The organism is Streptomyces sp. NBC_00016 (assembly GCF_045040885.1).
Classification (GTDB): Bacteria; Actinomycetota; Actinomycetes; order Streptomycetales; family Streptomycetaceae; genus Streptomyces; species Streptomyces coriariae.
Map to the genome: position 1 here is coordinate 5,773,400 of NZ_CP108304.1, position 114,772 is coordinate 5,888,171.

A 114,772-nucleotide genomic window follows, 5' to 3' on the forward strand; every position below is an offset into this window, starting at 1 on the left:
GGGCGGGGTGTTCGTGTCGGGGCCGACGGAGGCGGGGGGTTTCCGGGTGTCGGCGGTGATACCGGCGTCGTAGCCGGTCGTAGCCCTCCGGTGCTCGCGCCGGCCGGTCAGCCGGCGGTGAGGCGGACGGGTTCGATGCCGGCGGCGAGGGCGCCGAGGGCCTGGTCGATGTCGGGGCCGAGGTACCAGTCGCCGGTGTGGTCGAGGGCGTAGACACGGCCGCCGGCGTCGATGGCGAGGATGCCCTGGGTGTCGGTCTCGGTGCCGAGGGGCGCGACGTCGGTGTCGAGGGCGCGGCCCAGGTCGGCGAGGGTGCGGGCGAGGTGGAGGCCGTGCAGGGGGTCGAGGTGGACGGTGGTGGGCGCGACCTGGCGGCCGGGGCCGGTGGGGGCGATGGTCAGGCCGCCGAACTCGGCCCAGGCCTCGACGGCGGCGGGGAAGACGGCGTGCCGGTGCCCGGCGGGTGAGGTGTGTTCGCGCAGGGTGTCGGCCCAGATCTCGGCCTGCTTGATGTCCCAGCGTCCGGGTTGCCAGCCGGCGGCACGCAGCGCGGCGTCGACGGGGACGGGGAAGCGTGTGGTGGAAGTGCGGTCGGGGTGCATCGGCCCTTCGTTCGTCGAGCTGGTGGTGCGTGGCCCGGTGGGGCCGTCGTGTCGTCCTGCACGGGGGGTGGCGGTAGGGGGCGGTTCAGTCGCCCGCGGTCGACGGGTCGACGATGCGGACGCCGAAGTGGGCGCTGAGCGCGGTGCAGGCGCGGCAGGGAGCGGCGAAGCTGCCGTGCAGGGGGTCGCCGTCCTCGCGGATGCGGCGGGTGGTGAGCTTGGCCTGTCTGAGGGTCTTGCGCGCTTCGCCGTTGGTCATGGGACGACGCGCGGCGCGTCTGCTGCGGGCGGCGTCGGCGGCGGTGAGATGGCGCGAGATGAGGAGCGCCTCGGCACAGCGTCCGGTGAAGCGGTCGCGTTGGGTGCTGGTGAGGGTGTCGAGGAAGTCCTGGACGAGCGGGTGCAGGGGCGGCGGCTGGTCGGCGCGGGCGGCGGTGCTGGTGAGGGTGGCGCCGCGGACGGAGAGGGCGGCGGCGACGGTGGGGAGTATGCCGTCCCTGCGGTGGCGCAGGACGGGCGCGTACGGGGCCTCGGTGGCGGACCAGCCGATGCGGGGATCGCCGGACCGACCGGCCTGCGGATCGCCGGTCCGGCCGCTGTCGTGGGCGGCCGTGTTGCCGGTGTACAGGTCGTCCGACCTGCCGGTGTGAGACCCCGTCTGAGTCGCGTTCATGATCGTCTTCCCCTCCCGTGCATCCCCCCGGACGTCACAGAGTGCCAAATGGCGTGGCGGGTGCGGAAGCTGGGGCGGTTCGACACGCCCGGGTTTGGGCGGGCTGTCACGGCGGGGTGACGGCTGGTCACGGAAGCGGAGGGCCGGTGACCGCTGTCGTCGTACCGCATAGGCTGTCGGCACCGTCGGCGCGCGGTTGACGCGCGTTGGAGATTGTTGGAGACAGTCGATACGGGGCGTGGTGGGTGGATCCGGAAGCGGAACCGGCCGCTGCGGGCCGTACAGAGTGCCGCAGGGGGCAACCGCCATGACGACAGGTCGGCTCGGGCAGCAAGCCGCGCCGCCGAACGCGGCCTATGCCGGGCAGGTCGTGCATTTCCCGGATCCGGTCCGGGCGGCACGGCACCCGAGAGGCGTGCGGATGGACGAGCGGGGCTACCCCGACTTCTCGCCGTATGCGCGGGCGGCAGCGGAGATCGCGGATCCGCCGGAGGGCTTCGGCGTGGACGAGCTGCGGCTGACGGACTACGTGTCGGCGAACGCGGTGCTGGCGGCGTCGGGCCACGAGCTGTGGGACACGGTGTCGAGCGTGGCGACACCGCACGGCTGGACGTGGCACCACGTCGTGGGTTCGCGGCGGCTGGAGTTGGTCCCGGTCGAGGTGAAGGCACTGCTGCGGCATCACGGCGGGGTGTCGTCGGCGGTCGTGGACCAGGCGAAGCGCGGGACGCGGCCCCTTCAGGAGACCCGTCCGGTGCACTTCGGGCTCCCGAAGTCGGGCGTGGCGGTGACGGAACAGCAGGTCCAGGGCGTCGAGGAGGACCTGGGGTACCGGCTGCCGGGGGCGTACCGCTCGTTCGTGAAGGCGGCCGGTGGTTGCGCGCCGGTGGGCGCGGCCCTGGACGCGGAGCTGGGGCTCCTGATCGACCAGCCGTTCTTCACCGTGCGCGACGAGGCGGCCGTCAACGACCTCGTGTACGTGAACAAGTGCCTGCGTGACCATCTGACGAAGGACTACCTGGGCGTCGCGTTCGTGCAGGGCGGGCTGCTCGCCGTGAAGGTGCGGGGCGAGCGGGCCGGTTCGGTGTGGTTCTGCGCGTACGACGACATCCGGGACGTCGATCCGGCGTGGTCGCCCGCGGAGCGCATGGAGCGGCTGTTGCTGCCGTGCGGTGAGGACTTCGACGTCTTCCTGTCGAGGCTGGCCGGTAATCCGCCGGAGTTGGAGACGGTGGCCAATCTGATGGTGGACGGCGGGTTCGCGCGTGCGGTGCCCGCGGCGGCCGCGTCTTCGGTGGGGGAGTGAGCTGGACGATGGTGACGTTCGCGCAGGCGCAGGAGCGCGCCGAAGAGTGGATCAACGGGGATGTGCCGGCGTACCAGCACCGTGAGGTGCGGGTGCGCGAGTTCGAGCTCGGGTTCGTGGTGTGGGCCGAGGACCGCGCGGAGGGACCGCGTTCGGACGGCGGCGCGCAGCGGCTCGTGATCGCCCGGGACAGCGGGGAGGCCACGCTGTGGCCCTCGGTACCGGTGGGCGAGGTGATCCGCCGGTACGAGGAGGAGTACGGCCGTACGGACGCCCCTGCCGACGCGGTGCCGGCACCCGCGGCACGGGTGGATCTGAACCAGACGTCGTTCTTGTTGTCGCCGCCGGAGTGGCTGCAGGAGGCGGCCGACAAGCTGGGGATCGCGGATCGGCGGGAGGCCGGTTCGGGAGCTGGATCGGGAGCTGGATCGGGAGCTGGATCGGGAGGGTCGGGAGCTGGAACCGGGAACGGTTCCGCGGGTTCCGGAAGTGGCGAGGCTGCTTCGCCGCCCGGGTCCGGCTCACATGCGGGTGCGGGTGCGGGTGCGGGTGCGGGTTCCGGTTCGGCCGGTGTTGTGCCGGGCGGTGATCCCTCGCTTCCCCGGACCCGGGGCGGGGTGTCGGGGAGCGGGCTGCCCGAGACACAGGCAGGGGTGCCCGCGGGTCCGGGTTCCGGTGGGTCGTCCGCGCCTGCCGCTCCCGTCGGGGCCACGCCGTGGGCCGGCACGGACACCAACGCCGACGCCGGTGACGACCGTTCCGTGTCGCTGCCCGCGACCGTGTTCGCGCCGCCGCTGAGCGGCTCCGACGACGAGCCGACGCCGCCGACGTCCGCGCCGGACGCCAAGACGGCGCTGATGTCGGGCGGCAGCCGGCTTCCGCGGACCGCGGTCGCCCCCGCGCTCGACGCTCCGCGGGCGGGTGGCACAGGGCAGGGTGGCACAGGGCAGGGTGGCGCGGGTACGGCCGGGAACACGCCGGCCTCTCAGGCCTCCCCGGCCTCCCCGGCCTCTCAGGCTTCCCCGACTGCTCCGACCCCGCCGACTGCTCCGGCTCCGCCGTCCGGTCCGGCCGGTTCGTCGTACGGCTACCCGCAGGGGCCGGGTGCGGGCGCACCGGGTGGCCCCGGGGTTCCGTCCTCGTCCCCCGGTTCATCGCCGGGCTCGTCCCCGTCTTCGTCTTCGGCGGCCGGTCCCGGTACGCCGCCGCCTCCGGCCGGTCCGGGTACGCCCGCGCGGCCGCTCGCCCCGAACGCCGGTGACATCGCGGACGCCGCGACCAGCAAGGCGGCGCCGCCTCCGCGTCGTCAGCGCGGTGGAGGGGCGCAGCCGCCGCCTCCGCCGAGTGCTCCGGGAACGCCGGGCGCGCGACCGGGGAACACGCCTCCGCCTTCCGGCCCGGGTGCGCCCGGTACCCCCGCGGGCGGCTATGTGCCCACCCAGCTCGTGTCGTCCCTGGGCCCGGACGGATCTGCGGGCCCGGGTGGTCCGGCTGGACCGGGGGGTCCTCCGGGTACTGGTCAGGGTGCGGGGGGCGCGCCCCAGCCTCCCGGCGCGCCTGGTGTGCCTGGTGTGCCTGGTGCGCCGAGCGCACCCGCCGGGCCGAATCCGCCCGGGGGCACGCCTCCCGGTGGCGTTCACCACGCCGCGACGATGCTTGCCGACCCCTCGCGGATGGGACCGGGCGCACCGCAGCCGCCTGGTGCCCCGGGTGCGCCGCATGCGCCTGGCGTGCCCGGTGCTCCGGGTGCCCCAGGTGTTCCGGGCATGCCCGGCGCGCAGGCCGCTCCGGGTGCCCCCGGTGCACCGCAGGCTCCCGGAGCACCGGGCTTCCCGGGCGCCCCTGGTATCCCCGGCGCGCCCGGCGTTGCTCACCATGCGCAGACCATGCTGGCCGGGCCCCAGGCAGGTGGCCCCGGCGCGCCGCCGCAGGCTCCCGGTGGCCCCGGGTTCCCGGGCGCTCCCGGCGCACCCGCGGCGCCCGGTTTCCCGGGTGCCCCGGGCATGGCTCCCGCTCCCGGTATGGCTCCCGGCGCCCCTCAGCCCCCGATGCCGCCGGGCGGGCCGGCGCCGGGGCAGCCGCCCGCGTACGGGTATCCGCAGCAGCAGGGCCTGCCGACGGTCGGCCCGGGTTACCAGGCCGTGCTGCGCTTCCGCGCGCAGGACGGCTCGGAGCAGCAGCTGATCCGGCGTTCGGCGCCGGGGACCCCGCACCCGGAGTGGCAGATCTTCCACGAACTGCGGGCGATGAACGTGCCGCCGGACCAGGTGCTGGAGCTGCACACGGAGCTGGAGTCGTGCGAGCTTCCGGGCGCCTACTGCGCGCGGATGATGCGCGAGCAGTGGCCGCAGGCCCGGATCACGAGCATCGCGCCGTACGGCACGGATCACGCGAGCCGGCAGCAGGGCATGCAGCAGCTGCTGGCGCACCAGGGCGAGTTGCACCAGGTGGCGGACGGACCGGCGCGTCCGGCCCCCGTTCGTGCGCCGTTGCCGCCGGTGCAGGCCGCGCCGCCGTTGCCGCCGGAGGCGATCGGGCAGGAGCTGGCGGCGGTGTTCGGGCCGGCGGTGTTCCGCTTCGAGCAGGCCGCGGTGTCCCGGCAGGGCGTGCCGCCGGTCGTGGCGCACACCCTGGTGGTGGCGGGTCTGCCGGCCGACATGGGGCCGTTCTTCTGGGCGCAGGCCCAGCCGGGCCGGCCGGTGCCGACGCTGGCCGAGCTGGCGGCCGAACGGGGCGTGCAGCCGGCGTCGGACGCGGGCTCGTACCTCGTCATGGGCAGTGACTTCGGCAAGGCGATCTGTGTGCAGTACGGCACGGCGAACATCGTCGCCGTGCCGGTGGAGGCGGGGCCGGGCGGTGCGCCCGTACCGCCGCAGTTCGTGAACACCGGGCTGCCGGAGTTCGCGCGCTGTCTGGCGCTGCTGGGGCGGATGTGGCGGCTGCGGTTCGGTCTGAACCAGGAGCAGGCGGGCCGCTGGACCGTCGACTTCCAGGCCCAGCTGGCCTCGCTCGACCCGGCGGCGCTCGGTTCGCCCGAGAGCTGGTGGTCGGTGCTGCTGGAGCAGATGTGGGACGGACTGCTGTGACGAGCGGTCGCCGCGCCTCGTAAGGGCGCGCGGAACCTCGTACGCCTATGAGGGCGAGGGCGAGGGCGAGGGCGAGGGCGAGCAGGACGGAAAGGGGCCGGGCCCGGTCGGATGATCGGGTCCGGCCCCTTTGCGTTCAGGGTTGGCCGTGACCTTGCGCGGAGTGTCGCGTTATGAACACTTGCGCCCGATCCATCAAGATATGCGCGAAATCATCATGTCGTGTCTGTCGGGTGGCGAGGGGTTACAGGATGAGCAGCGCATCGATGTCACCGCCGGGGTTCGTGACCGTTCGCGGCCGCGGCTACCGCCCGGAGCAGGTCGAGGCGTACACCGCCGCCCTCTGCGCCGACCGGGACGCCGCGTGGGAACGGGCCGCCCGGCTCACGGTGCTCGCCAGGGAGATGGACGAGGAGGCCGAGCGGTTGCGCGAGGTGGTGACCCGGCTCGCGCCGCAGACGTACGACTCCCTCGGGGAGCGCGCACGGCGCATTCTCCAGCTCGGCCTGGAAGAGGCGGCCGCGGTCCGCGACAACGCGCGCAGTGAAGCGCGTGAGCACCTCGCATACGTCGAGACGTGCGCCCTCGATGTGCGCCGCGCGGCGAAGGAGGAGGCGGACGCGCTGCGCGCGGAGGCCGAGGAACGCGCCCGCCAGCGGTTGCTCGCGGCCCGCGCCGAGGCCGACGAGCTCCGCATCGGCACCCGGCGCGAGGTCAAGGAGTATCGCGGCGAGGCGCTGGCCGCCCTGCGCGAGGTGCGGCAGCGCACCGCCGGCATGCTCGCCGAACAGGAGAAGGAGCAGGCCGAGCGATGGGCCGCGGCGGAGCGCGAGGAGGCCGAGCGGGCCGCCGCCCTCGACGCGCGGCACGATCGGGCGGTGGCCCGCGCCGAGGCGGCGCTGTCCGAGGCCGAGCAGGCGTACGCGCAGGCCGAGGAGTCCGACCGCCTCCGTCAGGAGGAGGCACACGCGCGTGCCGCCGAGCTTCTCGCCGAGGCACGCGCCCGGGAGGAGCGCGTCGTCCACGAGACGGAGCGGCTGCTGCGGGAGCACGGCGAACGGCGGGACGACGTGCAGGCGCACATGGACCACGTACGCAACAGCCTGAGCGCCCTCACCGGCCGCACGGTCGACTAGGACCTGCAGGGATCAGGACCTGAGGCGACCTGTACCTGCTGGGATCTGGACCTGACGGGATCAGGACCTGGAGGGACCCGACCGCGTTTGTCGGCGTTCGCGCGGACGGCCGGCGTCTACGACGACGGGATGACGATCTCGTCGGCGACCCACCGTGCGGCGTCGGCGGGGTAGGGCGTCGGCAGCCCGAGGACGATGTGCCGGAAGCCGGCGCCGATCGCGTCGCCGACCGCGTCCCGGGTGGCGTTGGGCCGGTCGTAGGAGACGGGCAGATGGATCGAGCGGGTGATCGAGGCGGGGTCGCGGCCGATCTCGGCGCAGTAGCGGTCCAGGAGGGCGCTGCGGCGTACGACGTCGTCGAGGTCGCCGCCCGGGATGTTCCACAGGTCGGCGTGCTCGGCGGCCACGCGCAGGGTCGCGGCCGAGCGGCCACCGACGAGGATCGGCGGGTGGGGGCGCTGGACGGGTTTGGGGTTGCCGAACGCGCCGGTGAGCCGGTGGTAGGTGCCGTCGAAGTCGAACGGCTTCTCCTCGGTCCACAACCGTCGGATCACCGTGCAGGCTTCGGCGAGGCTCCCCACGGCGTGCGCCGTGTCGTGGAAGGGCAGGCCGTGCGCCGCGTACTCGCGCCGGGCCAGCGGGTGGTCGGGGCGTGAGCCGACGCCGATGCCGAAGTCGAGCCGTCCGCCGGAGACGATGTCGACGGTCGTGGCGATCTTGGCCAGCATCGAGGGCGGCCGGAAGCGGTTGCTGGTCACCATGACGCCGAGCCGCAGCCGTCGGGTCTGGGCGGCGAGCGCCGAGAGCAGGGTCCAGCCTTCGAAGGTGGGGCCGTCGGGGTCGCCGCCGATCGGCATGAGGTGGTCGAACAGCCAGGCGTGCTCGATCTCCGGGATGGCGTCCGCCTCGCGCCAGACATGTAGGACGTCGTGGTAGTCGACCTGCATGGGGGCGGTCATGATCCCGAAGCGGGGCCGGGGTGTGGGTGACATGGGGTGGTCGCTTCCTTCGGTGAGGGGAGGCCGTCCCGCGTGGTCAGCGGCGCCGCAGTGACGGATCGAGGAGCGCGGGCGGGGTGTCGAACTTCTCGTGCGCGGCGAGGTCGGTGCCCGGGGTCACGATCGCGTCGATCGCGTCGAGCACATCGGCGGAGAGCACGGTGTCCGCGGCGGCGAGCTGCGCGCGCAGATGGTCCGGTGTGCGGGGGCCGATGAGCGCGCTCGTCACGGCGGGGTGCGCGGTGACGAAGCCGAGCGCGAGCTGGATCATGGTCAGCCCGGCCTCGTCGGCGACCGCGGCCAACTGCTCGACGGCGTCGAGCCGGGCCCGGTTGGCGGGGACTGCGGTGTCGAAGCGTTGCGGCATGAACGTGGAGCGGCTGGTGGTGACGGGCCGGCCCTCGCGGATCGCGCCCGTGAGCCAGCCCGAGGCCAGCGGGCTCCACACCAGGACGCCGAGTCCGTACTCCTCGGTCACGGGCAGGACGTGGGTCTCGATGCCGCGCTGGAGGATCGAGTAGCTGGGCTGCTCGGTGACGTAGCGGCTCAGGTGGTGCTCGCGGGCGGCCCACTGGGCCTGCACGATGCGATAGGCCGGGAAGGTCGAGGAGCCGAAGTGGCGGATCTTTCCGGCGCGCTGGAGGTCGGTCAGCGCCGAGAGCGTCTCCTCGTCGCTGGTGCTCGGGTCCCATCGGTGGATCTGGTAGAGGTCCACGTGGTCGACGCCGAGACGGCGCAGGCTGTTGTCCAGCTCGGTGACGAGCCAGCGGCGGGAGCTGCCCCGCCGGTTGCGCTCGTCGCCCATGGGCATGCCGGCCTTCGTGGCCAGCACGATGTCGTCGCGCCGGCCGGCGATGGCCTTGCCGACCATCTCCTCCGACTCGCCGTCGCTGTACATGTCGGCGGTGTCGATGAGGTTGATCCCGGCCTCGAGGGCGGCGTCGACGAGGGCGGTGGCCTCGTCCTGGCCGGTGCGCCCGATCCTGCCGAAGTTCATGGCGCCGAGCGCGAGGGAGCTGACCTGCACACCGGTGCGGCCCAAAGTGCGGTACTGCATGACCGTTGTCTCCTCTTCGAGGATGAGGCGTCGTGTCGCCACGCGTGCGTGGCTTGGTCACGAGCCCGCCGCTCTGGCATGATGAGCAAACGGAACCGTGTCCCGTTTGAACATACGGAACGTCGTTCCGTTTAGCAACCGGGTGGAGGACGGCAGGCCGTTCCGCGGAGAGCGAGCCGGGCAGTGAGCAGGCAGGAATGAGCAGCGGGCAGTGAGCAGGCAGGAAATGAGCAAGCGGGCAGTGGGCAAGCAGGCGGAGGAGAGGGCGGCGCGGTGAACGACGGCGACCTGGGCGCGGGGCACACGGCCCGGCCCCAGCGGGCGGACGCCCGGCGCAACAAGGAGACCCTGCTCGACGCGGCCGCCGCGATCTTCGTGACGGCTGGCGTGGAGGCGCCGGTGCGCGACATCGCGGCCCGGGCCGGCGTCGGGACGGCCACGATCTACCGCCACTTCCCGACGCGGGCGGACCTCATCATCGCCGTCTACCGGCACCAGGTCGACGCCTGCGCCGAGGCCGGTCCGGCCCTGCTGGCGGAGGGTCCGACCCCGTACGCAGCGCTGGGGCGATGGATCGACCTCTTCGTCGACTTCCTGGTCACCAAGCACGGACTCGCCGCCGTGCTCCAGTCCGACAACGCGGGCTTCGAGACGCTGCACGCGTACTTCCTCGACCGCCTCGTGCCCGTGTGCGGCCGGCTGCTCGACGCCGCGGCCGCCTCCGGTGAGATCCGGCCCGGCCTCCAGGCCTACGAGGTCATGCGCGGCGTCGGCAACCTGTGCGTCGGCGCGGACAACGATCCCCGCTACGACCCGCCCCGACTGGTGGAACTCCTCGTCGCGGGACTACGTCGTCCGCATTGACTGCATTGACTGCATTGACTGCATTGACTGCATTGACTGGGCTGACGGCGCTGACCGTACTGACGGCACTGACCGCACTGACTGCCGTCAGGCGGTCGGCATTGGCATGGGGCAGTCGGGGTGGGGCGGTCGGCGGGTGAGTGTCCGCACCGCCCGTGCTCATGCCTCCCTGCGCCCCGTGCCCGCCAGGATCCAGCCCTCCACCGCCTCGTACTGGCGGCGCTGCTCCTCCGCCTTGCGGTGCCCCGAGACCACCGTGCCCAGCCAGCCGAAGGCGAAGCCCAGGGGGACGGTGACGATGCCCGTGGTGGTGAAGGGGAACCAGTTGAAGTCGGCCTCGGGGAAGGCGGAGACGGGCGAGCCCGAGACCAGGTTGGTGCCCGGCATGAGGATCAGGACGGACAGGGTGCCGCCGATGAGGGTGGCGAGGAGGCCCGTCCGGGTGTAGCGGCGCCAGAAGAGGCTGTAGACCAGGGCGGGGGCGAGCGCCGAGGCGCCGAGGCAGAAGGAGAGGGTGACCAGCGGCTGGAGGCTGCGGTGCTGGACCTGGGCGGCGAGCAGGATCGTCGGGACACCGACGGCCAGCGCGGACAGCCGGGCCAGGAGCATCTCGCGGCGCGCCGACATGTGCGGGTCACGTGCCGCGAAGACGTCGTGGGCGAGGGAGTTGGCGCAGGCGAGGATCATGCCGGCGACCGAGGCGAGCACGGTGAGGAAGATCGCCGTCGTGACCGTCGTGAAGAGAAGGGTCTCGGCCGTGGACACCTCGCTGCCGAAGGCGCCCCGGGAGCCCAGCAGGTAGGCGGTGTTGCCCTGCGGGTCCGCCTGTGCGATCACCGCGCGGCCGACGATCGCCGTCGCGCCGAAGCCGACGACCGTCATGATCAGCACGAACAGTGCGACGCCGGAGACCGCCCAGGACATCGACCGGCGCACCTGACGGGCGCTGGAGGCGGTGTACATGCGCATGGTGATGTGCGGCAGACAGGCGCCGCCCAGGACGACCGACAGCTGGGCGGTGATCATGTCGACGCGGGGGAAGGGGCCGCCGGCGAACTCCAGCCCCGAGTGCAGGAAGGCGTCGCCGACCCCGCTGCCCTCGGCCGCCGCGTCGAAGAGGGTGCCCGGGTTCCAGTCGAAGCGGTACAGGATGAGCACGGCGATGACCGTCCCGGAGCCGAGCAGCATCACGATCTTCAGCATCTGGATGAGGGCGGTGCCCTTCATGCCGCCGATCGCCGCGTAGCTGATCATCAGCACGCCCATGCAGACGACGCAGCCCGTCTTCACCGAGGCGCCGGAGAACCCCAGGATGAAGGCGAGCAGCTGACCGGTGCCGGCGAGCTGCACGAGCATCATCGGCAGCAGGGCGGCGAGTGTGACCGCGCACGCCGTGATGCGCACCGCCCGCCCCGGCATACGGCGGGCCAGCGCGTCGCCCATGGTGAACCGGCCCGCGTTGCGCAGCGGTTCGGCCAGCAGGAACATCATCAGCATCAGGGAGAGCGCCGTACTGAGGGCGAGGACGACACCGTCGTAGCCGCACAGCGCGATCACCCCGCCGGTGCCCAGGACGGTGGCCGCCGAGATGTAGTCCCCCGCGATGGCCAGGCCGTTGCGCAGCGGGGAGAGGGAGCGGTAGCCGGTGTAGAACTCGGCGAGGTCGTCGCGGTCGGGGCCGGTCATCACGCACAGCAGCAGCGTGATCGTGGCGATCGCGGTGAACGCGACGAGGGACATCGTCTGTGCGTCGTCGCTGAACTCCGTCATCGTCCGGCCTCCTTGGTACGTGTTCCGCGCGCGTCCCGCTTCGCGTCGATCTCGGAGAGTTTGCGGATGCGGTCCGCGAGCGGGTCCACATGGCGGCGGGCGGTCCGCTCGTACAGGACGATCGCCAGGCAGGTGACCGGGAGTTGCAGCAGGGCGAGCAGCAGGCCCGCGGGGAGGCCGGTGGCGACCCTGCCGGTCATCAGGGACGGCGCGAACGCCGACAGGACCAGGAAGACGACGAAGTAGCCGAGGGCGGTGAGTGTGGCGACCCGCCGCTGGCGGCGGTAGGCGCCGCGCAGGACCCGCAGGTCGCTGTGGCGCCCCAGCGGGGCGTGGTCGGCCGGCCGGCGCCGAGGTGGCTCGGGCGGCTGGGGTGGCGGCTGCCATGGGTAGGTCGGGCCGGGGTGTGACGGGTCGTGTGACATCCCGTGCTCCTTGCGTGGCTCGGGTCCGTGGCGGCGGACCGCAGGGAGTGGGGGGTGGTGCGAGGGACGCACGTTACTCGGGAGTACGGCGGCTGCGAAGGGTTTTCACCAAACTGAGTGGTCGGTATGCGCTTACTGCGCGAAATGCCGCCTGACCTGGGGTGTTACCCGCGTTAACCCCACACATGTGTGGCTCCGGTGGCCTTTGTGGCGATCATCTTCACAGAAGCGTGGTGGGGTCATCGGTCGGCCGCTCGGTCGGCCCGCCAGCCCGTCGGTCGGTCGCTCGGTCGGCCCGCCAGCGGTAGGTCGGTCCGTCAGCCCCGTCAGCCCCGTCAGCCCCGTCAGCCCCGTCAGCCCCGTCAGTCCCGTCAGTCCCGTCAGTCCGTCAGTACGGGGAACCGTCGTGGGGCCACGCACAGCAGCACCAGGAAGGCGAGTGCGGCCGCGCAGGCCGCGCCCAGGTAGACGGCGTGCACGGCGCTCGCGACGGCGTCGCGGACGGCCTCGGGTGCCGTTTCGGCGGCGAGGGCGCGGGTGACGGAGTCCAGATCGCCCGCGCCGCCCAGCCGGGCCGCCAGCACCCCGTTGGCGACCGCGCCGAACACCGACGCGCCGATCGTCTGCCCGGTCTGACGGCAGAACAGCACGGACGCGGTCGTGGTGCCGCGTTCCGACCAGCCCACCGTCGACTGCACGCCGACCAGGAGCGGGAGCTGGAAGAGGCCCAGCGCGGCGCCGAGCAACAGCATCAGCAGGGCCGGCTGCCAGGCCTGGCCGGGATACGGCAGGAGCGGGAACGCGAGCAGGATCAGCGTCGCCGCGCCGATGCCCAGCAGTGCCGTGTCACGGAAACCGATGCGCCGGTAGACGTGCTGGCTGAGGGCGGCGGACAGCGGCCAGCTCAGGGTCCAGACGGAGAGGACAAACCCGGCGGTCACCGGCCCCAGGCCCAGCACCGACTGGGCGTACGTCGGCAGGAACACCGTAGGGGCCACCATCAGCAGACCCAGCGCGCCGAGCGCGAGGTTGACCGCCGCGATCGTGCGCCGGCGCCACACCCAGCCCGGGATGATCGGCTCCGCCGCCCGGCGTTCGATGACGACGACGAGCCCGGCCAGCGCGAGCCCGGCGCCGAACAGGGCGAGTGACGGCCCCGACAGCCACGGCCACGCCACCCCGCCCTGCACCAGCGCGGTCAGCAGCACCCCGCCGCACGCGAACACCGCCAGCGCACCCGCCCAGTCGACACGCGCGCGTGCGCGTGCACGCGTGGCGCCACGCGTCGCGCGTAGCCGCGACCCGACACGCGCGCGTAAAGGTGTCTTCTGTGCGGGCGGCGACGACTGCCGCTGCGGCTCGTGCAGATGACGGACGATCAGCCACAACGCCACCGCCCCGATGGGCAGGTTGATGAGGAAGATCCAGCGCCAGTCCGCGTAGGCGGCGAGGAGCCCGCCCAGGCCGGGGCCCGCGATCGCCGAGACCGCCCACACCGTGGACAGCTTCGACTGGATCTTCGGCCGCTCCTTCAGCGGATACAGGTCGGCGGCGAGCGTCTGCACCGTGCCCTGCAACGCCCCGCCGCCCAGGCCCTGCACGATGCGGAACGCGATCAGCGCCCCCATGTTCCACGCCAGCGCGCACAGCAGCGAGCCGAGCAGGAAGAGGGCCGCCCCGGCGACCAGCACCGGCTTGCGGCCGAAGGTGTCGGACAGCTTGCCGTAGACCGGCAGGGTGACCGTCACGGCGAGCAGATAACCGGAGAACAGCCAGGAGAAGACCGAGAACCCGCCCAGGTCGCCGACGATCTGCGGGACGGCCGTGGAGACCACGGTGGAGTCGAGGGCGGCCAGTGCCATGGAGAGCATGAGGGCGGCGACGACCGCTCCCCGTCTGCCCGGTGCGGTCGGCCGCGCGGCCTCGCGTGTCGCCGGTTGGATGTCCCCCACCTGATGCCCCCGTATCTCCCGTGCCCCTTGCATCTAACTGCCGTGGGTCAGCTTCCCACTTGACCCTCGCGTCGCGGGAGGGTGGAGCCTGACTGGACCGGAGGGTGGAGACAACCCCGAAGGACCCTCCACCCCGCGGTGGACGGCCCCTAGGGGTACCTCCGTACTACGGCTCGGGGAGGGTTCGTACCGCCGGAGGAGGAGAGGGGCGGGGTCCCGTCCTTAACCTGGCTTTACGCCGCTGGGGGGCGGCCGGCACCACTTCCGGGGGGTGGGGTTAACCCCCCGGAAAGAGGGGCCCGAGCACCAGCGCGAGGGACCCCCTTCCGCCGACAGACTCTTCGACGTAGCGCCTCGCACCATCCCTTGCACATCCGATGCGCTGCTCATCGGCTTCTGACATACGACATAGGAGACTTACCGTGACTTCGGCTGTGACCATTCCCAGGCACGGGGGCACTGGAGGGCGTACGGCCGTAGCCGCGCGGGCGCGGCAGGTCGTCAAGGCGTACGGGTCCGGTGAGACCCGCGTCGTCGCCCTGGACCACGTCGACGTGGACATCGCCCGCGGGCAGTTCACCGCGATCATGGGCCCCTCGGGGTCCGGCAAGTCCACGCTGATGCACTGCCTCGCCGGTCTCGACACCGTCTCGTCCGGGCAGATCTACCTGGACGAGACCGAGATCACCGGGCTCAAGGACAAGAAGCTCACCAAGCTGCGCCGGGACCGGATCGGGTTCATCTTCCAGGCGTTCAACCTGCTGCCCACGCTCAACGCGATAGAGAACATCACGCTGCCGATGGACATCGCCGGCCGCAAGCCGGACAAGGCGTGGCTGAGTCAGGTCGTGGAGACCGTCGGGCTCGCCGACCGCCTCAGGCACCGGCCCACCCAGCTCTCCGGCGGTCAGCAGCAGCGCGTCGCCGTGGCGCGCGCCCTCGCCGCCCGCCCGGAGATCATCTTCGGGGACGAGCCGACCGGAAACCTCGACTCGCGCGCGGGCGCCGAGGTCCTGGGCTTCCTGCGCCGCTCGGTGGACGACCTGGGCCAGACCATCGTGATGGTCACGCACGACCCGGTGGCGGCCTCCTACGCGGACCGGGTGCTGTACCTCGCGGACGGCCGGATCGTCGACGAGATGTTCAAGCCGACCGCCGAGACCGTCCTGGACCGGATGAAGGACTTCGACGCGCGGGGGCGTACGTCATGACCGTCATGAAGACCTCGATGCGCAACTTCTACGCGCACAAGGGGCGCATGGCCCTGTCGGCCGTGGCGGTCCTGCTGTCGGTGGCGTTCGTCTGCGGGACGCTCGTCTTCACCGACACGATGAACACCACCTTCGACAAGCTCTTCGCCAGTACCTCATCCGATGTGACGGTGAGCGCCAAGGGCGCCTCGGACACCGGCGAGACGACGTCCGACAACGGGAAGCCGCCGGTCATGCCGGCCTCCGTGCTCGGTGCGGTCCGCAAGGCGGACGGGGTGAAGTCGGCGGAGGGGACCGTCTTCTCGACCTCCGCGACCGTCGTCGACGCCGACAAGGACAGCCTGTCGCCCACCAGCGGCGCGCCCACCATCGTCGGCAACTGGAACGGCAACGACGCCCGCACCATGGAGATCACCGAGGGTGCGGCGCCCAAGGGCTCCGACCAGGTGATGGTGGACGCGGACACCGCCGACAAGCACCATCTGAAGCTCGGCGACGAGATCGGCGTGATCACCGCGGTCGGCACGCACACCGCGAAGATCTCCGGCATCGCCGCCTTCCAGGTCACCAACCCCGGTGCGGCGATCTTCTACCTGGACACGAAGACCGCCCAGGAGGCCCTGGTCGGCGAGTCGAACGTCTACACGAACGTCAATGTGACGGCCGCGTCCGGCGTGAGCGACGCGCAGCTGAAGAAGAACGTGGCGGCCGAGATCGGCGGCGGCTACAAGGTGCAGACCGCCAAGGAGACCGCGGACGCCAACCGCGACAGCGTCGGGGGCTTCCTGGACGTGATGAAGTACGCGATGCTCGGCTTCGCCGGGATCGCCTTCCTCGTCGGCATCTTCCTGATCATCAACACCTTCTCCATGCTGGTCGCGCAGCGCACCCGTGAGATCGGCCTGATGCGGGCCATCGGCTCCAGCCGCAAGCAGGTCAACCGGTCTGTTCTCGCGGAGGCCCTGCTGCTGGGTGTGGTCGGCTCGCTCCTCGGCGTCGGCGCGGGCGTCGGCATCGCGGTCGGGCTGATGAAGCTCATGGGCATGACCGGCATGAACCTGTCCACGGACGATCTGACGGTCGCCTGGACGACCCCGGTGGTCGGCATGGTCCTCGGCATCGTCGTCACGGTGCTCGCGGCGTACCTCCCGGCCCGCCGGGCCGGCAAGGTCTCCCCGATGGCCGCGCTGCGCGACGCCGGCGCCCCCGCCGACGCCAAGGCGGGCGCCGTACGGGCCGTCATCGGCCTGCTCCTCACCGGCGCAGGCGGCCTGGGCCTCTACCTCGCCTCCGCCGCCGACAAGGCCGCCGAGGGCTCGCTCTGGCTGGGCCTGGGCGTGGTGCTGAGCCTGATCGGCTTCGTGGTGATCGGTCCGCTGCTGGCGGGCGCGGTGGTCCGGGTGCTGGGCGCGATCGTGCTGCGGGCCTTCGGCCCGGTCGGACGGATGGCGGAGCGCAACGCGCTGCGCAACCCGCGCCGCACCGGCGCCACGGGCGCGGCCCTGATGATCGGCCTCGCGCTCGTCGCCTGTCTGTCGGTGGTCGGCTCCTCCATGGTCGCCTCCGCCACGGAGGAGCTCGACAAGAGCGTCGGCACGGACTTCATCATCCAGAGCGACGGCGGTCAGCTGATGACCCCGCAGGCGGTGCAGGCCATCAAGTCGACGCCGGGCCTGGAGCGGGTCACCGAGTACAAGTGGACCGAGGCCGACTTCACCACGCCCGACGGCAAGACACTCGACAAGACGGCGATCACGGCGGCCGACCCGACCTACGCGACCGACCTGCGCGTCGAGACCGTCGCCGGCAACCTCGCCGACGCCTATCGGCCCGACTCGATGTCCGTCCACGAGAAGTTCGCCGAGGACCACAGGGTCACCCTGGGTTCCAAGATCGCGGTGGCCTTCAAGAACGGCTCCACGGCCCGGCTGACGGTCCGCGCGATCACCAGTAGTGACGCCGTCATCGACCAGGGCGCGATGTACACCTCCATCGACACCCTCAAGAAGTACGTCCCGGCCGACAAGCTGCCGCTCGACGACCTGGTCTTCGCCACGGCGAAGGACGGGCAGCAGGACGCCGCGTACACGTCCCTGAAGTCGGCGCTGCACGACTACCCGCAGTACACCGTCCGCGACCAGACCGACTACAAGCAGGAGCTCAAGGACCAGATCGGGCAGCTGCTCAACCTGATCTACGGCCTGCTCGCCCTCGCGATCATCGTCGCCGTCCTGGGTGTGGTGAACACCCTCGCGCTGTCGGTGGTGGAGCGCACGAGGGAGATCGGCCTGATGCGGGCGATCGGTCTCTCCCGCCGCCAGCTGCGCCGCATGATCCGCATGGAGTCGGTCGTCATCGCCCTCTTCGGCGCCCTCCTGGGCCTCGGTCTGGGCATGGGCTGGGGCGCCACCGCCCAGCAGCTCCTCGCCCTCCAGGGCCTGAACGTCCTCGAGATCCCGTGGCCGACGATCATCGGCGTGTTCATCGGCTCCGCCTTCGTGGGTCTGTTCGCCGCCCTGATCCCGGCGTTCCGCGCGGGCCGCATGAACGTCCTGAACGCGATCGCGACGGACTAGCCCCACCCGAACCAGCCCGGCACCGAGAAGAACGGGGGTCTTCTCGGTGCCGGGCTCCTTCGCGTCTTTCGGCCGGCCTGGGGGTGCCCCCTCCGGGGGAGCTCGGACGAGGCCGGTCGGCCGGAGGCGGGGGTCCGGGGGCGCGGCACCAGGGTCGGGAAGGGAAGGGGCGGCGGGGGCGAGGAACGTCGTGCACGGTCCCCACCGTCCCCATGGTTGTCCACAGCCCCCGGCGAACAACCCCGCCCCGACGTACGCTGGACACCCCCGGCCCGTGACACGCGTCGGGCCCTTCGCGTTGCCCACCCCGGACCCCGGTACGCCCGCCCCCGGACGCACCCCGGCCCCTCGGACGGAAAGCCCAGCCCTCCATGAGCCTGCACGGTCTGCTCGACGCCGTCGTCAAGGACACCGCCCTCGCGGAAGCGATCCCCGCGGCCGCCGACGGCAACCGCATGCACGTCGACCTGGTCGGCCCCCCGGCGGCCCGCCCCTTCGCCATCGCCGCCCTCGCCCGCGAGACCGGCCGTACGGTCCTCGCGGTGACGGCCACCGGGCGCGAGGCCGAGGACCTGGCCGCCGCCCTGCGCTCGCTGCTCCCACCGGACGGCGTGGTGGAGTACCCCTCCTGGGAGACGCTCCCGCACGAGCGCCTCAGCCCGCGCAGCGACACCGTCGGCCGTCGCCTCGCCATCCTGCGCCGACTGGCCCACCCGCGCCCCGACGACCCGGAGACCGGCCGGGTCTCGGTCGTCGTGGCGCCGGTCCGCTCGGTACTCCAGCCGCAGGTCAAGGGCCTCGGCGACCTGGAACCGGTGGCTCTGCGCACGGGCCAGACCGCCGACCTGAACGACATCGTCGAAGCCCTCGCCGCGGCCGCCTACGCGCGCGTGGAACTCGTCGAGAAGCGCGGCGAGTTCGCCGTACGGGGCGGCATCCTGGACGTGTTCCCGCCCACCGAGGAACACCCCCTGCGCGTCGAGTTCTGGGGCGACGACGTGGAGGAGATCCGCTACTTCAAGGTCGCCGACCAGCGCTCCCTGGAAGTCGCCGAACACGGCGTGTGGGCCCCGCCGTGCCGTGAACTCCTGTTGACGGAAGAGGTGCGCACGCGTGCGGGTGCCCTCGCCGAGGAGCACCCCGAGCTGGGCGAGCTGCTCGGCAGGATCGCCGAGGGCATCGCCGTCGAGGGCATGGAGTCCCTGGCCCCGGTGCTGGTCGACGACATGGAGCTGCTGATCGACGTCCTGCCCGAGGGCGCGATGGCCGTCGTCTGCGACCCGGAGCGGGTACGCACGCGTGCCACCGACCTCGTGGCGACGTCCCAGGAGTTCCTCCAGGCGTCCTGGGCGGCCACCGCCGGCGGCGGCGAGGCACCCATCGACGTCGGCGCGGCCTCCCTGTGGTCCATCGCGGACGTCCGTGACCACGCGCGCGAGCTGGACATGATGTGGTGGTCGGTGTCGCCGTTCGCGGCCGACGAGTCGTTCACAGATGCCGCTGACGCGGCGGGGTCCGCCGACACCCTCAAGCTCGGCATGCACGCCCCCGAGACCTACCGGGGCGACACCGCGAAGGCGCTGGCCGACACCAAGGGCTGGCTGGCCGACGGCTGGCGCGTCGCCTTCGTCACCGAGGCGCACGGCCCGGCGGCCCGCACGGTCGAGGTGCTCGGCGGCGAAGGCGTCGCGGCCCGCCTCGACGCGGACCTGACCGAGCTGAGCCCCTCCGTCGTACACGTCTCCTGCGGCTCGATCGACTACGGCTTCGTCGACCCGGCGCTCCGCCTCGCCGTGCTCACGGAGACCGACCTGACCGGCCAGAAGGCGGCCGGCAAGGACGGCGCGCGCATGCCCGCGCGCCGCAGGAAGACGATCGATCCGCTCACCCTGGAGGCGGGCGACTACATCGTCCACGAGCAGCACGGCGTGGGCCGCTACATCGAGATGGTGCAGCGCACGGTCCAGAGCGCCACCCGCGAGTACCTGGTCGTGGAGTACGCGCCCGCCAAGCGCGGCCAGCCCGGCGACCGTCTCTACATCCCGACCGACCAGCTGGAGCAGATCACCAAGTACGTCGGCGGCGAGGCGCCCACGCTGCACCGGCTCGGCGGCGCCGACTGGACGAAGACCAAGGCGCGCGCGAAGAAGGCGGTCAAGGAGATCGCCGCCGACCTCATCAAGCTGTACAGCGCGCGGATGGCGGCCCCCGGTCACGCCTTCGGCACGGACACCCCCTGGCAGCGGGAACTGGAGGACGCCTTCCCCTACGCGGAGACGCCCGACCAGCTCACGACCATCGCCGAGGTCAAGGACGACATGGAGAAGACGGTCCCGATGGACCGCCTGATCTGCGGTGACGTCGGCTACGGCAAGACGGAGATCGCCGTCCGGGCCGCCTTCAAGGCCGTCCAGGACGGCAAGCAGGTCGCCGTCCTGGTGCCCACCACCCTCCTGGTGCAGCAGCACTTCGGCACGTTCAGCGAGCGGTACGCGCAGTTCCCGGTGAACGTCAGGGCGCTCTCCCGCTTCCAGACGGACACGGAGGCGAAGGCCACCCTGGAGGGGCTGCACGAGGGCGCGGTGGACATTGTCATCGGCACCCACCGGCTGTTCTCCTCCGAGACGAAGTTCAAGGACCTCGGCCTGGTCATCGTCGACGAGGAACAGCGCTTCGGCGTCGAGCACAAGGAGCAGCTGAAGAAGCTGCGCGCGAACGTGGACGTCCTGACGATGTCGGCGACCCCGATCCCCAGGACGCTGGAGATGGCGGTGACGGGCATCCGCGAGATGTCGACGATCACCACGCCCCCGGAGGAGCGCCATCCGGTGCTCACCTTCGTCGGCCCCTACGAGCAGAAGCAGATCGGCGCCGCCATCCGTCGCGAACTGCTGCGTGAGGGGCAGGTGTTCTACATCCACAACCGGGTCGAGTCGATCGACCGCGCGGCGGCGAAACTGCGCGAGATCGTGCCCGAGGCGCGCATCGCCACCGCCCACGGCCAGATGTCGGAGACGGCGCTGGAGCAGGTGGTCGTCGACTTCTGGGAGAAGAAGTTCGATGTGCTCGTCTCGACGACGATCGTCGAGTCCGGCATCGACATCTCCAATGCGAACACGCTGATCGTGGAGCGTGGCGACACCTTCGGCCTGTCCCAGCTGCACCAGCTGCGCGGCCGGGTCGGACGAGGGCGCGAGCGCGGCTACGCCTACTTCCTCTACCCCCCGGAGAAGCCCCTCACGGAGACCGCCCACGAGCGTCTCGCCACGATCGCCCAGCACACCGAGATGGGCGCGGGCATGTACGTGGCGATGAAGGACCTGGAGATCCGGGGCGCCGGAAACCTGCTCGGCGGCGAACAGTCCGGTCACATCGCGGGGGTCGGCTTCGACCTGTACGTCCGCATGGTCGGCGAGGCCGTGGCGGACTACCGGCGCCAGCTGGAGTCCGGCGGGGTCGAGGAGGAGCCGCCGCTCGAGGTCAAGATCGAGCTGCCCGTCGACGCGCATGTCCCGCACGACTACGCGCCCGGCGAGCGGCTGCGCCTCCAGGCCTACCGGGCCATCGCCTCGGCCAACTCGGAGGAGGACGTCAAGGCGGTCCGCGAGGAACTCGTCGACCGCTACGGCAAGTTGCCGGAACCGGTGGAGAACCTGCTGCTGGTGGCGGGGCTGCGGATGCTGGCACGCGCGTGTGGCGTCGGCGAGATCGTGCTCCAGGGCGCCAACATCCGCTTCGCGCCGGTGGAGTTGCGCGAGTCCCAGGAGCTGCGCCTCAAGCGGCTCTACCCCGGGACCGTCCTCAAGCCGGCCGCGCACCAGATCCTGGTGCCCCGTCCGAAGACCGCGAAGGTCGGCGGCAAGCCGCTGGTCGGACGCGAACTGCTGGGCTGGGTGGGCGAGCTGCTGGCGACGGTGCTGGGGTCGTAGGGCGCGGCGGTGGTAGGGCGCGGTCGTCCTCAGGCCACCGGTCGGATCCGTCCGCCGGTGGCTTCGGCCAGTGCCGCCGCGAGCCGGTCGCGGACCGCGACCTGGGCCGCGATCCGCTCGTCCATGACCGCGAGACGCCGCAGCGCGACCGCCAGATTGCGGCCGCGCGGCGGTGACGCCGTCACGGCCCGGTCCAGGCAGGGGAGGAAGACGCGTGCGTCGTCCAAGGTGAGCCCCGCGTCCACCAGATGACGAATGTTGCGGACGCGGACCACGACGGCGGGGTCGTAGAGCCGGTAGCCGTTGGCGGCCCGCTCGGAGACGATGAGCCCCGCCTGTTCGTAGTGCCGCAGCGCCCGCGGCGAGACACCGGTCGCCCTGCCGACCTCACCGATGCGCAGCGCGCGCCCGGGCGGACGGGAGCGATCCTCGCCGGGGCGGAATCGGTCGTCGTCGTCCGGGCCGGTCTGCTGCATGCGCGCCAGTCTCATGCGACCACCGCTCCGCCGTCTACCGGGAGGATCACTCCCGTGATGAACGAGGCCCGAGGTGAGGCCAGTCGGGTGATCGCCCAGGCGACCTCCGCCGGCTGCCCGACCCGGCCGAGGGGGGTGTGCTCGAGCTGCCACGCCCGGATCGCGACACGCTGCTCGGGGGTGAGGCCGCTGTGGTCGGCGATCGGCGTCTCGATCGCGCCGGGCGCCACCGCGGCGACGCGGATCCCGAGCGGCGCGAGCTCGACCGCCCAGCTGCGCGTGAGCACTTCGAGGGCCGCCTTCCCGGCCGCGTACAGGGAGTTGCCGGGCCAGCCGCGCTGTCCGACGGCCGTCGTCACGTTCACGACGACGCCCCGGGTGTCCGTCAGGGCCGGCAGGGCGGCCTGGGTGAGCAGGACGGGGGCGATCAGGTTCGTCGCGAGCTGGGGCCCGACGGAGTCGCGGGTGTAGGTGCGCAGGGACGCGGCGTCGACGATCGCCGCGTTGTTGACCAGGACGTCGACCCGGCCGGCACCCCGTTCGAGTGCCGTACGGACGACCGTGGCCGGTCCGTCCTCGGCGGTGATGTCCACGGCGAGCGGGACGATCCGGTCCCGGTCGTGGGCGGCGGTCTCGGCGAGGGGTGCCGGGCGCCGGCCCACGGCGATCACGCACGCTCCCTGCGCGGCGAAGGCGTGGGCGGTGGCGCGGCCGATCCCGGTGCCCGCGCCGGTGACGACGACGGTACGGCTGCTGTGCTGCTGACTCGGGCTCATGGGGCGATGGTCGGACCCTGACGCCGGTGTCAAGGTCAAGCGCCCGCCCGGGCCCGCCGGGTTCAGGCCGAGGGGAACAGCACCATGGGCAGCGCGCGGAGTACCTCCTCGGGGTCCTCGTCGCCCAGGAGGCCGTCGAGGTTGCGGCCGAGCAGGAGGGTGGCGAAGCCGTGGGCCAGGGACCAGACGGCGATACGGGCCAGCCGGGCGTCCGTGCCGTCCCCGGCGGGTGCGGTGGTGGCGATGGCGTCGGTCAGGGCGGCGGCCGACAGGGCGCGGGCCGTGGTCAGCTCCAGGTCGTCGGCGCGCAGCAGCTCGGGCGAGAACATCACCTGGAAGTGCGCCGGGTGTTCGCGCGCGAACCGGACGTAGCGCACGCCCGCGTCCCGTAGATCCGCCGCCTCCGCCAGCGCGGTGGCCAGCAGCCCGTGCCCCTCCGCCGCGATCGCCGTCAGCAGACCCGTGCGGTCCCGGAAGTGGTGGGCCGGCGCCGCGTGCGAGACACCGGCGCGGCGGGCCAGGTCGCGCAGGCTCAGCCCGGTGGGGCCGTCGGTGGCGATGACGTCGAGGGCGGCGGCCAGGATGGCGCGCCGCAGGTCACCGTGGTGGTAGGGCCGGTCGCTCATGGACAGCAGCGTACGCGGAATCTAGGCATTGACAAGTTCGCGGGGTTCGGGCAATCTTGTCAGTGTCAAGTTGTGGCAATGTCCGAACGCGACGAGGGGGAGACGTCATGTCCGAGAATCACGAGCACCAGGCAACCGAACAGGCCGAGCGGGACGAGCGGTTCGGGCCGGGTGCGCGGGGCGAACAGGTCGCGCCGGCGCAGGCGCGCAGGCTCTGGCATCTGCTGGAGCCGCTGCACGCGGTGGTGTACTACGCGCCCGAGGTCTTCGAGGAGGCCGGCGCGCTCGGCTACCCGACCGAGGACCGCTGGGGGAGCTACTTCCCGTTCCGTGCCGCCCCGTTGGGCCCGGTGGGCGCCGAGGCGGTGGCCTCCGCCTTCTACAGTTTCCAGCCCGGCATGGTCCGCCGGTACGTCGAGGACGCCTGGAAGGTCGCCACCCCCGAAGCGGCCCTCGCGGCGCGCCGGAGAGGCATCGACCGGCTGTACCGCAAGCTGTTCGGCGACCTGGTGGACAGTCCCGAGCTGGCCGAGGCCGCCGCTCTCGCCCGCCGCGCCGCCGAGGCGGCGGTTACGGCAGGGCGCCCGCTCGCCGCGGCCAACGCCGCGCTGGAGTGGCCGACGGAGCCCCACCTCCAGCTCTGGCAGGCGGCGACGGTCCTGCGGGAGCACCGCGGCGACGGTCATCTCGCCGCCCTGCTTCTCGCCGGCCTCGACCCGGCCGAGGCGCTGGTGTCCTTCGCCGCGATAGGCGCCGCGTCCGTCGAGCGCTTCGAAAGCCGCGGCTGGACCCGCGAGGAATGGGCGGCGGCGAGTGAGCGGCTGACGGCCAGGGGCCTGCTCGAGGCGGACGGTACGGCGACGGAAGCGGGCCGTGACCTGCGGCGCCGTGTCGAGGAGGACACCGACCGGCTGGCACTCGGCCCCTGGCGGGCGCTCGGCCCGCACTTCACGGAACGCCTGGCCGCACTGCTCGGCGATTACTGGGTCGCGGTGCTGGGGTCCGGACTGCTGCCTTCGGAGTCGACGCTCGGCATCGGCAGGGTGTGAGCGTCGCCGCCGCTCCGCCCCGGGGGTAGGGCGAAGCCGCCCGCAGCGGGCTTGCTCTGCGCGGACGGCCTCGTGTGCCGGGTGATGTCGGTGGCTCGGCCCCATGAGTCTTCGGGCCGGGCTGCGGCCGGGCGTTGCGGCCGGGTTCGGGTCGAGACTGCGGGCTAGGGCTGGTCGGGCCGTTCCTCGTCCATGCCGAGCCGCTCGTGCAGCTTCTGCTGCCCGGAGTCGACCTGGGACTCGTACTTGGTGCCCGTCTTCTCGTTCGCCTTCTGCTCCGCGGTGTCGGACATGTTCCTGGCCTTGTCCTGTGCCGCCTTGTTGCTCTTGAACCTGTCGAGGATGCCCATCCAGAGCTCCCTTCCGGAGGTGACTCTCCACCGACGATATTCCCGACAAGTACCAGATGCCCACTTGAGTCGGTGGTGGTCTGGACCGCCCGACTGCCCCCGAGTGCTTCCTCGCTAACGTGTGTGCCAGTCCCCGCCAGGGGAAAGCGCCCTGTGCGGGGTGGCATCGGGCAGGCAAGGGGAGGGGCGCGTGAAGCGTCTGAGGGGTGGGGCGGCGATCGCCGCCGTGCTGATGTGTGCCGTTTCGGTGGCCGGATGCAAGGAGCAGGTCTCCGGCTCGGACTCCGGTTCCGGCGCGGGTGCGGGTTCCGGTGGTGCGGGAGCGACGGCGGGCGGTGGAGCGGGGAGCGGCGGAGCGGCTCTCGCGGCGGCCGAGTCGCTGGCCGTGAAGGGGCGGGCACCCAAGACCGGCTACGACCGGGAGAAGTTCGGCTCCGCCTGGGCGGACACGGACTCCAACTCCTGCGACACCCGTGACGACATCCTCAAGCGCGACCTGGAGCAGGTGAAGTTCACCGGCGGCGCGTGCAAGGTGTCCTACGGCGTGCTGGAGTCGGACCCGTACTCCGGGAAGGACGTGACGTACCGGCGTGGCAGCAGCAAGGTCGACATCGACCACGTGGTCGCCCTGTCCGACGCCTGGCAGAAGGGCGCCAAGTACTGGGACGCCGGCAAGCGCATCGCTCTCGCCAACGACCCGCTCAACCTCCTGGCCGTCGACGCGAGCACCAACCGTTCCAAGGGCGACGGTGACACGGCGACCTGGCTGCCGCCCAACAAGGCCTACCGGTGCACGTACGTAGCGGCGCAGGTCGCCGTGAAGAAGAAGTACGAACTGTGGGTCACCGCGGCGGAGAAGTCCGCGATGGAGAAGGTCCTGGAGACCTGCCCCGCCCAGAAACTCCCCACCGGGGGCAACCCCACGAAGGCGCCGGAGCGTTTCCACGCCGGGTGAGCCGGGGTCGGCAGAGCGGCGGCGGCCCCAGGGCGGCCCCGCGGTGGCCTCTCGGAGGCCGCTGAAGTCCCCGGAGAGCCTGAGGCCGCCGAGGCCGCCGAAATCCAGTCCCGTCCGCTCGGCTCCTCGCCTACCGTGACCGTATGGAATGGAAGGTGTCCAGCCTCGCCGACCGCCCCGACATGCTCGGTCCGGTCCAGGACATGCCCGACACCTGGCCGGAGTTCGCGACCCAGGACCCGGTGGGCAACGCGCACTACGGCCGGATCCCCGTCGAGTTCCCGGAGTACGTGCTGTTCGCGCAGGACGAGCGGGGGCAGGTCGTCGCCCATGCCTACAGCGTGCCGTTCGCCCTGCACGCCGACGGCCGGGGCGGGCTGCCCGCCCGGGGCTGGGACCAGGTGCTCGTCTGGGCCTTCGCCGATCAGCGGAGCGGGGCGCGGCCCGACACGGTGAGCGCGATCTCGATCGTCATCGCCCCGCACGCGCAGGGCCTCGGCCTGTCCGGGCGGATGCTCGCGGCGATGCGGGACAGTGCCCGGGCGAAGGGCTTCACCGAGGTCGTGGCCCCGGTCCGGCCGAACGCCAAGCACCTCGAGCCGCGCACTGCGATCGAGGAGTACGCGCACCGGGTGCGGGAGGACGGGCTGCCGTACGACCCGTGGCTGCGGGTGCACGCCCGGGCGGGCGCGAGCATCGAGCGGGTCGCGCCGGCGTCGATGACGGTGGCGGGCTCGCTGGCCGAGTGGCGTCGCTGGACCGGGCTGCCCTTCGACACGCAGGGCGACGTCGAGGTGCCCGGCGCGCTGGTCCCCGTGCGGTGTGAGCCGGAGCGGGACTACGCGGTGTACGTCGAGCCCAACGTGTGGATGCGGCACCCGCTTTGAGGTGGTGCCGCACCCGAGGAGGCCCCCGGCGCGCGGCGGCTACCGCCCGTACGGATACCCCTGCTGATACGGCTGGCCCTGAGGGGCCATGGCCGCTCCGTACGCAGGCTGGGCGGCCGGGATCTTCTTGTCGAACACCGCGGACAGCAGCAGCACCGTCGCCGTCAGCAGGGTCACCAGTATGGCGATGCCGAAGAGGGCGTCCCCGTCGCCGTCGGGCGTGATCACCGCCCACGGCAGGATCGCGCACTCGTAGAGCGCGAAGGAGCCGAAGGCCACCCAGTCCGAGGAGAGGCCCCGGCGGGTCGCCACGTACAGGAAGGGCACCCACACCAGGAAGCCCAGCGAGCCCCAGACCAGGGCCACCCAGGCAAGCCGCTGGAACCAGCCGGCCGTCAGCTGTCTCTCCGCGCCCGCCCCGGTCGGCATCGTCGGCATCGTCATGTCGCCCCCCAAGTCACCAGGGGCCAAGGGTAGGACACGGACAGGCCGCCGCAGGGCATCGCTTCTTTACTGTGACATGAGTGAATCTTGTGCCTATGGGGGCCCTGCGTTTCCCGACCGGTGACAGGCCGCGGGTTACCGTGCGTTCCGTTCAGGTGCTGGACGTCGAGCCGAGGCCGTATCGTCGCACCGAATCAGGGGACTTCAGCAGGAACACGACCGTACGCGGCGACAGCGCCGTACGCGGAAGACGAACGATGGGGTGGGGATGGCCGAGCACCGGCAGTCCAGAAAGCGCAGATACATCACGTGGGGTGTGGCCGGCGCGGCCGTCCTCGCGGGGGCCGGGATAGCGGCGCAGACCTCGATGGCGGCCACCACCTGGCCCGCCCAGAAGACGTACACCGGCCGTGCCTTCGACGCCTGCACCGCGCCCTCGCTGGCCGCGATGAAGGCCTGGAAGACCGACGGCTACTACGGGGGCGCCGCGGTCTACGTCGGCGGCAAGAACCGCGGCTGCGCGCAGCCCAACCTGACCGCCTCCTGGGTGAAGTCGGTCAACACGGCCGGCTGGAAGCTGATCCCGATCTACGTGGGCGCCCAGCCGTCCTGCCAGACCGGCTCCAGCCCCGAGAAGCTCACCGCCGCCACGGCGGCCTCCCTCGGCGCGACCGACGGCGCGGACGCGGTCGCCAAGGCCTCGGCGCTCGGTATGAAGGCCGGCAGCCCGGTCTACCTCGACATGGAGCCCTACGACATCACCGACAAGGCGTGCAACGACGCCGTGCTGACGTATGTGCGCTCCTTCACCAAGACGCTGCGCGCCAAGACGTACCGGGCCGGCTACTACGGCTTCAGCAGTTCCAGCGCCAAGGCCGTCGCCACCGCGACGAACAAGACGGACCTGCCGGGCAACCTCTGGTACGCCCTGTGGGACAAGAAGGACACCACGATCACCGACTGGCCGTGGGGTGCCACCCAGTACACCGGCCACAGCCGTGGCCACCAGTACATGGTGAACAGCAAGGAGACCCGCGGCGGCTACACGATCACCGTGGACCGCGACGCGTGGGACGCCCCGGTCGCCATCGTCGGCTGAACCGGATCGTCCTCGTGAGGGGTGCCCCGCGCGCGGGGGGCTGAGCCCTCGCACCGAAGAGCGGGCGACGAGCGGGCGCGGCGGTGCCCGAAGTCCTGGTGAATCGTTGGTCGAATGGGTTGGCCCCAGCCGTCCCACTGCCTAACATCGATCACCGCAAGACTTTGTGCACCGTCGCACAATCTCCTCGGGAGGTTTCCCTTGCACCGCCGTCGTCGCACCGCGCTCCTGCTGTCCGCCGCGATCGTGGCGGCCCCTCTCCTCGCCGCCTGCGGGAACGACGCGCATCCCGGCGCGGCGGCCGTCGTCGGTGACCAGCGGATCACCGTCGCGCAACTGGAGAGCCGGGTGAACGAGGTGCGCACGGCCCAGCGGGCCGCGGTCACCGACGACGCCCAGTACGCGCAGGCCGTCGCCCAGACCGGCTCCCTCGCCCGCGACACTCTGCACGGCATGGTCCTCGACAAGGTGCTGCACCGCGCCGCCGAGGACGCGGGCATCACCGTCAGCCGCCGGGAGGTCCAGGAGATGCGGGCCGGCCTGGAGCAGCAGGCGGGCGGCGCGAAGGGCCTGGAGACGGCGTGGCTCCAGCAGTACGGCATTCCGCCGCAGCGTCTCGACGAGAACCTCCGCCTCCAGCTGGAGGCCCAGAAACTCGCCACCGAACTCGGCACGAACACCAGCCAGCCCGCCTTCTGGAACGCGCTGTCCAAGGCGTCCAAGGCACTCGACGTGGATCTCAACCCGCGCTACGGGAACTGGGACGCGCAGAAGGTCGCCCGCGTCGACGCGAAGACGCCCTGGGTACGGGAGATCTCGGCGGCCGGGACGCAGCAGACGACGTGACCATGTGATCGTACGATCGGGCGGTCCTTCCTGTGGATAACTCGCGGGGCCGCTGACGGGCGTGGGTTACGTTCGGGGTGTGAACGCCATCAGCTCCGCCGCTGCCCACACCACGGCCGACGCCGCCGGCCGCGTCGTCCTGCTCACCACCAGCCACCGCGTCGCCCCCGGCCTGCTGTCCTGGCCCGCCTGGCAGGCCCTGCGCACGGCGGACCGGGTGCTGTGCGCGGACGGCGCGCATCCGCAGCTGCCCTATCTGCGGGACGCGGGCGTCACCGTCGAGGAGACCTCGCCGACCGCCGAGGAGCTGCTCGCCGCCTGCGCCGACGGCCGCACGGTCGTGGTCGTGGCCACCGGCGAGGGCGAACCGGCCCTCACCGACGGCCTGGCCCGCCTGGCCGGCTCCGGCCGCGTGTCCATGCCCGACCTGGAACTGCTCCCCGCCTCCTACGACCTCCCCGGCGCCCGGCTCCTCGACCTCGTCCAGGTCATGGACCGGATCCGCGCCGAATGCCCGTGGTCCTCCCAGCAGACCCACAAGGGCCTGGCGAAGTACGCGGTCGAGGAGTCGTACGAACTGGTCGAGGCGATCGAGGACGGCGACCACGACGAACTCCGCGAGGAACTGGGCGATGTCCTGCTCCAGGTCGTCTTCCACGCCCGCATCGCCGAGGAGGACGAGGAGTCCCCGTTCTCCGTCGACGATGTCGCGGGCACGATCGTCGCCAAGCTCATCCACCGCCACCCCCATGTCTTCGGCGACGCCACGGCCACCACCCCGGAGGAAGTGAAGGAGCACTGGCTGCGCACGAAGGCGGCGGAGAAGCGGCGGGAGTCGGTGACGGACGGCGTCCCCCTCCACCAGCCCGGCCTGGCCCTCGCGGCGAAGCTGGTGTCCCGGGTCCGCACGGCACGGCTGGAGGTACCGCTGCCGACGGCCGAGGGCATCGGCTACGAACTGCTGGCCCTGGCGGCACGAGCCGAATCGGAGGGCGTCGACCCGGAGGCGGCCCTGCGCGCGGCGGCCCGGGCGTACCGGGACGCGATCCGGGGTGTCGAGGGGGTCGATGGTTAGTACGGTGAGCTCCTGATCCGGTTCGTGGGGTGCGGGGGCTTGTATGGAACGGGAGTCGGAGGAGCTGGCGGCCTGGGCCGCGGGGGTGCTCAACCGGGGGCTGCTGTCGGAGAACCGGGAGGAGATCCGGCAGGCGTTCGTCGAGTGGTTCGTGCGACACGGGGGAGCCGGCTCGGTTCCGGCACAGATCACCTCTCCGCTCGACGGCTCCGACGGCTCCGACGGCTCCGACGGCTCCGAGGCGACGCTCGTCGAGGTCGAGGGCCGGTACATCGAGGCCTGGCTCCTGTCCGGGAGGGAAGGAGCGCTCACCGAGCTGTTCGAGCTGATCGACCGCTTCGAGCAGACTCCCCGGCTGCCCGATCCCACTCCCCAGCACGCCGATCCCACTGCCCAGCCCTCCGAGCCCGCTGCCCCGGCCTCGTCCGGTGACACCGTCGGCTACTACGGGGGCAACTACCACGGCCCTGTCGTGGGCGTTCTGAACCAGCACACCTATGCCGCGCCGCCCGGCGTCTTCGTGGTGCCCGACCCCGTCGGCTGGCCCACGGTGGAGGATGCCGACCTGGTGACGATGGGCGTTCGGCCCGCCGGGCGGCGCTGGGCGGATCCGGGCCTGCCGCCGTACGTGCCCCGTGACATCGACGAGACGCTGCGGGACTGGACCGCGCGGGACAGTCTGCTGGTGATCACGGGCGGGCCGCTCACCGGCAAGTCGAGGACGGCCTGGGCGGCCGTGGTCCGCGAGACGGACCCGGGGACCCGGGTGTACGCGCCGGCTCCCGGCACGGACCTGCGCGGACTGCCCGCCCTGCTGCGCGGCCGGGGCGGCGCGTACGTGCTCTGGCTGGACGAGTTGGAGGGCCACCTCGGCGAGCACGGCCTGACGGTGCCCCTGCTGGCCGAGCTGAGGACGCTCGGGGTCCCGGTGGTGGCCACCATGGGCGACGACGCCTACGACACGCACCGCTTCGAAGGCGGACCCGCGTTCCGCCTGACGGCGCTGGCACGGTCGGAGCGGGTGGGCGCGGGGTGGAGCGAGCAGGAGGTCGAGCGGCTGACCGGCCTGCGCGACGACCGGCTCGGCGAGGCCCTCGACCGGCGCGGCGCCACCAGCGTCACCCAGTACCTGGCCATCGGCGTGGAACTCCGGGCCCAGTGGCAGCGGGCCGCGCGCTCCAACAGCCGCTATCCGTACGGGTACCTGCTGATCCGGGCCGCGACGGATCTCGCCCGCTGCGGCGTCACCGGGGACATCCCCCGTCGGCTGCTGGAGGATGCGTGCCGGAGCTACCGGGCGGGTCGGCCGGCGGGGCGTCCGGACACGGAGTCGTTCCAGGAAGCCGTCGACTGGGCCGTCCGGCCGCTGCACGGGGTCACCGGGATGCTGGTACCGGGAGCGCCGCTCCGGGTGGGGGAGAGCGAGGAGACCTGGCGGCCGTACGGCTCGCTGGTCGCCGACGCGGAGCGGGAGGGCGCGAGGGCGGTCCCGGAGGCCGTCTGGCGCTGCGCGCTGGAGGGGACGAAGTACGACACCGGGGTGCACCTGAACGTCCGGGCGACCGCCCACGTCGTCTTCTCGGCCGGGGCGCGGGACGGTGACGCCGGGGCGATGCACATGCTGAGCCTGCTCTCCGAGAACGAGGCGACGGCGCTGGACTGGCTGCGCAGGGCCGTGGACGCGGGGAAGACGGAGCTGGCGGGGCAGGTCGGCGAGCGGCTGCTCGGGCAGGGGGAGGCGGAGGAGGCGCTGCCGTATCTGCGGGCGGCGGCCGAGGCGAAGCCCGATGGTCCGCAGGCGCGACTGGTCGGGGAGGCACACCTGGCGCTGGCCGAGCAGTGGCTGCGCAAGGCGGTGGCCGACGCCGACATGGCGGCGACACACCGACTGGGGGACCTGCTGCTGGGGCGTGGCGACCTCGGCGAGGCGATGGACCACTACATCAATGCCGAGATGGCGGGATACGCCCCCGTCGCCCGGAGCGCGGCCGTGTCCTTCCTGCTGAGTCACGAGGAGGAAGCCGCCGAGGTACTGCTGGCCCGCGCCGCCGCCGACGGTGACGAGGGGGCCGCGGAGTTGCTGGCCGACCTCCGCAAGCCGCGGCAGAGCCTGGACGACGCCGCGGACTACTTCGCCGGCGACGGCAGGCTGGACGCCACGCACAGGGCCGCCGTGGTGGAGAAGACGGGGGTCCCGGACGAGGCCCGCCAGGGATACGAGCAGGGCCACGCCCAGGGCGACGCCTACGCCGCCTACCGGCTCGCCCTGCTCCTCGAGAAGCAGGACAACCCCGCCGAAGCCCTCCTCTGGTACCGCAAGGCCGCCGACATGGGGCACCCCGCCGCGCGGAAGGCCCTCGCGGAGCGCGGCGAGGACACCGCTACGGTCAGGGAGTGACCGAGCAGCCCGACACAGACAACCCGGACCGCACCGCTCCCGAACTCTTCACCTGGGAGTTCGCGACCGACCCCTACCCCGCCTACGCCTGGCTGCGCGAGCACGCGCCCGTGCACCGCACCGTCCTGCCCAGTGGGGTCGAGGCCTGGCTGGTCACCCGGTACGCCGACGCGAAACAGGCCCTCGCCGACCAGCGGCTCTCCAAGAACCCGGCGCACCACGACGAACCGGCGCACGCCAAGGGCAAGACCGGCATCCCCGGTGAGCGCAAGGCCGAGCTGATGACGCATCTGCTCAACATCGACCCGCCGGACCACACCCGGCTGCGACGGCTCGTCAGCAAGGCCTTCACCCCGCGCCGGGTCGCCGAGTTCGCGCCCCGGGTCCAGGAGCTGACGGATCAGCTCATCGACCGGTTCGCCGCCGAGGGGAAGGCCGACCTCATCCACGATTTCGCCTTCCCTCTCCCCATCTACGCGATCTGCGACCTCCTGGGCGTCCCCCGTGAGGACCAGGACGACTTCCGCGACTGGGCGGGGATGATGATCCGGCACGGCGGGGGCCCGCGGGGCGGTGTCGCGCGGTCGGTGAAGAAGATGCGCGGTTATCTGCTGGAGCTCATCCACCGCAAGCGCGCGGAGCTTCCCGCCGACCCGGCTCCCGGCGAGGACCTCATCTCGGGTCTGATCCGTGCCTCGGACCACGGCGAGCACCTCACCGAGAACGAGGCCGCCGCCATGGCCTTCATCCTGCTGTTCGCGGGCTTCGAGACGACCGTCAATCTCATCGGCAACGGCACCTACGCCCTCCTCACCCACCCCGAGCAGCGCGCACGCCTCCAGCGGTCGCTCACCGAGGACGAAGGCGACCGCGGTCTGCTCGAGACGGGCGTCGAGGAACTCCTGCGCTACGACGGCCCCGTGGAACTCGCCACCTGGCGGTTCGCGACCGAGCCGCTGCGCATCGGCGGCCAGGACATCGCGCCGGGCGACCCCGTGCTCGTGGTGCTGGCGGCCGCCGACCGTGATCCGGCGCGCTTCTCGGACCCCGACACCCTCGATCTGTCCCGCCGTGACAACCAGCACCTCGGCTACGGCCACGGCATCCACTACTGCCTGGGAGCCCCGCTGGCCCGGCTGGAGGGCCAGGCCGCGCTGGCCACCCTGCTCACCCGGCTGCCCGATCTCCGACTGGCCGTGGATCCGGACGAGTTGAGATGGCGTGGCGGGCTCATCATGCGCGGGCTGCGGACTTTGCCGGTCGAGTTCACTCCGGTGCATTCCGGCCCATAAGCGATCCGCGTCTGATCGGATGTCAGCCGGAGTGTGACCGTTCGGCGGAGTAAAGGTGACCAACACTCAAGTCTGTGATCTTCACGTGATCTGCGCGGCATTAACTTGTGACAAGTGATCGTCTGCCGATACGTTCTCTCGTCAGCGCGACGCATCGATTTCACCCGCCGCGCCGGTCAGTGCTGTCCAGAGAAAGGCCCCTCGCATGCTCTCCGGGAACGGTCGTCACCGTCGCCCCCGCCAGGCCCCGGCCCTCCTTGTCGCGGCCGGAGTGACGGGCTCCGCCATCGCCATCCCGCTGCTCGCCGCCTCCGGCGCGAGTGCGGCGGACGGCACGGTGTGGGACAAGGTGGCGCAGTGCGAGACCGGCGGCTCGTGGAGCGCCGACGAGGGTGGTGGCGAGTACGGCGGCCTGAGCCTCACCCAGAAGGACTGGGTGGCGCACGGCGGCCTCGACTACGCGACCAGTCCCGACCTGGCCAGCCGCAGCCAGCAGATCGCCGTCGCGCAGAAGGTGCTCGCGGCCGAGGGGATCGGCGCGTGGGGCACCTGCGGGCTGACCTCCGGGCTCACCCAGGAGAACGGCGCGCTGAACGTGGACACCGGCGTGGCGGACGATTCTTCCGGCTCGTCCGACTCATCTGGTTCTTCCGGATTGTCCGACCTGTCCCGGGGGTTGTCCGGATCCTCGGGCTCCTCGGGTTCCACGGCCGACGAGGACTCCTCGACCGGATCGTCCGACTCGTCCACCGATTCCTCCAGTTCGCCTTCCGCGTCCGCTTCCTCCCCTTCGTCCTCTTCCTCCGCCGCCACGGACGACTCCGGTACGTCCGGTGGTTCCGGCGGCCGGAGCGACGGCTCGACGGGCGACGGCTCGACCACGGCGACCCCGGGTACGGACGAGTCGGACAAATATGTACAGGATGAAGGTTCTTGGAGCCTGGTCGACACCGGCTCCCTCGGCTCGGGCAAGCACCGCGGTGCCACCGCCGACGAGGCCGCGACCAAGAGTGCGACCGACGCCGGCGTGGACGGCACCACCGCCGCCTCCGCCGGGCGGCATGCCGCGGCCACCTATGTCGTCCAGGAGGGCGACTCCCTCGCGTCCATCGCCGACTCCCTTGGCCTCGACGGCGGATGGCGCGCCCTCTACGCCGAGAACAGGGACCTCATCGGTGTCGACCCGAGCAACATCGCCGCCGGTCAGACCCTCGACACAGGGGTGGAATAGGGCGCAAAGCCCAAGAAAAACAGCGGGAGTTCGCGTCACGCTTCGCGCCGAATGTCCGGTTTGGTGAAAGTGTGGGATGAGTCTCAGAAGCCCTGATCGTCTTTGAAATTCCGCCGATCGCGTGTCTACGGTCGAGGCCGCTCGGCAACCCGGGCCCCGGCCGTCGCAACGCCGAATCCTGCCAGCGACGACCCGGGAACAGTCGTCGCGTCAAGCGCCGTAGGCAGGAGCGGGGGACCCAAGGTAAGTGCCGGACCGGTCGGTTGACCGGAACGGCTTGGGGTGAAGCCACACCTCCCACGGAGCAGTGCTCCGACGGGCGAGGAAGTGGCCGGGCAACTCACACGGCCCGAACCCGACAGCTCACCTCGCAGGCGTCGGTGAGGGGATCCACCATGCTGTTTTCCGCCAAGGGCAAGCACCGCCGTCCCTCCAAGGCGACCCGCGTCGCCACGCTCGCCGGCGTCACCGGCGTCGCCATCGCCGCCCCGCTGATGGCGGCCGGCAACGCCTCCGCCGCCACCGCCTCCGAGTGGGACGCGGTCGCCCAGTGCGAGGCCGGCGGCAACTGGTCCATCAACACCGGCAACGGCTACTACGGCGGTCTGCAGTTCTCGGCGTCCACCTGGGCCGCGTACGGCGGCACCGCCTACGCCTCCACCGCCGACCAGGCCTCCAAGTCCCAGCAGATAGCCATCGGCGAGAAGGTCCTCGCCGGTCAGGGCAAGGGTGCCTGGCCGGTCTGCGGCACCGGCCTGTCCGGCGCCGCCTACAACGGCTCGAGCGCCGACTCCTCGAGCTCCGGCTCGTCCAGCTCCTCCGGTTCCTCCGGCTCGTCGAACAGCGGCAGCACCAGCAGCCGCTCGACCGAGGAGCAGAGCGCCTCCCGCTCGACCGACCGCCCGGCCGCCTCCAAGACGGTCACCACCCCGACCGGCAAGAAGGTCAAGAAGGGTGACGGCGAGTACAAGGTCGTCAAGGGCGACACCCTCAGCTCCATCGCCGAGAAGCACAAGGTCAAGGGCGGCTGGGCGAAGCTGTTCGAGCTGAACAAGGACATCGTCACCGACGCCGACCTGATCTACCCGGGCCAGCAGCTCCACCTGAAGTGACACCGCGCCCGATGTGTCACTTCGCCTGAAGTGACACCTGGCCCCCAGAGAAGCCACAGCGCCCTCATATGCGAGGTCGGCACACTGAAGACCTCGTGAGGGTCACCCCCCGTCCCCACGGGCCCCCCGCTCCGGTGCGTGTTCCCCCGTACGCACCGGAGCGGGGTTTCTCTTTGCCCGTTCGTCACTTCCTGTCGGCTTTTCTCGGCCACCCCCTTTGTTCCGGGCGGAAACAATAGGTACCGTCTGTCTGTCCACGGGACGGTCGGTCGGCTGCCGACGGTCCCGGGGCGGTTAGGCTCTAGTCGCAAGGCTCAGCAAGGGCTCATCAAGGCCCCTGGGCCCCGCACAACCAGCGTCACATCCCAAGAAGGAGATGCTCGTGCCGTCCATCGACGTCGTCGTAGCCCGGGAAATCCTGGACTCCCGAGGCAACCCCACGGTCGAGGTCGAGGTCGGCCTCGACGACGGCAGCACGGGTCGTGCCGCCGTTCCGTCCGGCGCCTCCACCGGTGCCTTCGAGGCCATCGAGCTCCGCGACGGTGACCCCAACCGCTACCTCGGCAAGGGTGTCGAGAAGGCCGTCCTCGCCGTCATCGAGCAGATCGGCCCGGAGCTCGTCGGCTACGACGCCACCGAGCAGCGCCTGATCGACCAGGCCATGTTCGACCTGGACGCCACCGACAACAAGGGCTCGCTCGGCGCCAACGCCATCCTCGGCGTCTCGCTCGCCGTCGCGCACGCCGCCTCCGAGGCCAGCGACCTGCCGCTGTTCCGCTACCTGGGCGGCCCCAACGCGCACCTGCTGCCGGTGCCGATGATGAACATCCTGAACGGCGGCTCGCACGCCGACTCCAACGTGGACATCCAGGAGTTCATGATCGCCCCGATCGGCGCGGAGTCCTTCTCCGAGGCCCTGCGCTGGGGTGCCGAGGTCTACCACACCCTCAAGAAGGTGCTGAAGACCAAGGGCCTGTCCACCGGCCTCGGCGACGAGGGCGGCTTCGCCCCGAACCTGGAGTCCAACCGCGCCGCGCTCGACCTCATCATCGAGGCCATCAAGCAGGCCGGTTACGTCCCCGGCGAGCAGATCGCGCTCGCGCTCGACGTCGCCGCGTCCGAGTTCTACAAGGACGGCAAGTACGAGTTCGAGGGCAAGTCCCGCTCGGCCGCCGAGATGACCGAGTACTACGAGGAGCTCGTCTCCGCGTACCCGCTCGTCTCCATCGAGGACCCGCTGTACGAGGACGACTGGGCCGGCTGGAAGGTCATCACCGACAAGCTGGGCGACAAGGTCCAGATCGTCGGCGACGACCTCTTCGTCACCAACCCCGAGCGTCTGGCCCGCGGCATCGAGGAGGGCTCCGCCAACGCCCTGCTCGTCAAGGTCAACCAGATCGGTTCGCTGACCGAGACCCTGGACGCCGTCGAGATGGCCCAGCGCAACGGCTTCAAGTGCATGATGTCCCACCGCTCCGGCGAGACCGAGGACGTCACCATCGCCGACCTCGCGGTCGCGGTGAACTGCGGTCAGATCAAGACCGGCGCCCCGGCCCGCTCGGACCGCGTCGCCAAGTACAACCAGCTGCTGCGCATCGAGGAGATCCTCGACGACGCCGCGGTGTACGCCGGCCGCTCCGCCTTCCCGCGCTTCAAGGGCTGAACCTTCCCGCACGTCCGCTCCGCGGACCTCGCGCACAGCAAGGGCTGACGCCGCGCCCGACCTAACCGGGTCAAGGCTCCGCCAGTCGTACGTACGTCCCCGTACCGGTCCCGTACCGTGTGCGGGGACGTACGTACGTGTGAGACGGGAGGCGGGAAGCAGTGGCCGTGAAGGACCGGGACCGTTTCTCCACCGCGACCAGGATCAAGCTGCTCGGCGAGCAGACCGCGGCCCGGGTCTACCGCTCCCAGACCAAGCGCCAGGCCCGCCGCTCCCGGCTCACCGGCCGCGCCGCGCTCCTCGCGCTCGTCCTGTGCACGCTGATCGTGGCCCTGGCCTACCCGATGCGCCAGTACGTCTCGCAGCGCGCCGAGATCGCCGATCTGGAGCGCGAGAAGCAGCAGGCCAGCGAACGCGTCGAGCAGCTGCGCGACCTCAAGGCGCGCTGGCAGGACGACGCCTACGCCGAGCAGCAGATCCGGCAGCGGCTGCACTACGTGCTGCCGGGGGAGACCGGGTTCGTCGTGATCGATCCGGACGCGGCCAGGCAGTCCCGTGCCGACCTCGGGGCGACCGACCGCCCCTGGTACGCGAACGTCTGGGACGGCGTCGACAAGTCCGACGCCTCCGACCAGTGAACCGACCGGCAGCCAACAGGCAGCCGGAGCCGGCAGCCGGAGCCGGTACCCGGAACCAGTACCCGGAGCCGGTACTCAGAGCCGGTGGCCGGAGCCGCCGGCCAGAACCGATAGAAAGACAGGCATGGAAACGCCCCCGCCGACCACCCCGCGCACCGAGCCCACCGACGCGGACGTCGAGGCCTTCAAGCAGCAGCTCGGACGGCCGCCGCGCGGTCTGCGCGCGATCGCGCACCGCTGCCCGTGCGGTGAGCCGGACGTCGTGGAGACGGCCCCCCGCCTGCCCGACGGCACGCCCTTCCCGACGCTGTACTACCTGACGTGCCCGAAGGCCAACTCGGCCATCGGCACGCTCGAGGCGAACGGCGTGATGAAGGAGATGACGGAGCGGCTCCAGGCCGACCCGGAGCTGGCCGCCGCCTACCGTGCCGCGCACGAGGACTACATCCGGCGCCGGGACGAGATCGAGGAACTGAAGAACTTCCCCAGCGCGGGCGGCATGCCGGACCGGGTGAAGTGCCTGCATGTGCTCGTCGCGCACTCCCTGGCGGCCGGCCCGGGCGTGAACCCCCTCGGCGACGAGGCTCTGGAGATGCTCCCGCAGTGGTGGCGCAAGGGCACGTGTGTGGCGCCGGTCGAGCGGGACGACGCGAAGGCGGCCGCCCGGTGACCCGGGTCGCCGCCGTCGACTGCGGTACGAACTCGATCCGCCTCCTCGTCGCCGACGCCGACCCGGAGACCGGCGAGCTGGTCGACCTGGACCGCCGGATGACGATCGTCCGTCTCGGCCAGGGCGTCGACCGCACCGGACGGCTCGCCCCCGAGGCGCTGGAGCGGACCTTCGCGGCCTGCCGGGAGTACGCGGCCGCCATCAAGGAGTACGGCGCGCAGCGGCTGCGCTTCGTCGCCACCTCCGCCTCCCGGGACGCGGAGAACCGGGACGAGTTCGTGCGCGGGGTGCTGGACATCCTCGGCGTCGAGCCCGAGGTCATCACCGGCGACCAGGAGGCCGAGTTCTCCTTCACCGGCGCCACGAGGGAACTCGACGGGCGTGCCGACCTGGCCGAGCCGTTCCTGGTGGTGGACATCGGCGGCGGCTCGACCGAGTTCGTGGTCGGCGACAACCGGGTGCGTGCCGCGCGCTCCGTCGACGTGGGCTGCGTACGGATGACGGAGCGGCACCTGGTCGTGGACGGGAAGGTCACCGACCCGCCCACCGCCGGGCAGATCGCCGCGATGCGCGCCGACATCGAGGCCGCCCTCGACCTCGCCGAGCGGACGGTCCCGCTGCGCGAGGCGCACACCCTGGTCGGCCTGGCCGGCTCGGTGACGACGGTCGCGGCGATCGCTCTGGGGCTGGACGCGTACGACTCCACGAAGATCCACCATGCGCGGATCGGTATCGACCGGGTCAGAAGCATCAGCGACGACCTTCTCCGGGCCACCCACGAACAGCGCGCGGCGCACCGGGCGATGCACCCGGGCCGGGTGGACGTGATCGCGGCGGGCGCGCTCGTCCTGCTGGCGATCATGGAGCGGATCGGCGCTCAGGAGGTCGTCGTGAGCGAGCACGACATCCTCGACGGCATCGCCTGGTCGATCGCGTGAGCCCGGCGGACCCGCTACTTGCACTCTGCTGAGCAGGCAGGATGCGCGTATGAGCAGACCCGAGGGGCCCTTCGTGGCCCCTCGGACGCGTTCCGGAGGCACCCCTTCGGGAAAGTTCGTGAAGTTCTTCACAAGGAATTCGGCCCAGTCGGAGGACGGAGGCGTCTCCGTTGACCCTTCCGGGGGCCCAACACCCCTGTGAACGTGTTCAAAAGAGGCGTGCGCGGACGTATCGCGGAGGTCCGGAAAGGGTGTCTCCGGCGGCCCTCACGGAGCCCTTCCGAGCCCGGAGAGGCAGCTCACGCGGCATTGACAACGCCATGCCCTACACGCTGGTTCCCGCTCCGCGCCATGACGTGGATCACGCGGGCCGCGGAGGATAGCACACACCCCCAGGAAGCTTGTGAAGGGGCGCACGAGCGACCCCCCTCGAGCGGGTGGATACTCGATGGCATGAGCACCACGGAGCGTCCCAGGATCCTCGTAGTAGGCGGTGGGTACGTAGGCCTGTACGCAGCTCGGCGCATCATGAAGAAGATGCGCTACGGCGAGGCGACCGTCACGGTCGTCGACCCCCGGTCGTACATGACCTACCAGCCCTTCCTCCCCGAAACCGCCGCCGGCAACATCTCCCCGCGCCACGTCGTCGTCCCGCTGCGACGCGTGCTGCCCAAGGCGGAGGTCCTCACCGGCCGGGTCACCACCATCGACCAGGACCGCAAGGTCGCCACGATCGCGCCGCTGGTAGGCGAGGCGTACGAGCTGCCCTTCGACTACCTGGTGATCGCGCTCGGCGCGGTCTCCCGCACCTTCCCGATCCCCGGCCTCGCCGAACAGGGCATCGGTATGAAGGGTGTCGAGGAGGCCATCGGCCTGCGCAACCACGTCCTCGAGCAGCTCGACAAGGCCGACTCCACGACCGACGAGGAGATCCGCCGCAAGGCGCTCACCTTCGTCTTCATCGGCGGCGGTTTCGCCGGTGCGGAGACCATCGGTGAGGTCGAGGACCTGGCCCGGGACGCGGCCAAGTACTACAAGACGGTGTCCCGCGAGGACATGCGCTTCATCCTCGTCGACGCCGCCGACAAGATCCTTCCCGAGGTCGGCCCCAAGCTGGGCCAGTACGGCAAGGAGCACCTCGAGGGCCGCGGTGTGGAGATCTACCTCTCCACCTCCATGGACTCCTGCGTCGACGGCCACGTGGTGCTGAAGAACGGCCTCGAGGTCGACTCCAACACCATCGTGTGGACGGCCGGCGTCAAGCCCAACCCGGTGCTGGCCCGTTACGGCCTGCCGCTGGGCCCCCGCGGTCACGTCGACACGGCCCCGACCCTCCAGGTCCAGGGCACCGACTACATCTGGGCCGCCGGCGACAACGCCCAGGTCCCGGACGTCGCCGCCCGCAAGGCCGGCGTCGAGAACGCCTGGTGCCCGCCGAACGCGCAGCACGCGCTGCGGCAGGCCAAGGTCCTCGGCGACAACGTGATCTCCGGTATGCGGGGCTTCCCGCAGAAGGAGTACTCGCACTCCAACAAGGGTGCGGTGGCGGGCCTCGGCCTCCACAAGGGCGTCGCGATGATCGTCATGGGCAAGATGAAGATCAAGGTCAAGGGCCGTCTCGCCTGGTACATGCACCGCGGCTACCACGGCATGGCGATGCCGACGTGGAACCGTAAGATCCGTGTCTTCGCCGACTGGACGCTCGGCATGTTCCTCAAGCGCGAGGTCGTGGCGCTGGGTGCGCTGGAGTCCCCGCGCGAGGAGTTCTACGAGGCCGCGAAGCCGGCGCCGGTCGCCGCGAAGCCGGCCGCCGAGAAGACCGAGAACGAGAAGGCCAAGGCCTCCTGACCCTCGGTCACCCGACCTCCGGTCATCCGACTTCGGTCACCTGACCTCAGATCACCCGACCTCCGGCCTCCGGGCCGACGGTCACCGAAACACCCCCGAAGGGGCCGTCCGCCATCCGTGGTGCGGACGGCCCCTTCGGCGTGTGTCCGTCCCACCGCCGGGCGGCACGTGTTACATACATGTATTTTGCCGAGCCGTGACGGCCGCGCGGGACTGGACGGCGCGCTCTTCCGTGTTTACGTGGTGTCAGGACATTGCGGGATCACCCGTCACGGAGGTGTGCATCATGGCTGACGCCGCGCCGCGGCTCCATGCCCTCGTCGAACAGTTGCTGGGAGCCCCCTTCCCGGTGCGCGTCCGCGCCTGGGACGGTTCGCAGGCGGGCCCGCCTGACGCGCCGACCCTGGTGGTACGCAATCGCCGGGCCCTGCGCCGGCTCCTCTTCAAGCCCGGTGAACTCGGCCTCGCCCGCGCCTGGGTGTCCGGCGACCTGGCCGTCGAGGGCGACCTGTACACCGCTCTCGATCTGCTCTCCGGCCTGATCTGGCAGCGCGGCGAGGACGCCCGTACGCTCGGCCGGGCCCTGCGCGACCCGGACTTCCGTGCGGCGGTGCGCGGCTTGCTGCAACTCGCCGGACCGCCGCTGCCGCCCGCCCCGCCGCGTGAAGAGGTCCGCCGGACGGGACACCTCCACACCCGGCGCACCGACCGACGCGCCATCAGCCACCACTACGACGTCGGCAACGACTTCTACGCGCTCGTCCTCGGCCCGTCCATGGTCTACTCGTGCGCCTACTGGGAGTCCGGGGACAGCACCCTCGAACTCGCCCAGCGCGACAAGCTCGAACTCGTCTGCCGCAAGCTGGACCTGAGAGCGGGGTCGCGGCTGCTGGATGTCGGCTGCGGCTGGGGCTCCCTCGCCATCCACGCGGCCCGCGAGCACGGCGCGACGGTCGTCGGGATCACCCTCTCCCAGGAGCAGGCGGCGTTCGCCCGCAAGCGCGTCGCCGACGCCGGGCTCACCGACAAGGTCGAGATCCGCGTCCAGGACTATCGGGACGTCACCGACGGGCCGTTCGACGCGGTCTCCTCCATCGGTATGGCGGAACACGTCGGCTCCGAGAAGTACCTGGAGTACGCGCAGGTCCTGTTCGCGCTGCTCCGGCCCGGCGGCCGGCTGCTCAACCACCAGATCGCCCGCCGTCCGCAGCGCGACGAGTCGGCGTACGGCGTGGACTCGTTCATCGACGCCTATGTCTTCCCGGACGGCGAGCTCGCCCCCGTCGGCACCACGGTCGGCCAGCTCGAACGCGCGGGCTTCGAGGTCCGTGACGTCGAGTCGATCCGCGAGCACTACGCCCTCACCCTGCGCCGCTGGGTCGCCCGGCTGGAGGCCGGCTGGGACCGGGCCGTCCACCTGACCAGCCCCGGTCGGGCCCGGGTCTGGCGGCTCTACATGGCCGCCTCCGCCGTCGCCTTCGAACGCAACCAGATCGGCGTCAACCAGGTCCTGGCCGTGCGGACCCCCGGGTCGGGCGACTCCGGGATGCCGCTGCGCGCCCGCACCTGGAACTGAGGGCCGCCCGACGCACGAGGGGCCCCGCCGCAGCGCGCGACGGGGCCCCGAACCGGTCCTGTCCTACTCGGACTTGATCGCGGCCAGCATGTTCAGGCGCGACGCCCGCCGGGCCGGCCACAGCGCGGCCAGGATGCCCACCCCGGCGGCCAGCAGCAGGAACACGGCCATCCGGGCCCACGGCACGACCAGTTCGTACGTCGGCATGCTGGTGCCGAGCAGCTCACCGGCGGCCCAGCCGAAGAACACGCCCAGGCCGATGCCGAGCACCCCGCCGAAGAGCGAGATCACCAGGGACTCCAGCCGGACCATCCGCTTGACCGAGCGCCGGTCCAGGCCGATGGCCCGCAGCATGCCGATCTCCTGGGACCGCTCGAAGACCGACATCGCGAGGGTGTTGATGACACCGAGGACCGCGACGATCACGGCCATCGCGAGCAGCCCGTAGAGCATGTTCAGCATCAGCGTGAACATCTTCGCGACCTCGTCGGAGAGGTCCTGCTTGCTCTGGACCTTGATGGCCGGGTTGGCGCCGAGGGCCTTCTCCAGCCGGTCCTTCGTGGCGTCCGAGGTGCCGCCGGACGTCTTGACCATGACCCGCATGTCGGCCGGCTCGGCCAGGTGCGGGGTGAGGGCGGCGTTGTCCAGCAGGATGCCCTCGATCAGCTCGTTGCCCTCGTAGACCCCGGAGACCGTCAGCTGCTGCTTCTTGCCGTCCTCGTAGTTCACCGTGAAGGACGAGCCGGCCTTCCAGCCGTGGGACTCGGCGGTGGCGTCGTCGACGACGACCTGCCCGCCGCCCACCTTGAAGGAGCCGTCCTCGACCTTGAGGTCGGTCAGCCCGCCGATGGTGGAGCCGGTGACGCCGGTGAGGTACTCGGTCGTGCCGTCGATCCGGCCGGGCGCGTTGCGCATCGGGCTGGTGGCGGTGACCCCGTCGGTGGCCTTCAGCTTCTCGTCGATGTCGGCCGAGAGTTCGTTGCCGTTCGCCATCGACACGACGTAGTCGGCCCGGATCGCGGAGGACGCCATCTTGTCGATGGACTTCTGCAGGCTGCCCGCCATCACCGTCATACCGGTGATCAGGGTCAGACCGATCATCAGCGCGGAGGCCGTGGCCGCCGTACGGCGCGGGTTGCGCACCGAGTTCTGCCGGGCCAGCTTGCCGGACACCCCGAAGATCCGCAGGACGGGCGCGGCGGCCCCTATCAGCGGACGGGACAGCAGCGGGGTCAGGATGAAGACGCCGATGATGAGCAGGACCGCGCCGAGACCCATCGGGGCCTGGCCGTCCGAGCCGCTCATCGTCGTCGCGGCCAGGACCACGGCGACGCCCGCCGCCGAGAACAGCGCGCCCAGCGTGTTGCGCAGCACCAGCGACTTGGTGCTCGCGGTGGCGTGCACACTGCTCATCGCGGCGACCGGCGGGATCTTCGCGGCCCGGCGGCCGGGCAGCCAGGCCGCCAGCATGGTGATGACGACGCCGACGACGAGGGCGGCGGCGACCGTGCCGCCCGAGACGACGAGCGGTCCGTCGGGGACGGTCGCCCCGAGCGTCCCCAGCAGCGAGCGCAGCCCGGCCCCGATGCCGACACCGGCGATCAGACCGGTCACCCCGGCGACCGTGCCGACGACGAACGCCTCGATCAGCACCGACCGCGTGACCTGCCGGCGGGAGGCGCCTACGGCCCGCATCAGGGCGAGTTCCTTGGTGCGCTGGGCGACCAGCATGGTGAAGGTGTTGGCGATGATGAAGGTGCCGACGAACAGCGCGATCCCGGCGAAGACCAGCAGTCCCTGCTTCATCCCGCTCATCGAGGCGGCGATCATCTCCGCCTGGTCGTCGGCGAGTTGCTTGCCGGTGACGGTCTCGACCCGGTCCTTGGGCAGGGCGCTGTCCAGCGCGGACTTCAGGGCGCTCTGCGAGGTCCCGGCGGCGGCCCGGACGTCGATCTCGTCGTAGGTGCCGGTCTTGCCGAAGAGCGTCTGCGCGGTCGCCGTGTCGAACAGGGCGAGGCTGCCGCCGGCCGCGACGTTGCCGTCGTCGGTGGTGAAGATGCCGGTGATCCTCGGGGCGAGGACGGGGCCGTCGACGGAGATCCGTACGGTGTCGCCGACCTTGTACCCGGCCCGCTCGGCCGTCCGGGAGTCGATGGCGACCTCGTCGGCGCCGCTCGGCGCGTGCCCGGTGGTGAGCGGGTACCGGGCGTCCTTGGCACCCCAGTAGTTGCCGCCCTGGGACTGGAAGCCGCCGCCGACGAGCTTGCCGTCCTTGTCGGCGATGGCGGTGAAGCCGTTGACGACGCCGATGGCGGACGCGGCGCCCGGCACCTTCGCGCTCTGCTCCAGCAGCGCCTGGGTCAGCTCGGGCGTCTTGACGATGCGGTCGCCGACGTCGTCCTGGACCTCGGCGGTGACGGCGACGTCGACCTGGTCGAAGCCCTTGGCGGAGCTCTTCTGCAGGGCGCCGGAAAGGGTGTTGGTGAAGACCAGGGTCCCCGACACGAAGGCCACGCCGAGCATCACGGCGAGCACGGTCATCAGGAGCCGGGCCTTGTGCGCGAGTACGTTGCGCAAGGCGGTACGGAACATGGGTTCTTCTCAGTCCTGCTCGTCGGCGAGCGGTCGGTCCCGGTGGGGGATCAGCTGGTGCGGCCCTTGGCGTCGAACTGCTTCATCCGGTCGAGCACCGAGTCGGCCGTCGGGCCGTACACCTCGTCGACGATCCGCCCGTCCGCCAGGAAGATCACCCGGTCCGCGTAGGCCGCCGCCACCGGGTCGTGGGTCACCATGACCACCGTCTGTCCCAGCTCCCGCACCGAGTTGCGCAGGAAGCCCAGCACCTCGGCGCCCGAACGCGAGTCGAGGTTTCCGGTCGGCTCGTCACCGAAGATGATGTCGGGCCGGGAGGCGAGGGCGCGGGCGACGGCGACCCGCTGCTGCTGACCGCCGGAGAGCTGCGAGGGCCGGTGGCTCAGCCGGTCGGCGAGCCCCACCATCCGGATGACCTTTTCCAGCCACTCCTTGTCCGGCTTACGCCCCGCGATGTCCATCGGGAGCGTGATGTTCTCGATCGCCGTCAGCGTCGGCAGCAGGTTGAACGCCTGGAAGATGAACCCGATCTTGTCCCGGCGCAACTTGGTGAGCTGCTTGTCCTTCAGCGTGCCGAGCTCGGTGTCACCGATGCGCACCGAGCCGGAGGAGAAGCTGTCGAGGCCCGCCACGCAGTGCATCAGCGTGGACTTGCCGGAGCCGGACGGCCCCATGATCGCGGTGAACTCGGCCTGCCGGAAGTCGACCGAGACCCGGTCCAGAGCGACCACCTGGGTCTCGCCCTGTCCGTAGATCTTCGACAGGTCCGTGGCGCGTGCGGCCACGGCGGTGGTCCGTTCGGCGAGGGGGCTGGTGGTCACGGGCGTGGCTCCTGACGGGACGACGGCAAGTCTTGGGGACGTGAACCATCGTCCTGGCCGCCGACGGCCCTGTAGTCACCCGCTGTTCCGGTTCCGAGGGCAGACTCGGGTCGGACGGCGGACCGCCGTGTCATACCTGGGGATGACGCCCGTCCCTGAGGGCCGGCTCGTCAAGAACCGGTGGAGCAACCTCGTTCGGACGGTGAAATTCCGTCATTCCGCGTACGCAAGCGGTTGCCACGCGCGAGGCTACTGGCAAGTGCAGATGGCGAGTTCCAGGTGCTGATGCACCCTCAGACGTCAATAAAATAAGACAACATCGGTCCGCTGTTCCGCTGTTCGAGGGACGGATCCCGATAGGGTCGGAAGCTCCAACGGAGCCGTCAGGCCTGCCCAGATGGTGGAATGCAGACACGGCGAGCTTAAACCTCGCTGCCCCTTCGCGGGCGTGCCGGTTCAAGTCCGGCTCTGGGCACTTCCGACGTCTCGGCGATCGCTGCATCCTCGATCGAGGCATTGACCGCCGCGGCGGTCGGCCCCTTCGTCGCCCGTGCCTCGCCCATGTCTCTCGACGTCTCGACCGTTGACACCCGGTGTACAGGAGCGCAGACTCACGTCCCAATGCAGTGAAGAAAACTTCACTGTGCGAACAGTGAAGGGAAACGCCCGATGCGCACCACCGTCGGCATCGTCGGCGCCGGCCCCGCCGGCCTCCTCCTGGCCCGTCTGCTGCACAACGCCGGCATCGACTCCGTCGTGCTGGAGAGCCGCGACCGGGCCTACGTCGAGCAGCGCCAGCGCGCCGGGATCCTGGAGCAGGGCACCGTGGACGTGCTGCGCGCGGCCGGTGCCGGGGAGCGCATGGACCGCGTGGGGCTGCGCCACGACGGCATAGAGCTGCGGTTCGCCAGGCAGCGTCACCGGGTCGACTTCCCCGCCCTCACCGGCGGCCGGTCGGTGATGGTCTACGCGCAGACCGAGGTGTGCAAGGACCTCATCGCGCTCCAGCTCGCGGACGGCGGCCCGCTGCTGTTCGAGGCGGAGGCGCTGGCCGTCGAGGACGCCGACACCGACCACCCGCGGATCCGCTTCCGCCACGAGGGCGTCGAGGACGTCCTCGAGTGCGACTGGGTCGTGGGCTGCGACGGCTTCTGGGGTGTCGCCCGGCAGGCGATCCCGGCCGCATCGACCCGTGTCTTCGAGCGGACGTACCCCTTCGGCTGGCTCGGCATCCTCGCCGACGTGCCGCCCTCGCACGACGAGCTCGTCTACGCCCGCCACGACCGCGGCTTCGCGCTGCTGTCCATGCGCTCCCCGTCCGTCTCCCGCCTCTACCTCCAGGTGCCCGAGGGCACGGACGCGCAGGCGTGGGGGGACGAGGAGATCTGGGACGAGCTGGAGCGCCGCTTCGAGACCGACGACGACTGGAAACTGGCGCGCGGGGAGATCACCCAGAAGTCGGTCACCCCCATGCGCTCCTACGTGCACGAGCCCATGCGGCACGGCAGGCTCTTCCTCGCCGGGGACGCGGCCCACATCGTGCCGCCGACCGGTGCCAAGGGGCTGAACCTCGCCGTCGGGGACGTCGTCACCTTCGCGCGGGCGCTCACGCACCGCGGGGAGACCGGGTCGACCGCTCTCCTGGACGCCTACTCCGAGACCTGTCTGCGGCGCGTGTGGCAGGCCGAGCGGTTCTCGTACGACATGACCACCCTCCTGCACCGCGCCCCTGACGCCACGCCCTTCGAGGACCGTCTCCAGCTGGCCCGGCTGGAGCGGATCGCCTCCTCCCGCGCCGCCGAGACCGACCTGGCCGAGGCGTACACCGGGTTCCCGTTCGGGTGATCGGACAGCGGGTCCCGTCGGGGGCCCGTCCCGGCCCCTCCGGTCTCCGCGCGGTACCGGCCATGTCGCGGCTCGGTCATGAATACGGCCCTCCTGTGCCGGGAATCACGACGCCACGTAGCGTGTTGGCCAGCAGGAAGAGGGAAAGATCCTCCCCAAGCACTAGGGTCAATCCTTTGCCTACCCATTACCCTTGAGCTCAAGGCCGCGCAGTGTGGCCACGGAGGAGTGCAATGAGGAGCAGAAACCCGGTCTTCTCGCGACGGGGGTTCAGCCGCGACAACGGCTACGCGGGCTTCAACGCCGCGCCGCAGGCCGGGGGACCCGCAGTCGGCACGCAGCAGGGCAACCCCTACGCCCAGCAGGCCGGCAACCCGTACGCGCAGAACCCTTACGCCCAGCAGGACCTGCACGGCGCCCCGCCGCAGGCCCCGGCCGCCACCGGCCGGATGACCATGGACGACGTCGTCGCGCGCACCGCGACCACGCTCGGCACCGTGGTCGTCACCGCGGTGCTGTCCTGGGTGCTGCTGCCCGTCGACGAGGCCAACATCGGCAAGTCGTACGGCATCGCCATCGGCGCCGGTCTGGTCGCCATGGTGCTGGCCCTGATCCAGTCGTTCAAGCGCCGCGCGGCCCCCGCGCTGATCCTGTCGTACGCCGCCCTCGAGGGCGTCTTCCTCGGCGTGATCTCCAGCGCGGTCTCCACGTACATCGCGGACGGCGTGGTCGCCCAGGCGGTGATGGGCACCATGGCGGTCTTCGCCGGTGTGCTCGTGGCGTACAAGGCGGGCTGGATCCGCGTCAACCGCCGCTTCTACGGCTTCGTGATGGCCGCCGCGCTCGGCTTCGTCCTGCTGATGGCCGTGAACCTGCTGTTCACCGTCTTCGGCGGCGGCGACGGTCTCGGCTTCCGCAGCGGTCCGCTCGGCATCGTGTTCGGTGTCATCGGCATCCTGCTCGGCGCCTGCTTCCTCGCCCTCGACTTCAAGCAGGTCGAGGACGGCATCGCGTACGGCGCCCCGCGCGAGGAGGCCTGGCTCGCCGCCTTCGGCCTCACGCTGACGCTGGTGTGGATCTACATGGAGTTCCTGCGACTCCTCTCGATCCTCAACAGCGACTGATCCACCTGATCCACCCAGACAGTGAGAAGGGCCCCGGGATCCGATCCCGGGGCCCTTCTCCGTGTCCGTAGGGTGGTGTGTCGCGTGCGCGCTAGAGGAGTTTGCGCGCGGCCCTCCTCAGGTCGTACTCGTGGATGATCGCCTTGGCGTGGCCGTACGCGAGGTCGTGCTCGGCGCGCAGCCAGCTGACCTTCTCCTCGAAGCGGAGAGCGGGGCCTTCGTCGACGGTGCGCAGCCAGTCGGCGACCTCACGACCGGTGCAATGGGGGATGCGGGCCAGTATGTTGCGGTGGGTCTCCTCGGAGAGGACATGGGACATCGGCGCCTCCGGTAGCAAAGGGGATGTAAGCCGGTCCTTCAGGTCACGGTGCCTGAGTGTTCGCCCGTTGGCAACAGTGCCGGTGCGACGCGTAGTCTCGCGGCGTGGCTGATACGACGTCCCTGACCCGTGCGGTGGACCACTTCGCCGATCGTCTGCGCGCCGCTTCGCAGAGCCGGCTCCAGAGAGGCGCGGCCACGGAGGCGCTGGCGCTGGCAAGAGAGTTGGTCCGGCGCGCGCAGCTCATCGAGGAGCCCGGAGCGCTGCCGCGCGAGATGCCGGACGCCGGGATGTTCGCCGCCGCCGATCAAATCACCGTCGCGGCGCACGACTTGGCCCTCGTACTCACGGACGAGGGCCAGCTGCGGGAAGCTCTGGAGTTGGTGGCGCAGGCGCAGAAGCGGGCGGGCGTGTGAGCCTCACAGGCTCGCTATGACCCGGTCGGCCAGGATGTAGACGTTCTCGGCCCCGCACTGGAACGTCAGGGTGTACGCGCCCGAGATGCCCGACCCGCCCAGCAGGAACGGCGTCTCGCCCGCGGTGAGGGCCGCGGCCAGGCGCTCCGCCGTCTCGCGGTGGCCCGGGGTCATGCACAGGGTGGTGCCGTCGGCGAAGACGTAGACGTCGAGGGTGCCGAGCGGGCCCGGGCGGACGTCGGTCAGTTCGATCTGTGACGCGGCCAGTTCCTCCAGCGTCGCCACCGTGCGCTCGTGGTCGTTCACGACCGGTGACTGGACCGGTACGAAGTCGGGGTGGGACGGGTGACGGCGGCGGGCCGCGGCCAGTTCGGCGGAGTCCCCGGCGAACTCGTCGGCGTCCGCGGTCGGCTCGCTCACCGACTCCAGGGGCTCCAGGCCCATGAAGTCGGCCTGACGGGGCAGGAACAGCTCGCTGTCCGGGAGGCCCAGCAGGGTGGGCGCGTCGGAGGCGTCACGGGCCTCCTGCGCGGCCCAGAAGGCGCGGGCCTCGGCCAGCTCCCGCTCCCGCTCCTCCGCCAGCGCGTCGGCGACGGCGGCGCGTATCTCAGCCGCGTCGGCGGTACCGCGGGCGGCCGGGACGAAGCCGCGCAGTTCGGCGGCGGTCTCCTCGGCGTTCCTGGCGTCCTTGGCGAGCTGGGTGTGCAGGGCGGCGACCTGCCGGCGCAACTGCAAGAGGGTGCGCAGGACGGCGACGCCCACGGCGCCCGTGGCGGCCGTGGTGACCAGCAAGGCGATCGGCATGGCGCTCACTGACGTACTCCCGGTTCAAAGTCGACCCCCGACTTCCTACATCAGCTTGAAGGGTGGACTATCCAACTGTCAGTGCGTAACGTCACGAAACGGGCAGGACTTTGGGCCTGGGGTTTGGTGCCGAAAGGCGCTGAGCTGCGTAAATCCCTCCGGGGAGGGAGATAGGTCACATCCTGGGGGAGATTGGATCACAAAACAGCCCGGAGTCCAGGGGCTTTCCGGACTCCGGGCTGATCCGTCACCGCAGGTGCTGAAGCGGTTACGCAGGGACCCTGCCGGGGGCCTGCGTCCGGGCGATCAGCTCAGGCGCTCGATGACCATGGCCATGCCCTGGCCGCCGCCGACGCACATCGTCTCCAGACCGAACTGCTTGTCGTGGAACTGGAGGGAGTTGATGAGCGTGCCGGTGATGCGGGCGCCCGTCATGCCGAAGGGGTGGCCGACGGCGATGGCGCCGCCGTTGACGTTCAGCTTGTCCAGGTCGATGCCGAGCTCGCGGTAGGAGGGGATCACCTGGGCGGCGAACGCCTCGTTGATCTCGACCAGGTCGATGTCGCCGATGCCGAGGCCGGCCCGGCGCAGCGCCTGGTTGCTCGCCTCGACCGGGCCGAGGCCCATGATCTCGGGGGACAGGCCGGAGACGCCGGTCGACACGATGCGGGCGAGCGGGGTGAGGCCGAGCTCGCGGGCCTTGGTGTCGCTCATGACGACGACCGCGGCGGCGCCGTCGTTCAGCGGGCAGCAGTTGGCGGCGGTGACCATGCCGTCGGGGCGGAAGACCGGCTTCAGGCCCTGGACGCCCTCCAGCGTGACGCCGGCGCGCGGGCCGTCGTCCTTGCTGACGACCGTGCCGTCGGGGAGCGTCACCGGGGTGATCTCCCGCTCCCAGAAGCCGTTCTTGATGGCTTCCTCGGCGAGGTTCTGCGAGCGGACGCCGAACTCGTCCATGTCCTGGCGGGTGACGCCCTTGAGGCGGGCGAGGTTCTCGGCGGTCTGGCCCATCGCGATGTACGCGTCCGGGACGAGGCCGTCCTCGCGCGGGTCGTGCCAGGAGGTGCCCTCCTGTGCGGCGACGGCCGCGGTGCGGGCCTCGGCCTCGGCGAAGAGCGGGTTGCGGGTGTCGGGCAGGCTGTCGGAGTTGCCCTTGGCGAACCGGGAGACCGTCTCGACGCCGGCCGAGATGAAGACGTCGCCCTCGCCGGCCTTGATGGCGTGCAGGGCCATCCGGCTGGTCTGGAGGGACGAGGAACAGTAACGGGTGATCGTGCAGCCGGGGAGGTGGTCCATCCCCATCTGCACCGCCACGATGCGGCCGAGGTTGTTGCCCTGCTCACCGCCGGGCAGGCCGCAGCCGAGCATCAGGTCGTCGATGTCCCTCGGGTCCAGCTCGGGGACCTTGGCGAGGGCCGCCTGGATGATCGTGGCGGTGAGGTCGTCCGGGCGCAGGTCCTTCAGGGAGCCCTTGAAAGCGCGGCCGATGGGTGAGCGGGCGGTCGAGACGATGACGGCTTCGGGCATCACGGCTCCATTGGCGAGGGTGTTCTTACGGGCACGGCTGTCTGGGAAGTTACCCGTACGTATGGGCTGGGTCACGGGGATGGCGGTGTGACCCTGACCGCAATTTACTAAGCGCTTGCTTGGGCCTCCGGCGGTTGGCGGGGAATGTGCCGGTGGGTCCACGCGCCGGCCCCTGGGGGCTGTGCCCCCAGACCCCCATCGGCCCTGGACGGCCTCGTCCTCAAACGCCGCACGGGTTGGCGGTCAGCCCCGGCCGTGCTGCTGGAGCAAGCCGGTCGGGCGAGCCCCGCACGGGCTGGTCGGTCAGCCCCGGCCGTGCTGGTGGAGCGAGCCTCGGTCGGGTTGGTGGGGCAAGCCCCCGGTCGGGTTGGTCGGGTGGGCTCCCGTCGGGTTGGGTCGTCAGGCGCTGGCGGGGGACGTCGGCTCCGTTTCCGACACCCGCCGCCGCCTGCGGCGCTTCAGCAGGGCCCAGGGACCCCGTGGGCCGGTCGGCATCGCCGCGGTGACTTCCGTACCGGCCTCCGAGGCCGCCTCCGCCGCCGCCCGGGCCACCGGCAGGAATCCCTCGCGGCGGGAGACGTCCGGGCGCTCCTCCTCCGCCGGCCAGAGGCCGAGGGCCGCGCAGACCGTGGGGAGTATCGCCATCGCCGCCGTCGCGTACCCCTCCGCCGAGGGGTGGTAGTGGTCGGGGCCGAACAGCTCGCGCGGGTTGGCCTCGAACTCGGGGCCCAGCAGGTCGCCCAGGGAGACCGTGCGGCCGCCCTGCTCGACGGCGCCGATCGTCTGGGCGGCCGCCAGCTGGCGCGAGGCCCGGCGGGCCAGCCAGCGCAGCGGCTGCTGGACCGGCTCGATCGTGCCCAGGTCGGGACAGGTGCCGACGACGACCTCGGCGCCGGCCGTGCGCAGCCGCCGTACCGCCGAGGACAGGTGGCGGACCGAGCGGGTGGCCGGCATCCGATGGGTCACGTCGTTCGCGCCGATCATGATCACGCAGACGTCGGGCACCTGGTCGGAGTCCGACAGGACCAGCGCGACCTGGCGGTCGAGATCGTCGGACTGCGCACCCGGGAGCGCCACGTTGCGCAGCTCCACGGGCCGTTCGGCGACCGCCGCCAGGCCCGAGGCCAGCAGTGCGCCCGGGGTCTGCCCGGAGCGGTGCACGCCCTGGCCCGCCGCCGTGGAATCGCCCAGCATCGTCAGGCGCAGGGGTTCCTTGCCGGGTCCGGGCGCGTCGTAGGCGAGGCCGTAGCGGCCCTCCGCCTGCGGGACGTGCGGATGCGCCCCGTTGTTCACCTGGCGCCGCGCAAGATGCACCTCCGCCACCACCAGCCCTACGGCCGCCGCCCCGGCCAGTCCGATGCCGCCGCCGCCGTAGGCCGCGCCGGCCGCGATGCGCCGGGCCACTCTCGCCCTCGACATGCTCGTCATGCCTCGACGCCACCTCCTCGTGTCCGTACACCCACTCCTTGCCCCGTACGGACCGTCGCCCAATCTCAACCGGGAGTGAACATGCCGACCCGGCCGCCGCCCGGGCCGTACCCTGGCGTAACCACTACGACCACTGTTTTTGCAAGCAACCGGAGACAACGGTGCAATTCCACGACTCGATGATCAGCCTCGTCGGCAACACCCCGCTGGTGAAGCTCAACAGCGTGACCAAGGGCATCCGGGCGACCGTCCTGGCCAAGGTGGAGTACTTCAACCCGGGCGGTTCCGTGAAGGACCGCATCGCCCTGCGCATGATCGAGGCGGCGGAGAAGAGCGGGGAGCTCCTGCCCGGCGGCACGATCGTCGAGCCGACCAGCGGAAACACCGGGGTCGGGCTGGCCATCGTGGCGCAGCAGAAGGGGTACAAGTGCATCTTCGTGTGCCCCGACAAGGTGAGCACCGACAAGATCAACGTGCTGCGGGCGTACGGCGCCGAGGTCGTCGTGTGCCCCACCGCCGTGGACCCCGAGCACCCGGACTCCTACTACAACGTCTCCGACCGGCTGGTGCGGGAGACGCCGGGTGCGTGGAAGCCGGACCAGTACTCCAACGCCAACAACCCGCTCTCCCACTACCACTCCACCGGCCCTGAGCTGTGGGAGCAGACGGAGGGGCGGATCACCCACTTCGTCGCCGGCGTCGGCACCGGCGGCACCATCTCCGGGACCGGGCGCTACCTGAAGGACGCCAGCGAGGGCCGGGTCCAGGTCGTCGGCGCCGACCCCGAGGGCTCCGTGTACTCCGGCGGGTCCGGGCGGCCGTATCTCGTCGAGGGCGTCGGTGAGGACTTCTGGCCGACCGCGTACGACCGGACCGTCGCCGACGAGATCGTCCCGGTGTCCGACAAGGACTCCTTCCAGATGACCCGGCGGCTCGCGAAGGAGGAGGGGCTGCTCGTCGGCGGCTCCTGCGGGATGGCCGTCGTGGCCGCCCTGCGCGTCGCCGAGCGGCTCGGCCCGGACGACGTCGTGGTCGTCCTGCTGCCCGACAGCGGTCGCGGGTACCTCTCGAAGATCTTCAACGACGAGTGGATGGCCGACTACGGCTTCCTCGAGGACGAGGGTCCCAGCGCGCGCGTCGCCGACGTCCTCAACGACAAGGTGCACGGCGCCATCCCGTCCCTCGTCCACATGCACCCGGACGAGACCGTCGGCCAGGCCATCGAGGTGCTGCGCGAGTACGGCGTCTCCCAGATGCCGATCGTGAAGCCGGGCGCCGGTCACCCGGACGTCATGGCCGCCGAGGTCGTCGGGTCGGTCGTGGAGCGGGAGCTGCTGGACGCGCTGTTCACCCAGCGGGCCTCTCTCGACGACCCGCTGGAGAAGCACATGTCCGCCCCGCTGCCGCAGGTCGGCTCCGGTGAGCCGGTCGGCGACCTGATGTCCGTGCTCGGCACCGCGGACGCGGCGATCGTCCTCGTCGAGGGCAAGCCCACCGGCGTCGTCAGCCGCCAGGACCTGCTGGCCTTCCTGGCCAAGGGCGGGAAGTGACTTCCGGGGGGCAGGGGCCGAAACCTCGGGGAAACCTCCGGTGAACGGCCCTCTTGGGCGCTGAACTTCCGTTTGCCTACCGAAGTGGTGGACTTCGCGGAAGTGGTACGAGGGTGTCACGTCCACGCAGCACTCGGTTAACACGCGTCCGGCATATTTATGGGTGTCGGCAGGGCGGGAGCGGCTCCCCGCCCCACCGGCACCAAAACGGCGTCACGGACCTCCGGAGCGGCTCCCGGACCTCCACCGACGCCACGGACGCGCAAGCCCGGCCTGACCCGGCCCGCGTCCCTCGCGGGGACCGCCGTCGTCCCGCCCCCCGGTAACGGGGGTGCGGCGGTCCCCGCGCAAGCTTGAGTCGACTGAGGGCCTGTCCACCGGACAGGCCCTCAGTCGTGTCCGCCGGACGCGGGCCAGGACTACGTCCGGACCGGCGTCGCCCGCCAGCCGCCCAGGAGCCGCAGCCGCTCCTCCGTCTCGGAGCCCGCCTGCGGGGTGTAGACCAGCAGGGACTGGTCCGGGTCCGCCGAGACCGCCAGCGTCTCGTACGGGAAGGTCAGCAGGCCCGCCACCGGGTGCTGGATCCGCTTCACGCCGTACGCGCACTCCCGGACCGGATGATCGGCCCACAGCCGGCGGAAGTCGTCGCTCTTCAGCGAGAGTTCCCCGACGAGCGCGGTCAGCCGGCGGTCGTCCTGGTGGTGGCCGGCCAGCATCCGCAGATGCGCGACGCACTGGACGGCCACCGCGGACCACTCCGGGTAGAAGTCGTGGGAGGCGGGGTCGAGGAAGACGTGCCGCGGGATGCTGCGGCCCTCCGGCCCGGTGCCGCTGTAGCCGAAGACCGCGTCGGCGAGCGTGTTCCACGCCAGCACGTCCATCCGCTGGTCCAGCACGAAGGCCGGCGTGCGCTCCATGCTGTCGAGCAGCAACCGGACGCCCGCGCGGACCCGGGGCGCGGCCGGTCGCCCGGCCGGCTTGCGGGGGCGGGCGACGGCGTGCAGATAGGCGTGCTCCGTGTCGTCCAGGCGCAGCACGCGCCCCACGGCGTCCAGGACCGCGTCGCTGACTCCCCCCGACTTCGTCCGGGAGGGGCTCCCAGGGCCCCTGCCCTGTTCCAGGCGGATGTAGTAGTCGACGCTCACTCCGGCCAGCTGCGCCACCTCCTCGCGTCGCAGCCCGGGGACCCGTCGGCGCCCGTGCGAGGGCAGTCCCACCTCCTCGGGCTGGATGCGGGCGCGGCGTGAGCGCAGAAAGTCTCCAAGATCCCCGTCCATGCGTTCGATGGTAGGGGAGCGGCGGGCCGCGAACCTGGTACTGGCAGACCCAGGAAAAGCGCATCCCTGGGTAGCGCGGACGCGGACGGCGAGGGTGGTGCGTGCCGCCGGGGAACCACCCCGGCCCGCCTTGCCAGGAGCAACGGATGTCGAACCAGAACCAGAACCAGAGCCAGAACCAGAACCAGAACCAGAGCCAGGACCAGAGCCAGAACCAGAACCAGGAGCAGGACCAGGACCAGAGCCAGGACCAGGACCAGGACCAGAGCCACGACCCGTACGGAAACCCGTACGGGAACCAGTACGCGAGCCTGGCCGGTCGTACCGCCGTCGTCACCGGCGCCGCCAGCGGTATCGGTGAGGCCGTCGCCGTGCTGCTCGCCGCCTCGGGTGCCCGGGTCGCCCTGCTGGCCCGGCGCGGCGACCGGCTGGAGTCGGTCGTCGAGAAGATCCGTGCCGACGGGGGCGAGGCCCTGGCCGTCGTCGCCGACGTCACCGACGACGCGTCGGTGGACGCGGCGGCCGCCGGGATCCGCGAGGCCTACGGGAACGTCGACCTGGTCGTCAACAACGCCGGCGTCATGCTGCCGAACCCCGTCGACGACGGCCGGATCGACGAGTGGCGGCGGATGCTCGACACCAACGTCACCGGAGTGCTCCGGGTGATCCGCGCCTTCACCGGGGACCTGGTGGGCGCCGCCGCCGAGGGGCGGCCCGCGGACCTGGTGAACATCTCGTCCATCGCCGCGCACATCGCGTTCCCGAACTACGGGGTGTACGGGGCCACCAAGGCGGCCGTCACCTATCTCTCCCAGGCCCTGCGCATCGAACTCGGGCCGCGGGACGTGCGGGTCACCAACGTGGAGCCGGGGCTGACGGAGACCGAGCTGGCGACACACCTCGACAACGACGAGCTGGCCGGGCAGCTGGACGGCATGTTCGACGCCATCGGCGGGCTGTCCGCGGCCGAGCTCGCCGATGTCGTCGCCTACGCCACCAGCCGCCCCCGGCACGTCAACCTGCGGCAGATCATGGTGCTGCCGACCCGCCAGGCGTGAACCCCGCTCCCGGCCCCGCTCCCCGGCCCCGGCCCGGTCACTCCTCCCAGTCGCCGTCCTTCTTCGAGGAGCGGCGGTGGCTGCCGAAGAGGCCGGGGTGGGAGCGGGCGGCCTGGACCGCGTTGACGCCGACGATGCCCACCCAGGAGACGATCAGGCCGGGCAGGTGCGCGGTGCCCGCGCCGATCGCGGACAGCGGGATCGCCAGCACCAGCGAGACGATGCCGAAGCCGAAGCGCTCGCCCCACGAGTCCGTAGCCCTGGGCGAGCGGGCGTCCCGGGCCGCCACCATCTGCTGCTCCGCGAACTGCCGCCGCACCCGGCGCTCCACCGCGCCGTCGATGCGCTGGTCGACCTTCTCCAGGAACGAGTCCACCAGCGCGGACTCGTACTCCTCGCCCAGCTCCCTGCGGGTCGCGAGGGTGGCGTCGAGTTCCTTTTTCAGGTCCGTGTCGCGCGCTTCCATGGTGGTCTCCCATCCCGTCATGGTGACCAGGCTAGGCAGCGGGAGTGCCCGCCGCACTGGGGATAGCCCCCCTGTCCGGAGTCGGGTTCGCGGGAGGGCGGCGGAGCGCCGGCGCGGCGCGGGCGGAGTGCCGGCGCGGCGCGGGCGGAGTGCCGGCGAAGAGCGCGGGCGGAGTGCCGGCGAAGAGCGCGGGGCCTACTTCTTCGTGAGCCCGTGCTGCTTCGCGTACGCGTTCGCCACGTCCTGCGGGTCCTTCTTGTCCTTGTCCACCTGGCGGTTGAGCTCGGTGAGCTGGGCGGTGGTCAGGACGTTGCCGAGCTTCGCGAGGGCCTTGCGGACGGTGGAGTCGGCCTTGCGGTCGGCGATCAGCGGGACGATGTGCTGGCCCGGGATCAGGTTCTCGGGGTCGGTCAGCACCACCCAGTCGTTGGCCTGGATGTCGGTGTCGGTGGTGAACAGGTTCGCCACGTCGACGTCGCCCTTCTTCAGGGCGCCCTTGACCAGCGGACCGGAGGAGTCGAGGGAGCGGAACTCCTTGAACTCCACCCCGTAGACGTCCTTGAGGCCCACCGCGCCCACCTGGCGGGTCTTCACCTCGGGCGCCGCGCCCAGGACCAGCTTGCCGTTCTGCTTCTTCAGGTCGGCGAGGGAGGCCAGCCCGTACTTCTTCGCCGTCTCCTTGGTGACGACGAAGGCGTCCGAGTCCTCGGCCATGCCGTACGGCAGTACCTGGAGGCCGGCCGGGAGGGCGACGGCGAGGGCGTTCTGCATCGCGCCCTCCTCCGTGGCCGTCGCCTTCGGGTCGAGGTAGTGCAGCAGGGCGCCCTGGTACTCGGGGAGCAGGTCGATGTCGCCGCCCCTGAGCGCGGGGATGAGGATCTCGCGGGTGCCGAGGTTGGGGCGGACCTTCACCTTCACACCGGCCGCTTCCAGGACGGCCGCGTAGAGGTAGCCCAGTACCTGGTTCTCGGTGAAGTTGGCGGTGCCGATGGTGACCCCGCCCTTGCTGGAGCCGCCGCCGGCGGAGGTGGTGCCCTCGTTGTCGAGGGAGGTGATGCCGCTCGCGCAGGCGGTCAGGGCGGGGACGGTCGCGGCCGCGAACAGGCCGCCGAGGATCGTGCGTCGGTTCATTTCGCTGACTTCCCTAGGCGGTCTGTGCGGGGCGGTGTCGGAAGAGGAGCCGCTGGAGGCCGGAGAGGGCCAGGTCCAGGGCGATGGCGACGGCGGCGACCAGGACCGCGCCGCCGAGCACCTGGACGAGGTCGCGCTGGGCGAGGCCGTCGAAGACGTAGCGGCCGAGACCGCCGAAGGAGACGTACGCGGCGACGGTGGCCGTGGCGACGACCTGGATGAGCGCGAGGCGCAGGCCGGTCATGATCAGCGGGAGGGCCAGCGGCAGCTCCACCTGGAGCATGACCTGGTGGCCCCGCATGCCCTGGCCGCGTGCCGCGTCCTTCACGTCCGGGTCGACGGCCGTCATCCCGGCGTAGGTGTTGGTGACGATCGACGGGACCGCCAGGGCGACCAGCGCGACGTAGACGGGCAGCATCGACAGTCCGCTCGCCAGGAAGACGAGGACGACCAGGCCGACGGTCGGCAGCGCGCGGCCGAAGGAGGCCAGGTTGATCGCGAGGAACGCGCCCCGGCCGGTGTGGCCGATCAGCAGGCCGAGGGGAAGGCCGATCGCGGCCGCGATGAGCGTGGCCAGCAGCGAGTACTGGAGGTGTTCGGCGAGGCGGTGCGCGATGCCGTCCGAGCCGGACCACTGGGCGCCGCTGGTCAGCCAGCTGCCGAGGTTCTTGAACAGTTCGTACATCAGGCTCGCCGCCTCTTCCACGGGGTGAGGAGGTACTGGACGCCGACCAGCAGCGCGTCGGCGACGACCGCCAGAAGGATCGTGAGGACCACTCCCGCGATCACCGGCGTCGGGAAGTTGCGCTGGAAGCCGTCGGTGAAGAGCTGGCCGAGACCGCCGTCGCCGATGTAGGTGGCGACGGAGACCAGGGAGATCGACATGACCGTCGCGATGCGGACGCCCGCCATGATCACGGGCAGCGCGAGCGGGAACTCGACGGTGAGGAGCGTGCGCAGGGGGCGCGTGCCCATCGCCTTGGCCGCCTCCTTGGTCTTCGCGGGCACCGAGTCGAGCCCTTCGACCGTGTTCCGCAGCAGCACGACCAGGGTGTAGACGGTCAGGCCGATGACGGTGGTGGTGCGGGTCAGGCCGCTGACCGGCAGCAGCAGCACGAAGATCGCGATCGACGGGATCGTGAACAGGACGTTGGACAGGCCGAGCAGGAAGCCGCGCAGGGGGCGGACCCGGTGGGCGACCACCGCGAGGGGGAGGCTGATCAGCAGGCCGAGGAGGACGGCGGTCAGCGCGGCCTGGAGGTGGGAGATCGTGAGGGTGGTCAGGTCGTCGGTGTGCCCGGATATCCAGGACCAGTCGATGCTCATGCGGCCACCCGTGCCTCGGTGTGGGCCCGGCCGGCGTGGGTGTGGATGTCGTCGCGGGACGTCACGCCGGTGAGGACGCCGGCGGCGTCGACCCGCGCGACCAGTCCGGTGGGCGCGGCGACCGACTCGTTGAGCGCCGACAGCAGGGAGTCGGAGTCCTTGAGCGGCCGGACGGGTACGTCGGTTCCGGCAGTTCCGTCGGCGGTCTTCGACGTCCAGCGCAGCGGCTTGCGCGCCTCGTCGAGTACGAGGCTCCAGGCGCCGCCCTCGGGGGCCGGGCCCTGCGGGACGTCCGCGAGGGTCTTCAGCGAGAGCAGCTTCAGGCCCCGCTCGGCGCCGAGGAAGTCGGCCACGAAGTCGTCGGCGGGGCGGGCGAGCAGCTCGGCGGGCGAGGCGCACTGGACCAGGTGGCCGCCGGTGCGGAACACGGCGATCTGGTCGCCGAGCCGGACGGCCTCGTCGATGTCGTGCGTGACGAAGACGATGGTCTTGCTCAACTCCTTCTGGAGCCTGAGCAGTTCGTCCTGGAGCTGGGTGCGGACCACCGGGTCGACCGCGCCGAAGGGCTCGTCCATGAGGAGCACCGGCGGGTCGGCGGCGAGCGCGCGGGCGACCCCGACGCGCTGCTGCTGGCCGCCGGACAGCTGGTGCGGGTAGCGCTTCCCGGCGTCGGCGGACAGGCCGACGGTCTCCAGCAGTTCGGCCGCGCGGGCGCGGGCCCTGCGGCGGCCGTGGCCCAGCAGCAGCGGCACGGTGGCGATGTTGTCGAGCACCGTGCGGTGCGGGAAGAGCCCCGACTGCTGGATGACGTATCCGATGGAGCGGCGCAGCTCGGCCGCGTCCTGGCGGGTGACGTCCTTGCCGCCCACCTCGATGGTTCCGGAGGTCGGGTCGACCATGCGGTTGATCATCCGCAGGGTGGTCGTCTTGCCGCAACCGGAGGAACCGACCAGCACGGTCACGCCGCCCTCCGGCATGTGGAGGGAGAGATCGTGGACTGCCGTCGTGCCGTTGGGGAAGCGCTTGTGGACCGCGTCGAACTGGATCATGAGTTGTCCCTTGCCCGGCTGTATAACGTCATGCAGAGTTCTCGGTAGATGAATAGCTTGTCAACGGTTCGGTGTTAATCCGAGGTAACGGATGACCGACAGGCAAGATCGAGTGTCCGGATTGATGGGAGTTCGTAGCCTTATGTCGTCTCGAATGATGGACGCCCCTTCCGGGGCGGGCTCCGGTCTCGTCGTCCTCGACGGGATCGCCCTCGGCGTCGCGGACGTCGCCCGCCTCGCCGACCGGGCCGCCCGCCCGGTCCCCGGCACCGACGCGACGAAGCGGATGACCGAGTCCTGGGACGCCGCCCGCCGGATCGCCGCCACCGGTCGCGTCTACGGCCGCTCCACCGGAGTCGGCGCCAACCGGAACGAGGACGTGCCCACCGAAGCGGCCGCCGAGCACGGCCTGCGCCTGCTGCGCAGCCACGCCGGCGCCATCGGCGAGGAACTGCCCGCCCGCCAGGTCCGGGCCATGCTCGCCGTCCGCGCCAACCAACTGCTCGCCGGCGGCGCCGGCCTCAGGCCCGGCGTCGTCACGGCCCTGTGCGAGGCGCTGGAGAGCGGGGCGTATCCGGTCGTCAACGAGTTCGGCTCGGTGGGGACCGGCGACCTGGCGGCGCTGGCACAGGTCGGGCTCGCGCTGGTGGGGGAGCATCCGTGGCGCGGCACCGGGATCCCCGAACCGCAGCAGCTCGACAACAACGACGCGCTCGCGCTCATCAGCAGCAACGCCCTCACCCTCGGCCAGTCCGCCCTCGCCCTGCACGAACTGCGCGGACTCCTGGAGGCCACCCAGGTCGTCGCCGCGCTCTCGCTGCTCGCCGTGGACGGCTCGCACGAGGCGTACGCCGCCCCCGTGCACGCCGCCCGCCCGCACCGCGGGTCCACCGAGGTCGCCCGCCGGATGCGGGAGCTGATCGGCGCGCAGGACCGGCCCACGCCACCCCTCGGCAGGATCCAGGACCCCTACGGCTTCCGCTGCCTGCCCCAGATCCACGGCCCCGCGCACGACGCCGCCGACGCCCTGGAGGACGTGGTCGGCATCGAGATCAACGCGGCCGCCGAGAACCCGCTCATCTCCCCCGAGGACATGACCGCCTACCACCACGGCGGCTTCTACCAGGCCCAGCTCGCCCTCGCCCTGGACCACTTCAGGCTGGCGCTGACCCAGGTGGCCCGGCTGTCCACCTCCCGCCTGTCGACCCTGAACGAACCGGCCTACACCCGGCTGCGCCCCTTCCTCGCCGACCCCGAGCCCGCCTCCTCCGGCGTGATGATCCTCGAGTACGCCGCCGCGGCCGCCCTGGGTGACCTGCGGGCCTTCTCGGCGCCCGCCTCGCTCGGCCACGCTGTACTCTCCCGGGGCGTCGAGGAACAGGCCAGCTTCGCCTCGCTCGCCGCCCGGCAGACACTGCGCGCTTGTGCCGCGTACCGTCTCGTCGTCGGCTGCGAACTCGTCGCCGCCGTACGGGCGCTGCGCCAGCGCGAGCTGCGGCCCGAACCGGGACTTCCGGCGGGCCGGGCGCTGGAGCTGGCCGAGGCGGTGCTCGACGCGGAACAGGCCGACCGGCCGCTCACGGACGACGTGCGGGCGGCGGCCGGACTGCTGGACCGGTTCACGGACATCTGGAGGGGGAGCGGGGCATGAGCGCGGAGACGGGGATCGGTGAGGGAGTGCCGGGTCCAGAGGCGCCGGGTCCAGGGGTGCCGGGTCCGGCGGCATCGGATCCGGGGGTGACGGGTGCCGGTCTGCCGGACAGTCCCGCCGCCCGGCTGCAGGCGCTCTTCGAGGGGCACCGGCTGACACCGACCCAGCGGCGCATCGCGCACAGCATGGTGCGGCGCGCCGCCGACGTGCCGTTCCTGTCCAGCGTGGAGCTGGCCGAACTCGCGGGCGTCAGCCAGCCGTCGGTGACCCGCTTCGCGGTCGCCCTCGGCTTCGACGGCTACCCCGCCCTGCGCAAGCACCTGCGCGAGGTCGCCCCCGCCGAACAGACGGCAGGACCGGCCTCGTACAACGAGTACCAGCAGGCCGTCGAGGCCGAGATCGAGAACCTGAAGCACCTCGCCGAACTGCTCGCCGACCCCCGGCCGGTGCAGCGGGCGGGCCGGCTGCTGGCGGCCTCCCGTCCGCTTCCCGTGCTCGGACTGCGGGCCGCCGCCTCCCAGGCGTACGGGTTCGCCTACTTCGCCGCCAAGGTCCATCCCGACGTACGGCTGCTGAACGAGGGCGGCACGATGATCCACGACCGGATCGACGCCGCCGTCCGGGCGGGCGCCTCGGCCCTGCTCTGCTTCGCGCTGCCCCGGCATCCGCGCGAGGTCGTCGACACCCTCGGCTATGCCCGGGAGGCGGGGCTGAGCGTGGTGACGGTCGCCGACTCCGCGTTCGCGCCGGTCGCCAAGGTCTCCGACCTGCTGCTGCCGGCCGCCGTCGGCACCGGACTCGCCTTCGACACGGCGTGCGCGCCGATGCTGCTCGGGCGGGTGCTGCTGGAGGCGATGTGCGACGACCTGCCCGACGCGCAGGCCCGGCTGGAGGAGTTCGACGCGCGGGCGGCGGCGCGGGGGCTCTTCGTCGAGTAGGCCGCCGCTTGCGGAGGGCGCGGTTTTTCGGGGCGTTCTCTCAGACTCGTCTCACGTTCGCTCACTAGTCTGAGCGGTCACGAGACTGTGCCGGAGAGACCAGGAGGCGGACGTGGCGCGCGGAGGGCAGGGGCTGGCTCGGGTGGCCGTCGTCGTACGGGCCGGAGCCGCGCCGTTGTGGTGGTGCGGGGTGTTCGCGGCGGGGGTCGGGGTTCTGGTGCCCGGCCTCACCGGACGGCGGATCGGGGTGCTGGCCGGGGCCGCCCTGTTCATCGTCGCCGTCGCCGTGGTGGCGTGGCGCGGCCGCAGGAGGATCACCGGACTCGGACAGGGCGCCGCCCGGGCCGGCAAGCACGACGTGCTCCAGGACCGGGCGGTGACCGTGCGCACCTGGCGGCGCGGGCACCGCTGGTGGCTGCTGCTCGCCTTCGTGGCCGCGCTCGGCAGCTCCTTCGCGGTCCCCGCGGCCGCCGGACTGCTGCTCGCCGGCTGGGGGACGGGACTGCGGCTGAAGGCCGCCTGGCTCGGACGGCGCGAGCGGGCCGAGGACGCACTGCTGTGGGTGCGCGTCGACTGGCTGGACCGGCGCGGCGGACGTCCGGCGGGCAAGGCCGTCAAGGCGTACCGCAGCACCGGCATCGCGGCCGGCGACGCGGCCCCGGGCGGGTCCCGCCGCCGCACCGCGGCGCTGGTCTAGGCACGGACCGGTCAGGCCGGTCCGGCACGTCCGGCCGGTCGGGCTATACCTCGAGGTCCTCCTCGATCTTCTTCAACTGGTGGCGGGCCATCGCCAGGTTGGCCCGCTTGGCGTCGAGGACCAGGTACATGAAGAGCCCGTTGCCGCCGCGGCCGCTGATCAGCCGGATCAGGTGGTACTGGTCGTTCAGCGTGATCAGGATGTCCTCGATCTGGCCCTTGAGTCCGAGGTGCTCCATGGTGCGCATCTTGGCGCGCACCACGTCGGTGTTCCCGGCGGCGGCGACGTTCAGGTCGAAGGTCTTGCTGCCGCCCATCGTGCCCAGCGCCATGCCGCTGGTGTAGTCGACGAGCGCCACTCCGGTCGCGCCCTCGATCGAGGCGAGACACTCTTTCAGTGTGGTTTCGGTGTTGGCCATGCTGTGCTCCTCGGTTCCTTCTCAACTTTCCGTGGTGGTGCGCGCGTTGGTGGTGGCCGATCCGCGCGCCGATCTGGTCCGTACGATGGGTGGCTTGGCGGGCGTCCGGACGGGCGCCTTCGTGGGGGTCTTCGCCGGCGCCCTGGCCGGTGGCGGGGCGGCGGCCTTGGCCTCCCGCGCCTTCGCCTCCCGCGCGTCGACGAGCTCCCCGATGCGGGCCCCGGCCCGGCGGCCCTCCAGATGCAGCCGGCCGACGTTGACGCGGTCCTGCGCGAGCAGGGTCAGCACGGCGCTCTCACCGGCCGCGTAGGTCGCGACGTAGCCGTAGACCCCGCGCACGAGCAGCTCGCGGAAGTCGCCCTGGCCGGTGGTGTCCGCCATCCGCACCGCGACGCCGAGGGCGGCGGCGGTCAGGGCGGCCACCACCTCCGGCTCCACGCCGGGCGTGTCGTGGGCGAGGACGAGACCGTCCACGCCGGCCGTCAGGGCGCCGGTCAGCTGGGGCACCCGGGCCCGCAGCCGCCGGAGTTCGTCGAGTATCTCTGGCTCGGACACCATCAGCTCGCTCCTCTCGGCGCGCGGTCGCTGCCGTTCAAAGGGCCTCCAGCGCATCCCTGAGCCTCTTCAGCAAGGTGATGTCGGGGTCGTTGACACGGGGCAGGGTGATGCCCGGTGGCGGGTCGGGGTCGGGGGCGACGGGACTCATGGCGGGACCTGCGGCCGGCCCGGGGTGGAGCGGGGGCGCGGCCGGCGGCGGGCGGTGCTGCCGGGGCGGCGGGAAGAGGGCGGTCAGCAGCCCCGCCGCCGCCAGCCGCCGGACGTCCACCAGGGTGTGGAAGGCCTGCCGGCCCAGCGCCCGGGCTATGTCCGACGCGGTGCGTACGCCGTCCACCGAGGCGAGCACCGCGCTCTGCCGCGCGGTCGGGGCGGGCGCCGCGACGGTCTCGGCCCGCCGCAGCGGCGCCCCGTCGGTCAGCGGGTCCGGCCACAGCCGGTGCAGCAGCTCACGCCGGCGCAGCGTCTCGCGCTCGACCGCCTCGACCGGGACCGGCCGGAGCGTGCCCAGCCAGTGCCCGGCGCCGTACCGGAAGCGGCCGGGAGTGCTGCTGGGGGTGAGCGCGAAGTACGCCGCGTCGAAGACCGCCTCCAGATGGCACAGTTCCAGCGCGCCGCGCGGGACGCGGCCGGCGTCGAGCAGCAGCCGGGCGACGCCGTACTCCTCGTCGGCACGGTCCACCGCGTCCTGCCAGACGGCGGGGGCGAGGGTGCCGTGGGCCAGGAGGAGCACGTCGAGGCCCGGGGCGAGGGGGCTCTCGGCGTGCACCACTCGGCCCTCGGCGAGGTAGAGCGAGCCGCGCTCCCGCTCCAGGACACCGGTCGCCCGTTCGGCCGCGAGCCGGGTCAGCATCGGCGACAGTCCGCCGCCGCGCTCCCGGGCCGCCGACTTCTCCCGCACGGGCAGCCGGGGCGGCGGGGTCGTCCCCTGCGGGGTCGTTCTCACCGCGGTCACCCCAGCACCAGCCGTCCGGCCATCTCGCCCAGCCGGATCCGGGCCAGCGCGAGGTTGCCGTCCGGCCGGGCCAGCCACACGTGCAGGAACACGCTGCTGTCGAAGGACGTCGGTACGAAGCGGAGCACGTGGTAGCTGTCCCGGTTGCTGATGATCAGGTCCTCGACCGGAGGATCGGCGACCCCGCCCCCGCTCCCCTGGCCGTCGTGGCCGTCCTGGCTGTCGCGACGGTCGTGGCCATCGGGTGCGAACGCCCGTTGCTCGGCCGTGAGCCGGGCCACCTCGGCCGCCTCGGCGGCCGCCGCCTCGTGGTCGCCGCCGGGGAACTCCCCGACCGCGCCCAGGGCCAGCCCACTGGTCCAGTCGACCAGCGCGGCACCCCGGGCACCGGGCAGCCGCATGGCCTCCAGGAGACACTCGTCGATTCCGGGCACCGTTGGGCTCCCCTCCCGCCTTCGGTTCGGCTGAGTGATGAAGAAGCTACGCAACGTAGGCGTCGAGGGGTGAGTCTTCTGGCATTTTCCAGCGGAACATGCGGCGGGGCGGCTAACGTGGGTCGACTGACCCCGTTTCGGGCCGAATCGGCGCCCCATGCGCCCCTTCTCCACCGTTCAACACCGGCCCACCGGCGCGCGTCAACGGCGCGCATGTCCACGCGGGGTGGTGAACGCGAAAACGCGCGCCCCCTTCTCCGTGCAGGTCGGTTAGGCCGGGCAGGTCGCTTCCGCACGCCGTGGTCCCGGGGTCATGACGCGATGTCATGGCCCCGATGTATTGACTAGTCCTATTCATCGAGTCAGGATGTGAATAACAACAGCAACAACCGCCGGGATCACCCATCCGCAAGGAGGCAGACCATGTCAGGACCCCGCCCCGTACGAGCGCCACGCGGTACGGAACTGAGCGCCCTGGGATGGCAGCAGGAAGCCGCCCTGCGGATGCTCCAGAACAACCTCGACCCCGAGGTCGCCGAGCACCCCGACAAGCTCGTCGTCTACGGCGGCACGGGCAAGGCGGCCCGCGACTGGCGCTCCTTCGACGCGATGGTCCGCACGCTCAGGACCCTCAAGCAGGACGAGACCATGCTGGTGCAGTCCGGCCGCCCGGTCGGCGTCATGCAGACCCACGAGTGGGCCCCGCGTGTCCTCATCGCCAACTCCAACCTCGTCGGCGACTGGGCCAACTGGGAGGAGTTCCGCCGGCTGGAGCAGCTGGGTCTGACCATGTACGGCCAGATGACCGCCGGTTCCTGGATCTACATCGGCACCCAGGGCATCCTCCAGGGCACCTACGAGACCTTCGCCGCCGTCGCCGCCAAGAAGTTCTCCGGCACCCTCGCCGGCACGATCACCCTCACCGCCGGACTCGGCGGCATGGGCGGCGCCCAGCCGCTCGCCGTCACGATGAACGACGGCGTGGCGATCTGTATCGACTGCGACCCGCGCGCCATCGAGCGCCGCATCGAGCACCGCTACCTGGACGTCAGGGCCGACAACCTGGACCACGCGCTCCAGCTGGCCGTCGAGGCCCGCGACCAGCGCAAGCCGCTCTCCATCGGCCTCCTCGGCAACGCCGCCGAGCTCGTCCCGCAGCTGCTCGCGATGGGCGCCCCCATCGACATCGTCACCGACCAGACCTCCGCCCACGACCCGCTCGCCTACCTGCCGACCGGGATCGCCTTCGAGGACATGGCCGACGCCGCCGAGAAGGACCCGGCCGGCTTCACCACCCGGGCCCGCGAGTCGATGGCGAAGCACGTCGAGGCGATGGTCGGCTTCATGGACGCCGGCGCCGAGGTCTTCGACTACGGCAACTCCATTCGCGGCGAGGCCCAACTCGCCGGATACGACCGCGCGTTCGCCTTCCCGGGCTTCGTCCCCGCCTATATCCGCCCGCTGTTCTGCGAGGGCAAGGGCCCCTTCCGCTGGGCGGCGCTCTCCGGGGACCCGGCCGACATCGCCAAGACCGACAGGGCGATGCTCGACCTCTTCCCGGAGAACGAGTCCCTGGCCCGCTGGATCAAGCTGGCCGGTGAGCGCGTCCACTTCCAGGGCCTGCCCGCCCGTATCTGCTGGCTCGGCTACGGCGAGCGCGACAAGGCCGGCGAGCGCTTCAACGACATGGTGGCGTCGGGCGAGCTGGCGGCCCCGCTGGCCATCGGCCGCGACCACCTCGACTGCGGTTCCGTCGCCTCCCCGTACCGCGAGACCGAGGCGATGCTCGACGGCTCCGACGCGATCGCCGACTGGCCCCTGCTGAACGCCATGGTCAACGTGGCCTCCGGGGCGTCCTGGGTGTCGATCCACCACGGCGGCGGCGTCGGCATGGGCCGCTCCATCCACGCCGGCCAGGTCTCCGTGGCGGACGGCACCAAGCTCGCCGGCGAGAAGATCCGCCGCGTCCTCACCAACGACCCCGGCATGGGCGTCATCCGGCACGTGGACGCCGGGTACGACATCGCGGAATCGGTCGCGGACGAGCGGGGCGTGCGGGTGCCCATGCGTGAAGGTGACGACGCGTGACCTTTCCGGGAGACGAGCGGGGCGGCAACGGTCCGGCGGGGGCCGAGCCCTCGTCGCCGACCGCGGGTTCGGCCGTGCCCACCGGTTCCGCCCCGCGGACCGACGGCCCACAGCCGGTGGCGGCTCGTGCGTCCTTCCAGGAGATGTGGCGTGAACTGGCCCCCATCGGCCGGCACTCCGAGTCCCGCGGCTACCGCCGCTACGCCTGGACCGGCGCCGACACCGACTGCCGGGAGTGGTTCAGGGAACAGGCCGAGGCACGGGGCCTGACGTACGAGACCGACCGCAACGGCAACCAGTGGGCGTGGCTCGGGGACCCGGCGGCCGGCGACGCCGTCGTCACCGGTTCACATCTCGACTCGGTGCCGGACGGCGGTGCCTTCGACGGACCCCTGGGCGTGGTGTCCTCCTTCGCCGCGCTCGACGAACTCCGCGCGCGGGACGTCACGTTCACCAAGCCGCTCGCTCTCGTCAACTTCGGTGACGAGGAGGGCGCCCGCTTCGGACTCGCCTGTGTCGGCTCCCGGCTCACCGCGGGCCGGCTCACCGTGGAGCAGGCCCACCGGCTCACCGACGGCGACGGGATCACCCTCCCGCGGGCCATGGAGGCCGCCGGCCACGACCCCGACGCCATCGGCGCGGACCCGGAGCGGCTCGCCCGGATCGGCGCCTTCGTGGAACTGCACGTGGAGCAGGGGCGCGCCCTCGACCTGAGCGGCGACCGGGTCGGCCTGGCCAGTGCCATCTGGCCGCACGGACGCTGGCGGTTCGACTTCCGGGGCGAGGCCAACCACGCCGGCACCACCCGCCTCGTGGACCGGCGCGACCCGATGCTGCCGTACGCCGAGACCGTGCTGGCCGCCCGCCGCGAGGCCCGGCTCGCGGGCGCCGTCGCCACGTTCGGCAAGATCTCCGTCGAGCCGAACGGCGTCAACGCCATCCCCTCCCTGGTGCGCGGCTGGCTCGACTCCCGCGCCGCCGACCAGGCCGCTCTCGACACCGTGGTCGGCGGTGTGGAGAAGGCCGCCCGCGAGTACGCCGAGGGCCACGGCATCGACCTGGACGTCGTCCGTGAGTCGTTCACGCCCGTCGTCGAGTTCGACCACGCCCTGCGCGACGAACTCGCCCGCATCCTCGGCAGCGACACGGACCTCAAGGTCCCGGTCCTGGGCACCGGCGCCGGACACGACGCCGGAATCCTCTCCGGGACCATCCCGACCGCCATGCTGTTCGTGCGCAACCCCACGGGCGTCTCGCACTCCCCGGCCGAGTTCGCCGCCGAGGACGACTGCGTGGCCGGGGTGCACGCCCTCGCCGACGTACTGGAAGGACTGGCCTGCCGGTGACCCCCACGCAGCGGACACGGACGTACTGGCTGGAGCACGCCTGGCTCGGCACGAACGTCGAGCCGGGCGTCGCCCTGGAGGTGACGGACGGCCGCATCACCGCCGTCCGGACGGGCGTCGACACCCCGCCGCCCGGCGCCGAGATCCTGCGCGGCCTCACCCTGCCCGGCCTGGCGAACGCCCACAGCCACGCCTTCCACCGGGCCCTGCGCGGCACCGTCCAGGTCGGCTCCGGCACCTTCTGGACCTGGCGCGAGGTCATGTACTCCGTCGCCGACCGGCTCACCCCGGACACCTATCACCAGCTGGCCCGTGCCGTGTACGCCGAGATGGCGCTGGCCGGCATCACCGCCGTCGGTGAGTTCCACTACCTGCACCACGCGCCCGGCGGCACCCCCTACGCCGATCCCAACGCCATGGGCGAGGCCCTGATCGAGGCCGCCGCCGAAGCCGGTGTCCGGATCACCCTCCTCGACACCGCCTATCTGTCCGCCGGCTTCGGACAGCCCCCCAACGCCCACCAGCTCCGCTTCTCCGACGGCGACGCGGACGCCTGGGCCGCACGCTGTTCACTTCTCAAGGAACGGGATCACGCGAGGATCGGGGCGGCGATCCACTCCGTACGGGCCGTGCCCGCCGGGCAACTGGCGACGGTGGCGCGCTGGGCCGAGGAGCGCCGGGCGCCGCTGCATGTGCACCTGTCCGAGCAGACCGCCGAGAACGACGCCTGCCGCGCGGCCCACGGCCGCACGCCCACGCAACTGCTCGCCGAGCACGGCGTCCTCGGACCGCGTACCACCGGCGTCCACAACACCCATCTCACCGACGAGGACATCGCCCTCCTCGGCCGCTCCGCGACCGGCACCTGCATGTGCCCGACGACCGAACGGGACCTCGCCGACGGCATCGGCCCGGCCGTCGCCCTCCAGGCCGCGGGCTCCCCGCTCTCCCTCGGCTCCGACAGCCACGCCGTCATCGACCTGCTCGAAGAGGCCCGCGCGATGGAGCTGAACGAGCGGCTGCGCACCCGCACCCGGGGCCACTGGACGGCGGCCGCCCTGCTGCGAGCCGCCTCCGCCGACGGCCACGCGGCCCTCGGCAACCCGGACGCGGGCACCCTGGAGACCGGCGCGGCCGCCGACTTCACGACCATCGCGCTCGACTCGGTCAGGACGGCGGGACCGGTGCCCAGGCTCGGCGCCGAGACGGCCGTATTCGCGGCGACCGCGGCGGACGTACGCCATACGGTCGTCGCCGGGCGTCACGTCGTACGCGACGGGGCGCACACGCTCGTACCGGATGTGCCGCAGGCCCTCGCGCGGGCCGTGGCAGCCCTGCACGCCTAGCGACCACCACCGGCTCCCGCCCCCACGAGGACACGACGATGAGCAGCAGCACCGGCACGACCACCGTCATCACGAACATCGCCACGCTGGTCACCAACGACCCCTCCCTCGGCGACACTTCCCCGCTCGGTCTGGTCCGGGACGCGGCCGTCGTCATCGAGGGCGACCGCGTCGTGTGGACCGGTGAATCAAGCAAAGCACCCGCCACTGACAACCGGGTCGACGCCGGCGGCCGGGCGGTCCTCCCGGGCTTCGTCGACTCCCACTCCCACCTGGTCTTCGCGGGCGACCGCACCGAGGAGTTCAACGCCCGGATGTCGGGCCGCGGTTACACGGCGGGCGGCATCCGCACGACGGTGGCGGCCACCCGGGCGGCCACCGACGGGGAACTGGAGGCGAACCTCACCCGTTTCCTCTCCGAGGCGCTGCGCCAGGGCACCACGACCTTCGAGACCAAGTCGGGCTACGGCCTGACGGTCGCCGACGAGGCCCGCGCCCTGCGCCTCGCCGCCCGGCACACCGACGAGGTCACCTACCTCGGCGCGCACATCGTCTCTCCCGACTACGCCGACGACCCGGCCGGCTACGTGGCCCTGGTCACAGGCGAGATGCTCGACGCCTGCGCCCCGCACGCCCGCTGGATCGACGTCTTCTGCGAGAAGGGCGCCTTCGACGGCGACCAGGCCCGCGCGATCCTCACCGCGGGCAGGGCGAAGGGACTGCACCCTCGCATCCACGCCAACCAGCTCTCCTACGGGCCCGGCGTGCAGCTGGCGGTCGAGCTGGACGCGGCCAGCGCCGACCACTGCACCCACCTCACGGACGCGGACGTGGACGCCCTCGCGAGCGGTGAAACGGTCGCCACGCTGCTGCCCGGCGCCGAGTTCTCCACCCGGGCCGAGTGGCCGGACGCGCGCCGGCTGCTGGACGCGGGCGTCACCGTGGCCCTCTCCACGGACTGCAACCCCGGCTCGTCCTTCACCTCGTCGGTGCCGTTCTGCATCGCGCTCGCGGTGCGGGACATGGGGATGACACCCGACGAGGCGGTGTGGGCGGCGACCGCCGGCGGTGCCGCGGCCCTGCGCCGCACGGACGTGGGCCGCGTGGCCCCCGGCGCCCGTGCCGACCTGACCCTCCTGGACGCCCCGAGCCACGTCCACCTGGCCTACCGGCCCGGCGTGCCGCTCGTCTCGGGGGTGTGGCGGCGCGGCGTACGGGTCGTCTGAGCCGACCCCGGCCCCTTGTCCCGGTCCGCCACCGTCCGACCCCATCCGGTGCCGAGGAGCACGAGCACCGCGCCCACGAAGCCGAGCCACCCCGGCCGGTCCCCGGCCAGCGCGATGCCCACGGCCGCCGCCCACACCGGCTCGGTGCCCAGCAGCAGACTGACCCGGGACGGCGACGTGCGGCGGACCGCCCACATCTGGACGAAGAACGCGAACAGCGTGCAGAACACGGAGAGGTAGACCAGCCCCAGCCAGTCGCCGCCGTCGAAGTCCGCCGCGGCCGCCCACGGTGAGGCACCCGCCCCCGGCAGCGCCACCAGCACCGCGAACACGGCCACCGCGGAGCCCAGTTGGACCGTCGTCAGCGACAGCGCGTCGGCGCCGCGTACCGAGTCCATGCGCGCCATGGCCAGCACGTGCACGGTGCGGGCGACGGCCGCCCCCAGCATCAGCAGATCGCCGCCGGACGGAGCGGTGAACCCGGCGCCCTGCGTCAGCAGCGCCACGCCGAGCACCGACAGCCCCGCCGCCGCCATGAACGCCCCCGGCAGCCGCACCCCGCGCACCCGGCTCTCCGCGAGCGGCGTGAACACCATGGTCAGGCTGATGATCAGCCCGGCGTTGGTCGCGGAGGTGTGCACGACGCCGTAGGTCTCCAGCAGGAAGATCCCGGCCAGGATCAGCCCCAGCACCCCGGCCCCGCGCCACTGCGGCCCGCTCAGCGCGCGCAGCCGCCGCCACCCCACGACCACCAGTACCGGCAGCACCACGGCGAACCGCAGCACCAGCACGGCCGGCACGGTGTCCGCCGTGGTGACGCCCTTGGCGGCGAGATAACTGGAACCCCAGACGACGGCGACGAGCAGCACGGGAAGATCGGCGAGCCGCCCGAGCGCGGAGGAACCGGCAGCCGGGGCCGGCGAGCCAGGGGCGGGCGAGGCAGGTGCGGAGGCAGCGGAGGCAGGGGAGTCGGGCATGGGGCTCCTCATGAGCAGATGACGCGGCTGGCCCAGCGGCTCTGCTGGTCAGAGGGCTGGGCCAGCGTAGTCACCGACGCCAGTCCGGCCAGAGGGTTTTCAGCATGAGGACACCCGACGGCGGGGACCACGTCCCGTGCTCAGGCCGCCCCGGCCCGCCACAACTGGTCCCCGTCCTCGTCCAGCGGTTCCAGCGACACCCCGCCGCCCACGTCCGCCGTCAGCGCCGTCAGGATCGCGATCGCCGGGCGGACGGTCCCGTCGCCGTCCACGGTGAACCGCAGGTTCGCCCCGTGATCGCCGTCCACGGAGGCGCACTCCCACACCCCCACGCCCTTGTCCACGGACCCCCTGCTGTCCAGACAGAAGTCCTGGTCGGCGTACGACTGGAGCACCCCGCGCGCCGCGTCCACCCGCCACCGCTGGCTGGGCGAGCCGGAACACGGGGCCGTCACCACGTCCGTGCCGTTGTCGAAGTCGCCCGCCACCTCCAGGCAGCGCCCGCTGTCCACGTTCACGACCTGGGCGAACGTCCCACCGGGCGCGCGGGTCGGTGACGGCGTGGGCTTCGGCTCCGGCGGGGCGCTCGTGCGGGAGGGGGACGGACTCGGCGTCGGCGACGGCGAAGGGGAGGCAGGGGAGGAGGCGGGCGGCGCCGAAACCGTCGCCGTCACGGTCACCGGCGGGACCACCGACGGCCCGGTGACGACGGCTCCCGCCGCGTCCTGCGAGTCGCCCGAGCCGCCCGAGGTCAGCAGCAGAGCCACCGCCAAGGGCACCACCGCCACCCCCAACGCGGCCGAGGCCAGCGCCACCCGCCGCGACGGGCGTCTCGCGACCGTCGGTCCCCGGCCGCCGGACGGCTGCCGGTCGTCCCTCACGTACGCCGACCCGCCCCACACCAGCAACCCCTCCGCCAGCGCCCCGCGAGGATCGTCGCGCAGCGCGCACTGTTCCTCGTAGGCGGTCGCGCAGTGCGGGCAGTGCGCCCGGTGGGCTTCGAGGTCGGGGCTGTGCCGCGGGGCGTCCGGTCGTACGGACTGCTCGATCAGCCGGCGGAAGTCCCCGCAGCGCGGGTCGTCGGAGGCGGCGAGCCGGTGCCGGAGGCAGGCCTGGGCCAGGAGGTGCAGGGCGGGCCCCGTGCCGTACGTGACGTCCTCGGGGGTCAGGCCGAGCAGCGTGGCCGTCCGTGCCACGGGCTCGCGTTCCACGACGCCGTACCAGACGAGGCCCTGCGTGCGGGAGGGCAGGGAACGGAACGCGGCGAGCAGCGGCGGCACCGGGCCGCCGGGGGCCGCCGTGTTGAGGACGAGCAGCAGTCCCGCGTCCAGACCGCCGGCCCGGTCGTCGAGGGCCCAGTCGGTGGCCACCTGCCCGGACAGCAGCAGCAGGCGGTGGCGCCAGGACCCGCCGGGGTCGTTGCCGCGGGCGGTCTCCCGGGCGGCGAGGGTGAACGCTTCGGCCGCGAGGCGCCGCGCCGCCGGTTCGCCGGTCGTGCAGCGGCGGGCGTAGGCCAGGACGGCGGGCTGGTGGCGGGCGCGGAGCGCGCGCAGCGCCGGGTACGCGGCGGCGGGGGCGGCGCGGAGCCGGTCGGTGAGGTACGCGTCCGGGACGTCGGCGCTCACGTCGCCGCCGTCGTGACCGTCACGGTGACCGCCGCCGTGACCGCCGTCGTTACCGTCACCGTTTCCGCCGCCGTCCACGTCGGCACGGGCCATGGGGGTCGCCTCCTCGCCGGATGCGCGGTGTGCCGCGCCCGGTTGCTGACGTACCGGTCAGTCTGTGGTGGAGGTGACCCTAGTGGCCCAAGGGGTTCCGTGGGGAGGTTTCCGGGGGTAACGAGAGGGTGCGTGAGAGAGGGCGGAGGCGAGGGGCCGGTGACACCGGCGTCCGTGCCCGGGAGAGCACCCGGACACGGACGGGACGGGTCACTCCTCGACCGTCAGCCCCTTCCGCAGCCGCACCAGGGTCCGCGACAGCAGCCGCGACACGTGCATCTGCGAGATGCCGAGCTCCTCGCCGATCTCCGACTGGGTCAGACCGGCGACGAAGCGGAGCGAGAGTATCTGCCGGTCGCGGGACGGGAGTTCCGCGATCAGCGGCTTCAGCGACTCCACGTACTCGATGCCTTCGAGTCCGTGGTCCTCGTAGCCGATGCGGTCGGCGAGGGCGCCTTCGGAGTCGTCCTCCTCCGGCTGCGCGTCCAGCGACGAGGCCGTGTACGCGTTGGACGCGGCCATGCCCTCGACGACCTCCTCGTTGGAGATGCCGAGACGCTCGGCCAGCTCCACGACGGTGGGCGCCCGGTCGAGCTTCTGGGCCAGTTCGTCGCCCGCCTTGGCCAGGTCGAGCCGGAGCTCCTGGAGCCGGCGCGGGACGCGCACCGACCACGAGGTGTCGCGGAAGAAGCGCTTGATCTCGCCGATGATGGTTGGCATTGCGAAGGTCGGGAACTCGACGCCGCGCGACAGCTCGAAGCGGTCGATCGCCTTGATCAGGCCGATGGTGCCGACCTGGATGATGTCCTCCATCGGCTCACTGCGGGAGCGGAACCGGGAGGCGGCGAACTTGACCAGGGCGAGGTTCAGTTCGACGAGGGTGTTGCGGACGTACGAGTACGCGTACGTGCCCTCTTCGAGGGATTCGAGCCGTGCGAACAGGGTCTTGGACAGGGCCCGTGCGTCGACGGCTCCGACCTCGTCGTACGGGGGGATCTCCGGAAGTCCGGCGAGGACGTCGGTGGGGTCGACGTCCGGTGCCGCGTCCTGCGCGATGGGTTTCAGATGTTCTTGTTCCGGAGGGGGTGTCGACGTCGCTCCGCGGGTAGGCGGTGCGTCGAGCCGGGGTGACATGATGTCCTCCATCGTTCTCGGCGTATGGCTGCCGAAGCCAGTGAGCGCACTGCGGTGTGCGGCGCCTCCAAAGCCGGCCGTGTCGGTTACGTGCTTCTACTAGCCCTACCCGCTTTACTTGCCCCGCCGCAAGTGCATTTTGTCCGAGTATGTCCGTTTGTGTGTGATTGTTCGGGTGTTGAGGCGCGGGCCGAAGGCGTAGGGTGCGAGGGCGTCAGGAAGCAGTCAACGACCCCAGGAGAAGAGACGGCATGGACCGCGGGACGGTCGGCAGCGCACAGTCTGGCCGGCTTCTGGTCGAGGTGCGGCAAGAGGGCTCCAGCGCCGTGGTGACCCCGGTGGGTGAGTTGGATCACCACACCGCCGATCTGTTGCGTGAGCCACTCGAGGACTGCCTCTCCAAGGGGCTCAGTCGCCTGGTGGTGGACTGCACCCGTTTGGAGTTCTGCGACTCCACCGGGCTCAACGTGCTGCTCGGCGCCCGCCTGAAGGCGGAAGCGGCCGGCGGCGGGGTCCATCTGGCGGGCATGCTGCCCGTGGTGGCGCGGGTCTTCGAGATCACCGGCGCGGACGCGGTGTTCACCGTGCACGCCACGGTCGAAGAGGCCCTGAGCGACGGGCACGACGAGCGTGACGAGGACGGCTGAGCTTCGTCGTCCGCCGGAAACGGGTGCGAACGGACGTGAACGGGGGGTGTTCCGGCGGTTCTCTCGGGCAGGAGACATCCTGAACCCGAACATGTCGGCGGCAATGCCGACGCGAACGCCGTCCGCCTACGTACAGACCTGCAGTGATCCGACTTGTGAATTGTGAACCGGTGAATCGGGGAATCGGTGAGGTGAAGCGCTGATGAGCACCACCCGGCCTTGTTCGCCGGGCGACCGCGGCCCGGAGCCCGGCGACGCTCCTGGGGCGTCCCAAGCGGGCGCACCGGGAGTCGAGGCCTCCCAAGGGGGCGCGGCGACCGTGGCGTCCGGGTCGCCGGGCGGCCGCCAGGTACGTCGGCTGAGCTTCGACGGCGCCAGCGGGGTCGTCCCGCTCGCCCGCGACTTCGCCCGCCAGGCGCTCTACGCGTGGGCCTGGCTGCCCGCGGCCACCGCCGACCAGCGGGCCGCCGCGGAGGACGTGCTGCTCGTCGTCTCCGAGCTGGTCACCAACGCGTGCCTGCACGCCGAGGGGCCGGACGCGATGGTCCTCACCTGCGACAACAAGGTGATCCGTGTCGAGGTCTCGGACCGCGGCACGGGCCAGCCGGCCCCCCGCACCCCGCACCGGGCGGGCCGCCCCGGCGGCCACGGCATGTTCATCGTCCAGCGTCTCTGCCTGGACTGGGGTGTCGTACGGACCCCGGACATCACGGGCAAGACGGTCTGGGCGGAACTGGGCGCCCCGGCCTGACCACCCCAGGGCCCGGGAACCACCCCCCCCGGGCCCACGGAACCTTCCACCCCGGGCTCACGGAACCTTCCGCCCCGGGCCCACGGAACCTTCCGCCCCTGAGCCCGACTCCCGGGCTACCTGAACCGACTTCAGGACGAGCGCCCCCCCGACCGACCTCAGGGCGAGCGGGCGCCCGGCCGACCACGCCCCCTGGCCGGCTTGCGGCCGCCGCCGGGGCAGCTCCCGGTCGGCCCGGCCCCGGGCTCGGCTCCCGGCCGGTCCCCGGCTCGGCTCCCGGCCGGCGGGACCCCCGGTGCCTCGGTCCGTCGGTCAGGCCGCGGCCGGTGCCGGGCCGGCCGGGTGTTCTCGAAACCCCCTGGATCCACGCGCCGGATCGCCACAACTCCGGCGCGTACGTTCTCTTCCCTCCTCATCGCCCCGGGCGTACCTTGACGGCTCAATCTGATGCCTCGTCAGTAAGGGCGGGGCGGTGGGAGTGAGGGGACGGGACCGTGTCGTACCGGAAGCGAACCGCCGCGCTCGCGACTGCCGCGGCCCTGGCCGGCTCGGCGGTGTGGATGGCCGCCCCCGCGGCCATGGCCGAGGTCGTGAACGTCAACTACGCCTGCAAGACGCCCATCGGCGACAAGAGTGCCGTGTCGCCCATCGACATCAAGGGCGTCAGGAGCGGCAGCGGCTACAAGATCACCATGTCCTGGCAGAAGGGTGTCTCGTCCAGTCCCGTCGAACTCGGCGCGGGCTCCATGAAGCCGAGCGCCACGATCAGACTGGGCGGCGCCGACAGCGGCACCCTCGAGGTCTCCGGCCCCGCCAACCAGGCAGCGATCCCCGAGAACACCCCCATCAAGATCAACGACCTGAGCGGCACGTACACCCCGAAGAAGACCGGCAAGGTCACGTTCACGGCCGGCGTGCTCACCATCAAGGCGCTCGGGACGACCACCACCTGCACACCCACCAACAACGCCGGCCCCTCGCTGACCCTCGACGTGACCGCGTCGGGCGGCGGGAGCAGCACGAGCGGCGGCAGCACGAGCGGCGGCGCCACGAGTGACGGCGGCTCCGGCGGCGGCCTCCCGCAGACCGGCCCCGAGGACTCCGCCATCGCCCTCGGCACCCTCGGCGGCACCGTGCTGCTCGCGGGCGCGGCGGGTGCCCTGTGGCTGACCCGGCGGGGCCGGACGGCACGCGTCCCCCGCTGACCGTCCCCTCGTACGAGTGCTGGAGCCGCCGATGCCGTACGCCGCCGCCCGTGCCCTGCTGCTGACCCTGTCGTTGCCGCTGCTGCTCGCGGCCACCCCGGCCACCCCCGGCGGCTGGTCGGTCGCGCCCTCCGGTGGGGGACGGCCGTCCTTCTACGCGGAGGGCACGCCCGGGGCGGTGCTCCAGGACACGCTCTCCGTGACCAACCGGGGCACGGGGCCGCTCACCGTACGGCTGCGCGCCACCGGCGGCGGGCTCCGGGTCGCCTTCGCGGAACCGGCCCTCGGCATCCCCGCCCGCACCCGCGCCGAGGTGCCCTTCACGGTGACGGTCCCGGCGGACGCGCCGCCCGGCGACCGCGCCGGCCGCCTCCTCGTACGGGACTCCACCGGCCGGGAGTCCGCCGTCCGGCTGCTGATCCGGGTCGGCGGCCCCGAGCTGGCCGCGCTGACCGTCGAGCACGTGGCCGTGCGCGGCGACCGCATCACGTACGAGCTGGTCAACCGCGGCACCACGGCCCTCGTCCCGCGGCTCGCCGTACACGCGGACGGCGTCCTCGGCGCCGTCCTGGACCGCGCCCCGCGCACCCTTCCCGTCCGGCTGCCCCCGGGCCGCCGCCTCACGCTCGACGAACCGTGGACCGACCGTCCGGCCCTGGACGCCGTCACCGTCCGCCTCACGGTGACCGCGCCGGGCGCGGTGCGGGCCACCGGGCGGGCGTCGGCGCGGTTCGTGCCCTGGGGCACGGCGGCGGGCACGGCGGCCGGCGCGCTGGCGGTCGCGGCGGCCGCGGTGGCCGTACGGCGACGCCGACGCGGACGCGCAACGGCCACCAACCGGGCCGCGGCGACGGGAGCACTGACATGACAGGCAAGCCCCGGATCGCGGCGCTGGTGCCGGCCCTGCTGCTGATGCTGCTCCCGCTCTCGCTGCCCTCGGCCGGCCCGGCCGCCGCCGCGCAGGGCAAGCCGGCCGTCACCCTCTCGACGGCGCAGGCGGGCACGGGCGGTTCGATCACCGTCAACGGCACCGGCTGGCGGTCGCGCACGCTGCTGATGCTGCTGATCTGCGGGCAGGCGACACCGGCCCGGGGCGTGGTCGGCGGCACCAACTCCTGTGCCAACGCCGACGGCCGCGCCGTCACCACCGACGCCGACGGCCGTTTCAGCCGGGCCCTGCCGGTGACCGAGCCGCCGGTGCCGTGCCCCTGCGTGGTGCACGTGGCCACCGCGACCGGAGCGAAGGCGCAGGCCGACGCGGTGTTCCAGGTGGCCGGGCACCCGGTCGAACCGCTTCCCGCGCAGACGGCCGGCGGGCGCCTGTCCGTGCTCAGCGACACCCGGCTCGACGGCTCCGGCTCCCTGCTGACCTGGTTCGGCGCGCCGCCCTCCCGCACCCTGGCCTTCACCGTCGGCAACGTGGGCACCGCGGCCGTCGAGAACCCCGTCTTCCAGGTCGGCACCGCCCATGGGGTGTTCTCCCCGCAGTGGGACGAGCGGCAGTGGCACGGCACGCTCGGCCCCGGCGAGAAGACCCGCGTCGAACTGCCCGTCGAACTCACCGCCGGCGCCCACGGCGACTACACCGTCTCCCTCAAGTACGGCGGGAAGGTCCTCGCCGAACAGCCGTGGGGGGTGGGCCGCCCCTGGGGCGTGACCCTGTTCTGGATCCTGCTCTGCCTGGTGGTGCCGGCGGCGGTCTTCCGCATCGGGATGGCGGTGGTGGACCGGGTACGTCCGCGCCACGCCGCCCGACGGCCCTCGCCCGCCCCCGGGCACGGACGCAGGCGCAGGCGCAGGCCGGCGATCGCGCTCCCGGGAACCGAGCCACCCCCCACCCCGAACGCGACCCTGCCGTGGTTCACCCCGGACACCGGTCCGGGCCCGGCGGGCCGGCTCTCCGCACCGCACGAAGACCATCCGACGAGTCCCACGACTCCCACGACTCCCGGCAGGAAGGGATCCACGTGAGTGAGAGAGCCGTATCACCTGACCGTGCGCCCGCGCGGAAGCGAGCGGCAGCGGCGGGCGCCGCCGTCCTGTTGACCGGGGCGGCCGTCCTGCTGGGCGTGAGCGCCGGGCAGGCCCAGGCCGCCGAGGTGGCCTACGCCACCAAGTGCGTTCCGCCCTCGGGCATCGGTCTGCCCGACGTCAACGGCACCACCAAGGTCGAGATCACCGCACCGGCGACGGCGAAGGTCGGCGACACCGTCGACGTCGTCTGGAAGTTCACCCAGGCCGCGTCGAAGAACCCCGACATCATCGACCTGCCCGCGAACTCGGTCCAGCCGTCCGGCACCCTCGAGGCGGCCGGCGCGCAGACCGCCGACATCGCGATGCAGGGGCCGCGCGAGAACCCGGCGATCCCCAAGGGCGGCGCGATGACGCTGTCCGACATGAAGGGCACGCTGAAGCTGACGGCGGCCGGACAGGTGACGCTGACCCCGGACGCGTACGTCGTCAACGCGCTGTCCACGGACACCAAGTGCGCGCCGACGGAGACCGTCCAGCCGGCGGCGACCATCACCGTGACGGCGGGGGAGGGGAGTTCGGGTTCCGGCTCGGCCTCGGCCTCGCCGAGTACGTCCCCCGACCCCTCGCAGAGCCAGAGCCAGTCGCCCTCGGCGAGCGCGTCCGGTACGCCCAGCACCTCCCCTTCGGCGTCCGAGAGCGGCGGTGACGGCGGCCGGACCGACTTCACCGGCAAGGTCGTCGACATCCCCTACACCTGCCAGTCACCGATCGGCGAGAAGAAGGCGACCTCGCCGATCCAGATCAACGCCAAGAAGAACGGCGGGAGTTACGACCTCACCGTGCAGTTCAAGAAATCGGTCATGGACAGCCCGATCGACATCCCGGCCGGCAAGGTGAAGCCGACCATGCAGATCGTGCTGGGCGGCGCGGACGAGGGCTCGGTCACGGTGGAGGGCCCGCTGAACTCCGAGCCCATCCCGCAGAACGAACCGATCGAGATCCCGGACCTCACGGGCGTCTACAAGCCCGGCGCGACCGGTGAGTCCACGCTCTCCCCGGGGGTCCTCACGATCGAGGCCATGGGCACGACCACCACCTGCACCCCGGACAGCACGGCCGTCTCCCTGACGCTGGACACCGCGGAACAGGCGAGCGGCGCGTCCGGCGGCAGTGGCTCCTCGTCGTCCTCGGGCGGGTCCACGTCGACGAGCGGCGGCCTCGCGGAGACGGGCTCCGGCGACCACGGCACCCTGAAGGCGCTGGGCCTGGTCGCGGGTACGGCGATCCTGCTGGGCGGCGCGGTGTTCACGTTCATGCCCAGGAGAAGGGCGAGCTGAGCCGCGCGGGGACGGAACGACGGAGGGCCGTCACGCCACGCGGGTGTGACGGCCCTCCGTCGGGTGCCGGAGCGGACGTCAGTGGACGTCGCCCATGAGCCCCTTGACCTTCTTGCGGTACATCCACACCGCCACACCGGCGATGACGGCGAGCACCGCCTCGAGGGCCACTATGCCCGTCTTGTTGAGGTCGACGCCGGCGATGGACAGCAGGCCGGTCGTGGCGTCACCGGCGGTGACGGCCAGGAACCAGACGCCCATCATCTGCGAGGCGTACTTCGCGGGAGCCATCTTCGTGGTGACCGACAGGCCGACCGGGGAGAGGGTCAGCTCGCCGACGGTCTGCACGAAGTAGATCGCCGCCAGCCACAGCGCGGCCGCCTTGTGACCGCCCTCGGCGATCGACAGCGGGGCCAGGAAGAGGAAGAAGGACGCGCCGACCAGGACGAGACCCATCGCGAACTTCGTCGCGGTGCTCGGCTCCTTGCCGCGCCGGGCCAGGGCCAGCCAGGCCCAGGCGAAGAGCGGGGCCAGGGCCATGATCAGGACCGGGTTGACCGACTGGTACCAGGAGACGGGGAAGTCCCAGCCGAGGACGCTGTTCTTCGCGGACGAGTCGGCGAACAGGGACAGCGTCGAGCCGCCCTGGTCGTAGATCATCCAGAACACGGCGGCGGCGACGAAGAACCAGATGTACGCGGTCAGCTTGGACTGGTCGGCGCGGTCCAGCTCCTTGTCGCGCTTCATCCGGGCGATGACGAGGACCGGGATGACCAGACCGGCGACGGTGATCGGGACCAGCAGCCAGTTCAGCGTGTAGACGCCGGAGACACCGACGACGGCGTAGAAGACGATCGCGACGGCCGCCCAGAACGCGGCCTTCCGCAGGGTGGCCGCCTTCTCCTGCGCGGACAGCGGCGTGGGGACGACGTCCGAGCGGGAGCTCAGGTGGCGGCTGCCGAGCAGGAACTGGGCGAGGCCCAGACCCATGCCGAGCGCGGCCAGCGCGAAGCCCAGGTGCCAGTTGACGTTCTCACCGATGGTGCCGATGATCAGCGGCGCGGCGAACGCGCCCAGGTTGATGCCGATGTAGAAGAGCGTGAAGCCACCGTCGCGGCGCGGGTCGTCGGGCCCGTCGTAGAGGTGGCCGACCATCGTCGAAATGTTGGCCTTGAGCAGGCCGGAGCCGATGGCGACCAGGCCGAGGCCCCCGTAGAAGGTGCCGGCGTTCGGCAGCGCGAGGGTCAGATGGCCGAGCATGATGATCGCGCCGGCGACGGCGACGGTCTTGCGCGGGCCGAGCACGCGGTCCGCGAACCAGCCGCCGGGCAGGGCGAGCAGGTACACGAGCGACAGATAGACCGAGTAGATCGCGGTCGCGGTCGCGGCGCTGAGGTGCAGGCCGCCGGGAGCGACCAGGTACAGCGGGAGCAGGGCCCTCATGCCGTAGTAGGAGAAACGCTCCCACATCTCGGTCATGAAGAGAGTGGCCAGTCCGCGGGGGTGGCCGAAGAAGGTCTTCCCGGAGCCGGGTGTGCCCGGGCGGACCGAGTCCTTCGTCAGGCTGGACGCCATGTCGTTCCTTGCTGCTCGGGACGCGCGCCGCAGTGGAGCGTTGCGCGCCCGGTGGGGGGCGGCCGGCACCGGCGGACCGCGTCGTCCACCCCCACGCCCCGGGGGAGTCCGCTCCGGGTCTCGGAGCGGCGGACGGCGACCACCGGGATCCACGCCCCCATCGAGTCGGGGGCCCGGCCACAGGTCATTCCTTTGGAGGCCGGCGGGGACCGGCCCGCACACAAAGGAGACCCTCGACGTCGAGCCGACCGCCGAAGGTCCGTGCGTGCTACAGGCGTTACTTCACCATACGGCAGCACAACGCCTGATATGGAAGGACTTGAGACACGGATCACAGGTGATCAAGGAACCGTGGGCGAGGATTTGAAGGTCTCCACCAGGATGCCATCCACCGACCGTAGGTCCGTACCAAGATCGACGGGGGGACGGCCGGCCGCTCGGCACGTCGACTGTCCGGCATGTCCGTGAGTAAGAAACAGCTGGGCGATCACACTTCGGCCGCCGCCCGGCGCGGACTACCATCAGCTCATGACCCGTGTACTGCTCGCCGAGGACGACGCGTCCATCTCGGAGCCGCTGGCCCGCGCCCTGCGCCGGGAAGGTTACGAGGTCGAGGTGCGTGAGGACGGCCCCACCGCGCTCGACGCCGGAATGCAGGGCGGCGTCGACCTGGTCGTGCTCGACCTCGGGCTGCCCGGCATGGACGGTCTGGAGGTGGCCCGCCGACTGCGCTCGGAGGGCCACGCCATCCCGATCCTCATCCTGACCGCGCGCGCCGACGAGGTGGACACCGTCGTCGGTCTGGACGCGGGCGCCGACGACTACGTCACCAAGCCCTTCCGGCTCGCCGAACTGCTGGCCCGGGTCCGGGCCCTGCTGCGGCGCGGCGCGTCCGAGCCCCAGCAGCCGCCCGCCACGCACGGCGTCCGCATCGACGTGGAGTCGCACCGCGCCTGGATGGGCGAGGAGGAACTCCAGCTCACGGCCAAGGAGTTCGACCTGCTGCGGGTCCTCGTCCGGGACGCGGGCCGGGTCGTCACCCGCGACCAGCTGATGCGCGAGGTCTGGGACACCACCTGGTGGTCGTCGACCAAGACCCTCGACATGCACATCTCCTGGCTGCGCAAGAAGCTCGGCGACGACGCGGCGAACCCCCGTTACATCGCCACCGTGCGGGGCGTCGGCTTCCGCTTCGAGAAGAGCTGAGCTCCCCCAGAGGGGGCACCCCCACCGCGGGGGTTGGCCCGACCATGCGCGTCGCGTGGTCGGGTGCGGGTCGGTGGGGTGGGGGCTGGTCGCGCCCACGCGGCGCAGCCGCACATCGGGTACAGCCCCGCGCCCCTGAGCCGGTTTCCCGCACCGGTCTTGAAGTCACCGTCCGGAGGGCACCGTGCGTCGCCGTCTCATTCAGTCCACCCTTGCCGTGGTGCTCGTCGTCATCGCCGTCTTCGGGGTGTCCCTCGTCATCGTCGAGACCCGCACGATCAGCAACAGCGCCCAGGAACGGGTGGACTCCGAGGCGCTGCGGCTGGCCAGCATCGTGGACAGCCGGCTGGTGGGCTCGGAGCACGTCACCGCGGAGATACTGCGTGACCAGGTCACGCAGGACCGCTACGCCGAGATCCGGATCCCCGGCCGGACGGTCATCCAGGTCGGCACCAAGCCCCAGGGCGATGTGATCAAGGCGACGGCCCGGGGCGAGGAGGGCGAGACCGTCCTGGTGCAGGAGCCGCGCTCCACGGTCACCCGGGAGGTCGGCCGCACGCTGCTGATCATCGGCCTGGTGGCGCTGCTCGCGGTGATCGCGGCGGTGCTGCTGGCCATCCGCCAGGCCAACCGGCTCGCCTCCCCCCTGACCGATCTCGCCGAGACGGCGGAGCGGCTGGGCTCGGGCGACCCGCGGCCCCGGCACAAGCGGTACTCCGTTCCCGAGCTCGACCGGGTCGCCGACGTCCTGGACGCCTCCGCCGAGCGCATCGCCCGCATGCTGACCGCCGAGCGCCGCCTCGCGGCGGACGCCTCCCACCAGCTGCGCACGCCGCTGACGGCCCTCTCCATGCGCCTGGAGGAGATCACCCTCACCGACGACCCGGACACCGTGAAGGAGGAGGCGACGATCGCCCTGACGCAGGTGGAGCGCCTGACGGACGTGGTCGAACGCCTGCTGACCAACGCCCGGGACCCCCGCACCGGCTCGGCGGTCACCTTCGACCTCGACGAGGTCATCCAGCAGCAGCTCGCCGAGTGGCGCCCCGCCTACCGCGGTGTGGGACGGGCCATCGTCAGCTCCGGCAAGCGCCAGCTGCGCGCGGTGGGCACGCCCGGCGCGGTCGCCCAGGTCCTGGCCGCCCTGATCGAGAACTCCCTCATGCACGGCGGCGGCACGGTGGCGCTGCGCACCCGTGTCACCGGAAACCAGTCCGTGGTCGAGGTCACCGACGAGGGTCCCGGCGTCCCCGCCGATCTGGGCGCCCGCATCTTCGAGCGGGCCATCAGCGGCCGCAACTCCACGGGCATCGGCCTGGCGGTGGCCCGCGACCTGGCGGAAGCCGACGGCGGCCGCCTGGAGATGCTCCAGGCCCAGCCCCCGATCTTCGGGCTGTTCCTGTCCAGCACGCCCCCGCAGAAGCGGACCGCGGAGGACGGCGAGACGACGGTCAGGTAGGGCGGCCGGGCGGTAGGGCGGCCGGGAAGGACGGTGGGTGGGGTGCGGCGGTCAGCCGACCCGCTGCCCGGCCCTCGGCTCGGGCCCCCGGGACTGCTCGGTCACCGTCAGGAACGATTCGGCGCCGGCCACGGCCTCCTTCGCCGGCAGCGTCCGGAACACCCACGTCCGGTACGACCAGAACCGGAACAGCGTCGCGATCCCGATGCCGACGAACTTGAACACATTGCTCTGGATCGGGCTGTCCCAGCCGAACCCGTACGTCGCCGCGAACAGCAGACCGTTCTCGATCACCAGTCCCACCGCGCTGAACAGCAGGAACAGCGTCAGTTCCTTCGTCCGCCCGCTCTTGTCGCGGTCACGGTAGGTGAAGTAGCGGAACCCCACGTAGTTGAAGGCGATGGCCACGACCGTCGCTATGACGCTGGCCCGCACCACCTGAAGGTCGGTGAGATGCCGGACAAGGTTGAAGACTCCGAGGTTGACGAGCAACCCCGCGCCGCCCACGGCTCCGAACTTCGCGAGCTCGCGGACGACCCTCCTCAGCCCCGAGGAACCATGCGCCATGGTCGTACAGGCCCCCGTCCGGGTTCGGTTTCGTCAACCCAGCCATGCTAACCACCACTCTTGTCGGTTTCCTGTGGTCCGGCTCACGGGCCGGTGACCAGCGGGGAAGAAGCGGGGAAACGGTCGGTATGAGACGGGAAAGGTCCCGGTAAGAGGCACGGAATTCGGCCGCGGTGGCGTGGCCGATACCCTGGGGGCGTGACGTTCCCGGTAGTCGGCATGGTCGGCGGGGGCCAGCTCGCTCGTATGACACACGAGGCGGGCATCCCGCTCGGCATCAGATTCAAGCTCCTCAGTGACACCCCACTGGATTCCGCGGCGCAGGTCGTGAGCGATGTCGTCATCGGCGACTATCGCGATCTCGACACGCTCCGTGAGTTCGCGCGCGGGTGCGATGTGATCACCTTCGATCACGAGCACGTACCCACCGAGCACCTCAGGGCGCTGGAGGCGGACGGCATCCCCGTCCGCCCGGGCCCCGACGCGCTGGTGCACGCCCAGGACAAGGGGGTGATGCGCGCGCGACTCGACGCGATCGGCGTTCCGTGCCCCCGGCACAGGATCGTGACCGACCCGGCCGACGTCGCCGCGTTCGCCGCCGAAGGCCTGGCCGAGGGCGCCGCGGGCGACGGTTTCCCGGTGGTCCTCAAGACCGTCCGCGGCGGCTACGACGGCAAGGGCGTGTGGGTCGTCGACTCGGCCGAGGAGGCGGCGGACCCCTTCCGGGCCGGCGTCCCCGTCCTCGCGGAGGAGAAGGTCGACTACGTCCGCGAGCTCGCCGCCAACGTCGTCCGCTCCCCGCACGGTCAGGCCGTCGCGTACCCGGTCGTCGAGTCGCAGCAGGTGGGCGGCGTCTGCGACACGGTGATCGCGCCCGCGCCCGGCCTGGACGGGGCCCTCGCCCTGCGCGCCGAGGAGCTGGCCCTGCGCATCGCCAAGGAACTGGACGTGGTCGGCCACCTCGCGGTCGAGCTCTTCGAGATCCGGCACGCCGACGGGTCTCCCGGGGTCCTGGTCAACGAACTGGCGATGCGCCCGCACAACTCGGGCCACTGGTCGATGGACGGCGCGATCACCTCGCAGTTCGCCAACCACGTCCGCGCCGTCCTCGACCTCCCCCTCGGCGACCCGCGTCCGCGCGCCGGGTGGACGGTCATGGTCAACGTCCTCGGCGGCGACTACCCGGACATGTACTCCGCGTACCTGCACTGCATGGCCCGCGATCCCCAGCTGAAGATCCACATGTACGGCAAGGACGTGAAGCCCGGCCGCAAGGTCGGACACGTCAACACCTACGGCGACGACCTGGACGACGTCCTCGAACGCGCACGTCACGCAGCCGGTTACCTGAGAGGCACGATCACCGAATGAGCCCAGTTGTAGGCATCGTCATGGGGTCGGACAGCGACTGGCCGGTCATGGAGGCCGCCGCGCAGGTCCTCGACGAGTTCGAGATCGCGTACGAGGTCGACGTCGTCTCCGCGCACCGCATGCCGCGCGAGATGATCGCGTACGGCGAGCAGGCGGACGGGCGCGGGCTCAAGGTGATCATCGCGGGCGCCGGCGGCGCCGCCCACCTCCCCGGCATGCTCGCCTCCGTGACCCCGCTGCCGGTGATCGGCGTACCCGTGCCCCTGAAGTACCTGGACGGCATGGACAGCCTGCTGTCGATCGTGCAGATGCCGGCCGGCGTCCCGGTCGCCACGGTCTCGGTGGGCGGCGCCCGCAACGCCGGTCTGCTGGCCGCCCGCATCCTCGCCACCCAGGACGAGGAGCTGCTCGCCCGCATGCGGGAGTTCCAGCAGGAGCTGAACGACCAGGCCACCGAGAAGGGCAAGCGCCTGCGTGCCAAGGTCGAGGGCTCGAACGGCTTCGGTTTCGGAAAGTGACGCAGATGACCTCACTGGACGCGGCCCGCGAGCTCCTGCGCGAGTTCCCCGTCGTCGACGGCCACAACGACCTGCCCTGGGCGCTGCGCGAGCAGGTCCGCTACGACCTCGACGCCCGTGACATCGCCGGCCACCAGCAGGCCCACCTGCACACCGACATCCCCCGGCTGCGCGCGGGCGGGGTCGGCGCGCAGTACTGGTCGGTGTACGTGCGCGCGGACCTGCCCGACGCGGTCCCGGCGACCCTGGAGCAGATCGACTGCGTGCGGCGGCTCATCGCCCGCCACCCGCGGGACCTGCGCGCCGCGCTGACGGCCGCGGACATGGAGACGGCGCGCGCGGAGGGCCGTATCGCCTCGCTCATGGGAGCGGAGGGCGGCCACTCCATCGCCAACTCGCTCGGCACCCTGCGCGGCCTGTACGCGCTGGGCGTGCGCTACATGACGCTCACCCACAACGACAACGTGGACTGGGCGGACTCCGCGACCGACGCACCCAAGGCCGGCGGTCTGTCCGCCTTCGGCCGCGAGGTCGTGCGCGAGATGAACCGCGAGGGCATGCTGGTCGACCTCTCGCACGTGGCGGCGACGACGATGCGGGACGCGCTCGACGCGACGGCCGCGCCGGTGATCTTCTCGCACTCGTCCGCGCGAGCGGTGTGCGACCACCCCCGCAACATCCCGGACGACGTCCTCGGACGCCTCTCCGCCAACGGCGGCATGGCGATGGTGACCTTCGTGCCGAAGTTCGTCCTCCAGGCGGCGGTCGACTGGACGGCCGCCGCCGACGACAACATGCGCGCGAACGGTTTCCACCACCTCGCCACCACGGCCGAGGCGATGAAGGTCCACCGGGCCTTCGAGGAGACCAACCCCCGCCCGATCGCCACCGTGGCCACGGTCGCCGACCACCTCGACCACATGCGCGAGGTCGCCGGCATCGACCACCTCGGCATCGGCGGCGACTACGACGGCACCGCCTTCACCCCCGACGGCCTCGACGACGTCTCCGGCTACCCCAACCTGATCGCGGAGCTCCTCGACCGCGGCTGGTCCAGGCCGGACCTCGCCAAGCTGACCTGGCAGAACGCGGTACGCGTACTCGGCGCGGCGGAGGACGTGGCGCGCGACCTTCAGGCGACCCGGTCGCCGTCCCACGCGACGATCGAGTCGCTGGACGGCTGAGCCGGCCCGTCGGTCAGGGCGGGGTAGTCGGTGTAGCCGACCGCCCCGCCCACGTACATCAGGTAGCGGTCCCGCAGCGGGTTCAGCGGTGCCCCCCGCCGCAGCCGGGCGACCAGGTCGGGGTTGGCCAGGAACGGCCGTCCGAGGGCGACCAGGTCGGCCCCGGCGGCGAGCAGCCGGTCGACCGCGCGGGAGACGGCGTCCGTGGTGAGTTCCGTCAGCACGGGGTTGGCGACGAGCGTCCCCGGCCACTCGGCCCGGATCCGGCGGAACAGCGGCGCGTCCGGCTCGGCGTACACCACGTGCAGATACGCGAGCCCGAGACCCTTCAGCCGCTCGACGAGCGCCGGGTAGAGCTCCGCCGTCTCGTCGTCGTCCTCCTCGATGCCGTTGAAGGTGACGCCGGGGGAGATCCGTACGCCCACCCGCTCCGCGCCGATCTCCGCGGCGACCGCCTCCACCACCTCCGCCGCGAACCGGATCCGCCGGGCGGCCGAGCCGCCGTAGGCGTCGGTGCGGTGGTTGGTGTTGGCGGCCAGGAACTGGTGCAGCAGATGGCCGTTGGCGGCGTGCACCTCCACGCCCTCGAACCCGGCGTCGAGCGCGTTGCGGGCGGCCGAGGCGAAGTCGGCGACGGTCGCGCGGATGTCGTCCGGGCCCATCTCCCGGGGCGTGACGGCGGGCCGGTGACCGTCCGGCGTGAAGATCGTCTCGGGCAGGGGGACGGGGGAGGGGGCGACCGGCGTCAGCCCGCTGGTCGCCGGATGACTCACCCGCCCGCCGTGCTGGAGCTGGAGGAACATCAGCCCGCCCGCGTCCCGGACGGCGTCGGTCACCCGCCGCCATCCGGCCACGTGCTCGGGCCGGTGGATCGCGGTGATGTTCGGATACGTCTGCCCGACCGCGTTGGGCGTGGCGGCCTCGGCGATGATCAGGCCGGCGGAGGCACGCTGGGCGTAGTACTCGACCATGAGGTCGCCCGGCGTGCCGTCGGCGGCGGCGCGGTTGCGGGTCAGAGGGGCCATGACGAGACGGTGGGGGAGAGCGAGCCCTCCCAGCCGGAACGGGGTGTCCTTGGTCGGTGTCATGGCGGTACCGTAAAAGCTGACACTGATGTCAGATTCAAGTCCTTCCGGACCGGGGGCGGCCATGCGGATCGGTGAACTGGCGCGGCGCACGAACGTCAGCGAGCGCTCCCTGCGCTACTACGAGGCCCAGGGGCTGCTGACCGCCGACCGCACCCCCGGCGGACACCGGGACTACCCGGAGCGGGCCGTCGACCGGGTCGTGCTCATCCAGGAGCTGTTCGCGGCCGGGCTGCACAGCACCAAGATCGCCCAGCTGCTGCCCTGCATGCGGGACTCCGACGGCGGCCCCTCGGCCGTCGCCACCCCCCGGCTGGTCGCCGACCTCACCGCGGAGCGCGACCGCATCGACCGCACCATCGCCGACCTGGTCCGCTCCCGGGACACCCTGGACGAGGTGATCCAGGTGGCCGAGGGCACCTGACCGGGGGTGTCGGGGCGTCCGTACCCCGAACGCCCCGTCCACCAGGAAGCCGGCCGTCCGCCGTGCGACGGTGACCGTACTGCTGATCGACGTACGGAGACCGCCATGGCCGACCTCCACGACGAGCCGCACACCCTTCCCGAGGTCGGTGAGCTCGACGACGAGGCGCAGATGGCCCCGTTCAGCCCGTACGCGCCGCTCACGGCCGAGGAGGCCGCCGAGGTCGCCGAGGCCGTTCAGGCCGCCCACGAGCCCGAGAGCACCCCGCTGGAGCGCGCCCGCGCCCTCCTCGCCGCGCACCCCGTGGCCGACGGCTACAGCGGACTGTCCTCGGCCCTGCGGCACCTGCCCTGCTACGACCTCCAGCTCGGCGAGAGCGCCGTCGACACCGACGTGCCCCGCCTGCGCCGGGGCAATGTCGGCGCGTTGCTGTGGTCGCTGCACCTGCCCGAGGGCCTCGTCGCCGACCGGGCCGTCGGGGCCACCCTGGAGCAGCTGGACCTCGCCCGGTCGGTGATCGCCGCCCACCCCGAAGGGCTGCGGCTCGCCCGCAGCGCCGGGCAGGTCATCGACGCCCGCAACTGCGGCCGCGTCGCCGTGGTCCTCGGCCCGGCCACGGCCGCCGCGCTCGACGACTCCCTGGGCATCCTGCGCGTGCTGCACTCCCTCGGGCTGCGCGTCCTCACCCTCACCGGCACCTCCTGGGCGGGGGGCGAAGCGGGGCTGACCCGGTTCGGCGAGGAGGTCGTGCGCGAGATGAACCGGCTCGGTGTGCTCGCCGACCTCTCCGGCGCCTGCGACCTCACCGTCGGCCGCGTCCTCACGCTCTCCAAGACGCCGGTCCTGTGCACCCGCTCCGCCGCCCGCGCGCTGCGCCCCCACCCCGCCAACCTGTCCGACGAACTGCTCGCCGGGCTGGGCGAGGCCAGGGGCCTCTGCCTGGTACCGCTGACCGCCGAGCAGACCGGCCCCGGCCTGCGGGACGTGGCCGACCACCTCGACCACGTCCGCGCGATCGCCGGCCCGGCCTGCGTCGGCCTGTCCGGCCTCTACGACTCCGGCGCCGCCCACCCGCAGGGCCTCGCCGACGCCTCCGGCTATCCGCACCTGATCGCCGAGCTGCTCCGCCGGGGCTGGCCGGAGACCGACATCGCCCTGCTGACCTGGGGCAACGTGCAGCGCGTCCTGCGCACCGCCGACTTCACGGCCCGAGCGGCCCAGGACCGCAGGGAGCCGTCGACGGTGCGGATCGCGGAGCTGGACGGATAGGGCCCCCGGGCAGGTCGGGCAGGCCCGCTACGGGTGCTCGATCCGGCACAGGCAGAACGGATGCCCCGCCGGATCGGCGTACACCTGGAAGTCCTTCTTCTCCCGGTCCTCCAGATCCAGCGGCCGCGCACCCAGCGCCAGTACCCGCTCGTGGGCCGCGTCGATCTCCGCCCAGGTGGCGCCGCCGTCGAGGTCGAGGTGGAACTGCTGCGGATTGCGGTCGGCGCGCGGCCACTCCGGCGGGGTGTACCCCTCGACCTGCTGGAACGCGATCCGGGGACCGCCGGGGACACGCAGGACGAACCAGTCGTCCTCACCGTCCTCGGCCTCGGGCGTACCGCCCAGGACCGCCGCGTAGAAGTCGGCGAGCGCGCGCGGGTCGGGACAGTCGAGGACGACGGAACGGAAACGGGCGACGGGCGGCATGGCATCCTCCGGGCTCGGGCGCGGTATGGGGGGCTTCGGCGGTCGCACGGTTTTGGCGGTCGTACGGCTTCGGTGGTCGTGCGGGGTCCGGTGGTCGTGCGGGCCTCAGCAGCTGCACAGGCAGAACGGGTGCCCGGCCGGATCCGCGTACACACGCCAGCCGCGCGAGCGGTCCTCCGCGTCCAGCGGCTTCGCGCCCAGCGCCAGCACGCCCCGCTCGGCCGCGTCCAGGTCGTCGACGGTCAGGTCCAGATGGAACTGCTGCGAGTGCTCGGGCGCGGGCCACGCGGGCGGTACGAACCCGGCGGCGGCCTGGAAGGCCAGCGACTGACCACCGGGCACCTTCACGTCGACCCAGTCCCCCTCGCCCTCGACGGTGCCGCCCAGCACCTCGGCGTAGAAACCGGCCAGTGTGCCCGGGTCGGGACAGTCCAGAACGACGACACCCAGCTTGGCGAGAGCCATGACTTCCTCCTGGCGATCGGACGGGTTACCTCTAAAGCCGGGTAACCAGTAACGGTTACTGCATGCTCCCGCATTGGCGGTAACGTCGCAAGCATGAATGACCGATCGGCGGCACCCGGGAGCCTGGCCCTGGTCGAGTCCCTGGTGAACACGCTGGACCTCGAGTCCGGCGCGGACGCGCTGGACACGGCGGAGGGCCGGGCCCGATTCGGGCTGCCGGAAAACCCCGAGAACCCCGAGATCCCCGAGAACCTCAAGAACCCGGAAAACCCGGAGAGCGCCGACGCCGCCGGGGATGCCGCGGGCGAGGTGGCGCGCGCCCGTGAGCTGCGCGAGTCGCTGCGCGCGGCCCTGCTGGCCCACGCGGGCCATCCGCCGCACCGCGAGGTGACCCCGCTGGGCGAGCTGCTGGCGTCGGCGCCCCTGCTGGTGACGATCGACGAGCACGACGGCTCCGCCCGCCTGGCCGCCGCCGGAGCGGCCTCGCTGCTCTCCCGTACGGCCGCCGCGGTGGCGGAGGCGCTGATCGCGGGCACCTGGACCCGGCTGAAGGCCTGCGAGGCCGTCACCTGCCACTGGGCGTACTACGACCGCAGTCCGGCGGGCCGCGGGCGCTGGTGCTCGATGCAGGTGTGCGGGGCGCGCGCGAAGATGCGCCGGTACCGGGCGAAGTAGTTCACCGGCCGGGACACAGGCCGGTGGTGCAGAATGCAGCAAGACGCCGGTTCGGCCGACTGAGCCTCGGCCGAACCGGCGTCGCTCCGTAGGCCTCTGCCCGCGCCTCGCGTGTGGCGGTGCCTGTTACGCGGTCGGGCGGCCCATCGCCCGGTACGTCCATCCGGCCTTGCGCCACAGGACCGGGTCGAGCGCGTTGCGTCCGTCGAGGATCAGCCGGGTCGTCGCGACCTCCGCGAGCTGCGCCGGGTCGAGCCGGCGGAACTCCTGCCACTCGGTGAGGTGCAGTACGGCGTCGGCGCCCCGGACGGCCTCCAGGGCCGAGTCCGCGTACGCGAGCGTCGGGAAGACCCGGCGGGCGTTGGCCATGCCCTTCGGGTCGTACACCGTGACCTGCCCGCCCTGGAGATGGATCTGACCGGCGACATTGAGGGCGGGTGAGTCCCGTACGTCGTCGGAGTCGGGCTTGAAGGTGGCACCGAGCACGGCGATCCGCTTGCCCAGGAAGGACCCGCCGCCCAGCGCCTGCCGGGCCAGCTCGACCATCTGTCCGCGCTGACGCATGTTGATGGAGTCGATCTCGCGCAGGAAGGTCAGCGCCTGGTCGGCACCGAGCTCACCGGCACGGGCCATGAAGGCCCGGATGTCCTTGGGCAGGCAGCCGCCGCCGAACCCGATCCCCGCCCGCAGGAACTTCTTGCCGATCCGGTCGTCGTAGCCGATGGCCTCGGCCAGCTTGGCGACATCGCCGTCGGCGGCCTCGCACACCTCCGCCATGGCGTTGATGAAGGAGATCTTGGTGGCGAGGAAGGAGTTCGCGGAGGTCTTCACCAGCTCGGCGGTGGGGAAGTCGGTGACGACGAACGGCGACCCCTCGCCGATCGGCGTCTCGTACACCTGCCGCAGCAGCGCCTCGGCCCGCTCGCTGCGCACCCCGACGACGATGCGGTCCGGGTGCAGGGTGTCCTGGACCGCGAACCCCTCGCGCAGGAACTCCGGGTTCCAGGCGAGCTCGGCGTCCGCACCGGCGGGCGCCAGCTCGGCGATCGTCCGGGCCAGCCGGTCGGCGGAACCCACCGGCACGGTGGACTTGCCGACGACGAGCGCGGGCCGCGTCAGATGCGGCGCGAGGGAGCCCATGGCGGACTCGACGTACGACATGTCGCACGCGTACTCACCGTGCTTCTGCGGGGTGTTGACGCAGACGAAGTGGACGTCGCCGAAAGCCCCCACCTCGGCCCAGTCCTGGGTGAAGCGCAGCCGCCCGCTGGACCCCTCGAACCCGGGGACGTGCCGGCGCAGCAGCTCCTCGAGCCCCGGCTCGTACATGGGGGTCTCGCCGCGTTCCAGCATCTCGATCTTTTCGCGCACGACATCGAGAGCGAGCACCTCGAAACCCAGCTCGGCCATGGCCGCGGCGTGCGTGGCGCCGAGATAGCCGGTGCCGATCACGGTGATCTTGAGGGCCATGGATGCTCCTGGTGGGGGTGTCGTCGCTGCGCGCCCGAGCATAGTCGGGGCTTGTCGGCTCCCCTCACCGGGCAGTTGTCAGGAGAGGGCCCCCTGTCGCCAAGCTCACGTATCACTCGGGTGGGCGGACCCCTAAAATTTGAGTTACTTAACGGTAATTAGCGTCGGTGACCGTAGCGTTTTGGAGCGTGAGACACCTTGGCCGGATCGGCTGACTTCGACCTGTACCGCCCGTCCGAGGAGCACGACATGCTCCGCGACGCCATCCGCTCGCTGTCCGAGGCGAAGATCGCGCCGTACGCCGCCGCGGTGGACGAGGAGGCCCGCTTCCCGCAGGAGGCGCTGGACGCGCTGGTGGCGAGCGACCTGCACGCGGTGCACGTCCCCGAGTCGTACGGCGGCGCGGGCGCGGACGCCCTCGCCACGGTGATCGTGATCGAGGAGGTGGCACGGGCCTGCGTGTCCTCCTCCCTCATCCCCGCGGTGAACAAGCTGGGCTCGCTGCCGGTCATCCTCTCGGGCTCCGAGGACCTGAAGAAGAAGTACCTGACGCCGCTCGCCAAGGGCGACGCGATGTTCTCGTACGCCCTCTCCGAGCCGGACGCGGGCTCGGACGCGGCCGGTATGAAGACCAAGGCGGTCCGGGACGGCGACCACTGGATCCTGAACGGCGTGAAGCGCTGGATCACCAACGCCGGCGTCTCCGAGTACTACACGGTGATGGCCGTGACGGACCCCACGAAGCGCTCGAAGGGCATCTCGGCCTTCGTCGTGGAGAAGTCCGACCCGGGTGTCTCCTTCGGCGCCCCGGAGAAGAAGCTGGGCATCAAGGGCTCCCCGACCCGCGAGGTCTATTTCGACAACGTCCGCATCCCGGCCGACCGCATGATCGGCGAGGAGGGCACGGGCTTCCTGACCGCGATGAAGACCCTGGACCACACCCGCATCACGATCGCCGCGCAGGCGCTGGGCGTCGCCCAGGGCGCCTTCGACTACGCCAAGGGCTACGTCCAGGAGCGCAAGCAGTTCGGCAAGGCGATCGCCGACTTCCAGGGCATCCAGTTCATGCTCGCCGACATGGCCATGAAGATCGAGGCCGCCCGTCAGCTGACGTACGCGGCGGCGGCCAAGTCCGAGCGACTGGACGCCGACCTGACCTTCCAGGGCGCGGCCGCGAAGTGCTTCGCCTCGGACGTGGCGATGGAGGTCACCACGGACGCGGTCCAGCTCCTCGGCGGCTACGGCTACACCCGGGACTACCCGGTGGAGCGGATGATGCGCGACGCGAAGATCACCCAGATCTACGAGGGCACGAACCAGGTCCAGCGCATCGTCATGGCGAGGAACCTGCCGTAACCGGCCGGTGAGCCGACGGCCGAAGGGCGCCCGGGAGAACCGGGCGCCCTTCGCTGCTTTCGGCCCTCCACGGAGAGACGTCATGTCGGGCCGGGCGGACAGAGTGCCCGCTTCAGTCCTCGAACCCCTCCGCCGCCCGCTTCTCCCGCAGCTCCATGATCGCGCGGCGCCGGGCCAGCCGGTGGGTGCGGCGGATCTGGGCCTCCTGGTGCCGCCTCCTGTCGCGTTCCGTCTCCGGGAGGACCGGGGGGACCACGCGCGGCTTGCCGTCGGCGTCGACGGCGGCGAAGACCAGATAGGCCGAGCCGACCTGGGTGGGCGGAGCGGACTCGTTCCAGCGTTCGGCCAGGACCCGGACGCCGACCTCCATCGACGTCCGGCCGGTCCAGTTGACCTGCGCCTTCACATGGACGAGGTCGCCGACGCGGACCGGCTCCAGGAAGGCCATCTCGTCCATGGACGCGGTGACGGCGGGGCCGCCGGAGTGCCGTCCGGCCACCGCTCCCGCCGCGTCGTCGACGAGTTTCATGATCACGCCGCCGTGCACCGTCCCCAGCAGGTTGGTGTCGTTGTGGCTCATGATGTGGCTGAGGGTGGTGCGGGAGGCGGAAGTGGGCTTGCCCGGGATGTCCGGGGTACTGCCCGAGTCCGCCGCGGTGACCTGGTCTGTCATGTCCTCCACCTTATGCCGACGGGGACAACCCGGGACTTTGTGTCAGCTTGGCAACAGCGGGGCCCTGATTCTCCGACGGCCCTTGTAAGGCACACAGCCCTGCCCTGCACACTGGTCCGCATGAACGATTGGCCCGAGGGATGGTCCGACAGTGACCGCGGCAACCGGTACGGCGGCGGCAGCGCGAACGCGCAGCCCGAGAGCCCGCGTGTCATGCGGCAGGTCCGCCGCGGCCCGGCCGCGCCGCCGCAGGGCGCCGGAGTCCCGCCGCAGCAGTCGTACGTCAACGGCCAGGGATACGGCGACTACACGAACGCCCAGAACACCGGCTACGACAGCGGCTACAGCTCGGGCGAGGTCTACGGGGGCGGCGACCCCGGCGGTCCGGGGGGCCTCGGCACCCGCGCTCCGCGTCCCGCGCCGAACTGGCGCCGCCGCATCAAGTGGACGGCGATCACCGTCCTGACCGTGCTGGTCGTGACGTCGGTGGGCACCTACTTCTGGGCCGACGGCAAGCTGAACCGCGAGGTCGACCTGTCGAAGGTCATCGACCGGCCCGAGGCGGGCGAGGGCACGAACTACCTGATCGTCGGCTCCGACAGCCGTGAGGGCATGTCCGCCGAGGAGAAGAAGGAACTGCACACCGGTTCCGCCGAGGGCAAGCGCACGGACTCGATGATGATCCTGCACACCGGCTCCAACGGCGACACGCTGATCTCGCTCCCGCGCGACTCCGACGTGGAGATCCCGTCGTTCGTCGGCTCCGAGTCCGGCAAGACCTACAAGGGCACCGGCCGGCACGTGAAGCTGAACGCCGCCTACGCCGAGGACGGGCCCGAGCTGCTGGTCCGCACGGTCGAGTTCAACACCGGCCTGCGTATCGACCACTACGTGGAGATCGGCTTCGCCGGCTTCGCGAACATCGTGGACTCGGTCGGCGGCGTCGAGATCGACATCCCGCAGGACATCAAGGACACCAAGTCGGGCGCCGACTTCAAGAAGGGCAAGCAGACCCTGAACGGTGAGGAGGCCCTCGCGTTCGTCCGCACCCGGTACGCGCTCGCGGGCTCCGACCTGGACCGTACGAAGAACCAGCAGAAGTTCCTCGCGGCCCTCGCCAACCAGGTGGCCACCCCGGGCACGGTCCTCAACCCGTTCAAGCTCTACCCGACCATGAGCGCGGGCCTGGACACCCTGATCGTCGACAAGGACATGGGCCTGTACGACCTGGGGTCGATGTTCTTCGCGATGAAGGGCGTCAACAGCGGTGACGGCAAGTCGATGAACATGCCCATCTCCGGTTCCACCGGCGGCAACCTCGTCTGGGACAAGGCGAAGGTGAAGACGCTGGTCGGCCAGCTGAAGAACGACGAGAAGGTCACCGTCTCGGGCAACTGAGCCGGCCCCGCGGCGGTATCGGTCAGGGGCACCCGCACAGGGTGCCCCTGAGCTGCGTCCGGGCGACGGTCACATGGTGGCGCCCGCCATCGTGCGGCACATCTCGGCGCAGCGGCGACAGGACTCCGCGCAGCGCATCATCTGCGGATCGTCCGGCATGGCCATACACGCCTCGGCGCACATGTCGCACGCCTTGGCGCACATCGCGCACATCTCGGCCGACATGGGCGAGCGCCGCATCATCATGTCGGCGCACATGCGGGTCGTCTCCGAGCAGTCCATGAGCGCGCGCATGATCTGCATCTGGGCCTGGCCGCCCATCTGCATGCAGGAGCTCATGGTCTCCTCGCACATGCTGTGGCAGGACATGCACGCCTCGACGCAGTCCTGCATCTCCTTGCTCATGGCGGTCATGGTTCCGGGCTGGGTCATGGCTCCTCCTGGGGGTGAGGGGGCCCGGCGGGCCCCGTGCGTGCCCTTCCGTCGTACGCCTCCCACGTGCCCCGCGCCATCGGGCGGACGGCTCCCTTCCGTACGTTTCGCACCAGAAACGCACATCCGCCTAGGAACAGCCCACCTCGTCCCCCCGCACCACTCCCGACTCGCCCTGCTCCACCTGGGCTGCCCGCACCTTGCGGACCTTGTGGAAGTCCGTCCCCGCGATGACCTTCAGCGTGGGCCCGAGGCCCTTCACGGCCCGCAGTTCACTGCCCGGCAGGGCCGTCGCGAGCGACTTCGCGGAACGGTCCCAGCGGGGGTCGTAGGCGACGACCGTGCGCCGGGTCGAGGGCGCGGCCGCGCTGACCGGCTGCCGGGTCGTACGGAAGCCCGTCGCCGCCAGCGCCGCGTCCACCCGCCTGCCGAGTCCCGCCGTGCGGGTGCCGTTCTCGACCTGGACGTGGATCTGCTGCGGGGCCACGTCCACGCGTGCGGCTCCGCCGTCGCGCGGCCGGGCTCCCGCGGCGGCGAGGGGCTCGTCGTCGCGCAGGGCCCGGAAGAGGCGCTGCGCCTTCACGGTGTCCCACTTCAGCGTCGAGCCGAGGCCCTTCACGACGTATTCCATCTCACCGATGGGGACCGTCGTGAACTCGGAGGAGGAAGGGGAGAAGGTGCGCATCGCCCGGCCGAGGTCGAGGAGCTCGTCCGTGCCGAAGCCCCGGTCGGCCCGTACCGAGCCGAGCACCGCCCGCGTCACGTCCCGGAACCTCAGCGGGTTCAGCAGCACCCCGGAGGAGGTGGCCCGGTCCACCAGTGCCGCCAGGAAGCGCTGCTGCCGCTTCATCCTGCCCAGGTCGGAGGAGGCGTCCGTGTGCCGGGAGCGGACGTACTGCAGGGCCTGGCCGCCCTTGAGCGTGTGCGCGCCCGGCTCCAGGTCCAGGCCCGTGTACCTGTCCTTCAGGGGCTCCGCCGTGCAGATCCGCACGCCGCCCAGCACGTCCACCGTCTTCATGAAGCTGGTGAAGTCGACCTCCAGGTAGTGGTCGATCTTCACGTGGGTCATGTTCTCGACCGTGCGGACGGTGAGCTGCGGTCCGCCCTCCGCGTACGCAGAGTTGATCTTGATCGGGTGGCCGCTGTGCTCCTTGCCGGTGACCTGGTCGGTGTGCGGCGGCGTCTCGGCGTAGGAGTCGCGCGGGAGACTGACGACGCTGGCCCGCTCACGGTCCTCCGAGATGTGCACGATCATGATCGTGTCGGTGCAGTGGCAGGGGGCCCCGCCCAGGCGGTAGCGGCGGCGCTCCGTCTCCGTGATGTTGTCGCGGCCGTCGGTGCCGACCAGCAGGACGTTCATGCCGTGGCCGGCCCGCGGACGGTTCTTCATGTCCTTGAAGGGGTCGACCCGGGCGATGTCCGCGTCGAGGCCGGCGACCACCGAGTGACCGATCCCGGCGGCGGCGAGCAGCACCACCGAGAGCGTGGTCGTCGCCCGCATGGCCCAGCGGGGGCGTCCGCGCCGGGCGGAGGAACGGGGTACGCGGCGCCGCGGGTGGGGTCGACGCGGGGGCCGGGGCGGTGTGGTGGGCATAACGGGGCACCTCCGGGCGGCGGCGGTGGGCGGGGGGAGCCGTTGGAACGGTAGGCCCATACGATCTGCCGACCGGTGCAGCGCACCCGGCGGGGCGGGCCGTGTCCCCCGTTCGCGGTAACGTGAGCCCCCTATGAACGCCAAGCCCGACGTGCAGCTCCCCGCAGTGTCCGTCATCATGCCCGTCCTCGACGAGGAGCGGCATCTGCGCGGAGCCGTCCAAGCGATCCTCGCGCAGGAGTACGCCGGCGAGATGGAGGTCGTGATCGCCATCGGTCCGTCCAAGGACCGTACGGAAGAGATCGCGGCCCAGCTCGTCGCCGAGACAGCCTCCGGCAACAAGCGCGTGCACACGGTCCCCAATCCCTCAGGGCGTACGCCCGCCGCGCTCAACGCCGCGATCAAGGCGTCACGCCATCCGATCGTCGTCCGCGTCGACGGGCACGGCATGCTCTCCCCGAACTACATCGCCACCGCCGTACGGCTCCTGGAGGAGACCGGTGCGCAGAACGTCGGCGGGATCATGCACGCCGAGGGCGAGAACGACTGGGAGCACGCGGTGGCCGCGGCCATGACCTCGAAGATCGGGGTCGGCAACGCCGCCTTCCACACGGGAGGGCAGGCCGGCCCCGCGGAGACCGTGTACCTCGGCGTCTTCCGGCGCGCCGCGCTGGAGCAACAGGGCGGCTACAACGAGGAGTTCATCCGCGCCCAGGACTGGGAGCTGAACTTCCGGATCAGGGAGGCCGGCGGCCTCATCTGGTTCTCGCCCGAGCTCAAGGTGTCGTACCGGCCGCGGCCCAGCGTCAAGGCGCTCGCCAAGCAGTACAAGGACTACGGCCGTTGGCGGCACGTCGTCGCCCGCTACCACGAGGGCTCGATCAACCTGCGCTACCTCGCCCCGCCCACCGCGGTGTGCGCGATAGCCGCCGGGATCGTCGTGGGCGCCGCGCTCACCCCGCTGGGCTTCGTGATCCCCGCCGGCTATCTCGCGGCGATCGTCGCCGGGTCGCTGCCGGCCGGCAAGGGGCTGCCGGCGAAGGCACGGCTCCAGATCCCCGTGGCCCTCGCCACCATGCACATGTCGTGGGGCTTCGGCTTCCTGACCAGCCCCAAGGCGCTGGCCAGGAAGGTCATCGCCTCGCGGCGTCCCGCGGTGCTCAGCGACACGCACTGAGCACCGCACTGCCGCACCGCCGTACCGCGCCACCGACGCAGGGCGCGCTCACGAAGCACTTCCGGAGCGCGCCCTCAGGGCACCACAGGACCCGGGCTACCAGGTGTAGTTCGGGTCCACGTGCATGCACTGGGTGGTGTCCGACGCGTTGATCGCCCCGGCCGTGTCGGGCGTCGTGTCGTCCTTCACCGGCGCCTTGTACGCCGCCCCCGAGCGCCAGTCCGCGCCCACGACGACCGTGACCCCGGAGACCTCGGTGGACTTCTTCACCTGACCCGTCGGGATACCGAGGGCCTTGGCGACCGCCTCGGCGTCGCCCTCCAGATCGGCGCTCGGGTAGCGGACCACCGTGGCGCCCACGGCCGTGGCCGCCGAGGTGTCCGCGACGGCCTCGGTGAAGCCCTTGCCCTGCAGCAGGTCCTTCACCGCCGTGGCCCGCCCGCGCACCGCCGCCAGCGTGCTCGTGGACGTCCCGTTGTGCACCTGCACCGCGATCTCGCCGGGCGCGGCGGCCGGGTCGGTGACCGTCGGAGTCGGGCTGGCGGTGGCCTTCTTGGCGTCCTTGCCGTCGAGGGCGATGTCCTCGCGCACCAGACGGAACAGCTGCTTGGCGTCGTCCGTGGGCACCACCCGGCTGCCCTGGTAGCGGTTGGGCATCGTCGTCATCGTGATGCGCTCGGTGGGCACCTTCTTCAACTCGCCCGCCAGGTCGTACATCTTCGTGATGGTGTCGAGGCCGTCGTCCACGGTGATCGCCTTCGTGGCCGCCTCGGCGAGCTTGCGCAGCTTGTTGGGATTGGTCAGCTTGGCGTTGGCGCGCAGCTCGCGGACCATCGAGTTCATGTACATGTGCTGCGCCTTGGCACGGGCCAGGTCGGTGTCGTCCTCGAAGCCGTAGCGGGTACGCAGCCACTGCAGGGCCTGCTTGCCCTTGACGGCGTGCGTGCCCTCCTCCAGCTTCAGACCGGACCCCTTGCCGGTGCTGGTGTGCGAGTAGACATTGGCGTCCACGCAGACCGGGACACCGCCGATCGCGTCCGCCATCGACACCACACCGGAGAAGTCGATCATCATGAAGTGGTCGATGTGGATGTCGGTGAGCTTCTCCCAGGTGGCCACCGTGCAGCCCGGACCGCCGCGACCGAGCGACACGTTCGTCATCTCGTCGGTGAGCGCCCCGTAGGTGGTCCCGTCGTCGGGGTCCGTGCACTTGGGGATGTCCAGCAGCGTGTCGCGCGGCATGCTCACCACCGACATGTTGCTGCGGTCCGCCGATATGTGCAGCAGCATCTGGACGTCCGCGAGCGGGGGACCGTCGAAGGTGTCCTTGGCGCCGCCGAGCTTCTGGTTCTCCGCCGTGTCACGGGCGTCCGAACCGATCAGCAGGATGTTCAGTGCCGTCTGCCCGGCCGAGTTGGCCTCCGTTTGGGCCGCCCGGTCCTTCGCGTCACCGATGTTCAGGTCGTCGCTCTTGATGTTCGCGTTCAGGTGTTCGTAGTAGAGGTATCCGGCCCCCGCGCCGCCGAGTATGACCAGCGCGAGCACCGTCGCCGACCAGCGCAACGCGCGTCGACGTCTGCGTCTGCGATCCGCGTTCCGGCCCGCACCGCGCCCGCCACCCGCTCCGCCACCCGCTCCGCCGTCCCCCTCGGACGCGGTCTCGTCCTGTTGTTCCCGCGCCGCCGGGGACACCGTGTCCTCGACCGCGGGAACCTCCCTCCGCACCCCACTGCTCCCCGCCAATTCCCCTGCCCCTCCCCGCCGTGCGCCTGACACGGGCCCGTCCCGCGTCAAGTCAGACGCACGACGGGCCCGAAGGGTTACCTACTTGGCGCACTCGACCTTGTCCGCCGTGGACTTCTGGACCGTGTCCGGCACGGTGGTCGGAGCTGTGAGCGAGACGCCCGCGCCCTTGAAGTCCTTGCCCAGCGTCAGCGTCATCGTCGGCAGACCCTGGGAGTTCTCGACGCTCTTGCCCGGCTTCAGAGCGGTACCGGGCAGCCCCATGATGGCGGCGAGCTTGCGTGCCTGGTCGGCCTGGTCGGGCGCGTACTCGAGCGTCGTCTTGCTCAGTGCCGCGGGCGCGTTGCCCGCGTTCTCGGACTTCGTCACGCCCTCATCATTCTGCAGCCAGTTAAGAGTTTCCTGTGCGCTGCCGGCCGGAGCGCCGCCGTTCATGACCTGCACCCGCACCGCGGAGGCGGCGGACTGGGTGCCCTTGAGACGGGCCGCCGCGGCCGCCGCGGCCGCGTTCTTGGACGCCGCCGCCTGCTCCTTCACCTCGGTGAAGGAGACATCATCCTTGATCATCTGGAAGACGGTGGGCGCCGTCGAGCCGTTCACGACGACCGTGGCCGCGACCTTCTCGGCCGGGTTGTCGACCACCGGCACGGTGGTGAAGGTCAGGTTCTTCACGTTGAGCTTGCCCAGCTCCAGACCCAGGTCCTTCAGCTTGTCGATGGTGTCCAGCTGGGAGTCGACGGTCAGCGCCTTCGTGCCCGCCTCCGCCAGCTTGATCATCTTGGTCGGGCTGGTGAGCGTGTCGTTCGACTTCAGCTTGCGCATCAGCGCGCTGAGGAACTGCTGCTGCAGCTCGATCCGGCTCAGGTCGCCGCCGAAGCCGACGGAGTGCCGGGTGCGCACGAAGGCCAGTGCCTGCTCGCCCTCGATGGTGTGGGTGCCCTTCGACAGCTTCAGATGCGAGTCCTCGTCGTCGATGTCCTTCGCCAGGCACACCTCGACGCCGCCGACCGCCGTGGTCAGCGTCTTGACCGCGTTGAAGTCGGCCACCATGAAATTGTCCGCCTGGATCCCGGTCAGCTCGGTGACCGTGCGCACGGTGCAGCTCGGCGTGCGGTTGTCCTGCCCGAGGCTGGTGTTGAAGCGGACGTTGTCCGTGCCCTTGATGACCTTGGTGGAGCCGTCCTCCTGCTTGGTCTCGCAGTCCGGGACGTCCACGATCAGGTCGCGCGGGATGCTGAGCGCGGTCGCGTTCGTCCGGTCCTTGGAGACGTGCAGCAGGATCGTGGTGTCCGCATGGCCCACGCTGCCGGAGTCGCCGTAGCCCTCGTTGCCCGAACCGGTGCGCTTGTCGGTGCCGATCACCAGCAGGTTGATGGCCTTGTCCTTGCTGAAGCCACCGGTGCTCGCGCCGTCGTCGGAGACGGAGGTGATGTTGTCGTTGAGGTGCTCGAGATAGAGATAGGCCGCACCGGCCGTACCCACCAGGACGAAGGCCATGATCCCGCCGGTCCACAGCAGTATCTTCTTCGCCTTCGACTTCTTCTTCACCGGCCGGCGGCCACGCCGGTTCGCCGCCGGTTCCTCCGGCGCTGCGCCCCGGCGACGGCGCGGCGACGGCACCTCCGGGTCCGGCGTCTCCTCGGGCGACGACGACTCCCGGCCCTGCGCCGCCGTACGGCCGCGCGCCGGACCTCCTCCGCCGCCGGTCCGACCGGAGTCGGATCTACGAGGCCCCGGCACCGCCGATTGCGGTGCGGAAGGAGTCAGTCGCAGTTCGTATTCGCCGGTGTTCGGATTGAGTACCCACTGGTCTGCGGGGTCGATGTTGTCCGCCCGCCCACGGCCTTGCGCGTCCACGGTTGTCCGAATCCTCCGTCGGGGCCACGCGGCGCCTTTCCCCCTCAAGGCGCTCGGGTCTCGGTCACTCGGTGCGCGACCCCAGGAAGACCTCGTGGCCGGGGGCACCGGATCGCTCACACTAGCCGCCAGGTTCGGCGGCGAGCGACGGCCGTGACAAATTCCACGCCCCTACAAGCGGGCAATCCGCCCTATTTCTTTGAACTTGTGTTCGCCGCAAGAGGTCGGCTTGGCAAGCGCTTTACCCGCAGCCGTCCTCGGCGGCGGTGTTGCCGCGGAACGTGGGAGCGGGCGGAGTGGGCGAAACCGCCCCGGAAGCCGCAGGTCCCGGTGCCCGGAATGCGAACGGACCGTAGTCGCCCGACTCCGCGGGGGCGGGGTTCGTGGGAATTTCCTGAGAAACCACCACCGGCCCGTCCGTTCGCAGCCGTTCGAAGAGTTTCTCCGCCTCCGGCTCCACAAGTTGGTCGCGATTGGTGTTGTAGACGTACGACTCCCGCGGAACGGTCAGGAATTGCACATGTTCGGTGGGAATGTCCCGCAGGCCGCGCACGAGGTCGTACAGTCCGCGCAGACTCGCCAGATCCGGGTCGGTGGTGAGCGAGGACGTGGCCGCGTCCAGCAGTGGATACAGCTTCGCCGGGTTCAGCAGGACGTCATTGCTCTGCACCTTGTTGACGAGCGCCCCGAGGAACCGCTGCTGCCGGTCCATCCGGTCGGTGTCACTGCCGTTCCCGAGGGATTTACGGGCCCGCACGTACCCGAGCGCCTGCTCCCCGTCGAGCGTGACCCTCCCGGCGGGCAGCCGCAGCTTGGCGGCCTTGTCGTCGATCGGCTGCTTCAGGCACACCTCGACCCCGTCCACGGCGTCGACCATGTCCTTGAACCCGGCGAAGTCGACGACCACGTGATGATCGATCCGCACGCCCGTCAGCTTCTCCACCGTCCGGATCGTGCAGGCCGAACCCCCGCTCTGGAACGCGTAGTTGAACATCGCGAACATCGGCTCGGTCCGCTTCCCGTCCGGCCGCAGACAGCCCGGCACGTCCACCATCAGATCGCGCGGGACGGAGACGGCGGTGGCGCTGCGCCGGCCGGCCGCCAGATGCAGCAGGATCGTCGTGTCCGACCGTTCGGTCCCGGAGTCCCGCCCGTACTTCCGGTTCCCGTCCCCCGACCGCGAATCGGACCCTATGAGCAGGATGTTCTGCGCGTCCTTCACCAGCGAGGTCGGCCGCTCCCGCGCATACCGCGCGAGTTCCGCCGCGGCCGCGTCGTCGGGCGTGATGTTCCCGTCCAGCTTCGCGTAGACGACCCACCCCGCGACCCCGACCCCCAGGACGGCCACCCCCGCGGCCCCCGCCCCGTACCGCACCCACCGCCGCCGGCGTCGCCGTATGAGCCCCCGCCCGTCGGCGGACGCCCCCACCCCCGGCCCCAGGGGCCCACCGGAACCCGCCGCTTCCCTCACGTCCGATCCACCCCTCCCGCCTCCGGACCAGCTTCGGCCGTACGAGCGTGTAGAGCTGTCCCTACGACGATGCCGCGAAGCAGGCCGCGAGGGGGGACGGGGGTGAGCCGAACGGGTGAGGCGGACGGGGGGCCGCCTTGTGGGCGGGGGTGTGGGAAATCAGCCCGTACGGCGGCGGGGGTGCGTGAGGCGGCCTGTCCGGCGGCGAGTGGGCAGGGGCCGCCTTGTGGGCTGGGGTGCGGGAAAATCAGCCCGTCCGGCGTTTGAGGACGAGGCCGCTTCAGGGCCGAAGCGGGGGCCTGGGGGCGGCAGCCCCCAGCAACGCCGACGTCGACGCCGAGCACCGACCCTCCCGCCCGCCCGGAGAGCTACCGCGCGGTCGAAGTCACCCGCTCACTCTCCACCCGCCGAGCCACAGTCTCCTCGCCGGCCTCCGCAAGGTTCACGCACAGCACCACGGACCCCCCGCTCGCCAGCGGCGCGTACAGCCCGGCGCTCAGTCCCTCCCACGTGTCGTACGCCAGCCCCGACAGCAGCCGGGAACCGGGCCCCGTCAGCCCCAGCCCCGACGCCTCCGCCCGCGCCCGCTCCACGACCTCGGCCCCGGTGTACTCGGCCCCGGCCACGATCAGCGCGGGCTCCTCGGGGTCGACGGGGGCGTACGGCGCGAAACGGTCCCCGAAGGTCGGGACGTTCACGGCGTAGTCGTCGTACCCCTCGGGCGGGCCCGGCACGAACCGCCGCCCGAGCGGCGCCAGCGACAGCGCGTACCGCTCGCCCCGGCAGGCCAGCCCCGCCTCGAACGAACCGGGCCCGGCGACGACGAAGTCCGCCCGCGCCGGATCCCCGGCGACGTCCGCGACGACGCCCACCGACGAACACGCCAGCAGCCACACCGCCGTCTGCCAGTGCGCGGGCAGCAGCAGCGCGACCCGGTCGCCGGGCTCGGCGGACAGCCCGTCCTGGAGGAGGTTGGCGGTTTTGGCCACCCAGTTGGCGAAGGTGGCCACGGACAATTCGACCCGCTCGCCCGTGGCGTCGTCGTAGAAGGTCACCAAGGGGCGCGCGGGGTCCGCGGCCAGCGCGGAACGCAGCAGGTCGGCCGGGGTGCGATCGGTGGCAGTCACCCGCGCAAGCGTACGCGCCGCCCCGGGCGCCGTACCGGCCACCGGGCCCTCCCGGAGCCACCGGTTCGGCCGAACGCACCCGACGGCCCGTCAATTCCCCGATGGACAGAAATGTATGGATATGTCCAGGATCGTTGGCATGCGCGGATTGCTTGCTACCTCGATCGGTGTCACCTGCGCGGCGGCACTCGCCCTCCCGCTGACGCCGCCCGCCAGCGCGGCGACGGCGCGACCGGCGTCGGCCGCGGAGGCGGCGCCCAGCGGGACGGCCAGGGCCACGAGCCCCGACGCCCCCGTCACCTCATCCCTCTCCGACCCATCCCTCTCCGACCACCCGGCTCACCCGGCTCACCCAGCTCTTCCCGACCTGCCGGACCTGCCGGACCTGCCCGACGTGCCTGCTCTTCCCGACCTCCCGGGCAGTACCCAGTCGCTGCCCCTCACCCCTCTCGCCCGCGACCGGGCACTCGGCGGCGCCGCCACCGACCAGGGCCTGCCCCGCCGGGACGTACGCCACTTCTCCCTCCTCGGCGTCGTCTGGGACGACCCGGCCGCCGAACTCCACGGCCGCGTCCAGGTCCGTACCCGCACCTCCGACACCGGCGCCTGGTCCGGCTGGCAGGACGTCGAGACCCACAACGCCGACCACGGCGCCGACCCCGGCACACCCGAGAGCGCCTCGGGCCGGGTCCGCGGCGCCACGGCCCCGCTGTGGGTCGGTGACTCCGACGGCGTCGAGATCCGAGTCCATCCGGACACCGAACGCCGTACGGAGGAGGCGGCGACCGCCGCCCTGCTCCCCTCCGGCCTGCGCCTGGAACTCGTCGACCCTGGCTCGGCACCCCCCGAGCACGTCCCCGCGGGCCCCCCGCGCAGCCGGACACTGACCACCGGGTCCGGCCCGGCGGGCACCCCGGAAGCAATGGACCCGCCCGGCGCGGCAACCGAGAAGACCGCCGAGACCGCCGAGACCGCCGAGACCGCGACGGCGGCCGAGACCGCCGAGACCGCGACGGCGGCCGAGGCGGGCGAGGGAGTCGAACCCGGCGAAGGGGCCGAGGCGGGCGAAGGGTCCGAAGGGGCCGAGGGGGCCGAGCCCGCAGCCATGACCGCCATGACCGCCATGACCGCCGAGGTGACCGCGGCGTCCGCCGCCAACGCCCCCCTCGCCCCGCTCGGCGCCACGCGGATCCCCGCCCTGGACCGGCTGGGCACCGAACGCGAACTCCTCGCCCTGCGCGGGGCCGAGTTGACGCCGGCCCAGCGGGCGAAGCCGTACATCGGCCCGCGGCCGAGCATCGTCACGCGTCGCGGCTGGGGCGCCGACGAGAAGCTGCGCGAGAAGAGGTTCGTCTACACGACGAAGGTCAAGGCCGCGTTCGTGCACCACACGGCTTCGGGCAACAGCTACGAGTGCTCACAGGCCCCGTCCGTCATCCGTGGTATCTACCGCTACCACGTCAGGAGCATGGGCTGGCGCGACATCGGCTACAACTTCCTCGTCGACAAGTGCGGGAAGATCTACGAGGGTCGCGCCGGGGGAGTGGCGAAGCCGGTCCTCGGCGCCCACACCCTCGGTTTCAACACCAACAGCATGGGGATCGCCGTCCTCGGCACCTTCACCTCCGCCAAGCCGACGACCGCCACGGTCAACGCCGTCGCGGGTCTGACGGCATGGAAACTCGGCCTCTACGGGGCGAATCCGAAGGGAAAGACATACCTGAAGTCCGGGGGTGGCAATCTCTACGGAAAGGGAAAGAACGTACGACTGAATGTGATCTCGGGTCACCGGGACGGGTTCGCCACGGAATGCCCAGGCAGGCAGCTCTACGGCAAGCTCGGCTCGGCCCGCTCCACCGCGGCGCGCTTCCAGGGGCGCTGAGGCGGGCGATCCGGTTCGGGAGCCCCGGGGCCTGGGGAGGCCCCGGAGGCCGCACGCCCCCGGACGGCCGGAGCGCACATCCAGATGGGGGCTCATTCAGCTCGTCGGGGGGACAGTCTCCTGGGACTGGGACGGAACACCAACGGCCTGGAAGTCGCCACACAACGGTCTGCATACACTGGCCGGTCGAATGACGGTTCGACCGGTCCCGGCAGGAAGCAGAGACGACGGTGACAGAAGCGATCCTCCTGGTCGGCGGCAAGGGCACCCGGCTGCGCCCACTCACGGTGCACACGCCCAAACCCATGGTCAGGGCGGCGGGGGTGCCGTTCCTCACGCATCAACTGGCGCGGGCGAGAGCGGCGGGCGTGGACCACATCGTCCTGGCGACGAGCTATCTGGCGGAGGTCTTCGAACCGTACTTCGGCGACGGCTCGGCACTGGGCCTGCACATCGAGTACGTGACGGAGGACGAACCGCTCGGCACGGGCGGCGCGATCCGCAACGTGGCGTCCCGACTGCACTCCGGCCCCGACGACCCGGTCCTGATCTTCAACGGCGACATCCTCACCGGCCTGGACATCAGAAGGCTGGTGGCCACCCACGAGGCGACGGCGGCGGACGTCTCGCTGCACCTGACGAAGGTGACCGACCCGAGGGCCTACGGCCTGGTCCCCACCGACGAGACGGGCAGGGTCCTGGCGTTCCTGGAGAAGCCGCAGACCCCGGAGGAGATCGTCACCGACCAGATCAACGCGGGGGCGTACGTCTTCCGCCGCTCGGTCATCGACACGATCCCGCAGGGCCGCCCGGTGTCGGTGGAGCGCGAGACGTTCCCCGACCTCCTCTCGGCCGGAGCCCATCTGCAGGGCATGGTCGACTCGACGTACTGGCTGGACCTGGGCACCCCGGCGGCCTTCGTCCGGGGCTCGGCGGACCTGGTCCTCGGCCGGGCCCCGTCCCCCGCGGTCCCCGGCCGCTGCGGCGACCGCCTGGTCCTGCCGACGGCCAGGGTCGCCCCCGACGCGAAGCTGACGGGCGGCACGGTGGTGGGCGAGGGCGCCTTCGTGGCGGAGGGCGCGAGGGTCTTCGGGTCGACGATCCTGCCCGGCGCCGTCATCGAACCGGGCGCCGTCATCACCGACTCCCTCATCGGCACCCGGGCCCGCGTGGGCGAGCGTTCCGTGCTCACCGGCACGGTCATCGGCGACGGCGCGGTCGTCGGCCCCGACAACGAACTCCGCGACGGCGCGCGGGTGTGGTGCGACGCGAGAATCCCGGCGGGCGCGGTCCGCTTCTCGTCGGATCAGTAGGGCGAGGCCCCCGCGACCGGCGGGATGGAGTCTTTCGGCCCGTCCGGCGTTTGAGGACGAGGCCGTCCAGGCCGATCCGGGGGACCGGGGGGCAGAGCCCCCTTGCGAGGAGGGGAACGGGTGGGGGCGGCGGGGGCGAAACACCCCCTCGCCCCGGCCCTCACGGAGAGCGGCGACCCCTCACCACTTCCCGATGTCCCCCCGGGGCATCTTCGGCGCCCGCCGAGGCGGCACCCGCCCACTCAGCAAGATCAACCGAGCCGCCCGGTGCCGCTGCCCCGCATACGGCTCCAGCAACTCCAGCATCACGGAGTCATCGGCTTCCCGGTCCCCCGCCAACGCCCACCCCACGATCCCCGGCAGATGCAGATCCCCCACGGTCACCGCATCCGCCGCCCCATGACTGCGCTGCACGGTCTCCGCGGACGTCCACGGCCCGATCCCCGGCACGACCTCCAGCCGAGCCTGCGCCTCGGCCGGAGCCATCCGCACCGCCTCCTCCATCCGCGCGGCGACCCGAACGGCCCGCAGAATCGTCGACGCCCGCTTGTTGTCGACGCCCGCCCGATGCCACTCCCAGGACGGGATCAGCGCCCACGTCCGGGGCGCCGGCATCACCCAGAGCCGCCCGTCCGCCGCGGGCCCCGGCGCCGGCTCCCCGAACTTGCGCACCAGCAGGCGCCACGCCCGGTACGCCTCGTCGGTGGTCACCTTCTGCTCCAGCACGGAGGGGATCAACGACTCCAGCACCAGCCCGGTCCGCGTCAGCCTGAGGCCCGGCCGCCGATGCTGGGCCGTCGCCACCACGCGGTGCCGGGGCACGAACGCCTCCGGCGCGTCCGACGCCCCGAGCAGCTCCGGCAACCGGTCCAACAGCCACTCCGCGCCCGGCCCCCACGCCTCCCCGCGCACCGCGCCGCCGGCCGCGGCGACGCGCAGCGTCCCCGGCCCGGCGGGGGTGAGGCTGGCCCGCCACACCGACCCGTCCGGCGTCGCGCGGAACGTCGGATCACCCGGTCCGCGCCGGAGGGGCCCGAGGACCAGACCGAGATCGATCGGCCCCTCCGGCACCCAGCTGCGCACCCGCCCGGCCGCCGAGGCCTGCCGAGGCACCCCGACGGGCACGCCGACATGCCCACCGCGCACGGTCGTACGGGTGGGCCGGGGAGAGAACCGTCCTGACACGAAAAGTCCCGGGTAGAGGAAGAGAGAGGTGCTACGAGAGTAGGCGCACCCACGCACAGGCCACCGCACGACGCCCAAAACGGCACCACGCGGGCCACCGCGACGCGGATACCGACATCACGCGGGCCGCCGCACGACACTCATGCCGGCGCCCCGCAGGTCACCGCCCCGCGCACCACACCGCCCGGCGCGGATCACCGCCCAGT

At 71.8% G+C, this 114,772-nt stretch carries 100 protein-coding genes, 1 tRNA gene and 1 riboswitch (1 of these 102 only partly in view); of the genes, 56 read left to right on the top strand and 45 right to left on the bottom strand.

The window, feature by feature from the left end:
- A protein-coding gene (locus OG933_RS25650; protein WP_405629086.1) for a sensor histidine kinase crosses the window boundary here: on the top strand, positions 1-73 show its 3' end. 1,214 nt of this gene lie to the left of the window's left edge; only the last 73 of its 1,287 coding nucleotides appear in the window; its start codon lies beyond the left edge, outside the window; the stop codon is at positions 71-73.
- Between the two features lie 34 nt (positions 74-107).
- Here OG933_RS25650 and OG933_RS25655 read toward each other — a convergent pair whose 3' ends face one another.
- Both OG933_RS25655 and OG933_RS25660 read right to left on the bottom strand, forming a co-directional pair.
- On the bottom strand, positions 108-602 hold the full coding sequence (locus tag OG933_RS25655) for an SUKH-3 domain-containing protein (protein WP_020128451.1): 495 nt from the start codon (positions 600-602) through the stop codon (positions 108-110).
- A gap of 85 nt (positions 603-687) precedes the next feature.
- Positions 688-1,275 carry a YwqJ-related putative deaminase gene (locus OG933_RS25660; protein WP_405629088.1) on the bottom strand — a complete coding sequence of 196 codons (588 nt, stop codon included), beginning with the start codon at positions 1,273-1,275 and terminating at the stop codon, positions 688-690.
- 307 nt (positions 1,276-1,582) lie between these two features.
- Here OG933_RS25660 and OG933_RS25665 point away from each other — a divergent pair, with 307 nt between their 5' ends.
- From OG933_RS25665 to OG933_RS25675, 3 genes are all read left to right on the top strand, one after another.
- Positions 1,583-2,581: an SMI1/KNR4 family protein gene (locus OG933_RS25665; RefSeq protein WP_267022711.1), complete on the top strand. Its 999-nt coding sequence runs from the start codon at positions 1,583-1,585 to the stop codon at positions 2,579-2,581.
- An 8-nt stretch (positions 2,582-2,589) separates the two neighbouring features.
- Positions 2,590-5,667, top strand: coding sequence for an SUKH-4 family immunity protein (locus OG933_RS25670; protein ID WP_405633508.1), 3,078 nt, complete (start codon positions 2,590-2,592; stop codon positions 5,665-5,667).
- 251 nt (positions 5,668-5,918) lie between these two features.
- Positions 5,919-6,803: a cellulose-binding protein gene (locus OG933_RS25675; RefSeq protein WP_405629089.1), complete on the top strand. Its 885-nt coding sequence runs from the start codon at positions 5,919-5,921 to the stop codon at positions 6,801-6,803.
- Between the two features lie 116 nt (positions 6,804-6,919).
- Here the strand turns inward: OG933_RS25675 and OG933_RS25680 are convergent, their stop codons facing one another.
- Together OG933_RS25680 and OG933_RS25685 are read right to left on the bottom strand one after the other, a co-directional pair.
- Positions 6,920-7,795 carry an LLM class flavin-dependent oxidoreductase gene (locus OG933_RS25680; protein WP_405629091.1) on the bottom strand — a complete coding sequence of 292 codons (876 nt, stop codon included), beginning with the start codon at positions 7,793-7,795 and terminating at the stop codon, positions 6,920-6,922.
- A gap of 43 nt (positions 7,796-7,838) precedes the next feature.
- Positions 7,839-8,858 carry an aldo/keto reductase gene (locus tag OG933_RS25685; protein WP_362523745.1) on the bottom strand — a complete coding sequence of 340 codons (1,020 nt, stop codon included), beginning with the start codon at positions 8,856-8,858 and terminating at the stop codon, positions 7,839-7,841.
- A 273-nt stretch (positions 8,859-9,131) separates the two neighbouring features.
- Here OG933_RS25685 and OG933_RS25690 point away from each other — a divergent pair, with 273 nt between their 5' ends.
- Complete coding sequence (locus OG933_RS25690) at positions 9,132-9,722, top strand: TetR/AcrR family transcriptional regulator (protein ID WP_362523747.1); 591 nt, start codon at positions 9,132-9,134, stop codon at positions 9,720-9,722.
- 159 nt (positions 9,723-9,881) lie between these two features.
- On the opposite strand, the gene OG933_RS25695 is transcribed toward OG933_RS25690, so the two are convergent.
- From OG933_RS25695 to OG933_RS25705, 3 genes are all read right to left on the bottom strand, one after another.
- Complete coding sequence (locus tag OG933_RS25695; protein ID WP_405629092.1) at positions 9,882-11,492, bottom strand: cation acetate symporter; 1,611 nt, start codon at positions 11,490-11,492, stop codon at positions 9,882-9,884.
- Entirely contained in the window at positions 11,489-11,917 is a 429-nt protein-coding gene (locus tag OG933_RS25700; RefSeq protein WP_362523749.1) for a DUF485 domain-containing protein, read from the bottom strand. Before OG933_RS25700 ends, OG933_RS25695 begins: the two co-directional genes overlap by 4 nt.
- A 380-nt stretch (positions 11,918-12,297) precedes the next feature.
- Complete coding sequence (locus OG933_RS25705; RefSeq protein ID WP_405629094.1) at positions 12,298-13,869, bottom strand: MFS transporter; 1,572 nt, start codon at positions 13,867-13,869, stop codon at positions 12,298-12,300.
- A 422-nt stretch (positions 13,870-14,291) separates the two neighbouring features.
- On the opposite strand from OG933_RS25705, the gene OG933_RS25710 reads away from it, so the two are divergent.
- The 3 genes from OG933_RS25710 to mfd all read left to right on the top strand — a co-directional run bounded on the left by OG933_RS25710 (position 14,292) and on the right by mfd (position 21,585).
- Positions 14,292-15,080: an ABC transporter ATP-binding protein gene (locus OG933_RS25710; RefSeq protein WP_142264694.1), complete on the top strand. Its 789-nt coding sequence runs from the start codon at positions 14,292-14,294 to the stop codon at positions 15,078-15,080.
- Entirely contained in the window at positions 15,077-17,656 is a 2,580-nt protein-coding gene (locus OG933_RS25715; RefSeq protein ID WP_405629095.1) for an ABC transporter permease, read from the top strand. The genes OG933_RS25710 and OG933_RS25715 overlap by 4 nt, the downstream gene beginning before the upstream one ends.
- A gap of 371 nt (positions 17,657-18,027) precedes the next feature.
- The gene (mfd, locus tag OG933_RS25720; protein ID WP_362523755.1) at positions 18,028-21,585 is read left to right on the top strand and encodes a transcription-repair coupling factor; all 3,558 of its coding nucleotides are present in this window, start codon (positions 18,028-18,030) and stop codon (positions 21,583-21,585) included.
- Between the two features lie 29 nt (positions 21,586-21,614).
- On the opposite strand, the gene OG933_RS25725 is transcribed toward mfd, so the two are convergent.
- From OG933_RS25725 to OG933_RS25735, 3 genes are all read right to left on the bottom strand, one after another.
- The gene (locus OG933_RS25725; RefSeq protein WP_405633509.1) at positions 21,615-21,986 is read right to left on the bottom strand and encodes a MerR family transcriptional regulator; all 372 of its coding nucleotides are present in this window, start codon (positions 21,984-21,986) and stop codon (positions 21,615-21,617) included.
- An 86-nt stretch (positions 21,987-22,072) separates the two neighbouring features.
- On the bottom strand, positions 22,073-22,837 hold the full coding sequence (locus OG933_RS25730; RefSeq protein WP_405629096.1) for an SDR family NAD(P)-dependent oxidoreductase: 765 nt from the start codon (positions 22,835-22,837) through the stop codon (positions 22,073-22,075).
- 62 nt (positions 22,838-22,899) lie between these two features.
- Positions 22,900-23,463, bottom strand: a complete 564-nt coding sequence (locus OG933_RS25735; protein WP_362523759.1) for a TetR/AcrR family transcriptional regulator — start codon at positions 23,461-23,463, stop codon at positions 22,900-22,902.
- 107 nt (positions 23,464-23,570) lie between these two features.
- On the opposite strand from OG933_RS25735, the gene OG933_RS25740 reads away from it, so the two are divergent.
- Positions 23,571-24,512, top strand: a complete 942-nt coding sequence (locus tag OG933_RS25740; protein WP_405629097.1) for an SCO6745 family protein — start codon at positions 23,571-23,573, stop codon at positions 24,510-24,512.
- Between the two features lie 164 nt (positions 24,513-24,676).
- Here the strand turns inward: OG933_RS25740 and OG933_RS25745 are convergent, their stop codons facing one another.
- A complete protein-coding gene (locus tag OG933_RS25745; protein ID WP_362523763.1) occupies positions 24,677-24,862 on the bottom strand; it encodes an antitoxin in 186 nt (61 codons plus the stop codon).
- Between the two features lie 190 nt (positions 24,863-25,052).
- Between OG933_RS25745 and OG933_RS25750 the strand changes: the two genes are divergently transcribed.
- Positions 25,053-25,817 carry an HNH endonuclease family protein gene (locus OG933_RS25750; protein WP_405629098.1) on the top strand — a complete coding sequence of 255 codons (765 nt, stop codon included), beginning with the start codon at positions 25,053-25,055 and terminating at the stop codon, positions 25,815-25,817.
- A 143-nt stretch (positions 25,818-25,960) separates the two neighbouring features.
- Positions 25,961-26,704, top strand: a complete 744-nt coding sequence (locus tag OG933_RS25755; RefSeq protein WP_393823253.1) for an N-acetyltransferase — start codon at positions 25,961-25,963, stop codon at positions 26,702-26,704.
- A gap of 39 nt (positions 26,705-26,743) precedes the next feature.
- On the opposite strand, the gene OG933_RS25760 is transcribed toward OG933_RS25755, so the two are convergent.
- Positions 26,744-27,148 (bottom strand): hypothetical protein, encoded by a 405-nt coding sequence (locus tag OG933_RS25760; protein WP_054244154.1) that lies wholly within the window; start codon positions 27,146-27,148, stop codon positions 26,744-26,746.
- A 268-nt stretch (positions 27,149-27,416) separates the two neighbouring features.
- Here OG933_RS25760 and OG933_RS25765 point away from each other — a divergent pair, with 268 nt between their 5' ends.
- From OG933_RS25765 to OG933_RS25825, 13 genes are all read left to right on the top strand, one after another.
- Positions 27,417-28,247 (top strand): glycoside hydrolase domain-containing protein, encoded by an 831-nt coding sequence (locus tag OG933_RS25765; RefSeq protein ID WP_405629100.1) that lies wholly within the window; start codon positions 27,417-27,419, stop codon positions 28,245-28,247.
- Positions 28,248-28,448: 201 nt separating this feature from the next.
- Positions 28,449-29,093, top strand: coding sequence for a SurA N-terminal domain-containing protein (locus tag OG933_RS25770; RefSeq protein ID WP_142264683.1), 645 nt, complete (start codon positions 28,449-28,451; stop codon positions 29,091-29,093).
- A gap of 79 nt (positions 29,094-29,172) precedes the next feature.
- Entirely contained in the window at positions 29,173-30,168 is a 996-nt protein-coding gene (locus OG933_RS25775; protein ID WP_362523772.1) for a nucleoside triphosphate pyrophosphohydrolase, read from the top strand.
- A 43-nt stretch (positions 30,169-30,211) separates the two neighbouring features.
- Positions 30,212-32,566 carry a hypothetical protein gene (locus OG933_RS25780; RefSeq protein ID WP_405629101.1) on the top strand — a complete coding sequence of 785 codons (2,355 nt, stop codon included), beginning with the start codon at positions 30,212-30,214 and terminating at the stop codon, positions 32,564-32,566.
- Positions 32,563-33,858 carry a cytochrome P450 gene (locus OG933_RS25785; protein ID WP_362523776.1) on the top strand — a complete coding sequence of 432 codons (1,296 nt, stop codon included), beginning with the start codon at positions 32,563-32,565 and terminating at the stop codon, positions 33,856-33,858. The genes OG933_RS25780 and OG933_RS25785 overlap by 4 nt, the downstream gene beginning before the upstream one ends.
- Before the next feature lie 205 nt (positions 33,859-34,063).
- A complete protein-coding gene (locus tag OG933_RS25790) occupies positions 34,064-35,089 on the top strand; it encodes a transglycosylase family protein (protein ID WP_362523778.1) in 1,026 nt (341 codons plus the stop codon).
- Positions 35,090-35,294: 205 nt separating this feature from the next.
- Positions 35,295-35,481, top strand: a riboswitch (cyclic di-AMP (ydaO/yuaA leader).
- 3 nt (positions 35,482-35,484) lie between these two features.
- The gene (locus OG933_RS25795; protein WP_362523780.1) at positions 35,485-36,201 is read left to right on the top strand and encodes a transglycosylase family protein; all 717 of its coding nucleotides are present in this window, start codon (positions 35,485-35,487) and stop codon (positions 36,199-36,201) included.
- A gap of 376 nt (positions 36,202-36,577) precedes the next feature.
- Positions 36,578-37,864: a phosphopyruvate hydratase gene (gene eno, locus OG933_RS25800; RefSeq protein WP_054244161.1), complete on the top strand. Its 1,287-nt coding sequence runs from the start codon at positions 36,578-36,580 to the stop codon at positions 37,862-37,864.
- Positions 37,865-38,025: 161 nt separating this feature from the next.
- Complete coding sequence (locus OG933_RS25805; RefSeq protein WP_362265259.1) at positions 38,026-38,502, top strand: septum formation initiator family protein; 477 nt, start codon at positions 38,026-38,028, stop codon at positions 38,500-38,502.
- A 124-nt stretch (positions 38,503-38,626) separates the two neighbouring features.
- The gene (locus OG933_RS25810) at positions 38,627-39,172 is read left to right on the top strand and encodes a DUF501 domain-containing protein (protein ID WP_020128480.1); all 546 of its coding nucleotides are present in this window, start codon (positions 38,627-38,629) and stop codon (positions 39,170-39,172) included.
- Positions 39,169-40,110 (top strand): exopolyphosphatase, encoded by a 942-nt coding sequence (locus OG933_RS25815; RefSeq protein ID WP_405629104.1) that lies wholly within the window; start codon positions 39,169-39,171, stop codon positions 40,108-40,110. The genes OG933_RS25810 and OG933_RS25815 overlap by 4 nt, the downstream gene beginning before the upstream one ends.
- Before the next feature lie 453 nt (positions 40,111-40,563).
- The gene (locus OG933_RS25820; protein WP_142264676.1) at positions 40,564-41,958 is read left to right on the top strand and encodes an NAD(P)/FAD-dependent oxidoreductase; all 1,395 of its coding nucleotides are present in this window, start codon (positions 40,564-40,566) and stop codon (positions 41,956-41,958) included.
- 286 nt (positions 41,959-42,244) lie between these two features.
- Positions 42,245-43,534, top strand: a complete 1,290-nt coding sequence (locus OG933_RS25825) for a cyclopropane-fatty-acyl-phospholipid synthase family protein (protein WP_362523786.1) — start codon at positions 42,245-42,247, stop codon at positions 43,532-43,534.
- A 63-nt stretch (positions 43,535-43,597) separates the two neighbouring features.
- Here OG933_RS25825 and OG933_RS25830 read toward each other — a convergent pair whose 3' ends face one another.
- Positions 43,598-46,126 (bottom strand): ABC transporter permease, encoded by a 2,529-nt coding sequence (locus OG933_RS25830; protein ID WP_362523788.1) that lies wholly within the window; start codon positions 46,124-46,126, stop codon positions 43,598-43,600.
- A gap of 50 nt (positions 46,127-46,176) precedes the next feature.
- Positions 46,177-46,947: an ABC transporter ATP-binding protein gene (locus OG933_RS25835; protein WP_267022737.1), complete on the bottom strand. Its 771-nt coding sequence runs from the start codon at positions 46,945-46,947 to the stop codon at positions 46,177-46,179.
- A gap of 391 nt (positions 46,948-47,338) precedes the next feature.
- Between OG933_RS25835 and OG933_RS25840 the strand changes: the two genes are divergently transcribed.
- From OG933_RS25840 to OG933_RS25850, 3 genes are all read left to right on the top strand, one after another.
- Positions 47,339-47,422 (top strand) — tRNA-Leu (locus OG933_RS25840).
- Between the two features lie 194 nt (positions 47,423-47,616).
- The gene (locus tag OG933_RS25845) at positions 47,617-48,792 is read left to right on the top strand and encodes a 4-hydroxybenzoate 3-monooxygenase (protein WP_405629105.1); all 1,176 of its coding nucleotides are present in this window, start codon (positions 47,617-47,619) and stop codon (positions 48,790-48,792) included.
- A 233-nt stretch (positions 48,793-49,025) separates the two neighbouring features.
- Positions 49,026-49,916: a Bax inhibitor-1/YccA family protein gene (locus OG933_RS25850; protein WP_362523794.1), complete on the top strand. Its 891-nt coding sequence runs from the start codon at positions 49,026-49,028 to the stop codon at positions 49,914-49,916.
- A gap of 91 nt (positions 49,917-50,007) precedes the next feature.
- Here the strand turns inward: OG933_RS25850 and OG933_RS25855 are convergent, their stop codons facing one another.
- Positions 50,008-50,235: a DUF4287 domain-containing protein gene (locus tag OG933_RS25855; protein WP_314224892.1), complete on the bottom strand. Its 228-nt coding sequence runs from the start codon at positions 50,233-50,235 to the stop codon at positions 50,008-50,010.
- 104 nt (positions 50,236-50,339) lie between these two features.
- On the opposite strand from OG933_RS25855, the gene OG933_RS25860 reads away from it, so the two are divergent.
- A complete protein-coding gene (locus OG933_RS25860) occupies positions 50,340-50,651 on the top strand; it encodes a hypothetical protein (RefSeq protein WP_230195519.1) in 312 nt (103 codons plus the stop codon).
- Between the two features lie 3 nt (positions 50,652-50,654).
- Here the strand turns inward: OG933_RS25860 and OG933_RS25865 are convergent, their stop codons facing one another.
- The 3 genes from OG933_RS25865 to OG933_RS25875 form a co-directional block, all read right to left on the bottom strand.
- Positions 50,655-51,464, bottom strand: coding sequence for a hypothetical protein (locus OG933_RS25865; RefSeq protein WP_362523797.1), 810 nt, complete (start codon positions 51,462-51,464; stop codon positions 50,655-50,657).
- A gap of 297 nt (positions 51,465-51,761) precedes the next feature.
- On the bottom strand, positions 51,762-52,982 hold the full coding sequence (locus OG933_RS25870) for an acetyl-CoA C-acetyltransferase (RefSeq protein WP_362523799.1): 1,221 nt from the start codon (positions 52,980-52,982) through the stop codon (positions 51,762-51,764).
- Between the two features lie 399 nt (positions 52,983-53,381).
- Entirely contained in the window at positions 53,382-54,410 is a 1,029-nt protein-coding gene (locus tag OG933_RS25875) for an SGNH/GDSL hydrolase family protein (protein ID WP_362523801.1), read from the bottom strand.
- Between the two features lie 161 nt (positions 54,411-54,571).
- Between OG933_RS25875 and OG933_RS25880 the strand changes: the two genes are divergently transcribed.
- Positions 54,572-55,960 carry a cystathionine beta-synthase gene (locus OG933_RS25880; RefSeq protein WP_362523803.1) on the top strand — a complete coding sequence of 463 codons (1,389 nt, stop codon included), beginning with the start codon at positions 54,572-54,574 and terminating at the stop codon, positions 55,958-55,960.
- 419 nt (positions 55,961-56,379) lie between these two features.
- Here the strand turns inward: OG933_RS25880 and OG933_RS25885 are convergent, their stop codons facing one another.
- On the bottom strand, positions 56,380-57,237 hold the full coding sequence (locus OG933_RS25885; RefSeq protein WP_405629107.1) for a helix-turn-helix transcriptional regulator: 858 nt from the start codon (positions 57,235-57,237) through the stop codon (positions 56,380-56,382).
- Between the two features lie 146 nt (positions 57,238-57,383).
- Here OG933_RS25885 and OG933_RS25890 point away from each other — a divergent pair, with 146 nt between their 5' ends.
- Positions 57,384-58,295, top strand: a complete 912-nt coding sequence (locus OG933_RS25890; protein WP_405629108.1) for an SDR family oxidoreductase — start codon at positions 57,384-57,386, stop codon at positions 58,293-58,295.
- 37 nt (positions 58,296-58,332) lie between these two features.
- Here OG933_RS25890 and OG933_RS25895 read toward each other — a convergent pair whose 3' ends face one another.
- The 5 genes from OG933_RS25895 to OG933_RS25915 all read right to left on the bottom strand — a co-directional run bounded on the left by OG933_RS25895 (position 58,333) and on the right by OG933_RS25915 (position 62,267).
- Complete coding sequence (locus tag OG933_RS25895) at positions 58,333-58,761, bottom strand: hypothetical protein (protein ID WP_054244262.1); 429 nt, start codon at positions 58,759-58,761, stop codon at positions 58,333-58,335.
- A 195-nt stretch (positions 58,762-58,956) separates the two neighbouring features.
- Positions 58,957-59,892: an ABC transporter substrate-binding protein gene (locus OG933_RS25900; protein WP_405629109.1), complete on the bottom strand. Its 936-nt coding sequence runs from the start codon at positions 59,890-59,892 to the stop codon at positions 58,957-58,959.
- Between the two features lie 13 nt (positions 59,893-59,905).
- Entirely contained in the window at positions 59,906-60,577 is a 672-nt protein-coding gene (locus tag OG933_RS25905; protein WP_405629111.1) for an ABC transporter permease, read from the bottom strand.
- Positions 60,577-61,218 carry an ABC transporter permease gene (locus OG933_RS25910; protein WP_362265228.1) on the bottom strand — a complete coding sequence of 214 codons (642 nt, stop codon included), beginning with the start codon at positions 61,216-61,218 and terminating at the stop codon, positions 60,577-60,579. Before OG933_RS25910 ends, OG933_RS25905 begins: the two co-directional genes overlap by 1 nt.
- Positions 61,215-62,267, bottom strand: coding sequence for an ABC transporter ATP-binding protein (locus OG933_RS25915; RefSeq protein ID WP_362523814.1), 1,053 nt, complete (start codon positions 62,265-62,267; stop codon positions 61,215-61,217). Before OG933_RS25915 ends, OG933_RS25910 begins: the two co-directional genes overlap by 4 nt.
- Positions 62,268-62,409: 142 nt before the next feature.
- On the opposite strand from OG933_RS25915, the gene OG933_RS25920 reads away from it, so the two are divergent.
- The 3 genes from OG933_RS25920 (at position 62,410) to OG933_RS25930 (ending at position 65,553) form a co-directional block, all read left to right on the top strand.
- Positions 62,410-63,918: an aromatic amino acid ammonia-lyase gene (locus tag OG933_RS25920; protein WP_362523816.1), complete on the top strand. Its 1,509-nt coding sequence runs from the start codon at positions 62,410-62,412 to the stop codon at positions 63,916-63,918.
- Entirely contained in the window at positions 63,915-64,856 is a 942-nt protein-coding gene (locus OG933_RS25925) for a MurR/RpiR family transcriptional regulator (RefSeq protein ID WP_362523818.1), read from the top strand. The genes OG933_RS25920 and OG933_RS25925 overlap by 4 nt, the downstream gene beginning before the upstream one ends.
- A gap of 112 nt (positions 64,857-64,968) precedes the next feature.
- On the top strand, positions 64,969-65,553 hold the full coding sequence (locus tag OG933_RS25930; protein ID WP_028806636.1) for a hypothetical protein: 585 nt from the start codon (positions 64,969-64,971) through the stop codon (positions 65,551-65,553).
- A gap of 43 nt (positions 65,554-65,596) precedes the next feature.
- On the opposite strand, the gene OG933_RS25935 is transcribed toward OG933_RS25930, so the two are convergent.
- The 4 genes from OG933_RS25935 to OG933_RS25950 are packed head-to-tail and all read right to left on the bottom strand — an operon-like array spanning position 65,597 to position 67,915.
- Positions 65,597-65,971 (bottom strand): hypothetical protein, encoded by a 375-nt coding sequence (locus OG933_RS25935; protein ID WP_020128504.1) that lies wholly within the window; start codon positions 65,969-65,971, stop codon positions 65,597-65,599.
- Positions 65,972-65,992: 21 nt separating this feature from the next.
- A complete protein-coding gene (locus OG933_RS25940; RefSeq protein WP_405629115.1) occupies positions 65,993-66,529 on the bottom strand; it encodes a roadblock/LC7 domain-containing protein in 537 nt (178 codons plus the stop codon).
- Positions 66,530-66,563: 34 nt separating this feature from the next.
- Entirely contained in the window at positions 66,564-67,481 is a 918-nt protein-coding gene (locus OG933_RS25945; RefSeq protein WP_405629117.1) for a transcriptional regulator, read from the bottom strand.
- Positions 67,478-67,915: a hypothetical protein gene (locus OG933_RS25950; RefSeq protein ID WP_362523826.1), complete on the bottom strand. Its 438-nt coding sequence runs from the start codon at positions 67,913-67,915 to the stop codon at positions 67,478-67,480. The genes OG933_RS25945 and OG933_RS25950 overlap by 4 nt, the downstream gene beginning before the upstream one ends.
- Before the next feature lie 423 nt (positions 67,916-68,338).
- Between OG933_RS25950 and hutU the strand changes: the two genes are divergently transcribed.
- The 4 genes from hutU to hutI all read left to right on the top strand — a co-directional run bounded on the left by hutU (position 68,339) and on the right by hutI (position 73,921).
- Positions 68,339-70,003 (top strand): urocanate hydratase, encoded by a 1,665-nt coding sequence (gene hutU, locus OG933_RS25955; protein WP_362523828.1) that lies wholly within the window; start codon positions 68,339-68,341, stop codon positions 70,001-70,003.
- Positions 70,004-70,146: 143 nt separating this feature from the next.
- Positions 70,147-71,349 (top strand): allantoate amidohydrolase, encoded by a 1,203-nt coding sequence (locus OG933_RS25960; protein WP_405633512.1) that lies wholly within the window; start codon positions 70,147-70,149, stop codon positions 71,347-71,349.
- A complete protein-coding gene (locus OG933_RS25965; RefSeq protein ID WP_362523830.1) occupies positions 71,346-72,695 on the top strand; it encodes a formimidoylglutamate deiminase in 1,350 nt (449 codons plus the stop codon). Before OG933_RS25960 ends, OG933_RS25965 begins: the two co-directional genes overlap by 4 nt.
- Positions 72,696-72,733: 38 nt before the next feature.
- Complete coding sequence (gene hutI / locus OG933_RS25970; protein ID WP_405629118.1) at positions 72,734-73,921, top strand: imidazolonepropionase; 1,188 nt, start codon at positions 72,734-72,736, stop codon at positions 73,919-73,921.
- Here hutI and OG933_RS25975 read toward each other — a convergent pair.
- The 3 genes from OG933_RS25975 to OG933_RS25985 all read right to left on the bottom strand — a co-directional run bounded on the left by OG933_RS25975 (position 73,861) and on the right by OG933_RS25985 (position 77,762).
- Positions 73,861-74,898, bottom strand: a complete 1,038-nt coding sequence (locus tag OG933_RS25975) for a DMT family transporter (RefSeq protein ID WP_362523834.1) — start codon at positions 74,896-74,898, stop codon at positions 73,861-73,863. The two genes, hutI and OG933_RS25975, sit on opposite strands and share 61 nt — an antisense overlap.
- Positions 74,899-75,038: 140 nt before the next feature.
- A complete protein-coding gene (locus OG933_RS25980; protein WP_405629120.1) occupies positions 75,039-76,616 on the bottom strand; it encodes a ricin-type beta-trefoil lectin domain protein in 1,578 nt (525 codons plus the stop codon).
- Between the two features lie 210 nt (positions 76,617-76,826).
- Positions 76,827-77,762, bottom strand: coding sequence for an RNA polymerase sigma factor SigF (locus OG933_RS25985; protein WP_362523838.1), 936 nt, complete (start codon positions 77,760-77,762; stop codon positions 76,827-76,829).
- Between the two features lie 239 nt (positions 77,763-78,001).
- Between OG933_RS25985 and OG933_RS25990 the strand changes: the two genes are divergently transcribed.
- The 6 genes from OG933_RS25990 (at position 78,002) to OG933_RS26015 (ending at position 83,664) form a co-directional block, all read left to right on the top strand.
- Positions 78,002-78,397: an STAS domain-containing protein gene (locus OG933_RS25990; RefSeq protein ID WP_405629121.1), complete on the top strand. Its 396-nt coding sequence runs from the start codon at positions 78,002-78,004 to the stop codon at positions 78,395-78,397.
- A gap of 202 nt (positions 78,398-78,599) precedes the next feature.
- Positions 78,600-79,148, top strand: coding sequence for an ATP-binding protein (locus tag OG933_RS25995; protein ID WP_028806640.1), 549 nt, complete (start codon positions 78,600-78,602; stop codon positions 79,146-79,148).
- A gap of 494 nt (positions 79,149-79,642) precedes the next feature.
- Positions 79,643-80,353: an LPXTG cell wall anchor domain-containing protein gene (locus OG933_RS26000; protein WP_267022759.1), complete on the top strand. Its 711-nt coding sequence runs from the start codon at positions 79,643-79,645 to the stop codon at positions 80,351-80,353.
- A 31-nt stretch (positions 80,354-80,384) separates the two neighbouring features.
- Positions 80,385-81,221: a hypothetical protein gene (locus OG933_RS26005; RefSeq protein WP_405629124.1), complete on the top strand. Its 837-nt coding sequence runs from the start codon at positions 80,385-80,387 to the stop codon at positions 81,219-81,221.
- Positions 81,218-82,324 carry a hypothetical protein gene (locus OG933_RS26010; protein WP_362523841.1) on the top strand — a complete coding sequence of 369 codons (1,107 nt, stop codon included), beginning with the start codon at positions 81,218-81,220 and terminating at the stop codon, positions 82,322-82,324. The genes OG933_RS26005 and OG933_RS26010 overlap by 4 nt, the downstream gene beginning before the upstream one ends.
- A gap of 68 nt (positions 82,325-82,392) precedes the next feature.
- Positions 82,393-83,664 carry a hypothetical protein gene (locus OG933_RS26015; RefSeq protein WP_405633514.1) on the top strand — a complete coding sequence of 424 codons (1,272 nt, stop codon included), beginning with the start codon at positions 82,393-82,395 and terminating at the stop codon, positions 83,662-83,664.
- A 78-nt stretch (positions 83,665-83,742) separates the two neighbouring features.
- On the opposite strand, the gene OG933_RS26020 is transcribed toward OG933_RS26015, so the two are convergent.
- A complete protein-coding gene (locus OG933_RS26020) occupies positions 83,743-85,239 on the bottom strand; it encodes an oligopeptide:H+ symporter (RefSeq protein ID WP_405629126.1) in 1,497 nt (498 codons plus the stop codon).
- Positions 85,240-85,767: 528 nt separating this feature from the next.
- On the opposite strand from OG933_RS26020, the gene OG933_RS26025 reads away from it, so the two are divergent.
- Entirely contained in the window at positions 85,768-86,445 is a 678-nt protein-coding gene (locus OG933_RS26025) for a response regulator transcription factor (RefSeq protein ID WP_020128522.1), read from the top strand.
- A gap of 184 nt (positions 86,446-86,629) precedes the next feature.
- A complete protein-coding gene (locus OG933_RS26030; protein ID WP_362265202.1) occupies positions 86,630-87,904 on the top strand; it encodes an ATP-binding protein in 1,275 nt (424 codons plus the stop codon).
- Between the two features lie 51 nt (positions 87,905-87,955).
- Here OG933_RS26030 and OG933_RS26035 read toward each other — a convergent pair whose 3' ends face one another.
- Positions 87,956-88,471 (bottom strand): GtrA family protein, encoded by a 516-nt coding sequence (locus OG933_RS26035; RefSeq protein WP_362265200.1) that lies wholly within the window; start codon positions 88,469-88,471, stop codon positions 87,956-87,958.
- Positions 88,472-88,669: 198 nt separating this feature from the next.
- On the opposite strand from OG933_RS26035, the gene OG933_RS26040 reads away from it, so the two are divergent.
- Genes OG933_RS26040 through OG933_RS26050 form a run of 3 tightly spaced genes read left to right on the top strand, consistent with a single transcriptional unit; the run spans position 88,670 to position 91,544 of the window.
- Entirely contained in the window at positions 88,670-89,842 is a 1,173-nt protein-coding gene (locus OG933_RS26040; RefSeq protein ID WP_267022763.1) for a 5-(carboxyamino)imidazole ribonucleotide synthase, read from the top strand.
- Complete coding sequence (purE, locus tag OG933_RS26045; protein WP_362523844.1) at positions 89,839-90,360, top strand: 5-(carboxyamino)imidazole ribonucleotide mutase; 522 nt, start codon at positions 89,839-89,841, stop codon at positions 90,358-90,360. Before OG933_RS26040 ends, purE begins: the two co-directional genes overlap by 4 nt.
- A 5-nt stretch (positions 90,361-90,365) precedes the next feature.
- Positions 90,366-91,544, top strand: a complete 1,179-nt coding sequence (locus OG933_RS26050) for a dipeptidase (protein WP_362523846.1) — start codon at positions 90,366-90,368, stop codon at positions 91,542-91,544.
- Here OG933_RS26050 and OG933_RS26055 read toward each other — a convergent pair.
- Positions 91,493-92,632: an alkene reductase gene (locus OG933_RS26055; RefSeq protein ID WP_405629129.1), complete on the bottom strand. Its 1,140-nt coding sequence runs from the start codon at positions 92,630-92,632 to the stop codon at positions 91,493-91,495. The two genes, OG933_RS26050 and OG933_RS26055, sit on opposite strands and share 52 nt — an antisense overlap.
- Before the next feature lie 61 nt (positions 92,633-92,693).
- Here OG933_RS26055 and OG933_RS26060 point away from each other — a divergent pair, with 61 nt between their 5' ends.
- Positions 92,694-93,053 carry a MerR family transcriptional regulator gene (locus OG933_RS26060; protein WP_362523902.1) on the top strand — a complete coding sequence of 120 codons (360 nt, stop codon included), beginning with the start codon at positions 92,694-92,696 and terminating at the stop codon, positions 93,051-93,053.
- Positions 93,054-93,158: 105 nt separating this feature from the next.
- Positions 93,159-94,322, top strand: coding sequence for a dipeptidase (locus OG933_RS26065; protein WP_362523850.1), 1,164 nt, complete (start codon positions 93,159-93,161; stop codon positions 94,320-94,322).
- A 27-nt stretch (positions 94,323-94,349) separates the two neighbouring features.
- On the opposite strand, the gene OG933_RS26070 is transcribed toward OG933_RS26065, so the two are convergent.
- Entirely contained in the window at positions 94,350-94,748 is a 399-nt protein-coding gene (locus OG933_RS26070) for a VOC family protein (protein ID WP_362523852.1), read from the bottom strand.
- A gap of 105 nt (positions 94,749-94,853) precedes the next feature.
- Entirely contained in the window at positions 94,854-95,213 is a 360-nt protein-coding gene (locus OG933_RS26075) for a VOC family protein (RefSeq protein ID WP_020128532.1), read from the bottom strand.
- A gap of 93 nt (positions 95,214-95,306) precedes the next feature.
- Between OG933_RS26075 and OG933_RS26080 the strand changes: the two genes are divergently transcribed.
- The gene (locus tag OG933_RS26080) at positions 95,307-95,888 is read left to right on the top strand and encodes a CGNR zinc finger domain-containing protein (RefSeq protein WP_405629131.1); all 582 of its coding nucleotides are present in this window, start codon (positions 95,307-95,309) and stop codon (positions 95,886-95,888) included.
- A gap of 126 nt (positions 95,889-96,014) precedes the next feature.
- On the opposite strand, the gene OG933_RS26085 is transcribed toward OG933_RS26080, so the two are convergent.
- Positions 96,015-97,358 (bottom strand): UDP-glucose/GDP-mannose dehydrogenase family protein, encoded by a 1,344-nt coding sequence (locus OG933_RS26085; RefSeq protein ID WP_362265184.1) that lies wholly within the window; start codon positions 97,356-97,358, stop codon positions 96,015-96,017.
- Between the two features lie 198 nt (positions 97,359-97,556).
- Between OG933_RS26085 and OG933_RS26090 the strand changes: the two genes are divergently transcribed.
- Positions 97,557-98,714 carry an acyl-CoA dehydrogenase family protein gene (locus tag OG933_RS26090; RefSeq protein ID WP_020128535.1) on the top strand — a complete coding sequence of 386 codons (1,158 nt, stop codon included), beginning with the start codon at positions 97,557-97,559 and terminating at the stop codon, positions 98,712-98,714.
- 112 nt (positions 98,715-98,826) lie between these two features.
- Here OG933_RS26090 and OG933_RS26095 read toward each other — a convergent pair whose 3' ends face one another.
- The gene (locus OG933_RS26095; RefSeq protein ID WP_020128536.1) at positions 98,827-99,387 is read right to left on the bottom strand and encodes an acyl-CoA thioesterase; all 561 of its coding nucleotides are present in this window, start codon (positions 99,385-99,387) and stop codon (positions 98,827-98,829) included.
- A gap of 120 nt (positions 99,388-99,507) precedes the next feature.
- On the opposite strand from OG933_RS26095, the gene OG933_RS26100 reads away from it, so the two are divergent.
- Positions 99,508-100,785, top strand: coding sequence for an LCP family protein (locus OG933_RS26100; protein WP_362523856.1), 1,278 nt, complete (start codon positions 99,508-99,510; stop codon positions 100,783-100,785).
- 69 nt (positions 100,786-100,854) lie between these two features.
- Here OG933_RS26100 and OG933_RS26105 read toward each other — a convergent pair whose 3' ends face one another.
- Together OG933_RS26105 and OG933_RS26110 are read right to left on the bottom strand one after the other, a co-directional pair.
- Positions 100,855-101,217: a four-helix bundle copper-binding protein gene (locus OG933_RS26105; protein WP_020128538.1), complete on the bottom strand. Its 363-nt coding sequence runs from the start codon at positions 101,215-101,217 to the stop codon at positions 100,855-100,857.
- A 130-nt stretch (positions 101,218-101,347) separates the two neighbouring features.
- Positions 101,348-102,811 carry an LCP family protein gene (locus OG933_RS26110; RefSeq protein WP_362523858.1) on the bottom strand — a complete coding sequence of 488 codons (1,464 nt, stop codon included), beginning with the start codon at positions 102,809-102,811 and terminating at the stop codon, positions 101,348-101,350.
- Between the two features lie 133 nt (positions 102,812-102,944).
- On the opposite strand from OG933_RS26110, the gene OG933_RS26115 reads away from it, so the two are divergent.
- Positions 102,945-103,988: a glycosyltransferase family 2 protein gene (locus OG933_RS26115; protein WP_054244201.1), complete on the top strand. Its 1,044-nt coding sequence runs from the start codon at positions 102,945-102,947 to the stop codon at positions 103,986-103,988.
- Between the two features lie 96 nt (positions 103,989-104,084).
- Here the strand turns inward: OG933_RS26115 and OG933_RS26120 are convergent, their stop codons facing one another.
- The 4 genes from OG933_RS26120 to OG933_RS26135 all read right to left on the bottom strand — a co-directional run bounded on the left by OG933_RS26120 (position 104,085) and on the right by OG933_RS26135 (position 110,186).
- Positions 104,085-105,713, bottom strand: coding sequence for an LCP family protein (locus tag OG933_RS26120; protein WP_405629133.1), 1,629 nt, complete (start codon positions 105,711-105,713; stop codon positions 104,085-104,087).
- Positions 105,714-105,812: 99 nt separating this feature from the next.
- Positions 105,813-107,588: an LCP family protein gene (locus OG933_RS26125; protein ID WP_362523862.1), complete on the bottom strand. Its 1,776-nt coding sequence runs from the start codon at positions 107,586-107,588 to the stop codon at positions 105,813-105,815.
- A gap of 241 nt (positions 107,589-107,829) precedes the next feature.
- Positions 107,830-109,017, bottom strand: a complete 1,188-nt coding sequence (locus OG933_RS26130) for an LCP family protein (protein ID WP_362523904.1) — start codon at positions 109,015-109,017, stop codon at positions 107,830-107,832.
- A 410-nt stretch (positions 109,018-109,427) separates the two neighbouring features.
- Complete coding sequence (locus OG933_RS26135; protein ID WP_405629136.1) at positions 109,428-110,186, bottom strand: TIGR03089 family protein; 759 nt, start codon at positions 110,184-110,186, stop codon at positions 109,428-109,430.
- A gap of 139 nt (positions 110,187-110,325) precedes the next feature.
- Between OG933_RS26135 and OG933_RS26140 the strand changes: the two genes are divergently transcribed.
- Together OG933_RS26140 and OG933_RS26145 are read left to right on the top strand one after the other, a co-directional pair.
- Positions 110,326-112,068 (top strand): peptidoglycan recognition protein, encoded by a 1,743-nt coding sequence (locus OG933_RS26140; RefSeq protein ID WP_405629138.1) that lies wholly within the window; start codon positions 110,326-110,328, stop codon positions 112,066-112,068.
- A gap of 230 nt (positions 112,069-112,298) precedes the next feature.
- Positions 112,299-113,381, top strand: a complete 1,083-nt coding sequence (locus OG933_RS26145; protein WP_054244204.1) for a sugar phosphate nucleotidyltransferase — start codon at positions 112,299-112,301, stop codon at positions 113,379-113,381.
- A gap of 180 nt (positions 113,382-113,561) precedes the next feature.
- Here OG933_RS26145 and OG933_RS26150 read toward each other — a convergent pair whose 3' ends face one another.
- Positions 113,562-114,566 carry a DNA-3-methyladenine glycosylase family protein gene (locus OG933_RS26150; protein ID WP_405629140.1) on the bottom strand — a complete coding sequence of 335 codons (1,005 nt, stop codon included), beginning with the start codon at positions 114,564-114,566 and terminating at the stop codon, positions 113,562-113,564.
- Positions 114,567-114,772: the final 206 nt, after the last annotated feature.

Excerpts from the sequence above, each read along its gene's own strand:
- OG933_RS25655 (WP_020128451.1), bottom strand. The coding sequence starts at position 602 with ATGCACCCCGACCGCACTTCCACCACACGCTTCCCCGTCCCCGTCGAC.
- OG933_RS25660 (WP_405629088.1), bottom strand. The coding sequence starts at position 1,275 with ATGAACGCGACTCAGACGGGGTCTCACACCGGCAGGTCGGACGACCTG.
- OG933_RS25665 (WP_267022711.1), top strand. The coding sequence starts at position 1,583 with ATGACGACAGGTCGGCTCGGGCAGCAAGCCGCGCCGCCGAACGCGGCC.
- OG933_RS25670 (WP_405633508.1), top strand. The coding sequence starts at position 2,590 with ATGGTGACGTTCGCGCAGGCGCAGGAGCGCGCCGAAGAGTGGATCAAC.
- OG933_RS25675 (WP_405629089.1), top strand. The coding sequence starts at position 5,919 with ATGAGCAGCGCATCGATGTCACCGCCGGGGTTCGTGACCGTTCGCGGC.
- OG933_RS25680 (WP_405629091.1), bottom strand. The coding sequence starts at position 7,795 with ATGTCACCCACACCCCGGCCCCGCTTCGGGATCATGACCGCCCCCATG.
- OG933_RS25685 (WP_362523745.1), bottom strand. The coding sequence starts at position 8,858 with ATGCAGTACCGCACTTTGGGCCGCACCGGTGTGCAGGTCAGCTCCCTC.
- OG933_RS25695 (WP_405629092.1), bottom strand. The coding sequence starts at position 11,492 with ATGACGGAGTTCAGCGACGACGCACAGACGATGTCCCTCGTCGCGTTC.
- OG933_RS25700 (WP_362523749.1), bottom strand. The coding sequence starts at position 11,917 with ATGTCACACGACCCGTCACACCCCGGCCCGACCTACCCATGGCAGCCG.
- OG933_RS25715 (WP_405629095.1), top strand. The coding sequence starts at position 15,077 with ATGACCGTCATGAAGACCTCGATGCGCAACTTCTACGCGCACAAGGGG.
- mfd (WP_362523755.1), top strand. The coding sequence starts at position 18,028 with ATGAGCCTGCACGGTCTGCTCGACGCCGTCGTCAAGGACACCGCCCTC.
- OG933_RS25730 (WP_405629096.1), bottom strand. The coding sequence starts at position 22,837 with ATGAGCCCGAGTCAGCAGCACAGCAGCCGTACCGTCGTCGTCACCGGC.
- OG933_RS25735 (WP_362523759.1), bottom strand. The coding sequence starts at position 23,463 with ATGAGCGACCGGCCCTACCACCACGGTGACCTGCGGCGCGCCATCCTG.
- OG933_RS25740 (WP_405629097.1), top strand. The coding sequence starts at position 23,571 with ATGTCCGAGAATCACGAGCACCAGGCAACCGAACAGGCCGAGCGGGAC.
- OG933_RS25745 (WP_362523763.1), bottom strand. The coding sequence starts at position 24,862 with ATGGGCATCCTCGACAGGTTCAAGAGCAACAAGGCGGCACAGGACAAG.
- OG933_RS25755 (WP_393823253.1), top strand. The coding sequence starts at position 25,961 with ATGGAATGGAAGGTGTCCAGCCTCGCCGACCGCCCCGACATGCTCGGT.
- OG933_RS25760 (WP_054244154.1), bottom strand. The coding sequence starts at position 27,148 with ATGACGATGCCGACGATGCCGACCGGGGCGGGCGCGGAGAGACAGCTG.
- OG933_RS25765 (WP_405629100.1), top strand. The coding sequence starts at position 27,417 with ATGGCCGAGCACCGGCAGTCCAGAAAGCGCAGATACATCACGTGGGGT.
- OG933_RS25780 (WP_405629101.1), top strand. The coding sequence starts at position 30,212 with ATGGAACGGGAGTCGGAGGAGCTGGCGGCCTGGGCCGCGGGGGTGCTC.
- OG933_RS25790 (WP_362523778.1), top strand. The coding sequence starts at position 34,064 with ATGCTCTCCGGGAACGGTCGTCACCGTCGCCCCCGCCAGGCCCCGGCC.
- OG933_RS25795 (WP_362523780.1), top strand. The coding sequence starts at position 35,485 with ATGCTGTTTTCCGCCAAGGGCAAGCACCGCCGTCCCTCCAAGGCGACC.
- eno (WP_054244161.1), top strand. The coding sequence starts at position 36,578 with ATGCTCGTGCCGTCCATCGACGTCGTCGTAGCCCGGGAAATCCTGGAC.
- OG933_RS25810 (WP_020128480.1), top strand. The coding sequence starts at position 38,627 with ATGGAAACGCCCCCGCCGACCACCCCGCGCACCGAGCCCACCGACGCG.
- OG933_RS25820 (WP_142264676.1), top strand. The coding sequence starts at position 40,564 with ATGAGCACCACGGAGCGTCCCAGGATCCTCGTAGTAGGCGGTGGGTAC.
- OG933_RS25825 (WP_362523786.1), top strand. The coding sequence starts at position 42,245 with ATGGCTGACGCCGCGCCGCGGCTCCATGCCCTCGTCGAACAGTTGCTG.
- OG933_RS25830 (WP_362523788.1), bottom strand. The coding sequence starts at position 46,126 with ATGTTCCGTACCGCCTTGCGCAACGTACTCGCGCACAAGGCCCGGCTC.
- OG933_RS25845 (WP_405629105.1), top strand. The coding sequence starts at position 47,617 with ATGCGCACCACCGTCGGCATCGTCGGCGCCGGCCCCGCCGGCCTCCTC.
- OG933_RS25850 (WP_362523794.1), top strand. The coding sequence starts at position 49,026 with ATGAGGAGCAGAAACCCGGTCTTCTCGCGACGGGGGTTCAGCCGCGAC.
- OG933_RS25855 (WP_314224892.1), bottom strand. The coding sequence starts at position 50,235 with ATGTCCCATGTCCTCTCCGAGGAGACCCACCGCAACATACTGGCCCGC.
- OG933_RS25870 (WP_362523799.1), bottom strand. The coding sequence starts at position 52,982 with ATGCCCGAAGCCGTCATCGTCTCGACCGCCCGCTCACCCATCGGCCGC.
- OG933_RS25875 (WP_362523801.1), bottom strand. The coding sequence starts at position 54,410 with ATGACGAGCATGTCGAGGGCGAGAGTGGCCCGGCGCATCGCGGCCGGC.
- OG933_RS25885 (WP_405629107.1), bottom strand. The coding sequence starts at position 57,237 with ATGGACGGGGATCTTGGAGACTTTCTGCGCTCACGCCGCGCCCGCATC.
- OG933_RS25890 (WP_405629108.1), top strand. The coding sequence starts at position 57,384 with ATGTCGAACCAGAACCAGAACCAGAGCCAGAACCAGAACCAGAACCAG.
- OG933_RS25895 (WP_054244262.1), bottom strand. The coding sequence starts at position 58,761 with ATGGAAGCGCGCGACACGGACCTGAAAAAGGAACTCGACGCCACCCTC.
- OG933_RS25900 (WP_405629109.1), bottom strand. The coding sequence starts at position 59,892 with ATGAACCGACGCACGATCCTCGGCGGCCTGTTCGCGGCCGCGACCGTC.
- OG933_RS25905 (WP_405629111.1), bottom strand. The coding sequence starts at position 60,577 with ATGTACGAACTGTTCAAGAACCTCGGCAGCTGGCTGACCAGCGGCGCC.
- OG933_RS25910 (WP_362265228.1), bottom strand. The coding sequence starts at position 61,218 with ATGAGCATCGACTGGTCCTGGATATCCGGGCACACCGACGACCTGACC.
- OG933_RS25915 (WP_362523814.1), bottom strand. The coding sequence starts at position 62,267 with ATGATCCAGTTCGACGCGGTCCACAAGCGCTTCCCCAACGGCACGACG.
- OG933_RS25920 (WP_362523816.1), top strand. The coding sequence starts at position 62,410 with ATGTCGTCTCGAATGATGGACGCCCCTTCCGGGGCGGGCTCCGGTCTC.
- OG933_RS25925 (WP_362523818.1), top strand. The coding sequence starts at position 63,915 with ATGAGCGCGGAGACGGGGATCGGTGAGGGAGTGCCGGGTCCAGAGGCG.
- OG933_RS25935 (WP_020128504.1), bottom strand. The coding sequence starts at position 65,971 with ATGGCCAACACCGAAACCACACTGAAAGAGTGTCTCGCCTCGATCGAG.
- OG933_RS25940 (WP_405629115.1), bottom strand. The coding sequence starts at position 66,529 with ATGGTGTCCGAGCCAGAGATACTCGACGAACTCCGGCGGCTGCGGGCC.
- hutU (WP_362523828.1), top strand. The coding sequence starts at position 68,339 with ATGTCAGGACCCCGCCCCGTACGAGCGCCACGCGGTACGGAACTGAGC.
- OG933_RS25960 (WP_405633512.1), top strand. The coding sequence starts at position 70,147 with ATGTGGCGTGAACTGGCCCCCATCGGCCGGCACTCCGAGTCCCGCGGC.
- hutI (WP_405629118.1), top strand. The coding sequence starts at position 72,734 with ATGAGCAGCAGCACCGGCACGACCACCGTCATCACGAACATCGCCACG.
- OG933_RS25975 (WP_362523834.1), bottom strand. The coding sequence starts at position 74,898 with ATGCCCGACTCCCCTGCCTCCGCTGCCTCCGCACCTGCCTCGCCCGCC.
- OG933_RS25980 (WP_405629120.1), bottom strand. The coding sequence starts at position 76,616 with ATGGCCCGTGCCGACGTGGACGGCGGCGGAAACGGTGACGGTAACGAC.
- OG933_RS25985 (WP_362523838.1), bottom strand. The coding sequence starts at position 77,762 with ATGGAGGACATCATGTCACCCCGGCTCGACGCACCGCCTACCCGCGGA.
- OG933_RS25990 (WP_405629121.1), top strand. The coding sequence starts at position 78,002 with ATGGACCGCGGGACGGTCGGCAGCGCACAGTCTGGCCGGCTTCTGGTC.
- OG933_RS25995 (WP_028806640.1), top strand. The coding sequence starts at position 78,600 with ATGAGCACCACCCGGCCTTGTTCGCCGGGCGACCGCGGCCCGGAGCCC.
- OG933_RS26005 (WP_405629124.1), top strand. The coding sequence starts at position 80,385 with ATGCCGTACGCCGCCGCCCGTGCCCTGCTGCTGACCCTGTCGTTGCCG.
- OG933_RS26010 (WP_362523841.1), top strand. The coding sequence starts at position 81,218 with ATGACAGGCAAGCCCCGGATCGCGGCGCTGGTGCCGGCCCTGCTGCTG.
- OG933_RS26020 (WP_405629126.1), bottom strand. The coding sequence starts at position 85,239 with ATGGCGTCCAGCCTGACGAAGGACTCGGTCCGCCCGGGCACACCCGGC.
- OG933_RS26025 (WP_020128522.1), top strand. The coding sequence starts at position 85,768 with ATGACCCGTGTACTGCTCGCCGAGGACGACGCGTCCATCTCGGAGCCG.
- OG933_RS26035 (WP_362265200.1), bottom strand. The coding sequence starts at position 88,471 with ATGGCGCATGGTTCCTCGGGGCTGAGGAGGGTCGTCCGCGAGCTCGCG.
- purE (WP_362523844.1), top strand. The coding sequence starts at position 89,839 with ATGAGCCCAGTTGTAGGCATCGTCATGGGGTCGGACAGCGACTGGCCG.
- OG933_RS26050 (WP_362523846.1), top strand. The coding sequence starts at position 90,366 with ATGACCTCACTGGACGCGGCCCGCGAGCTCCTGCGCGAGTTCCCCGTC.
- OG933_RS26055 (WP_405629129.1), bottom strand. The coding sequence starts at position 92,632 with ATGACACCGACCAAGGACACCCCGTTCCGGCTGGGAGGGCTCGCTCTC.
- OG933_RS26060 (WP_362523902.1), top strand. The coding sequence starts at position 92,694 with ATGCGGATCGGTGAACTGGCGCGGCGCACGAACGTCAGCGAGCGCTCC.
- OG933_RS26065 (WP_362523850.1), top strand. The coding sequence starts at position 93,159 with ATGGCCGACCTCCACGACGAGCCGCACACCCTTCCCGAGGTCGGTGAG.
- OG933_RS26070 (WP_362523852.1), bottom strand. The coding sequence starts at position 94,748 with ATGCCGCCCGTCGCCCGTTTCCGTTCCGTCGTCCTCGACTGTCCCGAC.
- OG933_RS26075 (WP_020128532.1), bottom strand. The coding sequence starts at position 95,213 with ATGGCTCTCGCCAAGCTGGGTGTCGTCGTTCTGGACTGTCCCGACCCG.
- OG933_RS26080 (WP_405629131.1), top strand. The coding sequence starts at position 95,307 with ATGAATGACCGATCGGCGGCACCCGGGAGCCTGGCCCTGGTCGAGTCC.
- OG933_RS26085 (WP_362265184.1), bottom strand. The coding sequence starts at position 97,358 with ATGGCCCTCAAGATCACCGTGATCGGCACCGGCTATCTCGGCGCCACG.
- OG933_RS26095 (WP_020128536.1), bottom strand. The coding sequence starts at position 99,387 with ATGACAGACCAGGTCACCGCGGCGGACTCGGGCAGTACCCCGGACATC.
- OG933_RS26100 (WP_362523856.1), top strand. The coding sequence starts at position 99,508 with ATGAACGATTGGCCCGAGGGATGGTCCGACAGTGACCGCGGCAACCGG.
- OG933_RS26105 (WP_020128538.1), bottom strand. The coding sequence starts at position 101,217 with ATGACCCAGCCCGGAACCATGACCGCCATGAGCAAGGAGATGCAGGAC.
- OG933_RS26110 (WP_362523858.1), bottom strand. The coding sequence starts at position 102,811 with ATGCCCACCACACCGCCCCGGCCCCCGCGTCGACCCCACCCGCGGCGC.
- OG933_RS26115 (WP_054244201.1), top strand. The coding sequence starts at position 102,945 with ATGAACGCCAAGCCCGACGTGCAGCTCCCCGCAGTGTCCGTCATCATG.
- OG933_RS26140 (WP_405629138.1), top strand. The coding sequence starts at position 110,326 with ATGCGCGGATTGCTTGCTACCTCGATCGGTGTCACCTGCGCGGCGGCA.